This is a genomic window from Pseudomonas alkylphenolica (assembly GCF_000746525.1).
Classification (GTDB): domain Bacteria; phylum Pseudomonadota; class Gammaproteobacteria; order Pseudomonadales; family Pseudomonadaceae; genus Aquipseudomonas; species Aquipseudomonas alkylphenolica.
This window is the reverse complement of record NZ_CP009048.1, coordinates 1,865,794-1,980,227: the sequence shown is the minus strand read 5'-3', so window position 1 is coordinate 1,980,227 and position 114,434 is coordinate 1,865,794. Positions and strand designations below refer to the sequence as shown.

Genomic DNA, 114,434 nt, shown 5'->3' with positions numbered 1-114,434 from the left:
GCCTGGCGCTGGCGCTGGTCTACCCGATGCTGGCCCGCGCTGCGGGTAATACCCCTGGCCGCAGTGCCTATGGTGTGGCCGGCGTACTGGCCGTAGCGCTGGTCATTGCCGCTGGCAACATGTTCGTCGCCCACCCCAGCGTTGCCCCCACTGGCAATGGCCCTGGCGTAACCGCAGTTGATCCGGCCAATGCTCAGAAAGACTGGGCGCACTACGGCAACACCGAAGGCGGTAGCCGTTTCGCCGCGCTGGACCAGATCAATCGCAACAACGTCAACCAGCTAAAGGTGGCCTGGACCTATCACACCGGTGATGTGGCCTTCAGCGACGGCAACGGCGCCGAAGACCAGCTGACACCATTGCAAATCGGCAACAAGGTGTTCATCTGCACCCCGCACAACAACCTGATCGCCCTCGATGCCGACACCGGCAAAGAGCTGTGGAAGAACGCAATCAACGCCAAGTCGGCAGTCTGGCAGCGTTGCCGTGGCATGGCCTACTTCGATGCCACCGCGCCGATCGCACAACCGACCCAGGCCACCGCCTCGGCGATCATCGCCGCCAGCGTACCGGCCGGCGCCAACTGCCAGCGGCGCCTGTTGACCAACACCATCGACGCCCGCCTGATCGCCGTCGACGCCGATACCGGTGAGTTTTGCCAGGGCTTCGGCAACAACGGCCAGGTCGATCTCAAGACGGGCCTGGGCAACGTCCCGGACAGCTACTACCAACTGTCGTCGGCACCGCTGATGGCCGGCACCACCGTGGTCGTCGGCGGGCGTATTGCCGACAACGTCCAGACTGATATGCCAGGCGGCGTGATCCGTGGTTTCGACGTTATCAGCGGGCAAATGCGCTGGGCCTTCGACCCGGGCAACCCCGAGGACAGGAACGCCCCGAGCGGCGACAGCACCTACGTACGCAGCACCCCCAACAGCTGGGCGCCGATGTCCTATGACCCGGCGATGAACACCCTGTTCCTGCCAATGGGCAGCTCTTCCACCGTCATCTATGGTGTCGAGCGCACTGAGCTGAACCACAAGTACGGCGCTTCAGTGCTGGCCCTGGACGCCAGCAGCGGTGAAGAGAAATGGGTATACCAGACTGTACACAACGACCTCTGGGACTTCGACCTGCCGATGCAGCCGAGCCTGATCGACTTTACCAAGGCCGACGGTCTGTCTGTTCCGGCACTGGTCATCGGCACCAAGGCCGGGCAGATTTTCGTCCTCGACCGCGCCACCGGTAAACCGCTGACCCAGGTCGAAGAAGTCGCGGTCAAAGCGGGCAACATTCCCAACGAACCCTACTCGCCGACCCAGCCAAAATCGGTGGGCATGCCACAGATCGGCGCCCAGCAACTGACCGAGTCGGACATGTGGGGCGCCACGCCGTACGACCAGCTGCTGTGCCGCATCGACTTCAAGAAAATGCGCTATGACGGGCTCTACACGGCGCCCGGCACGGATCTGTCGCTGAGCTTTCCGGGCTCGCTGGGCGGAATGAACTGGGGCAGCATTTCCACGGATCCGGTGCATGGCTTTATCTTCGTCAACGACATGCGCCTGGGTCTGTGGATCCAGATGATCCCGTCGCAAAACAGTGGCCAGGCCAGCTCCGGCGGTGAAGCACTGAACACCGGCATGGGTGCTGTGCCACTCAAAGGCACACCGTATGCGGTGAACAAGAACCGCTTCCTCTCGGTCGCCGGCATTCCCTGCCAGGCGCCACCGTTCGGCACCCTGACCGCCATCGACATGAAGACGCAAAAAGTCGCCTGGCAAGTGCCGGTGGGCACCGTCGAAGACACCGGCCCGCTGGGTATCCGCATGCACCTGCCGATCAAGGTCGGCTTGCCGACCCTCGGCGGCACTCTGTCGACCCAGGGCGGCCTGGTGTTCATCGCCGGCACCCAGGACTTCTACCTGCGCGCCTTCAACAGCGGTAACGGTGAGGAAGTCTGGAAAGCCCGCCTGCCGGTAGGCAGCCAGGGCGGCCCGATGACCTATGTGTCGCCGAAAACCGGCAAGCAGTACATCGTCATCACCGCTGGCGGCGCGCGCCAGTCGACTGATCGTGGCGACTATGTAATGGCTTACGCCCTGCCTTAATCCTCTGACCTTTTCGCGGGGCAAGCCCGCTCCCACAGGCTGATCAAACAGCCTGTGGGAGCGGGCTTGCCCCGCGAAAGGCTGCTCGCACGAAAAGACCTCAGGAAAGCTCCACAATGTCATCCGCTCATATCCACCTGTCCTCGTGGCTACTCATGGCCCTTGCCAGTGTCACCTCCCTGCCCGGACAGGCCGAAGACAACCTCACCACCCGAAACACGCTTACCGGCGACTGGGGCGGTCTGCGTCAGCACCTGAACGAGCAAGGCATCAGGTTCACCGGCGACTACAGTGGCGAGACCGCCTACAACGCCGCTGGTGGCCTGCACCACTCAGCGCGCTACTCGCAGAACATCAAGCTGGGTGTGCAATTCGATCTGGGCAAGCTGTATGGCCTGGAAAACGGCGACAAGATCCAGCTGACCGTCAACGACCGTCGCGGCAACAGTGCCTCGGAAGATCTGGTCGGCAACCGTCTGCCAATCCAGGAAAACTACGGCGGCCTCTATACCCGCCTGACCGAACTGAGCTACGAGCGCAGCCTGTTCACCCCGGCACTCAACGTCAAGCTCGGCTACATGGCCATGGGCAACGACCTCGGCGGCCTCGACAGCGGCATCCTCTGCAACTTCATGAACGCCGGTTTCTGCGGCCATCCGCTGAACATGTCGGGCGGCAGCGGCTGGACCAACTACCCCAACGCGCATCTCGGCGTGCGGGTGAAGTACGACCTGTCCTCGGCCTGGCAACTGCGGGTCGCCGCCTTCAACGTCGACCCCGAGAGCAACGGCAATTCCAGCCGCGCCTGGCACCTGGGGCCCAAACACAGCACCGGCACCGTAGTGCCGGTTGAGCTGGTGTACAAACTGCAGGGTGAACTGCCCGGGGAATACAAACTGGGCTACTACTACGACAGTTCCGATGCCAAACGCATCGGCAGCGACAACGAAGTAGCCGGCCGTGAGGGTCACTACCTGCTGATCGACCAGGCGCTATGGAACTCGCAAACCACAACGGGCCGTAGCTTGCATGCCTTCGGCCAGTACTCGGCGGCAAGCAGCGCCGCATCGCCGTTCAGCACCTGGTATGGCGTCGGCATGGTCCTGTACAAGCCCTTCGCAGGCCGAGCGCGCGACACCGTTGCCCTGGGTTACGGGCGCGCCGTACCCAACCCGCGCAGCCGCGACGTCCAGCAGGATGCCGCACTGGCCAATGGCGAGGCCTTCCCGAACCTGGACAGCGCCGAACAGCTGATCGAACTCAGCTACGGCTACCAGGCCACACCCTGGCTGACATTGCGCCCGGACTTGCAGTACATCGTCGAACCCGGGGCGTTTTCCGGTGAGCAGATCGACAATGCGCTGGTTCTGGGCTTGCAGGTCAAGGCTACGTTCTGAGCGCAAAAGCGCAGCTCCCAAAGGGTGGCAATAGCCCGTGGCAAAACTTTGCCATGCAATTGCTGGCTACTTGAGCGCCTGTCACACTGCCGGCTGGCCCATCCACCGCACGGAATGCCCATGCCATCACCGATCCAGCTCGCCCCCGCCATCCCGGTCCTGCGCATCTTCTGCGTCGAAAAAGCCAAGGAGTTCTACCTGGACTTTCTCGGTTTCACCCTGGACTGGGAACACCGTTTCGAGCCCGAACTGCCCCTGTATGCCCAGGTGCGCCGTGACGGGCTGATCTTGCACCTGAGCGAACATCATGGCGATGCCACTCCCGGCTCGACAGTGTTTGCCCGCGTCGAGGACATCGTCGCCTTGCAGAACGAGCTGACAGACAAGCGCTACAGCTATTCCCGCCCTGAAGCGATCCACGTCGGCTGGGGCCTGCAGATGGAGATCGCCGATCCGTTCGGCAATCGTCTGCGTTTCTGTCAGCAGATCGAAGGCTGAGCTGGCAACACGGTGCATAACCCCCAGAAAAGACAAGGCCCCGTCCATTGCTGGCGGGGCCTTGTTTTACCTACTGCCTAAGGTCAATCATTGGTACCCGCCCCGCGATTGGCGGTGGTCGTGGTACGCATCGAGGTCAGCAGGCAAATCGTCTTGACTTCATACTGCGCCTGCCTGTGCAGCAGGTCAAGCCTGCAGATGAGTCAGCGGCAAGGGCCCATGAGGCTTAACCGTCTGGATGGCAAAGTTGCTGCGAATATCGCTCACCCCCGGCAGTTTGAGCAATGTGTCGATCAGAAAGCGCTCATAACTGCGCAGGTCCGGCACCACCACCTGCAGGAGAAAATCCGACTCGCCGGACACCAGGTGCGCAGCAATGACTTCCGGTAACGCCAGTACCGCCTGCTGAAAGGCCTGGGCCGCCGGCTCGTGATGACGCTCGACCTTGACCCCGACAAACACCGTCAGGCCCAGGCCCACTTCATCACGGTCCAGCTGGGCCGCATAGCCCTTGATCAGCCCCGCCTCCTCCAGCAACCGCACCCGGCGCAGACAGGGTGACGGTGACAGGCCGATCAGTTCGGCCAATTCGACATTACTCAGGCGCGCGTTGCGCTGCAGGGCATCGAGAATCTTGCGGTCAAAAGCATCCAGGGTGATTTTTGGCATGATCTGTATTTTCCATTACTGATCCTGGCAGTTTATATCAATACAGCCCCGTAGCAGCGCAACAAACGCAAGCACCTGCCAGCCCTTTCGGGCTTAGAATTTTCTCCAGTCTGTTGCTTGCCTGGGGATTGTCCGATGACTCAATACAGCTTGTTTTGCGCAGCCCTTCTGGTGGTTTACCTGGTGCCGGGGCCGGACATGTTCCTGCTGCTCAATACCGGCGCCAGCGAAGGCCGACGTCAGGCACTGATGACCGCGCTGGGCCTGGCCCTGGCCCGCGCGGCGCATGTCAGCCTGGCAGCCCTGGGCCTGGCCGCCCTGCTGCGCAGCCACCCCTGGGCGTTTGATCTGCTCAGCATCGCCGGCGGCCTGTACCTGGCATGGCTCGGCTGGCAGCTGCTGTGCGCGCCAGTCACCCCATTGCCAGCGAGCACTGATATCACACGCCGCTGCGGCCATTGGTCTGCGGCGCTGAAGAAAGGCCTGCTGACCAACCTGCTCAACCCCAAGGCGCTGCTGTTCTGTTCAGTGCTGCTGCCACAGTTCATCAGCCAGGAGGCAGGTCCGGTCGGACATCAGTTCGCAATTCTCGGTACGGTGCTGGTGGTCGTTGGCCTGGTTTTTGACAGTTTCTATGCCCTGAGCGGTGATCGCATCGGCCGCTGGCTGGCCGCCAGCCCGTGGAAACAAAAGCTGCAAAACCGCCTGTTCGGCACCTTGCTGATCGGCTTCGGCGCGCGCCTGGTGCTGCTGCGTGAGCTGGCGGGCTGAAAATTTCACTGCGACCATGGTCCAATCCTATGACTGGGCGTTCCCGATCCGCACGGGATGTATTATCGTGGCTGCGTGCGCGATAACAGACGCCTGAGCGATCAGGCATATGCAAACCGATTCGAGGGTGCCATGAGTAACGAAAGCATTAACTGGGACAAGCTGGGCTTCGACTACATCAAGACTGACAAGCGCTACCTGTCCTACTTCCGTAATGGCGAGTGGGACAAGGGCACCCTGACCGAAGACAACGTGCTGCACATCAGCGAAGGTTCGACCGCGCTGCATTATGGCCAGCAATGTTTCGAAGGCATGAAGGCCTACCGCTGCAAGGACGGCTCGATCAACCTGTTCCGCCCGGACCAGAACGCCCTGCGCATGCAGCGCAGCTGCGATCGCCTGCTGATGCCACAGGTGCCTACCGAACAGTTCATCGACGCCTGCAAACAGGTGGTCAAGGCCAACGAACGCTTCATTCCGCCATACGGCAAAGGTGCACTGTACCTGCGTCCGTTCGTTATCGGCGTAGGCGACAACATCGGTGTGCGCACCGCGCCGGAATTCATCTTCTCGATCTTCGCCATCCCGGTCGGCTCGTACTTCAAAGGCGGCATGACCCCGCACAAGTTCCTGATTTCCGATTACGACCGTGCTGCCCCACAAGGCACCGGCGCGGCCAAGGTCGGTGGCAACTACGCGGCCAGCCTGCAACCGGGCTACAAGGCCAAGCAAGCCGGTTTTGCCGACTGCATCTACCTTGATCCGCTGACCCACACCAAGATCGAGGAAGTCGGTTCGGCCAACTTCTTCGGCATCACCGCCAATAACGAATTCGTCACCCCGAAATCCGCCTCCGTGCTGCCGGGGATCACCCGTCTGTCGCTGATGGAACTGGCCGAATCGCGTCTTGGCTTGAAGGTGATTGAAGGCGACGTGCTGATCAATGACCTGAAACGCTTCAAAGAAGCAGGTGCCTGCGGCACCGCGGCTGTGATTACGCCGATCGGTGGCATCCACTACAACGGCGAGCTGCATGTGTTCCACAGCGAGACCGAAGTCGGTCCGGTGACCCGCAAGCTCTACGACGAGCTGACCGGCATCCAGAGCGGCGACATCGAAGGCCCGGCGGGCTGGATCGTCAAGGTCGCCTGACCCACAGACCCCGCCTGATGGCGGGGTTTGTTTTTCTGTAGGAGCGGATTTATCCGCGATGGGTCGCAGCGCGACCCCAAAAATCGGGACTGCTCTGCAGTCCATCGCGGATAAATCCGCTCCTACATGAATTTTTCTTTAACCCGGGCACCGCCTATTCTTTGGCACAATCAAGTCTCTACTCGCCGCCCAGGTATTAGCATGCCCCGCGTACTGACTATCGAAGACGACGCCGTGACCGCTCAGGAGATCGTCGCCGAGCTTTCCAGCCATGGCCTGGAAGTGGATTGGGCCGACAACGGCCGCGAAGGCCTGGCCAAGGCCATTGCCGGCGGTTACGACCTGATCACCCTCGATCGTATGCTCCCCGAGCTCGACGGCCTGACCATCGTCACCACTCTGCGCAACCTGAAAATCGCCACGCCGATCCTGATGATCAGCGCCCTGTCCGATGTCGACGAACGGGTGCGCGGCTTGCGTGCCGGTGGCGACGACTACCTGACCAAGCCTTTCGCCTCCGACGAAATGGCCGCCCGTGTTGAAGTGCTGCTGCGGCGCAACAGCGTGCCGATGGCGCAGACCCGCCTGCAGGTCGCCGACCTGGAACTGGACCTGATCAGCCACGAGGCGCGGCGCGGCGAGCAGACCCTCAACCTGCTGCCCACCGAGTACAAGTTGCTGGAGTTCCTCATGCGCCACGCCGGCCAGGTGATCACCCGGATGATGATCTTCGAGGAAGTCTGGGGCTATCACTTCGACCCCGGCACCAACCTGATCGATGTGCACATCGGACGCTTGCGCAAGAAGATCGATGCCGCTGGCCAGACCCCGCTGATTCGGACCGTGCGGGGCTCGGGCTATGCCATTGCCGAACCCGTCTAAGGGCTGGAGTTCTTCGACCAGCCGCCTGCTGGCGCTGTACAGCTTTCTGTTCGTGGCCTGGAGCAGCGTCCTCATGGGGGTGTTGTACTTCGAGGTCTCGGGCTATCTGAACAAGCTCACCCGCCATTCGCTGCTGCAACGCCAGCACCTGTTTGCGCACATGAGCGGTAAACAGCTGGACGACGCACTGATCGCCAGCCAGGCCTTCGAAGAGCGCAGTTTCGATGCCTATGGCCTGTTCGACGCCCAGTTCAACCCCTTGGGCGGGCAGATCCGCCAGCTGCCAACCGAGCTGGGCCTGGACGGCAAGATCCACGAACTGAGCCGCTGCCTCGACGCCGACGACCCACACCTGCCGCGCGACAGTTGCGACGCCGTGGCGATCAAGGTCCGTGATGGCCGCTGGCTGGTGCTGGTACGTGACAACGGCTCACTGTTCGTGGTTACCCGCATCATTCTGCACGCCCTGCTCTGGGGCCTGTCGCTGACCATCATCCCCGGCATCGCCGGCTGGTACCTGTTGCGCCGCCGGCCGCTCAAGCGCATCCGCGCGATCCAGGCCACCGCCGAACAGATCGTCTCCGGCGACCTGACCCAGCGCCTGCCGCTGTCCCAGCGCCGCGATGAACTGGACATGCTCGCTGCCATCGTCAACGCCATGCTCGACCGCATCGAGCGCCTGATGCATGAGGTCAAGGGTGTCTGCGACAACATCGCCCACGACCTGCGCACCCCGCTGACCCGCCTGCGCGCCCAGCTCTATCGTATTCGCCAGCAGGCCGGCGACGAGTCACCCCAGGCTGAAGCGCTGGAGCAGGCGATTGGCGAAACCGACACCTTGATGGCACGTTTTCGCGGCTTGCTGCGCATCAGCGAGCTGGAGGATCGTCAACGCCGGGCCGGGTTTGTCGAACTCGACCCGCGCGCCCTGCTGGTGGAAATGCACGATTTCTACCTTCCACTGGCTGAAGATGGCGATATTCGCCTGCGCCTTGATGTGCCTGCACAACTGCCGCCGCTCAATGGTGACCGCGAGCTGTTGTTCGAAGCGCTGGCTAATCTACTCGGCAATGCCATCAAGTTCACCCCTGCGGGCGGTCAGGTGCGCATGGGCGCCAGCAGCGAAAATGGCGTGGTGAAAATCGCGGTGGAAGACAGCGGACCGGGGATTCCCGAGGATGAGCGTGAGGCGGTGTTGAAGCGTTTCTATCGCAGCGAGGAAGGCCATCGTCACCCGGGGTTCGGGCTAGGACTGTCGGTGGTTGCGGCGATTGTCGACCTGCATGGCTTTGCCCTGGAGGTCGGGGCCAGTGAGCTGGGTGGAGCGAAGTTGGTGTTGCATTGCCGGACCGGGGTGGTCGGTTAGGGCCATCGCGGGGCAAGCCCGCTCCCACCGGTGATCTCGGTGGGAGCGGGCTTGCCCCGCGATGTGGTCAGTCAGCCAGACGCCAGGTAGTGGCACCCTTGCTGTCTTCCAGCACCACACCCATGGCGGTGATCTGGTCACGGATGCGATCCGACTCTGCCCAGTTCTTGTCCGCACGCGCCTGCAGGCGCGCCTGGATCAAGGCTTCGACTTCAGCCGCATCGACCTTGCCTTCAGCGCCGGCCCGCAGGAAGTCGTCGGCGTCCAGTTGCAGCACACCCAGCAGGTCACCCAGCTGACGCAGACGACCGGCCAGGCCAGCCGCTGCCTCTGGATCACTTTCGCGCAGACGGTTGATCTCACGCACCAGGTCGAACAGCACGGCGCAAGCTTCAGGCGTACCGAAGTCGTCGTTCATTGCCAGGGTGAAACGCTCGACGTAAGTCTCGCCACCTTTGGCTTCGACGCGCGGCAAGCCACGCAGCGCATGGTAGAAACGCTCCAGGGCACCCTTGGACTCGCGCAGGCTGTCTTCGGAGTAGTTGATCGAGCTGCGGTAGTGGCTCGACACCAGCAGATAGCGCACCACCTCCGGGTGATACTTGTCGAGCACGTCGCGAATGGTGAAGAAGTTGTTCAAGGACTTGGACATCTTCTCGCCATTGATGCGAATCATGCCGCAATGCATCCACGAGTTGGCGTACTGCTTGCCGGTGGCGGCTTCGCTCTGAGCGATTTCGTTCTCGTGGTGCGGGAACTCCAGGTCGTTGCCACCGCCGTGAATGTCGAAGCTCTCGCCCAGGCAGCAGGTGGACATCACCGAGCACTCGATGTGCCAGCCCGGACGCCCCGCGCCCCACGGCGACTCCCAGCTCGGCTCGCCCGGCTTGACGCCCTTCCAGAGGACGAAATCGAGCGGGTCCTGCTTCGCTTCGTCGACCTCGATCCGCGCACCGATGCGCAGGTCTTCGATCTTCTTGCGCGACAACTTGCCATAGCCGACGAACTTGCCGACCCGGTAGTACACGTCACCATTACCTGGCGCGTAGGCGTAGCCCTTGTCGATCAGGGTCTGGATCATCGCGTGCATGCCGGCGATATGGTCGGTGGCACGCGGCTCCTGGTCCGGCGGCAGGATGTTCAGGCGGCGCTCGTCTTCGTGCATCGCGTCGATCATGCGGGCGGTCAGCGCGTCGAACGACTCGCCGTTTTCGTTGGCCCGGTTGATGATCTTGTCATCGATGTCGGTGATGTTGCGCACGTAGGTCAGGTCGTAGCCGCTGTAACGCAGCCAGCGGGTGACCAGGTCGAAGGCGACCATGCTGCGGCCGTGGCCCAGGTGGCAGAAGTCGTACACGGTCATGCCGCAGACGTACATCCGCACCTTGTTGCCGTCGAGCGGCTTGAAAACTTCCTTGGTCTTGCTAAGCGTGTTGTAGATGGTAAGCACGAGCGTTCCTCAGCTGCCCCACGAATCGCGCAGGGTCACAGTCCGGTTGAATACCGGGCGACCCGGCTGGGAGTCTTTCAGGTCGGCGCAGAAGTAACCTTCGCGCTCGAACTGGAAGCGGTCTTCTGGCTGGGCCTGGCCCAGGGAAGGTTCCGCACGACAACCAGTGAGTACCTGCAGCGAATCGGGATTGATGTTGTCGAGGAAGCTGCCGCCATCGTCGGTCTTCTCGGGGTTGGCCGAGCGGAACAGGCGGTCGTACAGACGCACTTCGCACTCGACGCTGGCCGCAGCCGGCACCCAGTGGATCACGCCCTTGACCTTGCGACCCTCAGGGTTTTTGCCCAGGGTGTCCGGATCATAGGAGCAGCGCAGTTCGACGATGTTGCCGTCGGCGTCCTTGACTGCTTCATCAGCGCGGATCACGTAGCTGCCGCGCAGGCGCACTTCACCGGCAGGCTCCAGGCGCTTGTAGCCTTTTGGCGGCTCTTCCATGAAGTCGTCGCGATCGATGTAGATCTCACGCTCGAACGGCAGCGCACGCATGCCCATGTCTTCTTTCGGGTGGCGAGGCAGTTCGAGGTTCTCGACCTGGCCTTCCGGGTAGTTGGTGATGACCACTTTCAACGGACGCAGCACGCACATGGCACGTGGTGCGGTACGGTCGAGGTCGTCACGGATGCTGAACTCGAGCATCGACATGTCGACCACGCCGTCGGAACGGTTGGTGCCGATCATTTCGCAGAAATTGCGGATCGAGGCCGGGGTGTAGCCGCGGCGGCGGAAACCCGACAGGGTCGACATGCGCGGGTCGTCCCAGCCGTTGACGTGCTGCTCGTCGACCAGTTGCTTGAGCTTGCGCTTGCTGGTGATGGTGTAGCTCAGGTTCAGGCGGCTGAACTCGTACTGGCGCGGCTTGGCCGGCACCGGCAGGTGCTCGAGGAACCACTCGTACAGCGGACGATGGCCTTCGAACTCCAGGGTGCAGATGGAGTGGGTGATGCCTTCGATGGCGTCCGACTGACCGTGGGTGAAGTCGTAGTTGGGGTAGATGCACCACTTGTCACCGGTCTGGTGGTGGTGGGCATGGCGGATGCGATAGAGGATCGGGTCGCGCAGGTTCATGTTCGGCGAGGCCATGTCGATCTTGGCCCGCAGTACACGCTCACCGTCCTTGAACTCGCCAGCCTTCATCCGGGCGAACAGATCGAGGTTTTCTTCGACACTGCGCTCGCGGAACGGGCTGTTCTTGCCTGGCTCGGTCAGGTTGCCACGGTATTCCTTGGCCTGCTCAGGGGTCAGGTCGCAGACGTAGGCGTTGCCCGACTTGATCAGGTCCACGGCCCAGTCGTGCAACTGGTCGAAGTACTCGGAGGCGTAGCGCACCGGGCCGGTCCACTGGAAGCCCAGCCACTGCACATCGCTCTGGATGGCGTCGATGTACTCCTGGTCCTCTTTGGCCGGGTTGGTGTCATCGAAACGCAGGTGACAGGCTCCGCCGAATTCCTGGGCCAGGCCGAAGTTCACACAGATCGACTTGGCATGGCCGATGTGCAGGTAACCGTTGGGCTCAGGCGGGAAACGGGTGACGATGCTGCTGTGCTTGCCCGAGTCCAGGTCGGCCTGCACGATCGGACGCAGGAAGTTCGCAGGGACGGCGGGAGCGCCTTTGGCAGCGGCGTTGGGAGCGGTGTCGGCAGTGGGCTTGCTCATAGGATCCTTGAAATACGGGTACACGGCCTGGGTAGGCCGACTGAATCAAAGCGCTTATCATAGCCGAAGCGGTCGAGCTGCCGACAGCGTCCGGCCGACAAACTGGCCCTATATTCGGTACTGGCGGCAAAAAAACTGCCGCAAGCCACGTATCGCGGGTTGTAGACTGTGCGTCAGGTTTGTATCGCGATCCTGCGCGACCCTACTTCAAATGCCTTGAAAGAGCGAATTCCAGCATGTCCAAAGTCAAACTGAGCACCAATCATGGCGACATCGTCATCGAACTGAATGCCGAGAAAGCCCCGATCACCGTGGCCAACTTCATCGAATACGTGAACGCTGGCCACTACAGCAACACCGTATTCCACCGCGTCATCGGCAACTTCATGATCCAGGGCGGCGGTTTCGAGCCAGGCATGAAAGAAAAGAAAGACAAGCGCCCAAGCATCCAGAACGAAGCTGACAACGGCCTGAGCAACGACAAATACACCATTGCCATGGCCCGTACCATGGAGCCGCATTCGGCTTCGGCGCAGTTCTTCATCAACGTCACCGACAACAGCTTCCTCAACCACAGCGGCAAGAACGTCCAGGGCTGGGGCTACGCGGTTTTCGGTAAAGTCACCGAAGGCACCGACGTTGTCGACAAGATCAAGACTGTTGCCACCGGTTCCAAGTCCGGCCACCAGGACGTGCCGGTTGAAGACGTGATCATCGAGAAAGCCGAGATCATTGAGTGATACTGCTGATCTCTGATCTGCACCTGCAAGAAGAACGCCCGGACATTACCCGGGCGTTTCTTGATCTGCTCGACGGTCGTGCGCGCCACGCCGAGGCGCTGTACATCCTCGGTGACTTTTTCGAGGCTTGGATCGGCGACGATGCCATGACGCCTTTCCAGACCACGATCTGCCAGGCCCTGCGCGCCTTGAGCGACAGCGGCACGCAGGTCTACCTGATGCATGGCAACCGCGACTTCCTGATCGGCGAAGCCTTCTGCAAGGCGGCTGGCGCCACCCTGCTGGCCGACCCCAGCGTGGTGCGCATGGGCGGCGAATCGGTGTTGCTGATGCATGGCGACAGCCTGTGCACCCTGGACATCGGCTATATGAAGATGCGCCGATACCTGCGCAATCCCCTGAGCCTGTGGATCCTCCGCCACCTCCCCCTCGGCACCCGGCAGAAGCTGGCGCGCAAGCTACGCAGCGAAAGCAAGGCGCAGACGCGGATGAAGGCCAACGACATTGTCGACGTGACGCCGGAAGAAGTGCCGCGGATCATGGCCGAATATGGCGTGCACACCCTGGTCCACGGGCACACCCACCGACCGGCGATCCACAAGCTGATGGTCGAGGACCAACCGGCGCGACGTATCGTGCTGGGGGATTGGGACCGTCAGGGTTGGGCGTTGCAGGTGGATGAGCAAGGGTTTCAGTTGCAGCCTTTTGCTTTTCCTTGAGACCTGATCGCGGGGCAAGTCGGGTCGCCGCACCGCCGCTCCCACCGGTGCTGTGGGAGCGGGCTTGCCCCGCGATTACTCAATGTCCTGCCGCCGCCGGCCCAGCCTTGGCGGCAAATGGCGGCCTGGCCAGCCACACCAATAAAATCAACCCAGCAAACACCCAGCCCATCAGGGTGAAGTAATCCACCGTCGACATCATGTACGCCTGACTGCTGAGCATGCGCTCCAGCTGCGCGTAAGACTGCACGTTCGCACCGCCCAGCTGATTGAGTGCTTCACGGGTGGCAGGCTCATAGGTGCTGATGCTTTCACTGAGATAGGCATGATGCTGGTCAGCCCGGCGAATCCAGATCCAGGTGGTCAACGAGGCCGCGAAGCTACCGCCCAGGGTGCGCAGGAAGGTGGCCAGCCCCGAGCCATCGGCGATTTGATGCGGTGGCAGGTCCGAGAGCAGGATGCTCAAGGTCGGCATGAAGAACAGCGCCACGCCAATGCCCATGAACAGCTGCACCAGGGCGATATGCTGGAAGTCCACTTCATTGGTGAACCCGGCACGCATGAAGCAGCTGGTGCCGATCGCCAGGAACGCCAGCCCTGCCAATAAACGCAGGTCGAACTTATGCGCGTACTTGCCGACAAACGGCGACATCAGCACCGGCAGCAATCCGATCGGCGCCACCGCCAGCCCCGCCCAGGTAGCGGTGTAGCCCATCTGGGTCTGCAGCCACTGCGGCAGGATCAGGTTGATGCCGAAAAAACCCGCATAACCGCCGACCAACACAATGGTGCCGATACGAAAGTTGCGGTGCACGAACAGCCGCAGATTGACCACCGGATGCTTGTCGGTCAGTTCCCAGATGATAAAAATCGCCAGGAACACCACCGAGATCAGGCTGCCGATCACAATGAAGCTCGACTCGAACCAGTCCAGGTCATTGCCCTTGTCCAGCACGATCTGCAGGGCGCCGACGCCAATGATCAGGGTCAGCAGGCCGATATAGTCCATGGGTTGGCGCTGGGTCGTGACCGGCCGGGTGCGCATCTGCTGACGCACCACCGCTGCGGCAAACAGGCCAATTGGCACGTTGATGAAGAAAATCCACGGCCAGCTGTAGCTGTCGGTGATCCAGCCGCCGAGGATGGGACCTGCAATCGGTGCCACCACCGTGACCATCGCCAGCAACGCCAGCGCCATACCGCGCTTGGCTGGCGGATAGACGGCGATCAGTAGCGTCTGGGTCATCGGGTACAGAGGGCCGGCAACGATACCTTGCAGCACCCGGAAACCCACCAGCTCCGGCATCGAGCGGGCGATACCACAGAGAAACGACGCCAGCACAAACAGCAGCGTGGCCCAGATAAACAGCTTCACCTCACCAAAGCGCCGGCTCAGCCAGCCGGTCAACGGCAAGGCAATGGCGTTGCTCACCGCGAACGAGGTAATCACCCAGGTGCCCTGCTCCGCACTCACTCCCAGGTTGCCGGAAATGGTCGGCAACGCGACGTTGGCGATGGTGGTATCGAGCACCTGCATGAAGGTTGCCAACGACAGCCCGATGGTGGTCAACAGCAGGCTTGGCGGGCTGAATGACGCGTTGTTGCTCATCGCTGCGCCGTCTTGCCAGGGCCTTGGCTGTTGTCATGGATCAGCCGCGCGATCATTGCATCGGCCTCGACCAGCTGGCGGTCATACACCTGGGTGGCAAACGATGCCTTCTGTGGCGGCAACTGCGCCAGCACCGGCCCGCTCTGGTCGTGCAGATCGACCGTGACCTGGGTCGACAGGCCGATACGCAACGGATGGGCGGCCAGTTGTTCGGCATTGATATGGATGCGCACCGGCACCCGCTGGACGATCTTGATCCAGTTACCGGTAGCATTCTGCGCCGGCAACAGGGCGAAGGCACTGCCGGTGCCGGCGCCGAGACTGTCGATGGTGCCGTTGTATTTGACTTCGCTGCCGTACAGATCGGCGACGATGTCCACCGGTTGACCGATGCGCATGTTGCGCAACTGGGTTTCCTTGAAGTTGGCGTCGATCCAGAGCTGGTCCAGCGGGATTACCGCCATGGTCGCGGTACCCGGCTGCAGGCGCTGCCCCAACTGCACGGTGCGCTTGGCCACGTAGCCGGTGACCGGTGCCACCAGGGTGGTGCGGGCGACGGCCAGGTAGGCCTGGCGCAAGTCGGCAGCGGCGGCCATGACTTGCGGATGCGAGGAGACCACGGTGTCATCGACCAGTGCGGTGGTCGTGTTGAGCTGCTGCTTGGCGTTGAGCAGCGCGCTCTGCGCCGAAGACAGGTCGTCACGGGCGTGGGACAGCTCTTCCAGGGAAATGGCCCCGCCGGCAGCGAGGGTCTTGCGCCGGTTGTAGTTTTCCTGGGCCTTGGTCTGCTCGGCCTGACGCGCCGCCACCTGAGCCTTCATGCCATCGACATTGCTGTACAGGCCGCGTACCTGGCGCACTGCACGGGCCAGCTGGGCCTCGGCGGACTGCAGCCCGACTTCGGCATCGCTGGGGTCGAACTCGATCAGCACCTGCCCTGCATGCACCAGATCACCGTCGTCGGCACCGATACTGACCACGGTACCGGTCACCAGCGGGGTGATTTCCACGACGTTGCCGTTGACATAGGCGTCGTCGGTCTCTTCGTTCCAGCGCCCGTACAGCGCGTGCCAGGCCCAGACTGCACCGCCGCCGACGACCACCAGCAAAGCAAGGCCAAGCAGCCAGGTTTTGCGTTTACCAGTGTTGTTGAGGTCTTGCGCTGGGCTGGCACTTTCCGGCGTGTTCATTTGGCACCTATACGCTGGGCTGTCAGGGTGTCGCCCGCCGCGAGCAGCACCTTGCTCAGCAGATTTTCCAGGGTCGCCAGTTCATCCGCGGCGAGCACGCCTACCAGTTCATTCATCGCCGCCGCGCCGATCTGCGGCAACTGATCGGCGAGCTTCTGGCCCTCCTCGCTCAGCGCCAGGCGCACCTGGCGGCGATCATCCGGACAGCGGCGGCGCAGGATCAGGTCTTTTTGCTCAAGGCGATCAAGCATGCGGGTCATCGAGCCACTGTCCAGGGACAGGAAACGACACAGTTCGGCGGGTGTATCGACGCCGTACTGGGCGACGATGATCAGCACCTTGAACTGCGCGGCGGTAACGCCGAAGTCCTGCAGGTGGCTGTCGAGAATGCGGTCTTTGACCAGCGCGGCGCGGCCCAGGAGCATGCCGATGGTGCAGGTCTGGAAGTTTTCGGGGGTGAAGTGCTGCATGAACGGAGATACCTGCTTAGGCAGTAAGTAACATAATGTTACTGCTTAGGCAGCCAACGTCAAGGCATTAATTAGCTTGCTTTGCATCTAGACCAACTTGCCCCACGCGCTTTTTGTGACCGGCCAACTGAAGACCAGAAGTTACGGATGCAATTTAGGAAGCGTCTGACATCAATTTTTTACCGCTCTTGGTAGCGTTTCCGGGAGTTTGCCCCAGCTCATTCGATGCCGAATGCCCTATTGACCTGGGTTCGGCGTGCTGACGAACTGACCGACAAGGAAGCCAGCCATGACTGTGCAACGACCGCCGAAAATCAGCGCCAATACCGCCGCCATGGCCAAAAGTGTCAAGGACATACGCTCTCCCATCGGCGTGTGCCCCTTGATGAACAAGAAGCTGCAGTTGCTACCGCTGCGTTACGGACTGGTTGAACACCTCGATCCGACCGCCGAGCTGACCCTGCCGTTCAAGATCAAGAGCCAGCCGCTGGGCATCCGCCTGCTGCGCGATGGTTACCTGTACATCATCGATGCCAACACCGGCTACCTGCACGAATACCGTGTCGAAAACGCCGAGATCAGCAAGCTGCTGTGGAACAGCAACGAGGTGACCGCCGATACGCGTACCACGTCGGTGGGCGAACCGCATTTGATCTTCACCCGGCAGCACACCTTGTACGCCTGTTACTCCGAAATTCAGTGGACGGCCTTCAAGTGCGCGCAAGTGCTCAAGTCAGGGGACGAGCGCCAGCGTTTGATGCAACGTGTCGAACTGCAGAGTGCCTGCCCGCTCTACGGCGGCGCCAACCTGTTGAGCACATCACAGGCGCAGAAATGGCTGGCGGAAGTGGCAGAAAACGCCCAGGTGCCGGACGCGTCAGGCGTCACCCAATTGCCGCCGTCCAAAGCCTTGCCCGACGGTGTCAACCCTGAGGAGAAAGTGCCGTACCACTGGGAAGACCAGCCGCTGTTCCACGACACCGAGATTGAAGCACTGACCAGTAAGGTACTCGGCGCCTACCAGAATGATTACCTGTTTCTGCTGCTGCGCGACGACATTGGCGTGATGCGCGATCTGGCCGCTGCCCAGCTGAAAGTCGCGGACTGGATCGAGCAGTGGAGTGCTGATGACAGGCGTCAGGCCCAGTACCTCAGCGGCGCTTACATCCAGTCCTTGTACGACGTCAACGACTCGCGTCTGCAGGCCTTGAGCGAAACGGATGCGGATATCCAGGCGCTGAGGGACGAGACCAGCGAGGCACAACAAGCGAGCATCTACGAATTTCTCAAGGTCCGTCGCGACCACAAGGATCCGGGGATCTTCGGCCCTGATCAGCACTGGCGCCGCGCGGCCGAAGTCAATGTCTATGCCCGGGCCTTCATCGACATGAAGGATGCCCTGGGCACGCTGCTTTATGAAAAACACCAGCGCACCATCAACAAGCTCAGCGTGCAGAGCTGGCAAACGCTGCACGGCAAGGAGCTGGGCCAGAGGGGCATCGACGATCTGGTCGATCGCGCCGCGATGGAAGCCTTCGTCATCACCGAGCAAAACCTGCTGAGTCACTGGCATGCGCGCCTGCAGAACATCCGTGACGATCGTCTCAACCTGTTCACTGCCGGCCACTTCCACCGTGCCGCCTGGTATTACGACTTCACCCTCGATGCCCAGATCCAGCACCGCCTGGAAACCGAGTTCGTTTGCGTAGCAGCGATGTGCGCGGATCAACAAGCCACGGAAAAACTGGCCGCCTACCTGGAGTCCAACCTGCTGACGGTGGTGCCCGGGCTCGACACCCTGACCTTGGCTGCACAAGCCGACGTGGCCAAGAAACTGGCTGAACTGAGCCAGTTCACCATCAGTGCCTTCACCGCACCGGAAAGTCTGGCCGGCGTCAATGTGCTGAGTAATCAGTTCCGCCTTCTGATGACCGAGCGCCTGCCCAATTACACCAAGCTGAATACCCAGTTCATCGGTTTGCAGAGCATGCTGGAGGAGGCCTACAACCCGGCGCATCAGTTGAAGGTTGCTGATCAACTGGAAAGGGCTCACGACAACTTCAAGCAGGCGCAAAACATTGACCCCAATGGCTACATTCGCCATATCGGGGCACCAGCGCGGCTGCAACTGCTGCGTGCATTCTCCCGCCAGGGCCTGACATTACGAACAGCCTCGGTAGCAGAAATAAGGGCGTTCAATGATGCCCGCGAGCAATCGATGAACCTGCGCAGTCAACTCAAGGAAACCTACCGGCTGCGCAACCGTGAATTGATGCGGCAATCCTCAGGTGTCGCCATGCCTGGCAGCGAAGCGGCCTATAACCAGCGGATCCAGCTGCTGAAAAACGCACTGCTGCCCCTGGAAGAGCGGCTGGCGGGCGCCTTGACCGTCGGTGGCGACAGCCCGGCGCAAATTGGCACGGTGATCGATGGCCTGGACCCGCAGTTGCGTACGGAGATGACCAGGACCGCGCGGGACTTCCGGGCCACTGGAACCTTTAACAAGCCGCTGTTAGCGGCGGTGAAGTCGAAAGGCGATGGGATCGCGTTGGTGCTGTTTGTTATTCAGGGGCAGAAGTTTATAGAGGCAATGAGCGCTATAGTAAAACCTAATCGCTCTTTAACTGATTGGGGAGTTCTCATTGATTCATTCATAGGCATGTCGGCAGCTGGGTTTGCAACCGTGCAAGGGTTGTCGGTGACGATTTTTCAAGCGCATATCGAACAGATGGAAAGTGCTGCCGGTAAGTTAAACACCATGAGCCGTTTGGGACTCTGGAGCGGCATTGCCGGATTCGGGGCGTTTGCATTTGGTGCTCTGGCGGCAACAATCGATTTGAGCAAGCACTCCCTTCAGTGGGCTAGAGCCTTGGCGAAAGGCAATTACAAGGGACTGAGCGCTACCACCTTGCAGATTACCGGCGATGGAATACTGGTGGGCACCAACACCTGGGCAGCCAAGCACACAGGCTCGATTATCAAGAACATCCTGAAAACACCGACCGAACTGCGCGCGTTGGCCTGGGCGGAGGCCAGTCCACGGCTTTTGGCTATCGGTGCACGTGCCAACCTGATAGGCCTGATCGGCACCGCCCTGCAACTGGCAGGTGAAGGCTTGTACAACTACTTCAATCTGGATGATCTGCAAGCGTGGATGCAAACCAGTACCTGGGGCAACAAATCCAGGCAGCGCAGCCTGCAAGACGAATGGAGTGAGCTAGCAAAGGTCGTGCAAAAGCCAACCTGTGAACTGATCCGCGATAACAAACGAACCTACCTGAAACTGGTGCTGCCCGGTATCAGCACCCAGGAAATGGACCAGCGCAAGTTGCAGCTACAAGCCTACCAACAGGGCCGTGACAACTACATACACCAGCCTTACAGGCCCACCCTGCCGCCAGTGCGCTGGAAAGAAAGCACCGCCATATGGGCCACGCGTTTCATCGTCGTCAGTGAAGAACAGCAAGCACTGACGCTGCATCTGCCGATTAATAATTGCGAGCAAACCTCGAGCTTCGCCCTGGCATTCACCATCGCCTACCAACTGGAAGCCGAGCGCGATGTGTTCCATCACACCACTTTTGTGCTGCGTGACCTGTACATCACCCGCGATTATGGTGTGACCATCATGACCGAGGGTATCTACCGACTCGACTCGGTGGAAAGCATGCCCACGGGAACGGGTAAGGCGCCTTTCAGACTGGTCATCAGAGACGAGCTGGCGACTGCCAATGTTTAGCAAACTGTTCAAACGCCAAAACAAAAGCACTGCCGCGGAACCTGCCCCGGACATTCGTAGTCAGCGGCCCTATGCCGGTGAAATACGGGTCAAGGGACTGAACGAGACCCTGTTTTTGTCGCCCCTGCCGGTGTACACCGGACAGGTCCAATCATCGCGTCGTAATTTTTCGGAGATGAACGAGACTTACCTAGAGCTGGGTGGTAGTAACCGGGGAATGGTTGAGCAAGGGAAGATATTGGCTGCCGGAATTTGGATGGTGTTGTTTACGGCTTTTATCCTTCCAGGTCTTGTTGTTTTGTTCGGTGTGTTGTTTTACCCCGAAAACTTTCCTGACCCACTTCATGACTTGCTTACTGGCCTCACTGTGTCCACCAAAACTTCTGTTCTGTTTATCCTTCCATTTGGCGCCTACGTATATGGAATGGTCTCCAGTGTTTACGAGGCTGCCAAAATCTACCCCGTCCGCTTCAACCGCCAGCGCCGCGAAGTCTGCTACGTCGACAACAAAACCCACCGCGTCCTGATCGTGCCATGGGAAAGTGTGGTCGCCTGGGTGAGCAACACTCAGGGTATCACCCCCTATGGCGCCACCCGCCAGTACACCCTGGGCATGGGGCTGGAAGACGAGGAACAAGACAAAGTGCAGTTTCTGCTGCTGCCACAACCCAGCGATGCCCATTCGCTCGGGATGTGGGCGTCGATCCGTAACTACATGGAAGACGGTCAACTGGTGGATACACCGAATCCGATGCTTGCTGCCATGGGATTGATTCCAACCGGGGATCGGCTCAAGCCCTACGAGGGGTTGCACACCTTTGAAATCGAACGTGAAGATGCGCGCAGAAGGTGCCATTTGAATGACGAGGGAGCTGACCTTTCAGCCAAAGAGCGTGAAAGGTTTGGCTATCCCCCGCGCAGCCCATGGCCCTTGCGCTTCTGGTACATCCGTCGCGTCCTAGTGTTCTGGAAAATGCCTTACCTGCTCGCTGAATGGGGCCATCGAGTCGGCCGTCCGACGTTACCGGAGCAGGTGCAGGCATGGTCACAGCCGCTGCCGCTGGAGCAGTGGGCAAAGCCCAGCCCGGCCTTGGTGAAAGCCAACCAGATCGTCAAAGTCGGGTGGGAACTGACCATTACTGGCCAGTTCCCCCCTAAGAACCGTACGTGCGCCTTTCAGCGCATACGGCTCAAGCCTTTACGAAGCTCCCAGAGGGAGCCGGTTTGCTCACGTGCAGACCACGCGTGTGGAGCTGGTTGTGACAGTTGGGGTGCAAGAGTACCCGATTGCCTAGTTCATCGCCACCGCCCAAAGAGCGGTGATTGATGTGGTGGTCGTGCCACCCTGTTTCCCTAGTGATCGGTTGCCCACATAGCTGACATAGACCGCTTTGGCTGGCGAATAGAGTGCCGATTTGTTTCCGGTATTTCAGCTGTTTCAGCATCCGGTCGGTCCTCAGTTTCTCGCCTATAGCTTCCATGGCCGGATCGTAGGGATTGTAATCCCCACTCACCTTCTTATGTCGCTCGATCGGTGTACTCGCAAGCGTGTACAGCTCGACCTCCCGTTTTGTTCCAGCTTCATCAGTCACCGTGGTGGCGAACACCCAGTTCCTATCGCCTAGGGATCGGAAATATTTCTTCCTTACCCAATCGAGGGTCTTGTTTGGGTGTCGCCTTTTCGCCCAACGCCAGAGTTTGATAAACACCCTGTAATCCATTCGGCTATACGCCTGCTTCGCGACTACTGGTTGGTGGTACAGCGCCCAGCCTCTCAGTTTTAGGTTGAGCATTCGGATCAGATCCTCCTGCTTGGCCGTCTTGTGAGAGTCGATCGCCTCTCTGATCTTGCTGTAGAACGCCTTGACGTTCTTCTTGCTCGGCTTGATCAGTAACGTTCCATCGTATTTCCGGAAATTCCATCCAAGAAAGTCGAAGCCTCCGTCGATGTGAACGATCCGCGTCTTTTTGAGTGAAAGCCGCAGTCCGCGCGTTGCGAGGAACTGCTCTACCCAAGGTTTTACTTCGTTTTCCAGCACCTCCGGGGAGGTGCCGGTGATTACGAAGTCGTCGGCGTATCGCACCACGTTCACCTTCAGCTTCTTCGCCCTTGACATCCCCAAGTGTTCCTTGAGGAGTGTTTCCAGACCATCCAGTGCCAGATTTGCCAGCGTCGGGGAGATAATTCCCCCCTGCGGCGTGCCTGCGTCCGTTGCGTGTAACTGCCCCTTGTGAATGACTCCAGCCTTTAACCACTGCCGAAGCATCCGTGTATCCGTGGGGGCGTTCCTTAATAGCCATTCGTGGTTGATGTTGTCGAAGAATCCCTCGATGTCCGCGTCCAATACCCAGCAAGCCGAGGCCCGCTTGGATAGGCACAAGAACAACTGCGCCATCGCATCCGCCGTACAGCGTTCGATCCTGAAGCCGTAGCTGTTCGGATCTCCTCGGGTTTCGGCGATGGGAGATAGGGCCAGCATATACAGCGCTTGCATGGCCCTATCCGTCATGGTCGGTATGCCCAAAGGGCGTTCCCGTCCATCCGATTTCGGGATGTAGACACGCCGTAATGGCCGAGCCTTGTATCCCCGCGTCTTCAATTGATCAACCGCATTCCATTTTGCGTTGGGTGTATCCCAGAGTTGCCTATCGACTCCCGCCGTGCGGCTTCCCTGATTTTCCGTGACTCTCCGTACAGCCAAGTATCTGGCCGACTTTGAGCGGGTAAGCATCCGTTGCAGGGACTTAACCTTGCGCCATTTGCTTTCCCGACAAGCCTTCGCAATTCGCAGCTGCATTTCCCGAACGTTCCGCTGAACTCGACGCCAATCGACGTCGTGCCACTGTTGCGGCTCGCTGGAAAGCGCAGACTCCGAGCATTGATGCTTGAGCGCTATCATGCTGCTTTCCTCTCATTGTTGAATCCACCCATGGAGAGGAGTGCACGTACTACTACCCCTGGTGGGGTCGAGTGCACCCCGCCAGGGCGGAAAAGCAAGGGTCATGGACCCAAGGGTTAATGAGACAGCTTCCTGTCAGTGTAATTGCGACGAAAGACCACGCAGAAGTCTGCCCGGTTTCCCGTGAGGTGATGTTTCAACCTCTATCCAGACTATTACGGTCTGGCATTCGCTTTTTCTGCGATCCCATACCCGCATAACTAACAGTGTTCCTTACGGTCCACCTGCCCTAAGGGCAGTTATACGGGCTTACCACGTTCCCTGTCTGTCACACGACTGGGTTAGGCCCCGCCTTTTCACCGGAGGTTATGATGGCGACGTACCCCCACATCCCACAGGGATATCCAACCTCGTACCATTTTGGTTCATGCCTAACAGCAGTTTTGGCATGGTTATCCTTACGGTGTTTATCAGCGATTCACTTGTGTTGGCCGTACCAGCCAGCCTAGCGCCTCAACCCGGTACTGCTCCGAGTCTCTGCATTCCTCCTCGCGGAAGAGATGCACCCATATGGGGGCTACGTTGTCTGACGGGCTTCACACACCACCGTTGCCAGTGATGCATGCCGTCGTAGGCTACCGTTGGTCGCACAACGAGTCCGCTACTGCTCCATAGAGGCGGCAGTTGGACAATGACAGACAGAGCTTTCGCTCATGTCTCCTGGAAGACCGAACCAAGACAGCAAGATAGCCGTTGGTCGGAAAGTAGATGCCTCCTGATTCAAAATGAGCAGGAGGAGACCCCTGCGGGGGTCGAATCCCCCGCTTGGGTTGGTATGTAGAGGGCTCTCCAAAACCGGATGCTGCTGGTTTTGCGGTCGTGCTACCGAGAGCTGAACGACCTTGGGTTTTGCCATCCGCCGCAGCGGTAAGTTCTTGAAGGCAATGAACTTCTGGGCGGTTTTGTTTCTTGGGGATGGATACCCAAGTATTCGATTTCCTCCCGGAAATCCCATCAAGCTGACCATACAGCTTGGTGGAGGAGACACGCTACGCGTGTCGCACGAGACGATGGATAAAAAAGGCGCGACCTTTGTCGAGGCCTGCAAGGCAGCGGGTTTACATTGATGGAGTTACAACGGGCGGGGTTGCTGAGATTCTCACTTATTGTAGGAGCCAGCCTTGCTGGCGATGCCCGGCACAGCCGTGCCAGTGCCAACCTACACCAGCCTTACAGGCCCATCCTGCCGCCAGTGCGCTGGAAGGAAAGCACCGCCATATGGGCCACGCGTTTCATCGTCGTCAGTGAAGAACAACAAGCACTGACGCTGCATCTGCCGATTCATAATTGCGAGCAAACCTCGAGCTTCGCCCTGGCTTTCACCATCGCCTACCAACTGGAAGCCGAGCGCGATGTGTTTCATCACACCACTTTTGTGCTGCGTGACCTGTACATCACCCGTTCTTATGGCGTGACCATCATGACCGAGGGTACCTATCGACTCGATTCGGTCGAGGACATGCCCCCCGGAACGGGCAAGGCGCCTTTCAAGTTATTCATCAAAGATGACCTGGCAACTGCCGATGTTTAGCAAACTGTTCAAACGTAAAGATAAAGTCGGCGTCACCGAGCCTGCCCCGGACATTCGCAGTCAGCGCCCTCGTGCTGGTGAGATCCGGATCAAGGGATTGAACGAAACCCTGTTCCTGTCACCTTTGCCGGTTTACACCGGACAGGTTCAATCATCGCGGCGTAATTTTTCGGAGATGAACGACACCTATCTGGAGCTGGGTGGTAGTAATCGGGGAATGGTGGAGCAAGGGAAGATCTTAGCGGCTGGCATTTGGATGGTGCTGTTTACGGCATTTGTTGTGCCTACTCTTATTTCTATAGGACTCGCGATATTTAATCCACCAGGAATAGATCGAAAATTTTTCGATCTTATTGGAGGTTTTTTAGAAGTATTTGCTGTCGGTGCGCTTTTACTTACTATTCCAATGGGCGCGTACGTTTATGGCATGGTCTCCAGCGTTTACGAAGCGGCAAAAATTTACCCCGTCCGCTTCAACCGCCAGCGCCGTGAAGTCTGCTACGTCGACGACAAAACCCACCGTGTTCTGATCGTGCCATGGGAAAGTGTGGTCGCCTGGGTGGCCAATACCCAGGGCGTCACCCCCTATGGGGCCACCCGCCAGTACACCTTGGGCATGGGGCTGGAGGATGAGGAACAAGACAAAGTGCAGTTTCTGCTGCTGCCACAACCCAGCGATGCCCATTCACTCGGGATGTGGGCGTCGATTCGCAACTACATGGAAGACGGTCAACTGGTGGATACACCGAACCCGATGCTGGCCGTGTTGGGGTTGATTCCGACCGGGGATCGGCTCAAGCCCTACGAGGGGCTGCACACCTTTGAAATCGAACGTGAAGATGCGCGCAGCAGGTGCCATTTGAATGACGAGGGCGCTGACCTTTCAGCCAAAGAGCGTGGGCGATTTGGCTATCCCCCGCGCAGCCCATGGCCCTTGCGCTTCTGGTACATCCGTCGCGTCCTGGTGTTCTGGAAAATGCCTTACCTGCTTGCCGAATGGGGCCACCGCAAGGGGCGCCCGACGCTGCCGGAGCAGGTGCAGGCATGGTCACTGCCGCTGCCACCGGAGCAGTGGGCAAAGCCCAGCCCGGCCTTGGTGAAAGCCAACCGGATCGTCAAAGAGGCGATGGATAAAAAAGGCGCGACCTTTGTCGAGGCCTGCAAGGCAGCGGGTTTACACTGATTGACCGTCAAGGAGCAGGCTTGTCTGGCGAAATCAGGCCGGGATACCGCTATGAAAGCGGAACTCTTCATCCGGGCTACTGATCAATTCGGCCTCGACCGCCCTGACCTTCTCCACCACCCGTTCGATATCCGCCGCCTCACCGTATTGATGAGCCAGCTTCAGGTAACCCTGATAGTGCCGGGCCTCGCTGTTGAGCAGGCCGTGATAGAACTTGCCCAGTTCTTCGTCCAGGTGCGGCACCAGCGCGGCAAAACGTTCGCAGCTACGCGCCTCGATAAAAGCACCGACCACCAGGGTATCGACCAGCTTCACCGGCTCATGGGTCCGCACCACCCGGCGCAGGCCCGAGGCATAGCGCCCGGCCGACAAAGGGCGCAAGGCGATCTTGCGGCGCTTCATCAGGCGCAGCACCTGCTCATGGTGCACCAGCTCTTCACGGGCCAGGCGCGACATCATGTTGATCAGGTCCAGGTGCGTGTTGTACTTGGCCATCAGGCTCAGCGCGGTGCTGGCGGCCTTGAACTCGCAGTTCTTGTGATCGATCAGCAGGGTTTCCTGGTCGGCAAGCGCCGCCTGGACCCAGGCATCGGGAGTACGGCAACCAAGGAAAGCTTCGATTTCGGGAATAAGGTGCATAGGCTCACAAACAGGCAGGGCAAACGGCAAGACCGGCGATTATACCGGCAGCGGCGGCGATCACCAGTGAACTATGCTTGATACATATCAACGCCCATTGCACTTGGCGCCGACTATAGTCAGTCATCGGTCGCCATTTCTGAAGGGAGTTCACGCTCATGCAAGAAGTACGCAGCATTCTGGTGGTCCTCGATCCCGAGCACGCCCATAGCCGTGCCCTGACCCGGGCCAAACTGATCGCCGGTGCCACCGGTGCGCGCCTGCACCTGTTGATGCCCGACAAGAATCACGACCACAGCGCCCTGCTCAGCCTGCTCAGCAGCCAGTTGCACGACGACGGCTTCGACAATGTGACCCACGAGGAGGCCTGGCACGGCAGCCTGCACGAATCGATCATTGCCGTGCAGCAAGCCGAAGGCTGCGACCTGGTGATCAAGGAGCACCGGCCGGACAACCCGCTGAAAAAGGCCCTGCTCACCCCATCCGACTGGAAACTATTGCGCCTGTGCCCGTGCGCGGTGCTGATGGTCAAGACCGAGCGGCCTTGGGCTGGCGGTGTAATCCTCGCTGCAGTGGATGTCGGCAATCACGACGAGGCGCATCGTCTGTTGCACAAGAACATCGTCGACCACGGCTACGAGATCGCCAACCTGGCCAAGGGCAACCTACATGTAATCAGCGCCCATCCGTCGCCGATGCTGTCGGCGGCCGACCCGGTCTATCAACTGAAGGAAACCATCGAACAGCGTTACCGCGAGGAATGCAGCGCATTCCAGGCCGAGTTCGATATCAAGGACGATCGCCTGCATGTCGCCGAAGGCCCTGCCGATGTACTGATCCCCTACACCGCCAACAAGTACGATGCGGTGGTGACCGTGATCGGCACCGTGGCGCGCACCGGGATTTCCGGGGCGTTGATCGGCAACACCGCCGAGGTGGTGCTCGATTCGCTAGAGTGCGATGTGCTGGTGCTCAAGACTGAAGAAGTGAAGGTGCACCTGACTGAGTTGGCGCAAGGCTGACGAATTGATCGCGGGGCAAGCCCGCTCCTACAGAGAATGCTGTGGGAGCGGCGGTGCGGCGACCCGACTTGCCCCGCGATGGTTTCAACCCAAAGCATCCTTGAGAAACCCCGGCGCGATATAGCGCTGATAGTGGGCTTCGGACAGCAGGAAAAATTCCCGATCAATGGCGTCGCGCAACTCGGGCAATTCCCAGTCACGAAACTCCGGCAACAACACCATGCCGTATGCCTCAAGCTCACGGATCACCCGCGCCCCGCGGGCGATCAGCTGGTATGCCCAGCAATACTCGGACTGGTGCGGCACGAAGCGGATCTTGCGCTGCTCCAGTTGCAAGCGCAGACGGTTGGCATCAAAGACTTCAAGTTTGGCCACCATGACCTGCACCAGCAATTGCTCGAGGCGCAGCCAGACCGCACGCTTTTCATCTTCGTTGTAGCCGTTCCAGTTGATCACTTCATGGTGAAAACGCTTGCAGCCACGGCACACCAGATCCCCGTAAACCGTGGAGCAGAGGCCGACACAAGGCGTTTTGATTGACTGATTGGACATGAAAAAATCTACAACTGGACGGTGGAACAGGCTGCCATGTTAGCCCTTTGTCTAACGGGGGTCACCCGCTAAAGTCATCGTCCGCGCCTTACCTTTATCGAGTTTTTACCGTAGAATCACCCGGCCTTTTTAAGGCAGCAATGTCCGTTAGAAGCTGTTTTCAAAGCGTCACGAGCACAGTTGATCCGGTAGAACGGCGTTGGCCCGGGATATACGCCTCATCGCATATCCCGCGCCAGCCCTCATCAGCCTCCGTTCTACAGGCGTAAAACTTTGAAAGCAGCTTCTGTAAGGATTTCCTGCAACCCTGGCTACGCGGCCCAAGAAGCCGTATTGCGCACGGGTGCCGGACTTTCTGGATGAGCGTCCCGGACACCCATTTGGGACCACTGATGAGGGTAATAACAGTGCTTGAAGCCTACCGCAAACACATCGAAGAGCGTGCCGCCCAGGGTATCGTGCCCCAGCCGCTTAACGCCGAACAAACCGCAGGCCTGGTCGAGCTGCTGAAGAATCCCCCTGCTGGCGAAGAAGCAGTCCTCGTCGACCTGATCACCAACCGCGTTCCACCAGGAGTGGACGAAGCCGCCTACGTCAAGGCCGGTTTCCTCTCTGCGCTCGCCAAAGGCGAAGCCACTTCCCCGCTGATCGACAAAAAACGCGCTGTAGAGCTGCTGGGCACCATGCAGGGCGGCTACAACATCGCCACCATGGTCGAGCTGCTGGACGACGCCGAACTGGCCGCCGTTGCCGCCGAACAGCTGAAGCACACCCTGCTGATGTTCGACGCCTTCCACGACGTCGCCGAAAAAGCCAAAGCCGGTAACGCTCACGCCAAGGCCGTGCTGGAATCCTGGGCCGCCGGTGAGTGGTTCACCGCCCGCCCGGCGATCGAACAGAAGTACAGCCTGACCGTGTTCAAGGTGCCAGGCGAAACCAACACCGACGACCTGTCCCCTGCCCCGGACGCCTGGTCGCGCCCTGACATCCCGCTGCACGCCCTGGCCATGCTGAAAATGGCCCGTGACGGCATCGTGCCTGAGCAACCAGGCGCCATCGGCCCGCTCAAGCAGATCGAAGAAGTCAAAGCCAAAGGCTTCCCGGTTGCCTACGTCGGTGACGTGGTCGGTACCGGTTCTTCGCGTAAATCCGCCACCAACTCGGTGCTGTGGTTCTTCGGCGACGACATCCCTTACGTACCGAACAAGCGCGCTGGCGGCTTCTGCTTCGGCACCAAGATCGCCCCGATCTTCTACAACACCATGGAAGACGCCGGCGCCCTGCCGATCGAATTCGACTGCACCAACCTGGGCATGGGCGACGTCATCGACGTTTACCCGTACGCCGGTAAAGTCTGCAAGCACGGCACCGACGACGTCATCACCACCTTCGAACTGAAGACCCCGGTGCTGCTCGACGAAGTCCGCGCTGGCGGCCGTATCCCGCTGATCGTCGGCCGTGGCCTGACCGAGAAGGCACGTGCCGAACTGGGCCTGGGCCCAACCGACCTGTTCAAGCTGCCTGAAGCCCCGGTCGACACCGGCAAAGGCTACAGCCTGGCGCAGAAAATGGTCGGTAAAGCCTGCGGCGTGACTGGCGTTCGTCCAGGCACCTACTGCGAGCCGAAGATGACCACCGTCGGTTCCCAGGACACCACTGGCCCGATGACCCGTGACGAGCTGAAAGACCTGGCGTGCCTGGGCTTCTCTGCTGACCTGGTCATGCAGTCGTTCTGCCACACCGCGGCCTATCCGAAGCCAATCGACGTCACCACCCACCACACCCTGCCGGATTTCATCCGCACCCGTGGCGGCGTGTCCCTGCGTCCAGGCGACGGCATCATCCACAGCTGGCTGAACCGCATGCTGCTGCCGGACACCGTCGGTACCGGTGGTGACTCGCACACCCGTTTCCCGATCGGCATCTCCTTCCCGGCCGGTTCCGGTCTGGTCGCCTTCGCCGCTGCCACCGGCGTCATGCCGCTGGACATGCCGGAGTCGGTACTGGTGCGCTTCAAGGGCAAACTGCAACCAGGTATCACCCTGCGTGACCTGGTCCACGCGATCCCTTACTACGCCATCCAGAAAGGCCTGCTGACCGTTGAGAAGAAAGGCAAGATCAACGCCTTCTCCGGCCGCATCCTGGAAATCGAAGGTCTCGACGAACTGACCGTCGAGCAAGCGTTCGAACTGTCCGACGCCTCGGCTGAGCGCTCCGCTGCCGGTTGCTCGATCAAGCTGCCTGAGAAGGCCATTGCCGAGTACCTGCAGTCGAACATCACCCTGCTGCGCTGGATGATCAGCGAAGGCTACGGCGATGCCCGTACCCTGGAGCGTCGTGCCCAGGCGATGGAAGCCTGGCTGGCCAACCCGGTCCTGCTGGAAGCCGACGCCGACGCCGAATACGCCGAGATCATCGAAATCGACCTGGCCGACGTCAAAGAGCCTGTGCTCTGCGCGCCGAACGACCCGGACGACGCCCGTCTGCTGTCGACCGTTCAGGGCGAGAAGATCGACGAAGTGTTCATCGGTTCGTGCATGACCAACATCGGTCACTTCCGCGCTGCCGGCAAGCTGCTGGAAAAGGTCAAAGGTGGCATCCCTACCCGTCTGTGGCTGGCTCCGCCAACCAAGATGGACGCTCACCAGCTGACCGAAGAAGGCTACTACGGCATCTACGGCAAAGCCGGTGCACGCATGGAAATGCCAGGCTGCTCGCTGTGCATGGGTAACCAGGCACGTGTGCAGACCGGTTCGACCGTGGTGTCCACCTCGACCCGTAACTTCCCGAACCGCCTGGGCGACGCCACTAACGTCTACCTGGCCTCGGCCGAACTGGCTGCTGTTGCCTCGATCCTGGGCAAGCTGCCAACCGTCGAAGAGTACATGGAGTACGCGAAGAACATCGACAGCATGGCTGCCGACGTTTACCGCTACCTGAGCTTCGACCAGATCGCCGAGTTCCGTGAAGCCGCTGCGAGCGCCAACATCCCGGTTGTTCAAGCGTAAGCTGACCTAGCGTAAAAAACCCGCCGCAATCGGCGGGGTTTTTTATTGATCTATGGGAGCAACCACCTGTGGGAGCGGGCTTGCTCCGCGATTGCGGACTGTCAGCCACATCGCATCGCGGGGCAAGCCCGCTCCCACAGTTCCCTCAGATCACAAACAGATCGACAAACCGATGCACCGCCGTGGCCTCAAGCGCCGCCTGATCCTTGCACAAGGCAAAGATCTCGTTCACCCGCTGCCCGGCAAAGCGCGTCGCCAGGTTGGCCTTGAACTTCTCCTCAAGCAATGGAATCCCTTCGGCCCGACGCCGGCGATGGCCAATCGGGTACTCCACCACCACCTGTTCGGTGCTTGATCCATCATTGAAGAACACCTGCACGGCATTGGCGATCGAACGCTTGTCGGCCTCCAGGTACTCGCGGGTAAAACGCGGGTCTTCGACGACCTCCATCTTCTCGCGCAAGCGGTCAATGAGCGGATGGGCAGCGTGGAACTCATCCTCGTATTGCTCAGCCACCAGGTCGCCGAAGATCAGCGGCACAGCGGTCATGTACTGAATGCAATGGTCACGGTCGGCAGCGTTGGCCAGTTTGCCAACCTTGGAGATGATGCGAATCGCCGACTCATGGGTGGTAATGACGATCCGCTCGACTTCATGCAGGCGATTGCGCACCAGCGGGTGCAGGGTCACCGCCGCTTCACAGGCTGTCTGGGCATGGAACTCGGCAGGGAAGCTGATCTTGAACAGCACGTTTTCCATCACATAGCTGGCGAACGGCTGAGAGAAGCTGAAGGCACGCTTGTCTTCAGGCTTGAGCGCCAGATCCTTGTTGGTGTGGCTGAACAGCACATCGTAGAAGCCCCACTGCGGCGCCGTCAGAACACCTGGAATACCCATCTCGCCACGCAGGGCGATATCCGCCAAGCGTACACCGCGGCTCGAGGCATCTCCCGCCGCCCAGGATTTGCGTGAACCGGCATTCGGGGCATGACGATAGGTTCGCAGTGCCTGTCCATCGACAAAGGCATGGGACAGCGCCGACAGCATTTGCTCGCGATTGGCGCCCATGAGCCTGGCGCAGACCGCCGTGGAGGCGACCTTGACCAACAACACATGATCGAGGCCAACACGGTTGAAGGAGTTCTCCAGGGCAATCACACCCTGGATTTCGTGAGCCATGACCATCGCTTCCAGCACTGCCCGCATATTCAAGGGGGCTTCGCCATTGGCCACGCGTTTTTGCGAAAGGTGGTCGGCCACTGCCAGGATGCCGCCGAGGTTGTCCGAGGGGTGCCCCCACTCAGCGGCCAGCCAGGTGTCGTTGAAATCGAGCCAACGGACGATACAACCGATGTCCCAGGCGGCCTTGACCGGGTCCAGGCGGTAGCTGGTGCCCGGCACCCGCGCGCCGTACGGCACCACGGTGCCCTCCACCAGCGGCCCCAGGTGCTTGGTGCATTCCGGGAAGCGCAACGCCAGCAGGCCGCAGCCGAGAGTATCCATCAAGCAGTTGCGCGCCGTATCCAGCGCCGGCGCGGACCCGACCTGGTAATTCAGGACATAGTCAGCGATATCCTGCAGCACCCGGTCGTAGTCGGGGCGGTTGTTCAGATCAACGTTGGCACTCATTTCACATCTCTCTGTTGTAGGTAACAGGGAGCCAAGCGCCGTTACTGGTTAGAAGGCATCACCGGGTACCCGCACCCAGCCCTCCATCAGTATCCGCGCACTGCGGCTCATGATTGCTTTGGTGACAGTCCACTCACCGTTCACCTGCCGAGCCTCGGCGCCAACGCGCAGGGTGCCCGAGGGGTGACCGAAACGTACGGCGCTGCGCTCGCCACCACCGGCCGCGAGGTTGACCAGGGTGCCGGGAACCGCCGCAGCAGTACCGATGGCCACAGCTGCTGTGCCCATCATGGCGTGGTGCAATTTGCCCATCGATAGCGCACGTACCAATAGATCAACGTCTGTCGCCGCTACGGCTTTACCGCTGGACGACTGATAAGCGGTCGGTGGTGCAACAAAGGCGACTTTCGGGGTGTGCTGGCGCTTGGTGGCTTCTTCGATGTGCTCGATCAGACCCATGCGTACGGCGCCATAGGCACGAATCGTTTCGAATCGGGCCAGGGCCTCGGGGTCGCTGTTGATCGCATCTTGCAATTCGGTGCCGGTGTAGCCGATGGCTTCGGCCTGGATAAAGATGGTCGGGATACCGGCGTTGATCAGGGTTGCCTTGAGGGTGCCGATACCGGGTACCACCAGGTCATCGACCAGGTTGCCGGTGGGGAACATCGAACCGCCCTCACCATCCTCGTCGGCAGCCGGGTCCATGAACTCAAGTTGCACTTCGGCCGCTGGGAAGGTCACGCCGTCCAGCTCGAAATCACCGGTTTCCTGGACTTCACCATTGGTGACCGGCACGTGGGCGATGATGGTCTTGCCGATATTGGCCTGCCAGATGCGCACGGTGGCGATACCGTTCTGCGGTATACGGCTGCTGTCGACCAGACCGGCGCTGATGGCAAAAGAGCCAACCGCTGCCGAGAGGTTGCCGCAGTTGCCGCTCCAGTCGACGAAGGCCTTGTCGATCGACACCTGGCCGAACAGGTAGTCGACATCGTGATCGGCCTTGGTGCTGTGCGAGAGGATCACAGTCTTGCTGGTGCTGGAAGTGGCGCCACCCATACCGTCAATCTGCTTGCCGTACGGGTCGGGGCTGCCGATTACCCGCAGCAGCAGCGCGTCGCGGGCCGGGCCCGGCACCTGCGCGCGCTCAGGCAGGTCCTGGAGGCGGAAGAACACGCCTTTGCTGGTGCCGCCACGGATGTAGGTGGCGGGGATTTTGATTTGCGGTACTTGTGCCATAGCTGGGTTGTCCTGTGAGTGCTTTGGGGGGCTATCGCGGGGCAAGCCCGCTCCCACCGTGGGAGCGGGCTTGCCCCGCGATAAGGCCCTACCTCAAACGGCCGCCGATTCGAGGAAGTCCTGGGCAAAGCGCTGCAGCACCCCGCCCGCTTCATAGATCGACACTTCTTCAGCGGTATCCAGGCGGCAGGTTACCGGCACCTCTACGCGTTCACCGGTGTGACGGGTGATCACCAGGGTCAGGGTAGCCCGCGGGGTACGCTCGCCGATCACGTCGAAGGTCTCGGTGCCGTCGATGTCCAGGGTTTTGCGGTTCACGCCCGGCTTGAACTCCAGCGGCAACACGCCCATGCCCACCAGGTTGGTGCGGTGGATGCGCTCGAAACCTTCGGCGACGATGGCCTCGACACCCGCCAGGCGCACGCCCTTGGCCGCCCAGTCACGGGACGAACCCTGACCGTAGTCGGCACCGGCAACGATGATCAGCGGCTGCTTGCGCTCCATGTAGGTTTCGATGGCTTCCCACATGCGGGTGACCTTGCCTTCCGGCTCGATCCGCGCCAGCGAGCCCTGCTTGACCTTGCCGCCTTCTTGAACCATTTCGTTGAACAGTTTCGGGTTGGCAAAGGTGGCGCGCTGCGCGGTCAGGTGATCGCCGCGGTGAGTTGCGTAAGAGTTGAAGTCCTCTTCCGGCAGGCCCATTTTCGCCAGGTACTCCCCCGCAGCGCTGTCGAGCATGATCGCGTTCGACGGCGACAGGTGGTCGGTGGTGATGTTGTCCGGCAGTACCGCCAGCGGACGCATGCCCTTGAGCGTACGCTCTCCGGCCAGCGCGCCTTCCCAGTACGGTGGACGGCGGATGTAGGTGCTCATCTCACGCCAGTCGTACAACGGATCGACTTTCGGCCCGGTGTCTTCCTGAATGGCGAACATCGGGATGTAGACCTGGCGGAACTGTTCCGGCTTGACCGCAGCCTTGACCACGGCATCGATTTCTTCGTCGCTCGGCCAGATATCCTTGAGGCGGATTTCCTTGCCGTCGACCACTGCCAGTACATCTTTCTCGATGTCGAAGCGGATGGTGCCAGCAATGGCGTAGGCCACCACCAACGGCGGCGAAGCCAGGAACGCCTGCTTGGCGTAAGGGTGGATACGCCCGTCGAAGTTGCGGTTGCCCGACAGCACGGCGGTGGCATACAGATCGCGATCGATGATTTCCTGCTGGATCACCGGATCCAGCGCACCGGACATGCCGTTGCAGGTGGTGCAGGCAAAGGCCACGATGCCGAAACCAAGCTGTTCCAGCTCTGCATCAAGACCCGCTTCTTTCAGGTACAGGGCCACGGTCTTGGAGCCTGGCGCCAGTGACGACTTGACCCATGGTTTGCGGATCAGCCCCAGCTTGTTGGCGTTGCGCGCCAGCAGGCCGGCGGCGATCACGTTGCGCGGGTTACTGGTGTTGGTGCAGCTGGTGATGGCGGCGATGATCACCGCGCCGTCAGGCATCTGCCCCGGCACTTCTTCCCACTGACCGGCGATACCTTTGCTGGCCAGGTCGCTGGTCGCCACGCGGGCGTGCGGGTTGGACGGGCCGGCCATGTTACGCACGACGCTGGACAGGTCGAAGCGCAGCACACGCTCATACTCGGCGTTGGCCAGGCTATCGGACCACAGGCCGGCAACCTTGGCGTAGGTTTCCACCAGCTTGACCTGCTCGTCTTCACGACCGGTCAGCTTGAGGTAATCGATGGTCTGCTGGTCGATGGAGAACATCGCTGCAGTGGCACCGTATTCCGGGGCCATGTTGGAGATGGTCGCGCGGTCGCCCAGGGTCAGGGCGCGGGCGCCTTCGCCGTAGAATTCGAGGTAGGCACCGACCACCTTTTCCTTGCGCAGGAACTCGGTCAGGGCCAGCACCACGTCGGTGGCGGTAATGCCCGGTTGCGGCTTGCCGGACAGCTCGACGCCGACGATTTCCGGCAGGCGCATCCACGAGGCGCGGCCGAGCATGACGTTCTCGGCTTCGAGGCCGCCGACGCCGATGGCGATCACACCCAGGGCATCGACGTGCGGGGTGTGGCTGTCGGTGCCAACACAGGTGTCAGGGTAAGCCACGCCACGCTCGGCATGGATCACCGGCGACATCTTCTCCAGGTTGATCTGGTGCATGATGCCGTTGCCCGGCTGGATCACGTCGACGTTCTTGAACGCCTTTTTGGTCCAGTTGATGAAATGGAAACGGTCTTCGTTGCGGCGGTCTTCGATGGCGCGGTTCTTCTCGAACGCCTGCGGGTCGAAACCACCGCATTCCACGGCCAGGGAATGGTCGACGATCAGTTGCACCGGCACCACCGGATTGACCTGGGCCGGGTCACCACCGCCATCAGCGATGGCGTCACGCAGGCCGGCGAGGTCGACCAGCGCGGTCTGACCAAGGATATCGTGGCACACCACACGGGCCGGGAACCACGGGAAGTCGAGGTCGCGCTTGCGCTCGATCAGCTGACTCAGCGAGGCATTGAGGGTCGCTGGATCGCAGCGGCGTACAAGGTTTTCTGCCAGCACGCGCGAGGTGTAGGGAAGACGGTCATAAGCGCCGGGCGCGATCGCGTCGACAGCGGCACGAGCGTCGAAATAATCCAGGCCAGTGCCCGGCAGGTTCTTGCGAAATTCAGTATTCATGGCACAGGGACTCAATCACGGTAGGGTCGGTGGCTGGCCGGTTGGCTTGCCTCTCTTTTGGTGGGAGCGGGCTTGCCCCGCGATTGCGATCTATCGGATACATCGCATCGCGGAACAAGCCCGCTCCCACAAGCTGGAGTCAGGCCAATCAGCTTGCAGCCAGGCTCAGCGTTGTTCGATTGGCACGAACTTGCGCTGCTCGACGCCGGTGTACTCGGCGCTCGGACGGATGATGCGGTTGTTGGCACGCTGTTCGAACACGTGGGCGGCCCAGCCGGTCAGGCGCGAGCAAACGAAGATCGGGGTGAACAGCTTGGTCGGGATGCCCATGAAGTGATACGCCGAGGCATGGTAGAAGTCGGCGTTGGGGAACAGCTTCTTCTGCTCCCACATGGTCTTGTCGATGGCTTCGGACACCGGATACAGCACAGTGTCACCGACTTCGTCAGCGAGCTGCTTCGACCAGCCCTTGATCACTTCGTTACGCGGGTCGGACTCTTTGTAGATGGCGTGACCGAAGCCCATGATCTTGTCTTTGCGCTCGAGCATCTGCAGCAGCTCGGCAACCGCTTCCTGCGGGCTCTGGAAGCGCTCGATCAGCTCCATCGCTGCTTCGTTAGCGCCGCCATGCAGCGGGCCGCGCAGCGAGCCGATGGCTGCGGTGATGCACGAGTACAGGTCCGACAGGGTCGAAGCACAAACGCGGGCGGTGAAGGTCGAGGCGTTGAATTCGTGCTCGGCGTAGAGGATCAGCGAGACGTTCATCACTTTAACGTGCAGCTCGCTCGGCTTCTTGTCGTGCAGCAGGTGCAGGAAGTGGCCGCCGATGGTGTCTTCGTCGCTGGTGCAACTGATGCGCACACCGTCATGACTGAAGCGGTACCAGTAGCACATCACCGCCGGGAAGAGTGCCAACAGGCGATCGGTCTTGTCGCGCTGCTGTTCGAAGGTCAGTTCTGGCTCCAGGGTGCCAAGCATCGAGCAACCGGTACGCATCACATCCATCGGATGAGCATCTGCGGGGATGCGCTCGAGCACTTCTTTCAGCGCTTGTGGCAGGTCGCGCAGGGTCTTGAGCCTGCCCTTGTACTCGGCCAGCTGGGCTGCACTCGGCAGATCGCCGTAAAGCAGCAGGTAGGCGACTTCTTCGAATTCGGCGCCAGCGGCCAGGTCCCGGACGTCATAACCACGGTAGGTCAGGCCGGCTCCGGCCTGACCTACTGTCGACAGTGCAGTTTGCCCGGCCACTTGACCACGCAGGCCGGCTCCACTGAGTACTTTTGCTTCGGCCATCGCTTTTCTCCACTCTTGAATTTGTTATGGAATCTTTGGCTAATCGCGGGGCAAGCCCGCTTCTACAGGGTTCAGCAGGTGTTCAACCCTTTTTCTGGGCGAACAGGGCGTCGAGGCTTTGCTCGAACGCGTGGTAGTTGATGGCGTCGTACAGTTCCATCCGAGTCTGCATGGTGTCGATGACGTTTTTCTGCGTGCCATCGCGACGCAGCGCGGTGTAGACATTCTCGGCCGCCTTGTTCATCGCGCGGAACGCCGACAGCGGGTAAAGCACCAGCGATACGTCGACCGAAGCCAGTTCTTCGGTGGTGTACAGCGGGGTCGCACCGAATTCGGTGATGTTGGCCAGGATCGGCGCTTTGATCCGGTCGGCGAAGGTCTTGTACATCGCAAGCTCAGTAATGGCTTCCGGGAACACCATGTCGGCACCCGCTTCGATACACGCAGCGGCACGCTCCAGCGCAGATTCCAGGCCTTCGACGGCCAGGGCGTCAGTGCGCGCCATGATCACGAAGCTGTCGTCGGTACGGGCATCCACCGCCGCCTTGATGCGGTCGACCATTTCCTGCTGGGAAACGATTTCCTTGTTTGGACGATGGCCGCAGCGCTTGGCGCCGACCTGGTCCTCGATGTGGATCGCCGCCGCACCGAATTTGATCATCGACTTGACGGTACGGGCGACGTTGAACGCCGAGGAACCGAAACCGGTGTCGACATCCACCAGCAGCGGCAGGTCGCAGACGTCGGTAATACGACGGACGTCGGTCAGTACGTCATCCAGCCCGGTGATGCCCAGGTCCGGCAAGCCCAGGGAGCCTGCGGCGACACCGCCACCCGAGAGGTAGATGGCCTTGAAACCGGCACGCTTGGCCAGCAGTGCATGGTTGGCGTTGATCGCACCGACAACCTGCAGGGGGTGTTCGGCGGCAACTGCATCGCGAAAGCGCTGGCCGGGACTGCTTTTCTGACTCATGACTCACCTCGTGGGCTGGTAGCGTCCAGATAATGACGCTCGATATTGCGTTTGGAAGCGCCGATGTGACGGCGCATCAAGAGCTCGGCCAGTTCACCGTCACGGTCGGCGATGGCATCGAGAATCCGGTGGTGTTCGGCGAACGCCTGGTGTGGCCGGTTGGGCGTGGCGGAAAACTGGATGCGGTACATGCGCACCAGTTGGTACAGCTCGCCGCAGAGCATCTGCACCAGGGTGCGGTTGCCGCTGCCCTGAATAATCCGGTAGTGGAAGTCGTAATCGCCTTCCTGCTGGTAGTAACCCAGACCGGCCTGAAAGGTGGCATCGCGCTCGTGGGTATCGAGGACCCGGCGCAGCTCATCGATCTCGGCTACGCTCATACGCTCGGCAGCCAGGCGACAGGCCATGCCTTCCAGGGACTCGCGGATCTCGTACAGCTCGATCAGCTCGGCATGGCTCAGCGATACCACCCGCGCGCCGACATGCGGCACGCGCACCAGCAGGCGCTGGCCTTCCAGGCGATGGATCGCCTCGCGCAGCGGCCCGCGGCTGATGCCGTAGGTGCGCGCCAACTCAGGCTCGGAGATCTTGCTGCCAGGGGCGATCTCGCCCTTGACGATGGCCGCTTGGATGCGCCGGAAGACGTTTTCCGAGAGGGTTTCGGTATCCTCTGCGGTTGCGCCAGGGGCTTGGGCTGTGTCCAGCATATTGTCGACACCTCATAAATCAATGAGGCCAAAACTAGCCAAATCGAGCAGCATAGTCAAAGACAAAATCAATATTGTCGACAATCGTCTAAGAACGAACTTCACCTGCCGAGGTGTTGTCTGAGTGCAGCCGCTGGCGCCAGCACACCAGCGTGATAGAATGCCGCGCCCCCACACAGGGCATGAATAGTGGGCTTGTCATCATTTTGTGGTGATGGCAGATAAACGAGGAAGCTTGCGCAGTACTGCCAGTGGCCTTGACCCGAACACCGCACAGCACCGCGCCAGGATTTATGAGACTTACGCCCCTTCTACTGTTGCTCAGCCTGTTTTTGTTGCCTGCCGTTGGCCAGGCTGCGGAAAAGACCGTGTACGGCCTTAATGAATACGCCCGCCTCGCCGATATCGACCTGGAGGTTGCCGCCAAGCTCGATACCGGGGCCAAGACTGCCTCGCTCAGCGCCCGCGACATCAAGCGCTTCAAGCGCAATGGCGAATCCTGGGTACGCTTCTACCTGGCGATTGACGCCGCCCACGCGCATCCGATAGAACGACCGCTGGCCCGTGTCAGCAAGATCAAGCGGCGCGCCGGCGATTACAACCCGGATGAGGGCAAGGCCTATACCGCCCGCCCGGTGATTGAACTGAACATCTGCATGGGCATGGCCCAACGCGTGATCGAAGTGAACCTGACCGACCGCAGTGCGTTCCAGTACCCACTGCTGATCGGCTCCGAGGCACTCAAGCACTTCGATGCGCTGGTCGACCCAAGCCTTAAATACGCGGCCGGCAAACCTGCCTGCGCCCCTGTCGCTCACACCGCAGAGTAATCCCGATGCGCTCTCTTACCCTTCATCTGAAAGTCCTGATCACCGTACTGGTGCTACTGGGCATCATCGTCACGGCCTATCAGATCTTCTTTCTCGGGATTCCGGTGACCGAAGACGAGACCGACGACCTGTGGAACATCGACGCCAAGGTCGAGTTCGTCGCCAACCCCAAGGACCCGATCAAGGTACAGATGTTCGTACCGCCGCTGAACCGCGACTACGTCAGCCTCAATGAGAGCTTCATCTCCAACAACTACGGGGTCAGCGTCAACCGCGTCGACGGCAACCGCAAGGTCACCTGGTCGGCCCGTCGCGCCAGCGGCAACCAGACCCTGTACTACCGCCTGGTCCTGACCAAGCGCTACAGCACCGAAAAAGCCAAGATCAAGGGCCCGACTTTCCGCGACAGCCTGGCCGTAGAAGGCCCGGAAAAGATCGCCGCCGAAGCCTTGATGGCTCCGATCCGCCAGCACTCGGCGGACGTCGAGACCTTTGTCAGCGAAACCATCAAGCGGGTCAACAACCTCAATGACGACAACGTCAAGCTGCTGCTGGCCGGTGACACCTCGTCGCTGAACAAAGCCAAGGTCATCGACCTGCTGCTGTCCATCGCCCACGTGCCGGTGGAAAAGGTCCACACCATCCGCCTGGTCGCCGACCAGCCGCAAACCCCTGAACTGTGGCTGCGCAGCTTCAACGGCACCGACTGGCTGTACTTCAACCCGGATACCGGCGAACAGGGCCTGCCGACCGACCGCCTGCTGTGGTGGACCGGTGATGACAACCTGATCACCGTCGATGGCGGCAAGAAAGCCAACGTCAGCTTCAGCCTGAACAACAGCGAGATGAACGCCATCCGCCTGGCCAAGCTGACTGACGAGAACACCGACGCCGACTTCCTCGAATACTCGCTGTATGGCCTGCCGCTGCAGACCCAGCAGACCTTCATGATCATGGTGATGATCCCGATCGGCGTGTTGGTGATCCTGGTGCTGCGCAACCTGATCGGCCTGCAGACCCTGGGTACCTTCACCCCGGTACTGATCGCCCTGGCCTTCCGTGAAACCCAGCTGGGCTTCGGTATCATCCTGTTCACGGTGATTACCGCACTCGGTCTGTCACTACGCTCCTATCTTGAACACCTGAAGCTGCAGATGCTGCCGCGCCTGTCGGTGGTGCTGACCTTCGTCGTGGTGTTGATCGCCGCGATCAGCCTGTTCAGCCACAAGCTGGGCCTGGAACGCGGCCTGTCGGTGGCACTGTTCCCGATGGTGATCCTGACCATGACCATCGAACGCCTGTCGATCACCTGGGAAGAGCGTGGCGGTGGCCATGCGATGAAAGTCGCCATCGGCACCCTGTTCGCCGCCTCCCTGGCGCACCTACTGATGAGCGTGCCGGAGCTGGTGTACTTCGTCTTCACCTTCCCGGCGGTACTGTTGATTCTGGTGGGCTTCATGCTGGCGATGGGTCGCTACCGCGGCTACCGCCTGACGGAGCTGGTGCGTTTCAAAGCTTTCGTGAAGGCTGACGCCTGATGTTCGGTCTCTGGAAAACCTGGAAAGCCCTGGAGGCCCGGGGCATCATGGGTATCAACCGGCGCAATGCGGACTACGTCCTCAAGTACAACAAGCGCCATCTGTACCCGATCGTCGATGACAAGATCATCACCAAGGAGCGTGCGATCAAGGCCGGCATTCACGTGCCGGAAATGTACGGGATCATCTCCACCGAGAAAGAGATCGAAAAACTCGGCGAGATCATCGGCCAGCGCAACGACTTCGTCGTCAAGCCTGCCCAGGGCGCCGGCGGTGACGGCATCCTGGTGGTCGCCGATCGCTTCGAAGACCGTTATCGCACGGTCTCGGGCAAGATCATCAGCCACGAGGAGATCGAGCACCAGATCTCCAGCATCCTCACCGGCCTGTACTCGCTGGGCGGTCACCGCGACCGTGCCCTGATCGAGTACCGGGTGACCCCCGACCAGATCTTCAAAAGCATCAGCTATGAAGGCGTGCCGGACATCCGCATCATCGTCCTGATGGGCTATCCGGTGATGGCCATGCTACGCCTGCCGACCCGTCAGTCCGGCGGCAAGGCCAACCTGCACCAGGGCGCCATCGGTGTCGGTGTAGACCTGGCGACCGGCGTGACCCTGCGCGGCACCTGGCTGAACAACATCATCAGCAAGCACCCGGACACCACCAACGCGGTGGACGGTGTGCAACTGCCGAACTGGGACGGCTTCATGAAGCTGGCCGCCGGCTGCTACGAGCTGTGCGGGCTGGGTTACATCGGTGTCGACATGGTTCTGGACCAGGACAAGGGCCCGTTGATCCTCGAACTCAACGCACGTCCCGGCCTGAACATCCAGATCGCCAACGACTGCGGGCTGACCAAACGCACCCACGCGGTAGAAGCGCACCTGGAGCAACTGGCCAAAGACGGCCGCCAGGAAACCGTCGAAGAGCGCGTACGCTTCGCCCAGGAGCTGTTCGGCCACGTACCGTCCAACTGAGTGCAACCCACCTTGCCTGCGTCAGCCAGCCCTGGCCGACGCAGGCAAGGCACTCAAGGTCGTAGTCTGCGCTAGGCGCATTTCCTACACGGGACTACAATCGCCTCCCCCGCATTCATAGCTGTTACTTGCATGCCGACCTGTACGCTCCACCCCCTGCCCTACCTCGCCGACCCTGCGACCTACTTCGCGCGCATCCGCCAGGCCCCCGGTGCCGTGCTGCTTGACAGCGCCCGCCCAAACGCCGAGCGCGGTCGTTTCGACTTGCTCAGCGCCTGGCCAGTGCAAACCCTGGCACCGCAAGCCGCTGAAAGCGGTGAAGCCTACCTGCAGCGCCTGCGCGCCAGCCTTGCACAACTGGGACGGGCAACCCTGCCAGACGACGTCGAACTGCCCTTTGCCGGCGGCCTGATCGGCTACCTGAGCTACGACTTCGGGCGGCGCCTGGAGCAGTTGCCGAGCCTGGCTGCCGATGACCTCGGCCTGGCCGACGCCAGCCTCGGACTGTATGCCTGGGCACTGATCAGCGACCATCAGCTCGGGCGTAGCCAGTTACTGTTTCACCCGAGCCTGGCCGAGACCGAGCGCCAACGCCTGATAGCACTGTTCGAAGCACCGCCGACGGACCACGAGGGCCATTTCTCCCTGCTGGCCCCCATGCGCGGCGACATCAGCGCCGAGGACTATCACCAGGCCTTTGAACGGGTGCAGGCATACATCCATGCCGGTGACTGCTACCAGATCAACCTCACCCAGCGTTTTCGCGCGCCGTGCCAGGGCGACCCCTGGCATGCCTACCTGGCCGTGCGCCAGGTCTGCCCGACGCCTTTTTCCGGCTTCCAGACTCTGGCCGATGGCAGCACGCTGCTGAGCTTCTCGCCGGAGCGTTTCATCCAGGTCAGTGAAGGCCGGGTCGAGACCCGCCCGATCAAGGGCACCCGGCCACGCAGCGCAGACCCGGCAGAGGACGCTCGCAACGGCGCCGAACTGCTGGCCAGCAGCAAGGACCGAGCGGAAAACCTGATGATCGTCGACCTGCTGCGCAACGACCTGGGCCGCACCTGCGAGATCGGCTCGGTGAAAGTGCCGGAGCTGTTCAGCCTGGAAAGCTACCCCAACGTGCATCACCTGGTCAGCAGCGTCACCGGCCAGCTGGCCGCCGACAAGGACGCTCTGGACCTGATCGCCGGCAGCTTCCCCGGCGGCTCGATCACCGGCGCGCCGAAAATTCGCGCCATGCAGATCATCGACGAGCTGGAGCCCAGCCGTCGGGCACTGTATTGCGGGTCATTGCTGTACGTCGACGTGCGCGGCGAAATGGACAGCTCGATCGCCATTCGCAGCTTGCTGGTCAAGGATGGCCAGGTGTGCTGCTGGGGTGGTGGTGCGGTGGTGGCCGATTCGGACTGGCAGGCGGAGTATGAAGAGTCGATCACCAAGGTGAAGGTGCTGCTCGATACCTTGCAGGGCCTCTGAAAAGCATCGCGGGGCAAGCCCGCTCCCACCGGTCACTCACAACTCCGGTGGGAGCGGGCTTGCCCCGCGATGAGACCCTTACAGGCTCAGCGACCGATTCGAAGCCTTGATGAACTCCTTCTTCAACGCCTCGAAATCATGCACCGCCGGAAACTGCGGGAACTCGCGGATCACATTCTCCGGCGCATGGAACAGAATCCCTGCGTCAGCCTCACCCAGCATGGTGGTGTCGTTGTACGAGTCACCGGCAGCAATCACCCGGTAGTACAGGCTCTTGAACGCCAGCACCGACTGGCGCTTGGGATCTTTCTGGCGCAACTGGTAGCCGGTCACCCGGTCCGTCTCGTCAGTGATCAGGCGATGGCAGAGCAAGGTCGGGAAGCCCAGCTGGCGCATCAGCGGCTGGGAGAATTCGTAGAAGGTGTCGGAGAGAATCACCACCTGGAAACGCTCGCGCAACCAGTCAACGAATTCGATGGCGCCGTCCAGCGGCTTGAGGGTGGCGATTACCGCCTGGATATCGGAAAGTTTCAGCCCATGCTCATCGAGAATGCGCAGGCGCTGCTTCATCAGCACATCGTAATCGGGAATATCACGGGTGGTGGCCCGCAACGATTCGATTCCGGTTTTTTCCGCAAAGGCGATCCAGATTTCCGGGACCAGTACGCCTTCCAGGTCGAGACAGGCAATTTCCACAGCACACTCCTCGAACAACGCCAAAAATGGGAAGCCGCACTCTACATGCGCGGCGTCGGCGCCGGCAATTTTTGTTAAGATCGTGGTATTACGAGCGCCAAGCGCCATTCAATGACCGGAAGCCGCCTGATGAGCCAACCCTTCGACGTCGCCGCCCTGGCCGCGACTTATGCCGACAAGTCCCCGCAAGACATCCTCAAGCTTGCCTTTGAACACTTTGGCGACGACCTGTGGATCTCCTTCAGCGGCGCCGAAGACGTGGTGCTGGTGGACATGGCCTGGAAGCTGAACAAGAACGTCAAGGTGTTCAGCCTCGACACCGGCCGCCTGCACCCGGAAACCTACCGCTTCATCGATCAGGTGCGCGAGTTCTACAACCTGCCGATCGAGATCCTCTCCCCTGATCGCAGCAAACTTGACCCCTTTGTCAAAGAGAAAGGCTTGTTCAGCTTCTACAAAGATGGCCACAGCGAATGCTGCGGCATCCGCAAGATCGAACCGCTGCGCCGCAAACTCAGCACCGTCAGCGCCTGGGCCACCGGCCAGCGCCGCGACCAGAGCCCCGGCACCCGCAGCCAGGTGGCGGCACTGGAAATCGACAGCGCGTTCTCGACCCCCGAGCGTACCCTGTACAAGTTCAACCCGTTGGCGCAAATGAGCAGCGAAGAGGTCTGGGGCTATATCCGCATGCTCGAGCTGCCATACAACAGCCTGCACGAACGCGGCTTCATCAGCATCGGTTGCGAACCTTGCACCCGCCCTGTGCTGCCTAACCAGCACGAACGCGAAGGCCGCTGGTGGTGGGAAGAGTCGACCCAGAAGGAATGCGGCCTGCATGCCGGAAACCTGATCAGCAAAGGCTGACGTTCCTCCAGACTCGCAAAACCGGCTTCGGCCGGTTTTTTCATGCCCGAAAGAAAGCACTTGCTTCGCGCCCATAGTGTATTGCTACACTAATACACATGGACGCCATGACACTACACATCGAGCCAAGCTCTCCCGACCCGATCTATCGCCAGATCGTCGGCCAGATCACCCGCCTGATCAGCGCTGGAACCTGCCCACCCGGCACCCGCCTGCCCTCGGTGCGCGAAGTGGCCGCCGCCCATGCCATCAACCCGATGACCGTTTCCAAAGCCTATGCCTTGCTCGAAGCCCAGGGCTTGCTGGAGCGCCAGCGTGGCAAGGGCATGCAGGTTGCGGCCGACCATCAGGCCGCCACCCCGACAGAAACACGCCTGCAGGTGTTGCAGCCGACCTTGCAGGAGCTGGCACGCCAGGCCCGACAGCTGGACCTTAGCCTCGATCAATTGATCGAGGCCCTTACCCCTCTCATGAACGAAGCAGCGCTTTCGAAGGATCGCAATGAGTAACCTGCCCCCCGTGGTCGAAGCCCACTCCCTGACCAAACGCTACAAGGATCACATGGCACTGGACGGTGTTTCGCTGAGCATCGAACCGGGAACGGTACTGGGTTTGCTGGGACGCAATGGTGCAGGCAAAAGCACCCTGATCGAGTGCCTGCTGGTGCTGGACGAACCGGCCGCAGCCCTTGATCCACTGGCTCGTCGCGAATTGCTGCGAGAAATCGTCGAGCTGGCGAGCGAGCACGGTAGCACCGTGGTGTTCTCGACCCATATCCTCTCCGACCTGGAGCATATAGCGTCTCATGTTGCCCTGATTCATCAGGGTCAGCTACGACTGTATGCCGAACTTGACCAGCTCAAGGATGAATTGCGTCTTAGCCTGGAAGACCTGTTCATGGAGCTGGCAGCATGAAGACCTCGGCACTCAAGCCGCTGTTCTTCGGGTCGTGGCTGCTCGCTGCGGGCGCTCTGTGCTACGTGCTGACGCTGGCTATCGGTGCCAGCCTCTGGCACCTCGCACCTGAAGACCAGGCATCACTGGCCTGGCCTTTCACCTGGGCCGTTGCCGCCGCCCTGTGGTGGCTGTTCCATGGTCCAAGGCTATGCAGCCTGACCACGAACATGATTGCTTTACGCGCACCCAAGGTTCGTCGCACCTTGCTGGGCGCAGTCGGCATGCACATGGCACTGAGTATCGCCCCACCACTGATGTGCCTGGTGCTATGGCCAACGACCAGCCATCACCTCCCGCAGTTGGCGGCGGCATTGTGGCTGGGTTCATGTTTCGGCTTGCTGACCATCAGCATGCCGTGGGCCTTGAACTTCATCCCGGTAACCCTGCTCAGCCTGTACTGGCCCGTGCTCGCCAACCCCGGCCAGAGTGCTCTGCTAGGCGCACTGGCGCTGCTACTGACCTGGGCACTGTGGCAGTACCATTCGCAGCGTCCACGGACAAAGCTCATGACGCCACTGGGAGTAGCACTGAACGGACTCACCTTTGGCTCGCCGGGCACAGGCAAGGCGTGCACGGCTGCAGCACCAGGCATTGTCAGCAGCAGCGCTCCATCTCAGAACCGACAGTGCCAGGATCGCATGGCCGCCCTGCTTGGCCGCAGTTGCCAGACCATCGAGCAGATATACGGTAAACGCGGCCAGTATCTGATGTACCTGGCTCTGGCGAGCGTCATGACGTTCGTCTACTGGATAGAGCCGAACTACAACAGTGGCTTCCTTGCCATGTGGGTGGCGGCCCTGTTGGTCTGGACACCCATGCAGCCCATAGCCACGCTGATCGATCTTCACGGACGCAACCGCGCGACCTTGGCCGAACTGCTCCTTGCGCCTGGCCTGCCGCCACGCGAGCAATTGCAAGCGACCCTGCTGCGCCAACTACGTAGCAGCCTGCTCGAGCGCCAAGTGCTGATGACCTTGCTGCTGATTGCCATGGGGATACACAACGACAGCCCAGGATTGCACCGGCCACTGGCTGCGATTGCCTTCAGCGCATTCATGCTCGCATTGAGCCTTGGCCTGGCCAGGCTCGCCTGGCGGGGTGCACTGAGCAAATTCCACTGGGGCATGGGCACCGCGCTGCTGATGGTGTCGATCTACTTTGGCACCCTCATGCTCATCATTTTCTGAGTCAAACCGAGGACAAGAAAAAACCGGCACGATGGCCGGTTTTTTCATGCCTGCTGCAGGTATCAGTGCACCGGCAACTCGACATCCGCAAACAGCTCTTCAAGCTCTTGCTTGTTATGGCATTGGATGGCCTTGGCCATCACTTCACGGGTCAGGTGCGGGGCAAACTTCTCAATGAAGTCGCACATGAAGCCACGCAGGAACGTGCCACGACGGAAGCCGATCTTGGTCACACTGGACTCGAACAGTTCGCTGGCATCGAGGACCACCAGGTCATTGTCGAGCTTGGTATCGACGGCCATCTTGGCCACGATGCCCACGCCCAGGCCCAGGCGTACATAGGTTTTGATAACGTCGGCGTCAGCAGCGGTGAACACCACTTTCGGGGTCAGGCCGCGATGGCTGAAGGCTTCATCAAGCTTGGAGCGCCCGGTGAAACCGAACACATAAGTAACGATCGGGTATTCGGCCAGAGCTTCGAGGGTGAGCTTGGGCAACTTGGTCAGCGGGTGGCCTTGCGGCACCACCACGCAACGGTTCCAGCGATAGCACGGCATCATGACCAGGTCACCGAACAGCTCCAGGGCTTCGGTGGCAATGGCAAAATCGACAGTGCCATCAGCAGCCATTTCAGCGATCTGCATCGGCGAACCCTGATGCATGTGCAGGGCCACTTCCGGGTACTGCTTGATGAAGCTACTGATCACCGGTGGCAGTGCGTAACGCGCCTGGGTATGCGTAGTGGCGATCGACAGGGTGCCCTTCTTCTCGTTGGAGAATTCCTGGGCAATCTGCTTGATGCTTTCGACCTTGCGCAGGATTTCGCCAGCGGTGGTGATGATACGCTCACCGGCCGGGGTCACGCGGGTCAGGTGCTTGCCGCTGCGGGCGAACACTTCAACGCCCAATTCGTCCTCGAGCAAGCGGATCTGCTTGCTGATGCCCGGCTGGGACGTATACAGACTCTGCGCTGTCGCGGAGACGTTGAGGTCGTGGTGCGCCACTTCCCAGATGTAGCGCAATTGTTGAAGCTTCATAGGTATCCCTCAAATCAGCTGGGGCGTCACCGGCAGCAGCGACGATTTATAACTATATTAGTGGTTTGAAGAATAAATCTAGAACTATTTTAACAGTCTAGTAGGAATCCACTGACAAGGCAGCCCTAAGCCTTCCGACGCCCCAGGTGCTGGGCCAACGGCACCATGTACACCGGCACTGGCGAAAGCTGCAGCAGACGCACCGCCGTGCGGCCGATAGGAATATCAACACCCGCCCCCTGGCTATGGCTGCCAAAGATCAGCAGGTCGACGCTCAGGCGCTGCGCCTGCTCGAGAATTACCTGGGCCGGATCGCCCTGGCGCACCCGCACCGCCTTGATCAGCGCCAGATCTGCTTCTTCGCCCAGCTCGTCACGAAAGTTTTCCAGGACCTTCTGCTCGATGTTGGCCATGACGTTGTTGACCCCCTGGCTGTGCAGCTGGTCCAACGTCTGCTCATCCAGATAGCTTTGCAGCAGCGACTCGGCGAATTGCCCCATGGGTTCGACGGCATGGATCACATAAAGCTCTGCATTGAACGTGCGCGCCAACGCCAGCGCGTGTTGCATGACAAAAGGCGCGTAGACACCGAGGTCAGTGGCAAACAGCATGGAATGGATCATTCGACCTCCTCGACTGCCGCGTGGGCAGAGCAAGCTTCAGCTTAGCAGCGCGCCGATGTCGTGCCGTTCCGTCTAGCGCCCGGTATCAACGGCCTGATTCAGGGTCGGTTCGTTGCTGATGCCATGCGGCACATGGCCAGTTGCGACAACGCTGCGCGCCCGCTCGCAATGACCGGCCTGGTCGTCGAAGAACACATCGGCGGCGAAGGCCTCAAGGAACGCCGACTTGTCCAGACCGCCAAGGAACAGCGACTCGTCAAGACGGATATCCCACTCGCGCAACGTGCGGATCACCCGTTCGTGCGCGGGCGCTGAACGTGCGGTGACCAACGCCGTGCGGATCGGACAGGCGCCGTCGGGAAACTCCTTCTGCAGCAGGTTAAGCGCGGCGAGGAACGGCTTGAACGGTCCGCCTCGCAATGGTTCGCGGGCCGATTGGCGTTCGCTGGCCTGGAACGCCTCCAGCCCAGCCGATTGGTAGACCCGCTCCGACTCGTCGGAGAACAGCACAGCGTCTCCATCGAAAGCGATGCGCAATTCATCGCTGGCGGCTCGTTGCGCGCCTCCAGACAAGATGGTCGCCGCAGCGAAGCCGGCTTCAAGCGCACTGCGCACATCGTCCGCATCGGTCGACAGAAACAGATGACAGCCGAAAGCCGCCAGATACGGATACGGACTGCGCCCACCAACAAAGGCAGCACGGTAGATACCCAGACCGTGATGCTCGATGGAGTTGAACACCCGTAAACCGGTATCGGCACTGTTACGCGACACCAGCACCACCTCGACCCGGGGCTGGCCAAGATGGGCGTTAAGACCCAACAACTTTTGCACCAGCGGGAAGGCATCACCGGGCGCCAGCACTTCGTCCTCGTGATCGATCTGATACTGGCGGTAGGCCTCGACTCCCTCTGCCAGGTAAAGGCGATGACTTTCGCTGAGGTCGAACAGCGCCCGCGAGGAGATGGCGACCACCAGTTTGTCGCCGAGATTCTTGCTCATTTTCCACTCCTTTTAGGCCAATCGCGGGGCCGGTGGGAGCGGGCTTGCCCCGCGATTGGCCCGATCAATAAAGCCCAGCGCCTGATACAACGCTTCAATCCGCGGCAAACTGCAACCCGCCGCACGCGCCTGCGCCAGCGGCTCAGCATAGATTGCTGCCAGCTCCAGCGGCCGCTGCTGGGCAAAGTCGTGGTACATGCTCGGCCAATAGTCCGGCATCTTTTCCGTTACGGCGAACAGATGCTCAGCATAGCCCTGGGGCAATTCGTGGCCACAGCTACGCGCGCCCTCTACCACCTCTGCCATCAGCGCTTGGATCAGCTCACGGCTCTGCGCATCGGCCATCAACGGCGTGGTGCTGGCCCTGAGCAGGACCGACAGACCGTTGTAAGGCACATTCCACACCAGCTTTTGCCAGCGCGCCTGGGCCAGATTGCTCATGGCCTGCGAGTCGATGCCCGCCGCGCGGAACAGCTCGGCCCCCTCTTCGACCACATGTTGACGCGCGGCGGCATCGGCAGCCGGGCCGCTGTGATACCCCAGGTTCACCGCCCCAAGGGACTGGTGGCGGACCACACCAGGCGCCTCGCGATTGACGCAGATAAAACACAAACCGCCCAGCAGGTGCAGATGGGCTGGTAACAACGGACGCAGACTCTCCTCGACACCCAGGCCATTCTGTAACAGCACCACTTTGCAATCGCTGGCCGCAGCCTTGGCGATCAACGGTGCCAACTCGGCATTGCTGGTGGTCTTGGCGCCCACCAGCAACCAGTCGCAGGGCGGCATGTCGGCGACATCGGCATAAGCCTGCACCGGCATCTGCAGCGTGCCATGAACTGCGCTTTCGACCCGAATCCCGTTGGCACTGACCGCATCGAACTCGCTACGCAGAAGGAAATGCACATCGAACCCGGCCCGAGCCAGCATCAAGCCGTAGTAACCGCCAATGGCGCCGGTACCGATGATGCCAATACGCGGACTGCTGGTGTTCATCCTGCTCTCCTTTAACCGTTCATTTTTTGTTCAATTTTTTTACACGCAAATCAAGCGCTTTACGAACCTTCACTATACTGAGGCGAACAAGGTCAAAAAATCGACACGGAGTCGATCATGCGTGGATACCTGCCCCACCCGGACGATGTTCCGGTCGTACTGGCGCTGCGCCAGTCGCCCAGCCTGTTTCGCCAGCGCCTGCACACTATCAGCCTGGGCGGTATCGCCTGCAACCACCCGCGCGCCTACCGCCGCGGCATGGCCATCGAAATGATCATCCCTTCCCTCGGTGAATCAGCCCGTTACCCAGGCTACGTGGCCTGGTGCCAGAAGCAGCAGGACGGCTACCGGGTTGGCATCGCCTTTGTTGATGAACAGGCGCTGTTCGGGGCCAGAATGAGTGAACAGGTCTGCCAGATTCAGCACCTCTACCAGCAGCAAGCCCTCGACCAAAGCACCCCGCCCGACCTCAATGCCCTTGCCGAGCAATGGGTCAGCCTGCACGCCGGCGAATTCTCCGAAGCCAACCTTGAGGCCACCCATACCCGCCAGATTCTCGTTTAACTGCAAAAAACCCTGCGCCAGCAGGCTTTCACACGCAGGAAAGCGGACTCTACCCATTGTCGAGCCACGGTGTAACGCGCTAAGGTTCGGCTCCCCGCTGCGTACAATTTTCGCTGCTCCGCCGCACGGGGATCGCTGGCGGCCGGCACCCGTGACCTGACGAGTAACACGATGGCTGATTTACCGATCGATGACCTAAACGTTGCCTCCAACGAGACCTTGATCACCCCCGATCAGCTCAAGAAGGAAATTCCCCTGAGCGCCACCGCGCTCAAGACCGTGACTGCGGGCCGTGAAGTGGTGCGCAACATCCTCGACGGCAAGGATCACCGCCTGTTCGTGGTGATCGGTCCCTGCTCGATCCACGACATCAAAGCCGCTCACGAATACGCCGAGCGCCTCAAGGCCCTCGCTGCCGAAGTGTCCGACACCCTGTACCTGGTCATGCGTGTGTACTTCGAGAAGCCGCGCACCACGGTCGGCTGGAAAGGCCTGATCAACGATCCGTACCTGGACGACTCGTTCAAGATTCAGGACGGCCTGCACATCGGCCGCCAGTTGCTGCTGGACCTGGCGGAAATGGGCCTGCCTACCGCGACCGAAGCCCTCGACCCGATCTCGCCGCAGTACCTGCAAGACCTGATCAGCTGGTCGGCTATCGGTGCGCGTACCACCGAATCGCAGACCCACCGCGAAATGGCTTCGGGCCTGTCGTCGGCCGTCGGCTTCAAGAACGGCACCGATGGCGGCCTGACCGTGGCAATCAATGCCCTTCAGTCGGTCTCCAGCCCTCACCGCTTCCTCGGTATCAACCAGGAAGGCGGCGTATCCATCGTCACCACCAAAGGTAACGCCTACGGTCACGTGGTACTGCGCGGCGGCAACGGCAAACCGAACTACGACTCGGTCAGTGTCGCCCTGTGCGAACAGGCGCTGACCAAGGCCAAGATCAAGCCGAACATCATGGTCGACTGCAGCCACGCCAACTCCAACAAGGACCCGGCCCTGCAGCCGCTGGTGATGGAGAACGTCGCCAACCAGATCCTCGAAGGCAACCAGTCGATCATCGGCCTGATGGTCGAAAGCCACTTGAACTGGGGCTGCCAGGCGATTCCGAAGGACCTCAACGACCTGCAGTACGGTGTTTCCATCACCGACGCCTGCATCGACTGGGACGCCACCGAGAAGACCCTGCGCAGCATGCACGCCAAGCTCAAGGACGTGCTGCCCAAGCGCAACCGCACCTGACAGGCAAAAACAAAAACGCCGGGCTAAGCCCGGCGTTTTTGCATGTGCGTTGAATGGCAGCGGCATGGCTGCCCTTCGCGATTCTCAGGCTTTGCTGGAGTGCCGCTGCTGGCGCTCCATGTAACGTTCCACGTACGAGCATGACGGAATCACGGTGTAGCCCATGTCTTCTGCGTACTGCAACGCCTTCTCGGTCAGCGCCGCGGCAATACCCCGGCCCCGCAACGCATTGGGAACAAAGGTGCGGTAGATATCCAGGGTTTGCTTACCCAGGTCCATGTAGGTCAGGTAAGCACGATGACCGTCCACACTGGTCTCGAATTGATGACCAGCCTGGTCATGGTGGATGGACAACGCCTCGCTCATCACTACTCCTCGCGGGTCTTATGATTTGACCCCTACCTTACCGATGTTTATCCGGCGAAGGAACCTCTACGCCACCCCGTGCCCGTTTGGACAGCAAGAACAGCTTGGTCGTTCTCTGGCAAAAGAGCACGTACAAATAGTAGGCGCCCCGGGCCCGAATGCTCAAGGTGTCTGGTCGCAAAAATCGTGCACTAGCAGCCAGCGAACCAGGCTGCGGGCAGCGCCCTGAACACTTGCCGGATGTTGTAGAGCTAAGACGTTGGATGACACTTTAAGTCACCGTTAGTTCAACAAAAAAACACACTTGCTACACTAGATTACAGCCGCTGCGGCGGCGCCTTCACAGTTTTTTTACAAAGGCTGTGGCGGCCCCGGGACAGGCGTATTTTTTTGCAGTTCTTGCGCTCTGTCAGTTTACTTACTACAAGTAATGGGTACTATGTACACCGGCTAGTTTCTCTTTGCTGAGAGATGGCTATTTAATAGAAAGTCCTTGAAGGGGAACACGATGAACAACGTTCTGAAATTTTCTGCTCTGGCTCTGGCCGCAGTTCTGGCTACCGGTTGCAGCAGCGTATCCAAAGAAACTGAAGCTCGTCTGACCGCTACTGAAGACGCAGCTGCTCGTGCACAAGCTCGCGCTGACGAAGCCTACCGCAAAGCTGACGACGCTCTGGCTGCTGCTCAAAAAGCACAACAGACCGCTGACGAAGCTAACGAGCGCGCTCTGCGTATGCTGGACAAAGCCAGCCGTAAGTAATTATCCCTCGGGATTTTTATTTGGAGCCGACCCACTTGTGGGTCGGCTTTTTTATTGCCTGCAAGAAAGTAACCGACAGAAACGACGAGGCCTGCACAATGGCAGGCCTCGGATGCAACAACCCTGGGGGTTACTGCATGTCTAGCGGTACGCTTGAAACCATTGGCTGCTGGCCGGTGGTTGGCACGGCGATTTCCACCGGCATGCCGTCCTCAGCGGCAACCACGTCACGCACCATGTCCCAGTTCATGCGCAGGTTGTTGGCCAGGTCTTCGCGCTTGAGCAAGGCGTTGATCACTGCGGTGTGCTTGTCGACCACCGACGGATCGCCCTTGTCGTCCAGCGGCGTGTGCGCCTCGAGGTAGACCTTGCCAGCGCTGATACCGAACTTGTACGGCTCGTTGATGATGCGTACCGGAACACCGACCGGGGCCATCTTCGACAGCTCCAGCACGTTGTTGTTGAACATGCGGAAGCAACCGTGGCTGGTGCGCATGCCGATACCGAACTTCTTGTTCGAGCCGTGAATCAGGTAACCCGGTACGCCCAGGGTGAACTTGTAAGGACCCAGCGGGTTATCCGGGCCTGCCGGTACCACGGCTGGCAGGATGTCACCGTCTTCGGCGTGTTCCTTGCGGATCGAGGCCGGAGGCGTCCAGGTCGGGTTTGGCGTCTTGGCCGTGACCTTGGTATTGGCGATCGGCGATCCCCAGCCTTCACGCCCGATACCCAGCGGATAGGTATGCACTACGTTCTGCCCTTTCGGGTAGAAGTACATGCGGTACTCGGCGAGGTTGATGACGATGCCTTCGCGCGGGCCTGGCGGCAGGATGAAACGGGTCGGCAGGATGATCTCGGTGCCGGCGCCCGGCAGCCAGGGGTCGACGCCCGGGTTGGCGGCGATCATTTCCAGATAGCCCAGGTCGTTGGCCGTGCCGATATCGGCAAAGGTGTCTTCGTACTTGGCCTTGATCACTTGAACCTGACCAATGACATCTTCGCCCGGCGGTGGCAGGGGGAACTCCAGCGCAGCAACAGGACCTGCCGCCAGCAGGGCGGCCAGGGACAGGCAACGGGTGACGGCGGGAAAGCGCGGCAACATCCGGGAAATCCTTCGCTAATTCAGTGAGGTCAAGACGACGATTGTACACCGCCCCCGGCACAATCGGGAGTGATCCGGACGGAGGAAGGCGTTACAAGGGATGAAAGGTTATATCGGAGCGTTACAGTTCCGGCCACACAGGCCGCGTACCGCGGCGCTGGGCATCGAGAATGGCCCGGCACAGTGTGCACAGGCGCCGATCGCGGTAAATACCGCGCTCGACCGTGGACCAGCGCGGCTGCGCCGGCAACAAGGTGCCGCACAGCGTGCGGTCGGCCGAGCCTCCCAGCTCCAGCTGACGGGCCACAAGATGGACGCGGATCTCCTGGCAGGCGAACAGGTCAAGCTGTTCGTCAGGCTCGATCAATTGATAGGCAAACAGGGACCAGGCGGGACGCGGCATCGGGGGCTCCAAATCGGGGGCGCCACATTAGCCGAAAGCCGGTCAGTATAAAAGCATCAAAGCAGCGGTTTTAGCTGCGGCCAGGCATTTTCCAGCAAGCGCGCCTGGGCGCCCTGCCCCGGATGGATACCGTCGGCCTGCATCAGCTCGGGCACACCGCCCACCCCTTCGAGGAAAAACGGCACCAGCGGCACCTGTTTTTGCGTCGCCAGATTTTCATAAACCTGAGCGAACGCATCGGTGTAACGCTTGCCGTAATTGGGCGGTAAACGCATGCCCAGCAACAGCACCTTGGCACCGGCCGCGCGGGACTCATCGATCATCGAGGCAAGATTTTGTTGCAATTGCGTTGGAAGCTGCCCACGCAGGCCATCATTGCCACCCAGTTCCAGCACCACCAACTCCGGCTTGTGCTCTGCAAGCAGCGCTGGCAGCCGCGCCTGGCCGCCTGCACTGGTGTCGCCACTGATCGAGGCATTGACCACGGTGGCGTCGATTCCCTCGGTTTTCAGGCGTTGCTCCAGCAAGGCAACCCAGCCCTGGCGGGTATCCAGGCCGAAAGCGGCACTGATACTATCGCCGACAATCAGCACGGTACCCGCTGCTGCGCCCTGCGCCATGCACATCAAGGCCAGGCCAGCACTCAATAACCACACTCGCATCGGATTCTCCATGGGCCCCAGCATTCTCACTGCGCGGAACCTTAGCAAAGTGGTTCCCAGCGCGGAAGGCGACCTGACCATCCTGCACGAACTCTCACTGGAATTGAAACAGGGCGACAGCCTGGCCATTGTCGGGGCATCGGGTTCGGGCAAGTCGACCCTGCTCGGCCTGCTTGCCGGCCTGGACCTGCCCAGCGCAGGCTCGGTGACCCTCGCAGGCCACGACCTCGGCCCGCTGGACGAAGACCAGCGCGCGCGGGTACGTGCCGAACATGTGGGCTTCGTGTTCCAGTCGTTCCAGTTGCTCGACAGCCTCAACGCCCTGGAAAACGTCATGCTGCCCCTGGAACTGGACGGTCGCCGCGACGCCCGCGAACATGCCCGCAGCCTGCTCGAACGGGTCGGCCTGGGTCAGCGCCTGAGCCACTCGCCACGGCAATTGTCGGGTGGCGAGCAGCAGCGCGTGGCCATCGCCCGAGCCTTTGCCGCGGAACCTGCGGTGCTGTTCGCCGACGAGCCGACCGGCAACCTCGACAGCCATACCGGCGAGCGTATCAGCGACCTGCTGTTCGAGCTGAACAAGGAACGTGGTACCACCCTGGTACTGGTCACCCATGACGAACGCCTGGCCCAGCGCTGCCGCCGTCTGATCCGCCTAGACGCCGGCCACCTGGTCGCGCCGCTGGAGCCCTGATGGCCCGCCTGCCGTTTTTCCGCCTGTTCGCCCTGGCCCTGCGCCAGTTGCTGCGCGACGCCCGTGCCGGCGAGCTGCGCGTGCTGTTCTTCGCCCTGCTGGTGGCAGTGGCCGCCAGCACCGCCATCGGCTACTTCGGCGCCCGCCTTAACGGCGCCATGTTGCTTCGCGCCACTGAGTTCCTCGGCGCCGACCTGGTATTGCAAGGCAGCTCGCCAGCCCGGCCCGAACAGATCGCCAGTGGCAAGTCCGCCGGGCTGCTGCACGCCCAGGTGGTTGAATTCTCCAGCGTGATTGCCACCGATAACGGCATCCAGTTGTCGAGCATCAAGGCTGCCGACAACGCCTATCCACTGCGCGGCGAACTGCGCAGCGCTGCCGAACCCTATGCCAGTGAAACCAGCGGCAGCGGGCCGGCGCCGGGCGAGGCCTGGGTCGAACCGCGGCTGTTGGCGGCCCTGAACCTGAAGATCGGCGACAGTATCGACGTCGGCATGAAAACCTTGCGCATGAGCCGGGTGCTGACCTACGAGCCTGACCGCGCCGGCAACTTCTACAGCCTGACACCGCGCGTACTGATCAACCTTGCCGACCTCGACGCCACCGGCGTGGTGCAACCTGGCAGCCGGGTCAGTTACCGTGATCTCTGGCGCGGTGAACCCGAGGCCCTGGCCAGTTACCGAGACAGCATCAGCAAAGAGCTGGCGCCAAACCAGCGCCTGCTGGATTCGCGCGACGGTAACCGGCAGATCGGCGGTGCCCTGGGCAAGGCTGAACGCTATCTGAACATGGCCAGCCTGGTTGCGGTGCTGCTGGCTGGCGTCGCTGTGGCCTTATCTGCCAGCCGCTTTGCCACCCGCCGATTTGATGCCAGCGCCCTGCTACGTTGCCTGGGGCTGTCGCGGCGCCAGGCACTGAGCCTGTTCTGCCTGCAGCTGGCAATCCTCGGCAGCCTGGCCGCCTTGGGTGGCGCGTTGCTCGGCTGGCTGGCACAGCTCGGTCTGTTCAAGCTGCTGCAAGGCCTGATGCCCGCGCAGATCCCGCCCGGTGGGCTGGCCCCCGCGCTGGCCGGGATCGCTACCGGCATGGTCGCTCTGGCGGGTTTTGCACTGCCGCCACTGGCCGCCTTGGGCCGGGTGCCACCGCTGCGCGTGCTGCGCCGCGACTTGCTGCCGGTGCCAGCGAGTAGCTGGCTGGTGTACGGCGCCGCCCTGCTCACCCTGGGCCTGATCATGTGGCGTTTGAGCCTCGACCTGCTGCTGACCTTTGCCCTGCTCGGCGGCGGCCTGGTGGCGGCGGTACTCCTCGGCGGCCTGCTATTGCTCGGCCTGCGCAGCCTGCGGCGCTTGCTTGCCGGCTCGCCCCTGGCCTGGCGCCTGGGCCTGGGCCAACTGTTACGCCACCCGCTGGCAGCTGCCGGACAATCCCTGGCCTTCGGCCTGATCCTGTTGGCCATGGCGCTGATCGCCTTGCTGCGGGCCGAACTGCTCGACACCTGGCAAAACCAGTTGCCCAAGGACGCGCCGAACTACTTCGCCCTGAACATTCTGCCCGACGACAAAAACACCTTCGCCCAGCGCCTGAACGAATTTTCCGCCGAAGCCGCACCGCTGTACCCGGTCATTCCCGGACGTCTGACCGAAATCAACGGCCAGGCCGTACAGCAGATCGTCAGCAAGGAGTCCACCGGCGATCGCGCCGTACAGCGCGACCTGAGCCTGACCTGGGCCGCCGACCTGCCCCAGGGCAACACCCTTAGCGAAGGCCAGTGGTGGCAGGCCAGCAGTGGCAATGGCAATGGCAATGGCCTGCCCGGCGTGTCGGTTGAGAGCGAACTGGCGCAGAGCCTCAAGCTGAAACTTGGCGACCAGCTCACCTTCAGCATCGGTGGCCAGCAGCGCCAGGCGGTGGTCAGCAGCCTGCGCACAGTCAACTGGGACAGTTTCCAGCCGAACTTCTACATGATCTTCCAGCCCGGCACGTTGCAGAATTTGCCCACCACCTACCTGACCAGCTTCTTCCTCGCCGCCGGCCACGATCAGCAGGTGGTGGCATTGTCGCGGGCGTTCCCGGCAGTCACCATCCTGCAGGTCGATGCACTGCTCGAACAGCTACGCAGCATCCTCGCCCAGGTCACCCTGGCGGTTGAGTATGTGCTGTTGTTTGTCCTTGCGGCGGGGCTGGCAGTGTTGTTTGCCGGCCTGCAGGCGACACTGGACGAGCGCATTCGCCAAGGCGCCCTGTTGCGTGCGCTGGGCGCCGGGCGCAGCCTGCTGATCAAGGCCCGACGCATCGAGTTCGGCTTGCTGGGTGCCGCCAGCGGTTTACTGGCGGCCATCGGCTGTGAGCTGATCACCCTGCTGCTGTACCGCTACGCCTTCGACCTGAGCTGGAGTCCGCACCCCTGGTTGCTATTGTTGCCGGTTATTGGCGCTTTGCTGGTGGGCGGTGCCGGGGTCTACGGCACTCGCCGTGCACTCAATGCCAGCCCGCTTAAAGTACTGCGTGAAGGCTGACAGAAAGCAGGTGGTATTGGCGGGATATCGTTAGAATCCGTACATCTCTCGCCATACCGACCCCATGAAGGACCAAGCGTGGCTACAAACATCATCACCCGAGAAGGTTACGAGGCGCTGAAAAGCGAGCTGGATCACCTTTGGCGCACTTACCGCCCCGAGATTACCGCCAAGGTTGCCTGGGCCGCGTCGCTGGGCGACCGCAGTGAAAACGCCGACTATCAGTACAACAAGAAGCTGTTGCGGGAAATCGACAGGCGCGTGCGCTACCTGCGCAAACGCCTGGAGGACGCAAAAGTCGTCGATTATTCGCCTGAACAGGAAGGCAAGGTGTTCTTCGGCGCCTGGGTAGAGATCGAGAACGACGAAGGCGAGACCAAGACCTTCAGGATCGTCGGCTACGACGAGATCTATGGTCGAAACGACTACATCTCAATTGACTCGCCCATGGCCCGCGCGCTGCTGAAGAAAGGTAAAGACGACGAGGTAGTCGTGCAGACACCCAATGGGGAAGCGACCTGGTACATCAACAGCGTCACCTATAAACCACCGGGTTCAAACAAAGAGGCGTAACAGCGTCATGTGTTTGCTGGCGCAGCGTGACTCGTGCCGGCCTTTGACCAGTCCCATGAAAGTGCCTCTGGCACCTGGAACAGCGGACAAACACAACAATACGGTCTGAACCCTCATGCATGCCCAACGAAAAGCGCTGCACAACGAGCTGCATGCTCGCCCGTCGCTGTATTTCGACGAGCCGGCTCATGTTTACCATCTGGCCTTTCTCGGCACTGCCGCTCAATGCAATGCCCTGCTGCAGCGCTGCACTCCCGACACCTTCGCGCCTGAAGCGACGCAAGGCATCACTCAGTTCCATGGCCATCCGTTCAAGTGGGAGCGCCATGCCGAATTCTTTACCCTGACCCTGGTGGTGCCCGCAGACAGTAGCGAGCTGAACTGGCGCTCGCTTCCCGAGTTGCTGGCACAGGCGATCGAGCCCTTCGAAGACCTGATCATCAATGCTGTGCAAGTGGTGGTGCGCGATGAAAACGGGCTGGACCTCAGCCGCTATGGTTTCAAGGACCCCTGCGGCTCCTGTGTCGGCGGTGGCGATGCCGTGGTCTGGAGCGATTTTCGCCTGACCGAAGACGGCACCAATCGCTTTCTGTTCATCAACCGCCGGCTCAATGCCTATCGCCAGGGCCGCATGATCCGCCGTCTGCTGGAGATTGAGACCTACCGGATGATGGCCTCGTTAAGCCTGGACACCGCCAAAGCCTTGAGCGGTCAACTGGATGCCTATGACCGCAGCCTGGTCAGCTTGTCGGAACGCAACGTGGCCAGCGACGGTGGCAATGCCAAGGCCTTGCTGGAAGATATCGCCCAGCTGTCACGCCAGGTGGTCGGCAGCACGGTGAAAAGCCGTCACCGTTTCAGCGCCACCCAAGCCTACGCACAGCTGGTGTTCGAACGCATGGGCGAACTGCGCGAAAGCCATGTCGGCGACTGCCAGCGCCTGGGTATATTCATCGAGCGCCGCTTCAAACCCACCGTGCGCTATTGCGCTGCCACCGAGCAGCGTCTGGAGCAACTGGCCGAAGGCGTCGCCAACCTTGGCGATCTGCTGCAAGCGCGGGTACAGGTGGAAATGGAAGAACAGAACGCCGAAATCTTGCGCAGTCTCAATGCCCGCGCCGAATCGCAGATCAAGATCCAGCGGGCGGTGGAAGGCCTGTCGATCATTGCCATCACCTACTACCTGCTGAGCCTGTTCAAACTGGTCTATGCCGGTTTGCATACCCTCGGCGCACCACTTTCAGCACGCGATGCGCTACTGGCAATGGCGCCGGTAGCGATCCTTATCTTGCTGGTGATCTTGCTGCGGATCAGAAAAGCCAAGGCACATTGAACTGCCCTTGCCCAACAGCGGAATCAACCGCGGGTGATCAAGCCTTGTCGCGCAACGCGGGTCAGGTGCCCGATCACCTCGGCGGCGTCTTCAGCGCTGGGCGACTGAATCACAGCCAGGTCGAAGCGGTCGCTGGCGAACTGGTCAAGGGAAGCGCGGGTGTCGGCGAACTGAATCAGAAATGCTGTGGCGCTGCCTTTGCGGCGCGGCCAGCCATCGAGAAATCGCAGGAGTGTAGGTTGGTGGCTACCGCCCAGCAAAATGCGCGGCACACGGGTGGCCTGGCTGGCAGGCAGAGGGGTCAGACAGACACTGGTACGTGGACAACTCATGGAGTAATTCTCCGCCTCGCAGATCCCGCTGGGCTGCGGTGGGAGGCGTCACCGAACCAGCGTTTTAGCGGTATTCGGTGAACCACATCGGGTTCTCCTGCGCCCCGCAAGTAGCTGTTTAAATCGGCGCAAGTCAGCATCCTAGAGAAGCGGCGGGCGGAATGTCAACCCGCACCAAGGTCGTTGCCACACAAAAAACAAGAGCGAAGCGAATTGTGCTCTTGCTCTGCTTTTGATCTTGATCCACCCGCCCCGTTAACCAGTAGGGCTGAGTGGAGGTGTCGTGGAGGGGCTAGCGCGCAGCGCCTTCGGCGTTAGCCGAAGTTGCGAAGCGTAGAGTTGCTCGCAATGCCCCGTAGCGACGCCGGAGCGAAGGGACCCGAAGCGCAGCGTAGGGCCCCTGGTGGGGCGAGAATTTTTTGCTGGAACTGTCCCATGACAACGGACGCCAAGAAGCGATACTTACATCGCTAACTTGGAGGTTCCCATGTACCCACCAAATCGCCGTAGCTACACCGACGAATTCAAGGCCCAAGCTGTTGCACTGGCTGAAACGGTCGGCAGAACCGAAGCCGCTCGTCAGCTAGAGATGTCTGTTAAGACGCTGGATAACTGGGTCGATGCGTCACGCAAAGGTCTTCCGTTGAGTTCACCGGAGCGTCAACCTGTTACCAAGGAGAGCAGCGAGCTGGCGCGATTACGGGCCGAGAATGCTGAACTCAAAATGGAGCGTGAAATCCTAAAAAAGGCGGCGGTATTCTTTGCCAAAGAGTCCAGGTGAGATACGCCTTCGTCGCTAAAGAGCGGGCTCAGTTCCCGGTGCGTTTGTTGTGCCGGGTGTTGGGCGTGTCAGCTTCAGGATTTTACGATTACCTAAACCGCCCGGTTCGCCCAGATCCAGACAAACAGATTCGAATTGATCTGCGCAGGATCCATGCCGCCAGTCGAAGCACCTATGGGCGGCCACGGTTGGTCGAGGCATTGCGTCAGATACCTCATCGAGTCGGCCACAAACGGGTTACGCGGCTGATGCACGAGGAAGGTATCCATGGCAAACCCAAGGCTCGCTTCCGGCCCCAGACCACGGACAGTCGCCACTTCCAGCCTGTCGCACGCAATGTGCTTGACCGTCAGTTTTCGGTACAGAGCGCCAATCCAGCCTGGGTGAGCGACATCACCTACATTTCAACCCGAGAAGGCTGGCTGTACCTGGCGGTGGTCTTAAGCATCCAGACCCGCCAGGTGCTGGGCTACAGCTTGGCGGACAGGATGCCGGATGATTTGGTTGAGCGCGCATTTATCAACGCTTGGAACGCCAGTTTGGGGCCTTCTGGGGTTGTGTTCCATTCCGACCAGGGACGCCAATATACGAGCAGCAAATTTCGCCAAGCATTGGCCGAAAAAGGCTTTACGCAGAGCATGAGCCGCAAAGGAAACTGCTGGGACAATGCCGTCGCTGAAAGCTTTTTCGCTACGCTTAAGAAGGAAGAAGCAAGCGGGGTCTATCAGAGCAAGAGGCTAGCTTATGGGGCAATCGCGAGCTACATCCATGGTTTCTACAACAGCAGTCGGCTGCATTCGGCGTTGGGTTATCGTTCACCGAACGCTTATGCAAAGGGCTTGAGGCGGAATCCTTAACACCCAGCTTCTTGGCGTCCGTTGCCAAGGGACAGTTCCATGCTTACTTTTTTTTCGACTGAAAAAAAGTAAGCCGCCGTAAGGGCGGAAAGGTGATTCCGCGCCACCCTGGCAAATGGATATGCTCAAAAAATACTGGGCAATCAAAGGCCTCATCGCGGGGCAAGCCCGCCCCTACCGGGCCAGCTTGCTCCGCTTAGCCTCCAGCGACTCCCGCTCACGGTCGAATGCCAGGAAGTACTTGTTAACGCTGTTGACGTAACTGACCGGCCCCATCCCCACCTGCTCCATGGCGATACGCTCGGTCTGGAAAAACCACTGATTGCCGTTCAAACCCCGGCGCCGCGCTTCTGCCCGCATTGCCTGAACCCGCTCCGGTCCCAGGTTGTAGGCCGCCAGGGTAAAGGCCATACGCTCGCGCTCATTAAGCTGGTTACTGGAAAAGAATTTGCGCCGAATCATCGCCATATAGCGCGCACTGGCTTGCACATTGCCATCGACATTACTGATGTTGCTCACCCCCACCCGCTGCGCCGCGCTGGAAGTGATCTGCATCAACCCATGGGTTCCCCCGGCACCTCGGGCCGCAGGGTTGAGCGAAGACTCCTTGAAGGCCACCGCGGCCAGGTTCAACCAATCGATATTCTGTTCACTGGCATGACGCTGCAACACCGGTCGCAGCGCTTCCAGCCGTTTGCGGTCATTGCGCGCCAACGGATTGTGCACCCGGTACAGGCGCCGATAGATACGCTCGAATGCCGCATCCTGGTTCTCCGGCGGCCGGTAGCCCTGCAAGAAGCGGTCGACACTGGCGTGCAACATCACCGCATCGCGCCGCACGTACCAACGCATCGCCTCCGGGGCGGCAACCTGCACTTTGCGATCGATACGCAGCTTGGGCATGACCCTGGCCCAACGCTCGGCGATTGGCTGCTCGACGACTGTCAGATGAAAAATCCCGGCCTGGACCATTTCCAGAACATCTTCCACCGCCAATGTCGGATCGACCCATTCGACCTTGATCGGCGGCAGCTTGCGCAGGGCCAGCTTCTGGTTGATTTCATGCAGGGTATCGCCGACGGCGCTGGCACTGGTCAGGGCCAGGGTCCGCCCGGACAACTGCTCGACCCGCTGAAAGCTGCGTTCACCCTTGCGTCCCACCAGCACCATGGGCACGTTGTCCACCACCGGATCGCTGGCCACCAGACCACGGGTAGAAGTTGGGTCAAGCAGTTCGCCCGGCGCCACCAGATCGGCTTCGCCACGCTGCAGCGCTGCCAGCAGTTGCTCTTTGGCCCGCGGAATGATTTTCAGGCGAATTTCCTGGCCATCGCGGGCGCGGCCATTGAGGTAGTGCTCAAAGGCACGCAGCCGGTGATATTCCACGCCCACCGGCTCGCCTTTGACTTCGCCGGAGCTGTTGCGGCTCTGGTTGACCAGCACCTTGAGGACCCGGCTGCTGCGAATCTGCGCCAGGTCGCGGGCCTGGGTTTTGCTCACCGTTTGTTGCGGACCGGGCAGGCGCGCGCTGGCCGGGCCTGCCAGAAGCAGCCCAAAGCCCAGCACGATCAACAAAAACAGCGCTCGGGTCATCCGTATCAAGGTCCGCGCGTGTGGGGTTGGCGTCATAGCCTGCGGTCACTCCATGACAATTGACCGCAAAAGACCACGACAACTCGTTGAAGTTCTTCGATTTATCGAAATTACTCGAGCTTTGCTATGCTGGCCGGCCAGCGGCCTGAGGTAGCACCATGCAACTCATCGACATCGGCGTCAATCTGACCAACCCAAGTTTTGCCGACAAACACCAAGCGATTCTCGAGCGCGCCGAGGCCGCCGGCGTGGTGCAAATGATGGTTACCGGCACCAGCCTGGAAGGTAGCGAACAGGCGCTGGAGCTGTGCCTGGCGCTGGATGAAAGTGGCCAACGGCTGTTCAGCACCGCCGGTGTTCACCCTCACGATGCCAGCCATTGGAGCAGCGACAGTGCCCGGCAGATGCGGGCCTTGCTGGAGCAGCCCCGGGTGCTTGCGGTGGGCGAATGCGGCCTGGATTTCAACCGTGATTTCTCCCCTCGTCCACAGCAGGAGAAAGCCCTGGAGGAACAACTGGCGCTGGCGGTTGAATTACAGATGCCGGTATTTCTCCATGAACGTGATGCCAGCGAGCGCCTGCTGGCGATCCTCAAGGACTACCGTGACCGCCTGCCCGCCGCGGTGGTGCATTGCTTTACCGGCGAACGCGCCGCGCTGTTCGGCTACCTCGATCTCGACCTGCACATCGGCATCACCGGCTGGATCTGCGACGAGCGCCGTGGCACCCACCTGCACCCATTGGTGAGCAGTATTCCCCAGGGCCGGCTGATGCTCGAAAGCGATGCACCGTACCTGTTGCCGCGCAGCCTGCGGCCAAAGCCCAAGAGCGGCCGCAACGAGCCGGCATTCCTCACTGAAGTACTGCGCGAAGTTGCCTTGCACCGGAACGAAAGCACCGAGCATCTGGCAGCCCATACCACCGCCTGTGCACGCGCCTTCTTTACCCTGCCCGCGATTATTTGACGCATATCAAGGCGCACCCCTGCTCGGTTCGGCACAATGATGGCACCTTGCCAACAATGTTTCCGCTCAATCAGAGAAGACCTTCCATGGGTGCCTGGCTTAGCAATATCTCCCTGAAATACAAATTCTGGGCCGTCAATGCGGTGGCCTTCGTCACAACCCTGTTCCTGGTGCTGTATGCCGTGCACCTGGAGCAACAGGCCAGGGCGCAGGAAGCCCAGGCCAAGGCCCAGTCCGAGGCTCAGTTGCTGGCGGCCTGGCCGGCTGGCCAGGCCCTGCCGCAAAACCCGCTGTGGCTGCAGTACACCCCGGGGCAAGTGCCCTTGTTTGCCGATCACAACCTCGAAGCCCTGGCCAGCGCTCAGGGCTGGGTCGAGCTGCAGGGGCTGGCCCTGACCGGCACCGATCCACTGAGCGGCGCCCAGGTAATCAGCCGCGACGGCCAGCAAATTGCCGTTCTCGCCCCCTCCCCCAGCCTGCTTCAGGTGTTTACTGACCGCTTCACCAACTACGCGGTTTGCGTGCTGATCCTGATGCTGGCAATGCTCTGCGCCTCGCAGTTGCTGATCCGCTTCCTGCTCAGCCAGCTCAACACCCTCAAGGACGTGATGCTGCATGTCGAAAAGACCGGCGACCTCTCAGCCCGGGTGCCCTTGTCCTGTGGCGATGAAGTCGGGCAGATGGCCAGCGCCTTCAACGCCATGCAGACCACCTATCACCGCGTGGTCAACACCGTGGCGCGTACCGCCGCCCAGCTCGACTCCGGTGCCGCGCGCCTGGCCGCGAGCATGAACGACGTGCGCCACGGCATGCTCGGCCAGCAGAGCGAAACCGATCAGGCCGCCACCGCGATCAACGAGATGTCGGCCACGGTTTATCACATCGCCCAGCATGCCGGCGCCACCCGCGACTTGTCGCAGACTGCCGACACCCTGGCCGGCAGCGGCCAGGAAGTGGTCAGCCGCGTACAGACCTCGATTTCCGGATTGTCCAGCGGCGTGCAGCAGACCGCCGAAATGATTCGCCAGCTGGCCGAGGACAGCCAGAAAATCAATGGCGTGGTCGGCGTGATTCACAGCATTGCCGAGCAGACCAACCTGCTGGCCCTCAACGCGGCCATCGAAGCTGCCCGTGCTGGCGACCTGGGTCGTGGCTTTGCCGTCGTCGCCGATGAGGTGCGCAACCTGGCCAAGCGTGTGCAGGCCTCCACCGATGAAATCACCACCATGGTTGCAGCGCTGCAGGCAGGCACCCGTGATGCAGTGGATTTCATGCAGGAAAGCTCGTTCAAGGCTGACGATTGCGTCCAGCAGGCTCAGGAAGCCGGTGCCGCCCTGGCCGAGATCACCAGTGCGGTCGCACAGATGCGTGAAAGCAATACACAGATTGCCGTTGCCGCCGAGCAGCAAAGCCAGGTGGCCGAAGAAATGAATCGGGCGGTGGTGAGTATTCGCGACGTCACCGAAGAGACCGTTCAGCAGACCGTCGACTCGGCCACCACCAGCAGCGAACTGGCCACCCTGGCCGGTGAATTGAACAAGGCCATTGGCCAACTCAAGCTATAAGCCCGATAGCCGGCGCTCATTGGCCCCCTGACGGGGGCCGCACTATTCTTCAGACATGGCCCTGAGGAGTTTCCCATGAGCAAACGCTTGCCTAACCTGCACGCCTGGCAATGGCGTGGCTACCACCACAATCACCGCAACCCGACCAACCTGGTGTTGCACCTGATCGCTGTGCCGCTGTTCATCCTCGGCGTGCTACTGGTGCTGTCCGGATTGTTCTCGCTGGATCTGGGGCAATTGGCCGTCGGCATCATTGCCCTGATCGCAGGCCTTGGTCTGCAGCGCCATGGCCATCGCCTGGAAGCCGAACAACCGGAACCCTTCAGCGACCGCAAGGACGCCATCGGCCGGTTGTTGGTGGAACAGTTCATCACCTTTCCGCGCTTTGTGCTCAGTGGCGCCTGGTGGCGCGCCTGGCGCAAGCGCCATCGTCACTAGGCGAACACGGTAACCGTTTGCCGGCTGATGGCCAGCAACTCACCTGAAGCCGTCCACAGGGCGGCTGCCGCGTGCCCGTAGCCATCGCGGGCATACTCAGTCTGCACACAGTACTTGCACCAGTCCTGGGTGGTCAGGCTCGCCACCGGCTGAATGAATTCGATGGTCCAGGTCAGGGTGCTGCCGGCCGCAGGCTTGTTCAGGTGCGACAACAAGCTGGGTGGCCAGGCATCGACCAGCGCCAGCAGATGCGCTTCACTCAGGGTTTCGTCACCGCCTTCGTCACGCAAGCGCACCCAACCGCCCATGCTGCGCGAGTGATTGTTGCTGAACGGAATCCCGCCAATTGCCCAGCGCAGGGACACATGCTGCATGAACTCAGGGGTCACGCCTTTGATATAGGGGAGCTCGCTGGAGGCAGCCTCAAGGCTGCTCATCTCCACCGCAGGCAATGCCGGAAGATTGACCACTGAATCGCGTCCGCCACCGAAACTGCCCTGTATCAGGGTCACTACCTGGCCATTTTGCACCGCGCGGCCCAACAAGGAGCTGACCGCTTTGCCCTCGCGCAGCAGCTCGACCTCAAAACTGATCGGCACTTCGGGCTCGGCCGGGCCAACGAAGGTGATCGCCAGGGAACGCACCGGACGACCGGGCGAAGTCTTGGTGAGCATGGTTTCGTAGAGCAGGGCCGCCATCAGGCCACCGAAACAGGCGCGCCCTTGCGCCCAGCTGGCTGGAATGGTTACCGCCTGGGGATGCAGGCGGACCGTCTTGAGCAATTGCGAGAAATTCATGCCGACCTCATCCGTGGGAAAAGGCCGATCTTAACCAGCAGAGGCGCCAGCGGCAGCCCGCATTTGCGCCATATCAGCGGCTTATCGCCGCACCAGCAGCGTTTGCAAGCGCTCCAGGGTGACATCGGCTCGCTGTTCGGCGTCCTGCAGCTGGGCTTGCCAGTGCTCGACACAAGGCGCCAGGTCTCGCTGTTGCCCGGCCTGCAGCAACCATTGCAGAAGATCGTGCCAACTACCCAGGTCGCTTTGCGCACGCTTGAGCAAGCACTGCAAACGGCGCCCGGCATGCTCCAGTTGCGGGTAGGCTTCAGCCGCATAACGCACACGCTTGATCAGCAAACGCAGGCGATGACGGTCATGGGCCGGATCCTGCAGCGCTTCGCGCAGCTGCTTCCACTGCTTTTCCAGGCGCTTGTCGATGCGCTTGTGCAGTTTACGGATCAAGCCTTCACGCTCGGCGGCCCGCAGGAAAATCGGAAAGGCATCGACAATCGCCAGCAGCCGACCCAGCTCGGCACTCTCGGCTACGCTGGCGAAAGTTTCCCGGCGGTGAGCCAGACGCACTTGCGCCGCCGCCAGCTGATCGCGCTCAAGCAACTGCGCGGCCAGCACCTCGCGGTCACGCAGCGGGGTGGTCAGATTACCCAACGCCTGCGCCGCGCCTTCCAGCTGCTCGACCCCTGGCAACTCACGCAGTGGTCGCAGCAAGCTGCGCAAGCGACGCGTGGCAATCCGCAGGTCATGCAGTGCCTCGCTGTCGGTATCACCCGCCAGCCGTGCCTGGCAAGCAAGCAGGCGAACCTGCAGGGCCAGTACCTGGGCAATCACATGGTCAAGCATGGCTGACATGGTGTTCTCCTGTATCAGCGACCGGCGCGGGATTCATGAATGTAGAAACGCGCTTTTTCAGCTTTATTGCTGCACCCTTCGAACGCTTCGAACTGCTGCTGGGTTTTGGCCCCGGTCAACAACGAAAGCGCCTTGGAATAACTGACAGTACCAGCAAAGCCTTCAGCCTTGGCCAGATCAAGTTCCTTCCAGGCCGAGTCCAGCTGATTGGCACAACTGTCGCGATAGGCTGTCTTGCCAGCACAACCGGTCAGGAGCAGAGCAATCAGGGGCAGGCAAATCCAGGCTTTCATCGGTGATTCCTCAAAAGAAAAGTGCAAAGTGGCGTGTTCGACGGCTACAAAGAAGAAAAGTGCCCTGCAAAGCGTAGCGCAGCGCGGATGACGATTGAAGCACAGACGCGAATGGGCGCATTGTTAGACCATCGACGCATTACAACCGGGAGCCATCATGAGCAAACGCGTGGCATTGGTACTGGGCTCGGGCGGAGCTCGCGGGTATGCGCACATTGGGGTGATCGAAGAACTGGAACGTCGCGGCTATGACATCGCCTGTGTCGCCGGTTGCTCCATGGGGGCGGTGATTGGCGGCATCTATGCGGCGGGCAAGCTTGAGGAGTATCGCAACTGGATCGAGAGCCTCGACTACCTGGACGTGCTGCGTCTGGTGGATGTGAGCTTTCGCCTGGGGGCGATCCGTGGCGAGAAAGTCTTCGGGCAGATCCGCAAGATCGTCGGCGAAGTGAATATCGAAGAACTGCGTATCCCCTACACGGCAGTGGCCGCCGACCTCACCAACCAACAGGAAATCTGGTTCCAGGAAGGCTGCCTGCACCAGGCCATGCGCGCCTCGGCAGCGATCCCCAGCCTGTTCACCCCGGTGGTGCAAGGTAACCGCATGCTGGTCGACGGAGGCATTCTCAACCCGTTGCCGATCATTCCGGTGGTCTCCAGCCACTGCGACCTGATCATTGCCGTGAACCTCAACTCGACCAACCAGAAGCAGTACCAGCTACCAGTTATCGAACGCCCAGCGGCCTTCAAACTGCGTTTCGACAACCTGATCAGTTCCCTGGGTTCACACCTGCCGTTCCGGCGCAAACAGGCCGAACAGCTGATGCGCATCGAGCAGGAACTCGCACCACAGGCCGTACATATCCCCAATCCCTGGCTCAGCGATGCTGCCAACCCCGAAGCCCAGCAACCGGCTGCAGCGCCGGAGAGTGATGGCGCACCGAAGTCGGCGGCCGGCTCGTTCATCATCGACAACGTCGGCCCCGCGTCACTGCTGGATTTGATCAACCAGAGCTTTGAAGTGATGCAGACCTCGCTGGCCCAGTACAAGATCGCTGGCTACCCGCCGGACGTGCTGATCAACGTCCCCAAGCGCGTGTGTCGTTTTTTCGAGTTTTACAAAGCGCCGGAGCTGATCGCCCTGGGCCGGGAGATTGCGCGCGATACCATGGAGAACTACGAGGCGGAGCGGCGCTGATTGTTTACCTTCATCGCGGGGCAAGTCGAGTCGTCGCACCGCCGCTCCCACAATGGTCGAGGTGCACCTGTGGGAGCGGGCTTGCCCCGCGATGAACAATATAAAACTCAGCCCTGCTCCGGCCCCACCAACCGATACCCGACCCCAGGCTCGGTAATAATGAAGCGTGGCGCCGTCGGGTCATCACCCAGCTTCTGCCGTACATGGGCGACTACAATGCGCAAGTAATGGGTGTCGTCGACATGGGTCGGCCCCCAGATGTCCTTGAGCAGTTGCTGCTGGGTAATTACCCGTCCCGGATGCGTGGCCAGCTGCGCCAACAGCGCATATTCCTTGCGGGTCAGGGCCACCTCGACACCGTCCAAGGTGACCTTGCGAAAGGCCAGGTCAACCGTCAAGGGACCGAAACTTGGCGCGACATCCGTTGCCGCAGCCTGAGGCGCCTGACGCAACAACGCGCGCACCCGGGCCAGAAACTCCTGGATGCCGAACGGCTTGGTCACGTAGTCGTTGGCGCCGTTATCAAGGGCCTCGACTTTCTGGATTTCACTGGCACGCACTGACAACACCAGCACCGGCACCGGGCTCCATTCGCGCAGTTCGCGCAGTACCTGCTGACCGTCCATGTCCGGCAGGCCAAGGTCGAGCACCACCAGGTCGGGGCGGGCCAGCGCGGCCTGGGTCAGGCCCTCGGCACCGCTGGCCGCCTCCACTACCTTATAGCCCTGGGAACTGAGGCTGATGCGCAGGAACTTGCGGATCTGTGGTTCATCATCGATGACCAGAAGGGTGGCAATCTGGCTCATGGCGCTTCGCTTTCAGGCTCGGGCGGGGTCGGAAGCGGCAAGCATAATGTGATGCAGGTGCCGTGACCATCGATACCCTCACCCACCAGAATATGCCCGCCGTGCGCCCCGATCATGCCTTGGCAGATGGCCAGGCCAAGGCCGGTGCCCTGCCCGCCGCGATCACCTCGGGCAGCGGTGTAGAACATGTCGAAGATCTTCTCGCGATCAGCCGCTGGAATACCTGGGCCTTCATCGCTGACCGCAAAGCGCAACTGTTCATCGTCAGCCGACACCTGCAACTGCAGGCGGCCGTTGACCGGCGAAAAGCGCGCGGCGTTCTCCAGTACATTGACCAACGCCTGCTCGATCAAGGCGGCATGCACAAACAGCAACGGCAAACCGTCCGGCACCTCGGTGGATACCTGCAACGGCGCCAGCACCACCCTTAGGCGGTTGAGTGCACTGCCGACGATATCGGTGGGCGCCACCCAGTCACGGGCCAGTTTCAGGCCGCCATGACCCAGGCGGGTCATGTCCAGCAGGTTCTGGATATAACGGTCCAGGCGTTCGGCTTCATTGCGCGTGCCTTCAAGCAACTCCTGGCGGTCGGCCTGAGGGATCGCTTCGCCCAGGGCCAGAAGGCTGTCGATACTGCCGCGCATGGCAGTCAAGGGTGTGCGCAGGTCATGCGACACTGACGCCAGCAAAGCACTGCGCAGTTGCTCGGTTTCGCCATGCAGGCGCGCCGCTTCCAGTTGCTCAGCCAGCCGCGCCCGGGCCAGCGCCTGGGCCAGCGGCTGACTGAGTGCCTTGAGCAGACGCCGGCGCTGCGCGGTGAGGCTCTGGCCCTGCCGCGGACGCACGCCAAGCAGAGCCAGCGGTTGTTCTTCCACCGACAACGGCCACCACCACCAACGGCCATTGGGCAAGGTATCACTGCCCAGGCCTGCGGCCTGATCGTGCTGCCAGGCCCAGTCGGCTGCGGCCCGCTCGTTGTCGTTGAACTGCACGCTGGCAGCACTGGCAACCTGCAAGCGCCCTTCCACATCGCGCTCAAGCAGGCACACCTGCAAATCGTTCCAGCCATCCAGATGTTGTCCGGCGGCATTGAATACCGCCTGGCGGTCAGTGGCGGCGGTCAGTTTGCGTGACAGATCAAGCAACTGATTGGTCTGTTCCTGCGTCTCGCGCAGCGCCTGCAGCTGCCGACGCTGGCGGGCAGCCAAGTTGCCGGTCAGCGCCGCCATCAACAGAAAAAACAGCGAGGTCAGCACATCTTCTTCACGCTGGATGCTGAAGGAGAAGTTCGGCGGAATGAATAGAAAGTCATAGGTCAGGAACGACATCGCCGCACAAGCCAGCGCCGGGCCCAGACTACTGCGCACGGCCACCAGCAACACCGCGGCAAGAAACACCAGCGAGATGTTGGGCAAGGCCAGAACACCGGAAACGCCCCAGGAAATCCCCGCTGCGAGCACGGTGGCGACCAGCGCCAACAGGTAGTGGCGCCAGACCCAGACCTTTTTCACCGCCGCACTCTGCGGTTCGGGGCGCTCGTCGCGGTCGAGCACGTTGATTTCCAGGCCATGGGCCTCACGCAACAAGCGCGTGGCCACGCCGGCACCGAACAAGCGCCGACGCAAGCGATCCCGGGACTGGCCGACCAACACCAGGTTGGCGCGACGTTCGAGGGCGTGCTGGATCAGGGTTTTCGCCACTTCACCGGCGCGCAGCAACACCACTTCGCCACCCAGGCGCTCGGCCAGTTGCTGGGCTGCCTGCAAACGCTGACGGGCGGTTTCGTCACGCAGCTTGCCGTTATCGACATGCACCAGGCTCCAGGGCAGATGACGACGCTGAGCCACCCGGCTGGCATGGCGCACCAGACGCTCGGCCTGGGCATCGCCATCCACCCCGACCAGCAAACGCCCGCGCAACGAGGGCGCATCCTGGCCGAGCTGACGGTAACCGTGCGCCAGGTCGGCATCGACCTGGGCCGCCGCCGTCTGCATGGCCAGCTCGCGCAAAGCGGTGAGGTTGGTCTGGCTGAAGAAGGCATCGATTGCCGCCCGCGCCTGCTCCGGCACATAGACCTTGCCTTCGCGCAGGCGCTCAAGCAGCTCGCGCGGCGGCAGGTCTATCAGGACCAGTTCGAAGGCTTCCTGCAGCACCCAGTCCGGCAAGGTTTCACGCACTTGCACGCCGGTGATGCCGCGCACCTGGTCGTTGAGACTTTCCAGGTGCTGAACGTTGACGGTGGTGTAGACATCGATACCGGCAGCCAGCAGTTCCTGCACATCCTGCCAGCGTTTGGCGTGGCGACTGCCGGGCGCGTTGCTGTGGGCCAGTTCGTCGACCAGCGCCAGTTGCGGCGCGGCCTTGAGCAGGCCATCGAGGTCCATCTCTTCCAGCTGCACACCGCGATACTTCGAGCGCACCAGAGGTTGTTGCGCCAACCCGGCGAGCAAGGATTCGGTTTCAGCCCGGCCATGGGTTTCGACCACCGCCGCCAGCACCTGCACACCCTGGCGCACCTGGGCATGGGCGGCCTGGAGCATGGCGTAGGTCTTGCCCACCCCCGGCGCTGCGCCCAAAAACACCTTGAGCCTGCCGCGCCCTTCGCGCGGCAGCCCGGCCAACAACGCATCAGCGCGTTCGGAGTTGCTATCGCTCACTGCATGTCCTTAATTCGAAGCCGGGGCCAGCCGCTCCAGGGCGGCGTTCAAGGCCAGTACATTGACCACCGGCGGACCGATCAATGGCTGCAGGGTGGACTGCTCGACCAGGGCTTGCAAGGCCTGCGTGCCAAGCTGCCGCGCTGCCGCTACGCGCGGCAGCTGATAAGCCACTGCGGCTGGCGACAAATGCGGGTCCAGGCCACTGCCGGAGGTGGTCAGCAGGTCCAGCGGCACCGGCCCTTGCGCCTCGATATATTGCTGCGCGGCGCTGTCGTCGATGCGCTGGGCCAGCGCCGGGTTGCTCGGCGCCAGGTTGCTGGCACCACTGGCGACGGTGGCATAGTCAGCCGCCGATGGCCGCGCGTGGAACCAGGCATCGCCCTTGAACGCCTGGGCGATCAGCAGCGAGCCGCGCACCTGGCCCTGGTCATCGCGCAGCAGGCTGCCGTTGGCCTGCTCGGGGAAAGCCACCTGGGCCACCCCGGTGACCACCAGCGGGTACACCGCACCGGTGATCAGGGTCATCAGCAGGATCAGGCTTGTGGCCGGACGTAGATAAGTAGTCATGGTCATCTCCTTGGTATCAGACCAGATGCAAAGCGGTGAGCAGCATGTCGATCAGCTTGATCCCGGCGAACGGCACGATCAGCCCGCCCACGCCGTAGATCAGCAAATTGCGGCGCAGCAGGTGGGCAGCACTGGCGGCCTGCACCCGCACACCGCGCAGGGCCAGAGGGATCAGCACGACGATGATCAGTGCGTTGAAAACAATCGCCGAGAGAATCGCGCTCTGCGGGCTGGTCAGCCGCATGAGGTTGAGCACACCCAGTTGCGGATAGATCGCCGCAAACAGCGCCGGGAGAATGGCGAAGTACTTGGCCACGTCGTTGGCAATCGAGAAGGTGGTCAAGGCGCCGCGGGTCACCAGCAGTTCCTTGCCGACCTGGACCACATCCAGCAGCTTGGTCGGGTCGCTGTCCAGATCGACCATGTTGGCGGCCTCGCGGGCGGCCTGGGTGCCGTCGTTCATGGCCATGCCGACATCGGCCTGGGCCAGTGCCGGGGCGTCGTTGGCGCCGTCGCCGCACATGGCGACTAGGCGGCCGTCGTTCTGTTCCTGGCGAATGCGCGCCAGCTTCTTCTCCGGCGTGGCTTCGGCCAGCACATCATCGACCCCGGCTTCGGCGGCAATGGCAGCAGCCGTCAGCGGGTTGTCGCCGGTGACCATCACAGTGCGGATGCCCAGCTTGCGCAGCTCGGCAAAGCGCTCGCGAATCCCCGGTTTGACCACATCCTTGAGGTGGATCACACCTAGCAGACGCTTGTCGACACAGACCAGCAAGGGGGTGCCGCCGCTCTGGGCGATCTTGTCCACTTCGCGGGCCAGCGACGCCGGCATTTCCAGGCGCTGCAGACCAACGAAGGCCAACACTGAATCCACTGCGCCCTTACGGAACCGACGCTGCTGGTAGTCAACGCCGGACAGGCGCGTCTCGGCACTGAAAGCCACGGGTGTCAGCTGGTCAGCACCCGGTTCGTCAAAGTCGTGCAGCTGACGCAGGTACTCGACAATCGACTTGCCCTCGGCAGTGTCGTCAGCCAACGAAGCCAGCAAGGCGCCCTCGCCCAGTTCTTTGGAAGTCACCCCAGGGGCAGCATGCAAGGCACTGCAGCGACGGTTGCCGAAGGTGATGGTGCCGGTCTTGTCGAGCATCAGCACATGCACATCACCGGCGGCTTCCACCGCGCGGCCAGAACGGGCAATCACATTGAGGCGCACCAGGCGGTCCATGCCGGCGATACCGATGGCCGACAGCAGACCGCCGATGGTGGTCGGAATCAGGGTGACCAGCAGCGCCACCAGAAACACCAGCGGAATGCTGCCACCGGCAAAGTGCGCGAACGGCTGCAGGGTTACCACGACCACCAGGAAGATCATGGTCAGGCCGATCAGCAGGATGTCCAGGGCGATCTCGTTGGGCGTCTTCTGGCGCTTGGCGCCTTCGACCAGGGCGATCATGCGGTCCAGGGTCGATTCGCCAGGGTTGCTGGTGATGCGGATCAGCAACCAGTCGGAGACCAGCCGGGTATTGCCGGTCACCGCCGAGCGATCACCACCAGACTCACGGATCACCGGCGCAGACTCACCGGTAATCGCCGCTTCGTTGACAGCGGCGATCCCTTCGAGCACTTCGCCGTCACTGGGGATCATCTCCCCGGCCATGACCTTGACCACATCGTCCTTGCGCAGGCTGGTCGCCGGCACTAGCTCGAAACTGCCCGACGCGTTGCGACGCCGGGCGCTGAGGCCCTGGCTACCGGCCTTGAGGCTGTCGGCACGAGCTTTACCACGGCCTTCGGCCAGCGCTTCGGCAAAGTTGGCGAACAACACGGTGAACCACAGCCACAGGGCAATCTGCACTGCCACCGCGGTCGGCACAGCAGTGTCGGGCACCAGACATAGCAAGGTGGTGAAAACGGCGGTCAGCTCGACCACCAGCATCACCGGTGAGCGTTTGAGCTGACGTGGGTCGAGCTTGACGAACGCCTGCAGCAGCGCCGGGCGCCATAGTGCGGCAAAGCTAGTCCGTGCCGCCGGGGCCGGAGCCGCTTTCACTTCAGGAATCGGCATATTCATGATTCGCTCCTCAGAAACCCAGGCTCAGGTGTTCGGTGATCGGGCCCAGAGCCAGGGCCGGCAGGAAGGTCAATCCACCGATCAATAGAATGGTGACGACCAGCAAGGTGGCAAACAACGGACCGTGGGTCGGGAAGCTGTTCTCGCCCAGCGGCGCGGTCTTCTTTAGCGCCAGACTGCCGGCCAGGGCCAGCACCGGCAGGATGTAGCCGAAGCGGCCGATCAACATGCCCAAGCCAAGCATCAGGTTGTGGAAGGTGGTGTTGGCGCCGAAGCCGGCAAAGGCGGAACCGTTGTTGGCGCTGGCCGAGGTATAGGCGTAGAGCACCTGGCTGAAGCCGTGGGCACCGGGGTTGGTGACCGAGGCTGCAGGGCCTGGCAGGCTGGCCGCCAGGGCGCTGAGAATCAGCACGCCGACCGGCATCACCAGCAGGGTCGCCACCAGCAGTTGCACTTCCCGCGCCTGGAGTTTCTTGCCCAGGTATTCCGGGGTGCGGCCGATCATCAGGCCAGCCAGGAACACCGCGATCAGCACGTTGAGCAACATGCCATAGAGCCCGGCACCGACGCCGCCGAAGATCACCTCGCCAACCATCATGTTGACCAGCGCGACCATGCTGCTGATGGGATTGAGGCTGTCGTGCATGTTGTTCACCGAGCCGTTGGAGGCGGCGGTGGTGGTCACCGTCCACAGTACACTGGCGGTGGTGCCGAAGCGGTTCTCCTTGCCTTCCAGTGGTGCGCTCTGTGCAACCTGCGGGTTGTTCAGGCTCGGGTTGGCCTGGTATTCCGACCACAGTGCCGTGCCGCCACCGATCAGGAACAGCGCGAGCATGCAGGCGATGATCGCGCGGCTTTGGCGCAGGTCTTTGACATAGTGACCGAAGGTGAACACCAGGGCTGCCGGAATCAGAATGATCGAGGCCACCTCGAACAGGTTGCTCCAGGCCGTCGGGTTCTCGAACGGGTGCGCCGAGTTGACGCCGAAGAAGCCGCCGCCATTGGTGCCCAGTTGCTTGATCGCGATCTGGCTGGCCGCAGGACCCAGCGGGATGGTCTGGTCAGCCCCTTGCAGGGTCAGGGCCTGGACGTAATGACCGAAGGTCTGCGGCACGCCCTGCCAGACCAGCAACAAGGCCAGCAGCAGGCACAGCGGCAGCAGGCCGTAGAGCGTGGCCCGGGTCATGTCGACCCAGAAGTTGCCCAGGGTGTGGGCAGAGCGCCGGGCAATGCCACGGCACAGCGCGACCAGCACGGCAAGGCCGGTGGCGGCGCTGACAAAGTTCTGCACCGTCAAGCCGATCATCTGGCTCAGGTAGCTGACCGACGCTTCGCCGCTGTAGGCCTGCCAGTTGGTGTTGGTGACAAAACTCACCGCCGTATTGAACGCCAGCGACCACTCCTGACCCGGCAGGCGCTGCGGATTGAGTGGCAGGTAGCCTTGCAGCAGCAACACGGCAAACACCAGCACGAAACCGGCCAGGTTGAAAGCCAGCAAGGCCAGGGTGTACTGCCTCCAGTTGTGCTCGTCTCCGGCATCGACCCCGGCCAGCCGGTAGCATCCACGCTCCACCGGCCCCAACACCGGCGTCAGCCAGGTGCGCTGGCCCTCCATCACCTTGTAATAGAAACGCCCGAGCCAGGGCGCCGGGAGCAACACCAGCGCAAAGAACGCCAGCAGCAACGCATAATCGTAACTGTGCATGGTCGCTCCTAACCCCGGTCAGCGCGCAGCAGCGCGACCATCAGGTAGATCATCAACACCACTGCCAGCAGCAGTGACACCCCGTCCAGAATGCTCATCGAAACTCTCCGTCCTTACGGCACTTTGCCGCTGACGGTCATTGTCGGTAGAGCTGCTGTAAAGGCGCGAGATCAGGACCTTGGCCAGGTCATAAAGAATGCGTAAAGAACGCCGTTAGTGCCCTGCCAATACCAGCCACTGTGGCGGTTGTACGTAATTGGCGACCCAGTCGACGACCGCCTCGGCCGACATTGGCCGGGCAATGCCGTAGCCCTGGGCGACATCACACCCCAGGTCCATCAGCAACTGACCGTGCTCGATGGTCTCCAGGCCCTCGGCAATCACCTGGCGCCCAAAGGCCCTGGCCAGACCGATCACCGCCCGGGTCAGCGCCAGATCGTCATGGTCATGGAGGATGTCGCGCACGAAGGACTTGTCGATCTTGATGGTGCGGGTCGGCAGGCGCTTGAGGTAGCTCAACGACGAGTAGCCGGTGCCGAAATCATCCAGCGAGAACTGCACACCCAGCTGTTGGCAGGCGTCCAGGCACTGGCTGACACGCTGGATGTTCTCGATCGCTACCGACTCGACGATTTCCAGATCGAGCATCTGCGGTGCCACGCCCGGATGACGCGCCAGCAGGTGCTTGAGACGCTCGACAAAGTCGCTGCGCTGAACGTGCCGGGCAGCAATGTTCACACTCACCGGCCATACGTGCCCGGCCTGCTGCCAGCGCTGCATCTGCGCCATGGCCTGGTCGATGACCCACTCGCCGATGTCGACAATCAGGTCGGTCTGCTCCACCAGCGGGAGGAAATCGGCCGGTGCCACCAAGCCCTTGAGCGGGTGCTGCCAGCGCAGCAAAGCCTCGAAACCGAGGACCTGGCCACTGCGCATATTGACCTTGGGCTGGTAATGCAGGCACAGCTCGCCCATGGTCAGCGCCTGACGCACCCGTGCCACCGTCTGGTGAGTGGCCTTGACCTCGCGGTCCAGCGACACATCGAACAGGTGATAGCGATTGCGTCCACTCTGCTTGGCCACGTACAGCGCCTGATCAGCATGACGCACCAGGGTGTCGGCATCTTCATTGTCGAGGGGGAACAGGGTCACCCCGATGCTGGCGCTGACGCTGACCTCGCGATCACGGATCGAATACGGCGCGGCAATCGCCTTGAGTACCCGTTGCAGTGCCAGTTGCAGCTGCGCAGGGTCCTGTACGTGACGCAAGATCAACACGAACTCATCGCCCGAAAGCCGCGCCACCGCGTCGCCGCCACGCAAGATGCCTTTCAGGCGATTGGCCACTTCCACCAACAACAGGTCGCCACTGGCATGGCCGTAGCCGTCATTGACCGCCTTGAAGCCATCCAGATCGAGCATGCACACGGCCAAGGCAATGTCTTCGCGCCGCGAGAACTCCAGCGCCTGATTCAACAGGTCAGACAGGTAGGCGCGATTGGGCAGACCGGTCAGCACGTCATGGCCCACCCGCCACTGCAGGGTATGCAGCAACTGGCGCTTCTCGGTCACATCGAAGCGGATCGACACGTACTTGCGCACCTGGCCAGTGGCCGGATCGATCAACGGCACCATGGTGCTGTCGACCCAGTACAGCGAACCGTCCTTGGCTCGGTTGCAGATTTCGCCCTTCCACGCCTTGCCGGCGACCAGGGCACGCCACATGCCATCGAAAAACGCCGGATCGTGCAGACCGGAATTGAGGATCCGGTGATTGGCCCCCAGCAGCTCGTCGCGTCGATAGCCGGAGATGCTGCAGAACTGTTCGTTGACGTAAGTGATCCGACCACTCAAGTCAGTTTCGGAAAAGATCGCGGCCGCATCTACGGCCGTGCGGTAATTGTCGTCCATGAAAATCTCGTACCCTGAAGGCTCAGCGATTGAAGCGCTCGACCAGGGCACGCAGGCCCGAAGAAATGTGTTCCAGTTCTGCTCCGCGGGTGGCGGCAGCATTGGCATTCTGCGCGGTGTGCTGCACGGTACTGGCGACGCTGTTGATCTGCGCGCAGACCTCTTCGGCCACCGACGACTGCTCCTGAGACGCTGCCGCCATTTGCTGGCTCATGTCACTGATACGCTCCACCGCCACGCGGATACCCTGCAACGCCTGCTGTGCCTCCAGCACCCGCGCCACACCATGCTGCGCTTCATCGATGCCCAGACTGGCAATGCTCACCGCCTGGTCGGCACCGGCGCGCAAACTCTCGATGATGCCCTGGATCTGTACGGTCGATTGCCGGGTCTTGCTAGCCAGCGCCCGCACCTCATCGGCAACCACGGCAAATCCGCGGCCCTGCTCACCAGCACGGGCGGCTTCAATAGCGGCGTTGAGGGCCAGCAGGTTGGTCTGTTCGGCAATCGCGCGAATTACTTCAGCCGCCAGGGAAATATCCTGGGTCTGGCCGGCCAGATGGGTTACCGCCTGATTGATCTGAGTGACGGTGCTGGCCAGCAACTGGATCGCCTCGCGCATGCTGTCTGCCACCGCACTGCCCTGCCCGGCCAGTTGATTGGCTGTGTGCGCTTCACCGGCGGTTTCCTGCACATGGCGCGCGACCTCGGCAATCGAAGCCGTCATCTCGGTCATCGCGGTGGCGGTCATGTCGGTTTCCGCGCGCTGTTCAAGCAGGGCCGATTCGGTGTGGCGCGACAGGCTGCTGGAGTCTCTGGCCGCCTCACTCATTTGCACCGCAAGGTCGCTCAGCCGTGTCAGCGCGGTTTTCAACCGCGCCTCTTCGCTGATCAGGATCATCTGCAGCTGCGCCGCAGGCCCCAGGGCATCGCTGTAAGTCAGCGCCACGACCGGGTCGGCAAAGGTGTTGCCCGAACCCTGAACGATCTGCGCCAACTGGCGCCCCAGACGCAGATGAGCCCACACACCGACCACGCCAAACAACCCGAGGGTAATGCCGTGGCCGGGCCAGCCTGGCAACAGTTGCTGCGCAGCAATGGCCGCCGCGCCAGCCAGCAGCGGCACAGTCATGACCTGCGCCAGCAGCGCCAGACGCCGGCCCGCAGGAACCGCCGCCTTGCCCTCGCGCAAACGCGCATAAAGTGTTTCAGCACGGCGCACCTGCTCACGGCTCGGCTTGACCCGCACCGACTCGTAGCCAACCAGGCGACCGCCTTCGAGAATCGGCGTGACGTAAGCGCTGACCCAATAGAAATTGCCGTTCTTGCAGCGGTTCTTGACGATCCCCATCCAGCTCTGGCCGGCCTTGAGGTACTGCCACATTTGCTGGAACACCACGGCGGGCATGTCGGGATGACGGACCAGGTTGTGCGGGCTACCAATCAGTTCGGCCTGGCTGAAGCCACTCATGGCGGCAAATTCAGCGTTGCAATAGGTGATGTTGCTGGCGATATCGGTGGCAGAAATGAGCCGTTGGTCATCTCCGAACGTCTGTTCGACAGAGGTGACCGGCAGGTTGAGACGCACGTAAAAACTCCCTTTGAAGCGATCTGTCGTGTGCTCCACTCAGCAATCCGAGCCACGAAACCGGGTTGAAACTTGATGGCTTTTGACCTGTTCAACCCATTGATGGGATGAATTACATCACATTCCGCAAACAAATGTGACGAATTATGGCGTTGTGCTATCCCGATGATTGCCGTTAAGTTCTTGATTCTAAATGGGAATCAAGCGATGAAATATTCAAGTTTGGGTTCGGCCATCAGGCGATACCGCAAGGTCGCAGGGCTTACTCAGGCTGAACTCGGTGAGCGGTCCGGTTTCGACCCCAAGACCATCAGCCGCTTTGAAACCGGCACCTACACCCCTAGCGTCGACGCCCTGCTGGTCTTTGCCGAAGTCCTGGGCATCAAGTTGAAAGCCTTTTTCGCCGATCAAGACGACGAAGACGAACAGCGCGCGTACCTGTTCGGCGTCATCCACAATGCCCCGTCCCACGCCTTGGGCGATCTGATCGCGGCTGTCGATCGGGCCCTGTCCAAGCGTTAGCCCCTGCTTCGCCTTACGGCAGACGTGGCCTTTGCTGGCTATATCAGCATGATGAATTTCAACTGGTCAGACCGGTAAAACCAATTTCTACCCTTTCAGCCTAAAAGCCCTTGCAAAGCTGGAAAATCCACGCCTACACTGAGCCCGCACTGGACATACCGGTAAGACCACAATAATTAAGTCCTCCGCTCTTTCGCCCTCCCCGGCATCGAAGCAAGGACACCGATCAGAGATCCCTCCCATGCTCAAATGGTGCTCGCGTTCGATCTTCCTCCAAGTAGTGCTCGGCCTGGTGCTTGGCGTCGCCTGTGGCCTCAGCTTTCCCGAAGTTTCCCTGCAGCTCAAACCCCTGGGTGACGGCTTTATCAAGCTGATCAAGATGCTCATCGGGCTGATCGTGTTCTGCGTTGTGGTCAGTGGCATTTCCGGTGCCGGTGACTTGAAGAAGGTCGGACGGATCGGCCTGAAATCGGTGATCTACTTCGAAATCCTGACCACCATTGCCCTGGTCATCGGCCTGGTGTTTGCCTTTACCTCCGGAATCGGCAGCGGCGCCAACATTCACCTCGACCAACTGTCTACCGCCGAAGCCGGCAACCTGGCCGAGCGTGGCCAACATATCCACGGCACCGCCGCGTTCCTTATGGACCTGATCCCGACGTCGGTGATCGGTGCCTTCGCTGACAACAACATCCTGCAAGTGCTGCTGTTTTCTGTGCTGTTCGGCAGTGCCCTGAACCTGGTCGGTGAAGCGGCCTCGGGGATCTCGCGGCTGATCAATGAACTGAGTCATGTGATCTTTCGCATCATGGGCATGATCGTGCGTCTGGCGCCGATCGGTGTGTTCGGCGCCATCGCCTTTACCACCAGCAAATATGGCCTGGAATCGCTGCAGCACCTGGGTGGCCTGGTCGCCTTGTTCTACCTGACCTGCACCGGTTTCGTACTGCTGATCCTGGGTGCCGTGATGCGCCTGTCGGGCCTGCGTATCCTGCCGTTCATCAAGTACCTGCGCGAAGAGCTGACCATCGTTCTTGGTACCGCTTCCTCCGATGCTGTCCTGCCGCAAATCATGCGCAAACTCGAGCACCTGGGCATCGGCAATTCCACCGTCGGCCTGGTGATCCCGACCGGCTATTCCTTTAACCTCGATGGTTTCTCGATCTACCTGACCCTGGCAATCGTGTTCATCGCCAACGCTACCGGTACACCGCTGGCAATGACTGACCTGCTGACCATCCTGCTGGTGTCGCTGATCACCTCCAAGGGTGCCCATGGCATTCCGGGTTCGGCGCTGGTGATTCTGGCCGCGACCCTGACGGCGATACCGGCCATCCCGGTGGTCGGCCTGGTGCTGGTGTTGGCAGTGGATTGGTTCATGGGCATAGGCCGGGCACTGACCAACCTGATCGGCAACTGCGTGGCGACCGTCGCCATCGGCCGCTGGGAAGGCGATATCGACATGGAGCGGGCCAATAATGTGCTGGCCGGCAAACAGGGCTTTGGCTTTGCCCAGCGCAAGACCCCCAACGCCCATCAACAAGAGTTCTGAGTGCAAGGGCCGGCACTGACAGTGCCGGCCCCAGGAGCAAACCATGCAAGTGTTCTCATGGAGTGAACAGTGATTACTTCATCGACCGTAGTGAATTCCGTGGTGGAAAAACTCCGCCAGGCCCTGGCCCGCGGCCAGTGGCGTTCCGGCGACATGTTGCCGGGACAACGCGAGCTGGCCGAACAACTGGGTATCAGCCGTCCCAGCCTGCGTGAAGCGGTGACCGTACTGGAAACCCTCGGCCTGGTCCGCTCGATGCCGGGCAAAGGGGTGCTGGTGCTCGACGCCGACCTGGCCGAAACCGCGCAACCACAAGCCGGCGTGGCCGAAGCCAGCCTGGAAGACGTCCTGCAACTGCGCTACACCCTGGAGCCGTTCATCGTCGGCCTGGTTGCGCAGTCGATCAGCAGCAAGGAAATCGGCCAGTTGCGCCTGACCCTGATGGACATGCGCGAAGCCCTTGAGGCCGAAGACAGCGAAGCCGGGGTCAACGCCTACATCGCCTTCCACGAAGAGTTGTTCACCCTCACCGCCAACCCGATTTTCCAGAGTGTCGTGCAGCAGACCAGCAATGCCCTCAAGCAAAGCGCCGCGGTACTGCGCAACTCCCCCGAACACCTGGCGGCGCGTCTGGAAGAAAACGAAGCGGTGGTCCGTGCCATCCGCAACAAGAACAGCGCCCAGGCCAGTGCGCAAATGCGCCACCACATCCTCCAGGAAGGCCGGCGCATGGGTATCGAACTGAACATCCCGGACGAACAACCGGCCACTTGAACTCAGGAGAGCATTGATGAACGCCAGCGCCCAAGCCCCTGTGACCGCCCTGCCGCCATTGCTTGCCCATGGCGAAGTGCGCCTGTCGGCCGAGCAGATCTACCCTCGCCTGTTCGATGCCATTCTCGAACAGCGTCTGGCGCCGGGCAGCGCCCTGCCTGAGCAAGCGCTGGGTGAGGCATTTGGCGTCAGCCGCACCGTGATTCGACGGGTATTGGGCCGCCTGTGCGACCAGCAGGTAATCGTCCAGCGCCCGAGCCACACCGCACGTCTGGCAGCGCCCGATCCGCAACAGGCGCGGCAGATCCTCAGCGCCCGGCGCCTGGCCGAAACCACCCTGATCACCCTGGCCGCGCAACGCTCGCGACCAGCGAAAATCCGCCAGTTGCGTGAACTGGTCGCGCGCGAACGCCAGCACCATGAACAGGGTCAGCGTTGCACGGCCATTCGCCTGGGAGGCGAGTTTCATCTGAAACTGGCGGAGATCGCCAACAACGCGCCGTTGACGCGGTTTCTCAATGGTCTGGTGCCGCAAACTTCGTTGATCATCGCCCAGTACGAAGCCCGCCCATGCAGCCATTGCGCCTGGCAAGAGCACGCAGCGATCATCGATGCGCTCGAACGGGGTGACGGCGAAGCGGCCCTGGCCTTGATGCATCAGCACCTGGACCATATCGAGGCCAAGCTGGACCTGGAGGGCTGACCCTGTAGGAGCGGGCCTTGTCCCGCGATCGGCCGCGCAGCGGCCGTAAAACCTGAAGTTGCGGTACAACTGTCAAACTGCATTGGTTGACACTGCTGCCGCGCTGCGGCAGATCGCGGGACAAGGCCCGCTCCTACAGACGGTATCGCGTTCTGCCATGGAAAAAGCAGTACTTGGTCGGCCTGATCAAATCCCCCACCCCCTCCCACCTATACTGAAATCACCAAGGAAACAAACCCGCCAAACATCCCGTCGCAAGGGGGTAGCGCTTGTGACCCCCCGTTCATTCCTCATTTTCCTGCTCATCCTCCTGCTCGCCCTGGGCGGCTGTGCCTCGCGAGAAAAGCCCCCCGAGCCACCTCCCGTGCAACTGAGCCCCGCCACCTGGGAGCAGATCGACCGGGAAATCATCGACGCCTCGCTGGCCAGTACCAGCTCGGTCAATGACTACAGCCGACGCTCCATGCGCGTGTGGAAGGACCGCGTGCAGCAGTTTACCGAAAGCGAATTCATCCCCTGGTTCACCGGCTACTGGACCCAGCAATGGCTGACCATGAAAGTGGCCTGGTACAAGATGAACAGTGGCGAAGGCAAGGAGCCGCCGGAGAAGCGCCTGGCGCTTTACCTGCAAGAGCAGTATCACCGCCGGGTGCTCGACCAGGTGGCCAAGGAGATCGACCCCGAAGGCATTCGCAACCGCGCCATGGAGCTGTACATCCAGTTGCTCGGTCAGCAACTGCAACAGATTGCCCAGCGCTACCAGGCGCCGCCCGAGCAGTTCAACCTGCGTCTGACGCGGATCCAGGCGATCAACCTGGGCCCCCCTGCGGCGCGCAATGCCTCGCTTTACCAGTTGCTATACAGCAAGTCGCTGGCCGAGCAGCCGGCGTATGCGTCACTGGTCGGGCACATGCACAGCGCCGTACGCGCCGGCACCCAGCGCTCGGATGTCGGGCTGTCATCGGTGGCGCAACAGGCCAGTGAAAAACTCGGTGCGACCCTGGCACCACGCGGCATCGCCAGCGCTGTAGCAAGTGCCGTAGGCCGCGTCGCGGGCGCCCTGATCTCGGTGGCCGCAGCCGGTTATGGCATCGTCAGCCACAACCAGGAACAACCGGCCATGATCGAGCAACTGCGGGTAATCCTCAATGTGGCGCTCAACGAGGAATGGCGCGAGCTGATGGATAACCGCAAGACCGGCGTCATGGCCGGGGTGTACTACTTGTCTGGCGAAATCGAGGAAGGTCTGCTCGGTGCCAGGCAACAACCGGATGAAACGCAAAACGGCTCGCTGCGCATCGTTCTGCCGGCGCAATAGTCCGCCTCAGGCAGCGACACGATTGTCGTCCACGGCCTGGGCCGAGGTCGGCAAGCCGAAAATGCGGTCGAACAACCAGTTGTAGAGGAAGGTGTAGCAAGGGATGAGGATGATGAACGCCAGGTCCACCAGGAAGGCTTCGACCAGGCTCATGTCCAGCCACCAGGCAATCAATGGAATCAGATAAACCACCAGGGTCAATTGAAAGCCGATGGCATGCACTACACGCCGGGCAACGCTGCGTCCGCGCTTGACCTGACGGCTTTCCCAGTACTCGAACAGGGTGTTGTAGATGAAGTTCCAGGCCATGGCGATGGTGGTGATCATCACCGCCAGCGGTCCGGTATTGCTTGGCGCCGTGTCCGACAGATAGGCCAGGCCCAGGGTCGACATGCACAGACCAATCACTTCGTAGGCGGTCACGTAGACCAGTTTGCGTTTTACACCTTGCACCGTACTACCTCGATTGCATCAACAGACGCCGCCCGTCCAGGCGGCAGAGGCGCGCAAGAATGCGTCAATCTTCTTGACAGAAAAAGTCAGCAGCTATCAGATTGACTGACAGGAGATTGCCCAATTGAATTTTTCCAGCGACAACATCGAACTGTTTCTCGCCGTGCTTGACTGCGGATCGTTCTCTGCCGCCGCCCGTGCCCTGGGCCGCGTGCCTTCGGCCGTGAGCATGGCAGTCGGCAACCTTGAAGCCGAACTGGGCTTCGCCCTGTTCGAACGCACCCACCGGGAAACCCGGCCCACCGCACTGGCCCTGGCGCTGGAACCCCATGCGCGGATGATCGCGGCGCAACTGGGACAGTTACAGGTGCATGCCCTGGAATTGTCCCAGGGACTGGAAAGCACCCTGGCCATCAGTGTGGTACCGGACATCGACCACGGCCCGCTGCTGACGGCGATCAAGACCATCAGCGAACGCTATCCGCTGCTGGAGATCGAGGTGCTCAGCGCCCCTCAGGAGGAAGCCCTGCAATTGCTGCACAGCGGTCGGGTCAGCCTGTGCCTGGCCTTTGCCGGATTGGCGGTCGATCCGCAGCAACGCTTCCAGAACATCGGCATGGAGTCGCTGGTGGCAACCATCTCGCCGCAGCACCCTGCCCTGCAACGCCAGCCGCGGCAGATTGCCTACCTCGAAGACCTGGTCAATGTCCGCCAGATTCTGGTGGCCAGTCGCGACCTGCCAATCACTGACACCCGCGCCCTGATCGGCAAGGCGCACTGGCGCACCGACAGCCTGAGCATGGCCCTGGAAATGGTCGAAGCAGGTCTGGGCTGGGGTGACTTTCCCCTGTCACGGGTAGCCCCGCTGCTTGAGGCCGGGCGTCTGCTGCGCCTGGATTTCAAGAACACCCGCAACGAACTGCAGTTACCGGTGCATGCCTTCTGGCGCCACAACCAGCCGCTGCAAAAGGCCGCGCAGGAACTGGTCAGGCACCTCGGCGTTTAACGCCCCGAGGCGCAGGCCAAAGCCTTGGGTAGGAAAATCCTGTCAGCCCCTGCGGCAATCTGCCTTTTCAATTTTTCAGCATTGCGGCCGATAGCTGTCTGGATAGGTACGAGCATTGGCCAAAAGCACCGCTCGGCACTCCTCCTTACTGGCACAAGGTATCGGAACATGAACCTGAAATTTCGCCACAAGATCCTGCTGTGCGCCTGCGGCGTCGTGGTTCTGGCATTTGCTTTGTTCACTCTCTACAACGATTACCTGCAACGCAACACCATCCGGCAAAACATCGAGTCGTCGGTCAAGCAAGCTGGCGCACTGACCGCCAGCAGCGTGCAGAACTGGATGAGCGGCCGGATTCTGGTGCTGGAAAACCTCGCCCAGGACGTTGCCCACCAAGGCGCCAATGCCGACTTCCCGGGACTGGTCGACCAGCCTTCGTTCACCAACAACTTCCAGTTCACCTATGTCGGCCAGGCCAACGGTGTGTTCACCCAGCGCCCGGATGCGAAGATGCCTGACGGCTACGACCCGCGCCAGCGTCCCTGGTACAGCGCCGCGGTCGCCGCCAACCAGACCATGCTGACCCCGCCCTACATGGCTGCGGTCGGTGGCCTGGTGGTGACCATTGGCATGCCGGTCAAGAGCAAAACCAACGGTGAACTGCTCGGCGTGGTCGGTGGCGACCTGAGCCTGGCGTCCCTGGTCGACATCATCAACGCCGTGGACTTCGGCGGTATCGGCCATGCCTTCCTGGTCGACCGCAATGGCCAGGTGATCGTCAGCCCGGACAAAGAGCAGGTGATGAAAAACCTCAAGGACATCTATCCAGGCAGCAACCTGCAGGTGGCCCCAGGCATTCATGACGCGACCCTCGGCGGTCAGGAGCGCATCATCTCCTTCGCTCCGGTCAGCGGTCTGCCATCGGCCGACTGGTACATCGGTTTGTCGATCGACAAGGACAAGGCCTACGCCCCTCTCAGCCAGTTCCGTACTTCGGCCATCATCGCCATGCTCATCGCCGTGGCGGCCATCGCCGGCCTGCTCAGCTTGCTGATTCCGGTGCTGATGCGTCCGCTGACCACCATGGGCCGTGCCATGCAGGACATCGCCCAGGGCGAAGGCGACCTGACTCGCCGCCTGGCGGTGGAGAACAAGGACGAATTCGGCGAACTGGCCGGCGCTTTCAACCAGTTCGTTGAGCGTATTCATGCCTCGATTGCCGAAGTGTCCTCGGCTACCCGTCAAGTGCACGACCTGTCGGAACGGGTGATGAGCGCGTCCAACGCCTCGATCATCGGTTCCGAAGAGCAAAGCATGCGCACCAACAGCGTGGCTGCAGCGATCAACGAACTGGGCGCCGCCACCCAGGAAATCGCCCGCAACGCCGCCGATGCTTCGCAGCACGCCAGCGGTGCCAGCGAACAGGCCAACGACGGCCGCCAGGTAGTGGAAGAAACCATCTCGGCGATGACTGCGCTGTCACAGAAGATCAGCGAATCCTGCGAGCAGATCGAAACCCTCAACGCCAGCACCGACGACATCGGGCAGATCCTCGATGTGATCAAAGGTATCTCCCAGCAGACCAACCTGCTGGCCCTGAACGCCGCCATCGAGGCCGCCCGTGCCGGGGAAGCAGGGCGCGGTTTTGCGGTGGTCGCCGACGAAGTGCGCAACCTGGCGCACCGGACTCAGGAGTCGGCCGAAGAGATCCACAAGATGATCACCACCCTGCAGGTCGGTTCACGCGAGGCGGTGCACAACATGAACGCCAGCCAGGTGTCGAGCGAGGAAAGCGTGATGGTCGCCAACCAGGCCGGTGAACGCCTGAGCAGCGTCACCCAGCGTATCGGCGAGATCGACGGCATGAACCAGTCGGTGGCGGCGGCGACCGAGGAACAGACCGCCGTGGTCGAAAGCCTGAACCTGGACATCACCCAGATCAACGTGCTGAACCAGCAAGGCGTGGCCAACCTCAATGACACCCTGCGTCATTGCGATGCCCTGGCCCAACAGGCCGGTCGTTTGAAACAACTGGTCGACAGCTTCAAGATCTGACCCGCTGGCCTGGCGAGGGCGCAATGCCCTCGCCAGGTGCCTGTTACTACACCACCACGGCGCGCTTGACCCTGCCCATCCGCACCCAGCCGATCAGCACCGCCAGCATCACCACAAAGCCCAGGTAACCGAACAATGGATAGACCTGGCCGACCAGGCTGATAAAGCCGATCAGGCTGCAGATAAACGCCGCCACGCCCGTCACCACAGCGCCCAGGCGAAAGCTGCGGGTACCCGCCGGCAGCAGCCGCGCCAGAAACGAATAGTGCATGCCCACTGCGGTGTTGACGATCATGCCGAAGATGATCACGCACATGATCACACCCAGTGCCGGGGAGATTTCGCTGGCAATCGACAGCATCGGCATCGGTAAGTCAGCCACGGTATCCAGGCGTGAGAGCAAGCCTGCGCTCATCACCAGCATCAGGCCACCAAGCCCCGCCCCACCGAGGATGCCACCCCAGATCGCAGTCTTCTCCAGACGTGCCGAACCGCCGAGGATCGCCAGCATCGGCGCCCCGGCCACAACGTTGTACGACACATACAGGAAGGCCCCGAGCAACCAGTGGCTGGCACCCGCTTCCTGCTGGCTGGCGACCTGGTCCAGGGCGGTGAAACTCAGGTCGCGGGTGAACACCGCATACAACGCGATCGCCGTAGCCGCCAGGATCAGGAAAGGCGTGACGGCACCGATCAACACGATGACTTTCTGAATATCCAGACAGACTACCGCCACCACCAACAGGGTCACCAGCACGCTGCCGGTGAGTGCCGGGATACCGAACTGCTGTTCGAGCAAGGCACCGCCGCCGGCGAGCATCACCACCGTCACCCCGAACATGAAGAAGGTGATCAACAGATCGACAAACAGACCCAGGTAGCGTCCGCAGATGGCATACACCACATCCTTGTGCGAAGCGGCCTGCAGACGGTTGCCCAGACCTGCCAGGGCCATGCCGAGAAAGGTGAAGAGCGCCGCACTGACCAGGGTGCCGAGCAGTCCCCAGAGGCCAAAGTTGACAAAGAACAGCAGTAACTCCCGCCCTGAGGCGAAACCTGCACCCACGATAACGCCGATAAAGGCGCCTGCAATTTTCAGCTGCTCTTTCATCTCGAACCCTCTGGCATCTATGGCCCTGGTCAGGCCTTGTTGTTTTTTCCAGTACCACGCAGGCGTGTGCGAACTCAGTCGTGACCGATCCAGGCCTGTACTTCGATCTCCACATCCACGCCCAGGGCAAGGCCGGCGCTCACTGTCGAGCGCACTGGATAACCGTTGGCGAAGAAGGTTTTGTAAACCTCGTTGAAGCCGGCGAAATGCGCCATGTCGGACAGCCACACCGTGGCTTTGACCACCTGTTCGAACCCTGCGCCGCACTCGGCCAGGGTTTCGCCGATACGCTCAAGCGTGGCCTGGGTCTGGGTCTGGATGTCACCGCGCACCACTTCGCCTGTGGCAGTCATCGGCACCTGGCCGGAGAGAAACAAGAAGCCCCCGACCTTGACCGCCTTGGAAAACGGGAACGGCAGGTGGCTGGGAATACGCTGGATAGTCGAGCTCATGGCAATGTCCTTTGAGGGATTAACGAAAACGCGCCGGTGACAAGCGTTGCGGCTCGACACCTTCGCGCTGCAAGGAAGCGGGAAGTGCTTGATCCAGCAGCAGCGCACAGGCCAGCTGCGAAACACCGGCCGCCGACTGGATGCCATAGCCGCCCTGGGCAGCCAGCCAGAAAAACGCCGGATTGTGCGGATCGCGGCCAATGACCAGATCGCCATCGGCGACGAATGAACGCAGCCCGGCCCAGGTATGACTGGGGCGACGGATCGTCAGCGTGGTCAGGGCTTCAATGTTGTAGATGCCGGTAGCCACATCCAGCTCTTCAGGCATCACATCCTGAGCTTCGACCGGATCGGCATTGGCCGGTGAGCCGAGCAACTGCCCGGCATCGGGTTTGAAATAGAAACTCTCATCCACCCCGATCACCGCTGGCCACTGTGCAAACGCCTGGTCTTGTGGCCCTTCAAAGGTAAAGGCACTGCGCCGGCATGGCTGCAGGCCAACGGGTTGTACACCGCACATTGTCGCAATCCGATCCGCCCAGGCCCCTGCCGCGTTGACCAACTGACGAGCCTGGACCAGGCTGCCGTCGGCCAGGTGCAGATGCCAGAGACCTTCGGCAAAGGCCCCCTCAACCAGCTCGGCATTGCAGCGCAGCTCGCCGCCGGCCTGACGAAAGCCACGCAGGAAGCCCTGGTGCAGAGCGTGTACATCAAGGTCCATGGCCCCCGGCTCATGAAACGCGCCTGCAATAGCTTCGCCCTTCAGGCTCGGCACCATCGCCACCGCAGCCTCGGGATCGAGCAGGCGCACTTCGGTGCCATTGGCCAGGTTCTGCGCATAACTGCTGGCGAGCAGCGCCTGTTGCTCAAGATTGGCGACATACAGACAGCCTCGCGGCTCCAGCAACCGATGCTCACAGAACCCTGCCGGAGGCGATTGGTAAAAAGCCCGGCTGGCCCGAGTCAACGCCTGGATCTGTGGGGTGCCATAAGCCTCCATGAACATTGCCGCCGAACGCCCGGTGGAGTGGTAGCCGGGTTGCGATTCACGCTCCAGCAAGAGCACGCTTTGCTGCTCTGCCAGCCGGTATCCCAGGGAAGCACCCGCAATACCGGCGCCAATGATCACGCTGTCGAATATCTGCGTCATAACCTTGCCATTGCCTGATGAGGGAATCAGAAATTATCACTTATGAGAATTCTAATATATGAGAATTTCAGAATACGCAAGCGGCCACGGTAAGATGCCTGTCCGTGATACCTGACCGAGATTCTTGATGAGTGACCGCTCCCCTGTTGCCGACCGCCCTGGCGCGCAGCCCCCGATCGACCGCACCGAAGTCGGCGCCCGCCTGCGGACTGTGCGCAAGAGCCAGCAACTGACTCTCAAGCAGTTGTCGGAACGCTCCGGGGTACCGGTCTCAACCTTGTCGAAAATGGAGTTGGCGCAGGTATCGGTGAGTTACGAAAAACTTGCCGCAGCGGCGCGAGCGCTGAATGTCGACATCGCTCAGTTGTTTCGCTCGGCGGAGATGGGAGATGCCCCGGCGTCGACCACCGTGGTGGTCCATTCGCTGCCTTCTGCACCGGGTTATAGCACCGGAACCTATGACTACCACCTGATTGCCGGCGAGTTTCCCGAACGGCTGATGACACCGATGTATGCACGGATCATTGCGCGTGAGCGGCAGCAGTTCGACGAATTCATTCGCCACCCAGGTCAGGAGTTTGCCCTGGTGCTCAGTGGCCGGGTAAGAATTGAGTTCGAAACCGGTGAGGCAGTGAGTATCGGTGCGCAGGAAACCGCTTATTTCAACAGCAATGTTGGCCACATCTACCTGTCGGAAAGTGAAGATGGGGGTGATGCACAGGTGATGGTGGTGATGACGGATCGGTGATGGGCTCACGCAAGGTTGTGCGCCTCCACTCCAAGCAAGAGCGCAGCGAATTGTGCTTTTGATCTTGATCTGCTTTTGATCTTGATCCACCCGCCCCGTTAACCAGTAGGGCTGAGTGGAGGTGACGTGAAGGGGCTAGCGCGTAGCGCCTTCGGCGTTAGCCGAAGTTGCGAAGCGTAGAGTTGCTTGCAACTCGTAGCTCGCAATGCCCCGTAGCGGCACCGGAGCGAAGGGACCCGAAGCGCAGCGTAGGGCCCCTGGTGGGGCGAGAATTTTTTGCTTACTTTTTTTTTCGACTGAAAAAAAGTAAGCCGCCGTAAAGGCGGAAAGGTGAATCAGCGCCACCACCGCCAATGGATATGCTCAAAAAGCTCGGAGCAAGCGAAGGTCTCATCGCGGGGCAAGCCCGCTCCCACCGGGCTAGCCCAGCAACACCCCAGTTATAACCTAATAACGAACTAGTCTATTTCGCTATAAAAAAACCTTTATGCTGGCTGCCATCCGATCACGGGCACGTTGGGCGTTTAGGTAAATTATGGATGTAGGTTCATTCGGCTTCACCATTGCAGGCCTCATCGTAGGTTTCATCGTCGGCATGACCGGCGTCGGCGGCGGTTCATTGATGACCCCGATCCTGCTTTGGTTCGGCATCAGCCCGGCCACCGCAGTGGGCACTGACCTGCTGTACGCCGCCATTACCAAAGCCAGCGGCGTCTGGGTCCACAGCAAGAACAGAAACATCGACTGGAAAATCACCGGCTGGCTGACCCTGGGCAGCGTCCCTGCCGCTGCTGCAACCCTGTGGTTCCTCAGCACCCTGGACACTGACACCCAGGCTGCCAACGCTGTGATCAAGCAAGGCCTGGCCGTCGTCTTGGTACTCACCGCCCTGGCCATCCTGTTCAAAAGCAAACTGCAAGCATTCGCCAGCAAACACGCGGGCGACCGCTATCACCTGAGCGGTACCAGCCTCAACCTGCTGACCGTGATCACCGGCGTCATGGTCTCGCTGACCTCCATCGGCGCTGGCGCCCTGGGTACTGTAGCCCTGTTCCTGCTCTACCCCTACCTCGTCACCCGCCGCCTGGTCGGCACCGAGATCGCACACGCAGTGCCCTTGACCCTGGTCGCCGGCCTGGGCCACGCCAGCATGGGCAATATGGACTGGTCGCTGCTGGGTTACCTGCTGTTGGGTTCGCTGCCGGGCATCTACCTGGGCAGCCACCTGACCGGGCGCATTTCCGACAGCGTCCTGCGTCCGTGCCTGGCTGGCATGCTGCTGATGATCGGTTACAAACTGGCGTTCTGAAGCCCCGCCGCCAATGCTCAGCGGTACCTCAGCCGGGGTCAATGTGCCCGTCAGCGCCGTCAGCCTGCTGCCACTCCAGCGTGGCACCAACGATGGATTGATGCTATTTTCCTGCCAGCCCCTGTCCACAATTCCTTCAGCCACTTGATCCGTGGCCATGGGCTGCTGTGCCGCCCTTATTCAACAAGGAGGCAGCCTTTAAAGGGCCCAAAAGTTTCAGAATTAATACCGCGCAGGACATTATAAATATGGCATTGATTAGGATGAGCACGCGAGATGTCAATTGATGTACCGATAGAGACCAAGGCCCAACGCTTAGGGAACATGATCAATAGCTACGTATTGCCGATAGGCTGGCTGGTCATTCTCACGGGGATGTTCTGGGTTGGGGAACGAGCGATGTATCACAAGCTCTTTTACATTTTCCTGGCCGTCCCCACCCTCCTGGCGTTGATCCTGCAGCCGCGATTACTCAAACCCCTTACCAGCAACCCGCTGTTTCTGGCCTTCCTGGCCTTCAGTGCGTACACCCTCCTGAGCATTGCCTGGTCCGATACGGAAAACTCAACGGGCAGCTTGGTCAAACGACCGTTGTACATCGCAATGCTGCTGTTCTCTGCGGGCATCATCGCTCTGCGCACCCCAGCGCAACTGGACAAGTGCACGCGCCTGGCGGCTATCTTCGCCGCATTGGCGGCGGGCCTGTCGCTGATCTACTTCATGCTCTTCAAGCTGCCCGACGCTGATAACCGTTTAAGCGGTTACGGCGCGCTCTACAACCCCTTGCTCACCGCTCATGTATTCGGCGCATTCGCCGCATTCTGGCTGGGATCATGGTTCCAGGCACGTAACGCGTTGAGCCCACTGCCGATTATCTGCCTGGCGGTACTGGGCGTAGCGATCATCGCAACCGGCTCACGGACACCATTGGTGGGACTGACGGCCGCCCTGGGGTGGCTGATGATCGTCGGCGACCGCCGACGCAGCTTGATTGCCATAGGGGTGGCAGCACTTGGCATCATCAGTCTTGTGCTGATTCATCCCGAAGCCATTACCCAACGCGGCGTATCCTACCGTCCCGCCATCTGGATGGAGTCATTGCGCCAGATCAGTGAGTATCCATGGCTGGGGCATGGCTTCGACTCCCCCATGACGGTGATCATTCCAGGCATGGCCGACACCTTCGCCGATCCGCATAACATCGAATTGGGCGTGTTGTACGCAGGCGGCATCTTGGGATTGGCATTGTGGTTGACGCTCTACGGCCTGGCGATGTACTTCAGTTGGGTCTACCGCAAGCACCCTGCTGTCACGCTCGCGGCGACCTGGCTTATCTTCGGCTTTGCTTCGGGCCTGACTGAAGGAAGTGCCTTCATGTCACGCCCCAAAGAGCATTGGTTCCTGATCTGGATACCGCTGGCTCTGGTCTACGGCCAATCGCTGATCTACTGGGCGCGTAGCCGAACAGTCAAGAGCTGATCAGCCTCCAGATACCGCGCAAGGTTTTCTTGTTCCAGTACTTGACCGGGATTTCCGCCAGGATTTCCCGAGTCAGTGCCTTGTCACGGTTGGCGTACTTAAGCACCATGGAGTTCCGGAAGTTCATGCAGACCTTCTCGTACTGCGGATGGTCACGGAACACCGCGTACGTTTTCAGCACGTTATCCACCATGAACCGGCCATTCTTGAAGGTGTTGGTAGGATGATCACGGTATTGCGCCAGCACCTCGCCAAGCACGTCGATGAAGTAGCCGGCACGAGCAATCGCTAACTCGATATAGACATCTTCCAGCCGAATGTTCGCATTAAAGCCACCGACTTTATCCAGGGCTTCGCGTCGCAGCATCAACGTCGCGGCCATTGGACCAGGTTTGCGATCGAGAAAAAGATCGTCAAAATCCAGGCGGCGAAAGGGCAAATTACGCTTACGCTGCTCGCGCGGGCCCATTACCCGACCATCTTGGTCAATGGTTTCGATATTGGCCGAACAAATACCCACTTCAGGTTTGCCCTTCATGTACTCCACTTGCGTGGCGATACGATGAGCAACCATGATGTCGTCGGAGCCGAACGGGACAATTAACTCGCCCCGTGCACGCTCAATCGCATCATTAAGCGTAGCCGCCAGGCCCTTGTTGGCCTGAAAGCGTAAATCGAAACCATGCTTTTCCTGGAGCTGCTTCAGAATCGCCGGGCTCTCATCCGTTGAACCATCGTCGATGACGAGCAACTCAATGTTGGAATAGGTTTGGTTGATGACGCTATTTACGCTTTTTTCTATATAGCGAGCGTGATTGTAAGAGGCGATGATTACTGTCACCAACGGTGTATCAGAAACATCGTGACGTTGAGCAGACATAAAAAAACCCTAAATTAAATCCGTGCTGCATTAGTATTTTTCAGCTTACGTTTGCGAATGTCGCGCTCAAGCTCACAAGCCTCGATTAATAGCCGAAGGTGCGGGTGAAATGCCACTTATCCTATCATTAGTTGCATCGGTAATCTCAGTGTAGAGCCATCAGTCTAAATGAAGGCGCCCTCGAACGATACGGGCTTGCTTGGAATCTACTGCTCGCCATCAGGAATCAAGGCATGCGGGACACCCAGGTGTTGTCGCGGGAGCGGCACGAGAACGGATCGCCCCAGTACATAACTGCCAGGGCCGTTGTCTTACGGTCGCACGTACGGCTTTCCTGATAAACTACGACGCCCTTTTGCATGATGCGAATGTGTGCGGCATACGCCGCCTTCGAGAATATGCAAATGTAGTGACGATGATAGAAAGTAGCAAATGAGAACAATTTAGATGCAAGCGAAACAAGCAGAAAACCTGGTAAACCCAATGAATCCGGTAGTCAGGAGGTTTTCTGTTGCGCCGATGATGGATCGGATCGATTTTTAATAAATCACCAGCATTTGCTAGGGAAAAATGGCGCTTTAAGTTTTACTGTAGCAAAATTTAAGCAGGGTAGGCGGGATGACCACTCCGTTGGTCATTTGTTTTGGCGGGATTCCAGTGCCACTCCGGACTGGCACTAGGGGTGTTTCTCACGGCTTCCGGATGCCGTCCACTACCGCTTCGCAGGTGAGGCCTTTTATTCGACTTCGCTCAAGCGCCTCCGCGAGGCTTCCCGCCATTCGGTCAGACTCTTCAAGCAATCCCCCGAGCACCACGATGGCAGGCTCTCTTGCCTGGCGCTGCTGGGTAGTGATGGCACTGCAGGTTGCTGATCGGCCATTCCGCAGTCGGTCGATTTCGTCGCGCATGCCGACAGCCCGAGACTCAGCAGTAACAGCCCTGCCTTCAAGATCCATGATGCGCTCATCTGCTCTCCTGCCCTCTTCGTCCGCCACAGTTTGGCGGCGCTGCTCTTCTGTTCTTGCCTTGGCCGTGGCGCGCAGGTCGCGCTCGGAGACTTCCAAGCGGAAGTCGGCCAGTTCTTGGCGTGCATTGGCGGCATCGAGCTTGCTCGCTCCCACTCGAATTTGCTGGCCTCCAGCGACAACTAGCAGGGCCAGAGCCCACCAGCACCAGGCAGGTACCCGCGTCAGCCAGTTCACACCGCCTCCAGAAACAGCACGCGCTCAGCCTCCCGGCGACGCACCAGGCCGGGCAGCACCTTACCGCCCGCCTTGTTCCAGCGCGGAAACTGCTCGGCAGCACCGGCATAATCACCACGATTGAGCAGGCGCAGCAGCGTCGACGACTCCAGGTTGCCCGCGCCTAGGTTGTAGGTGAAGCTGACCAGGGCGTCCCACTGATTGCCGGTCAGCGGGACCTGCACCAGCCGCTCGACTTCCGGCTCAAAGCGCTGCACGTCGTTGAGCAGCATCCGTTCAGCCTGCTCTTTGGTGACCGACATGCCCGGCTTTACCCCGCGAGTGGCGCCGTAGCCGATGGTCCAGACGCCGACGGCGTCCCGATAGGCCAGCAGGCGCAGGCCTTCGAAGGACTTGATGAGGCTCAGACCTCGTTGCGATGTCCGCATTCACTTTTCTCCAGGCAAAAAAATACCGCCAAGTGGCGGCCGGTGCTTTCGGTATGGGTCAGGCCGGCGGCGCGGGCCAGTCAATTTCAGTGGGGTATCCTGCTTGCTGAGGAATCTCGCCCAGGTCGATGCGATAGTTCTTCCAGGCGCGCAGCAGGTCCTGCTTTGCCTGGTCGGCGCGGCCCAGCTCCACCGCGTCTTGCAGTGGCGCGATGGCCATGTCGGCCGCCGCCCGGCGCTGCGCTGCCTCTGTGACCACGGCAGCCAGCAGCCGCCCGGTGGCAGCCTGCTCTTTCATCTCGCGAGTGATGACCTGCGACCAGTCGATAACACCTGCGGCTGACTGCGGAACGGTGGACGGCTCAATGCCTGGCAATCGAACCGGGCCGTCGGCGGGGCTGACAATATCGACGGGGAAGCGTGCAGATTCTGGCGCGCCGTCGTGGCACGGCAACGTGAGCGTGAGGACCAGCCTCCCATCAATGCGCTCGACTGGCTTACTGATCCAATCGGACCGTACGGCTTCAGCGGGCAGCGTGGCGCCATTCTCCAGCCTGCTGAAATCGAACTGGGTGCCGTTTAAGGTGATTGCTTCGCCCTGCTTTGAGACAACCAGGGTCGCGTCTGGCGACAGCGGAGAAACCGGGGAAAGCTTGATAAGCATAAAGTGCTCCTTAGGCCGTCAGGCAGTGGGGTTTAACTGGACGCATTTTTCAGGCCGTCCGGCTTGGAAGCGGAGGCCATCAGAACCACCGCCCTACCGCTGTAAGTTGCACCTGGTACATACCAGATGCCTGCGTACCGTTCGGGTCAACCACGGTGAACGCCCATGAAGTGGCCGAGACCGCAGCGGAAGCGATGTAGGTCACCCGATTGAGCAGAAAGGCCGCACCAGACATCGTCGGCGGGCTGGCAAACTGTGCGGGGAATGCCCAGGACCCGGCAGCGATGAAGTTGTTGCCGTATTGTGAAGTGAGGTTGTAACCGACCGTGCCTGACCAGGTGCAGATCATCGTGCCGTCTGCAAACTTTACGAACTCACCATTGGCGTTCGACCCACGCTGGATAATTGCCCCGGCAGGAACGCCGCCAGACTGACTCACTGGCCCGAGGATGTTTCTATTGCTGTAGGAGTAGTGCCAGGGACCGATTACGCCAGCCCCATTCGTTGTTCGCCAGTACATAGTCGACGGGGAATCGCCCCACAGTATGTCCGCGCTTCGGCCGCCAGGCTCCCGCTGCAGGTGGAGGCCTACATACGTAGACGTCGTAGGAGAACCAGGATCGTTGTATGTCCGCACAACGCTCCCGAACGTGGCGTTGTTGATAAGCGAGTCCTGCTGCGCCCCTCCCCCCCAGCCAAAATCTCCAACGCGCGTTACCCTGCCAGGGGTGGTGTCTGTAGATGACGTGGTAAGGGCTGCAAATGCGGCCGTACCCAAGCCCGCTAACGTGCTGCCCCAGTCGTTGACGATCTGGCGCAGGCGGTCCGCTGACTCCTTCACGTAGCCCTGCATTGGCGCCAGGCCGTAGGATCCACCGGAGACAGTAGCCCCTTGGTAGGCCGGAAGAATACTGAGCACCGTGGCACTCGTGATGTTGGTTACTTCGTACCAGCGGCCATCAGGCCCTTGAAACGCATCGCCCACTCGGGAGTTTGCAGAAAAGTCGGTGCCGGTACCGGTCACCGTGTTTTGGCCAGCCGTGATAGCGACCTTGCCTTGCCTGTACCAGGGCATGAATTGTTCCTTCAGAGAGGTTTCATTGGGCGCGAGGCGAACAGGGTTCGGCCATTTGCGGTCAGCGGATTGATGCCTGAGCCGTTGTCGCAGTACATCTGCAGAATCGACCGGTTACCCGGAAGGAAACCGCCGAAGTTCGCACGAATGGGCTGGGTGGTCTGAATGATGTTTGTGCAAGAGAACAGTGCGTTGGCCAGCACGTAGTCGTCATAGCTTCCGGTCCACACCATCTGCTGGCTGGGTGCGTAATAGCCAGTGCCTGTAATGGGGTTGCCAGTACTGACAAAAGCGTTGGCTGCCGGCTGGCTGTTCAACAGCGCCAGGTTGGCCGTGGTCACGAACGTCCGATTGCCAGCGGCATCCCTGACGGAGGCGCCGTACTGCCCTGCTGGCGTGCTTGGAGCCTGGTAACTCGCACAGTACCAGCGGATGTTCATGTAACTATCTGCCGCACTTCCATGTGCGCTTTTACTTGACCATTGCTTTAGCCTGAAGCCAGTCCAGTTTCCCGGTCTTCCCTTCACATAAAAATTGCCAACCATCATGTAATCGTCCGCATTGAGGAAGATCAACGGACGTTCATGCGTGGTTATTGGACTCGGAAAAGTTACATCAGCCCACTGAATTAGTTGGGCTTGCATGCCCGGACGCCAATAGACACCTAACTGAAACGCGCCGTTGTAATGAACGGTGAGCACTTTGTTGACCGCATCGATCTGGGTCCGCACGTTGTTGTTGGAGGTCCGAATGCCGTATGAGCCAGGCGCGGAGAACGGCTCGCCACCCTGCGACAGAATCATCACCTGCCAGGTGAGGTTCTGCGGCTGCCGAAGCTGCAATTGCCCGGTCGAATACCAGGCTTGCGGGGAAAACGTGTATTCCCCGCGGTCCTCCAGCGTGTCAACGACCACGAACGACTGGGCCTGGATCTCGGGTACCGCGATGTACTGGTCAAAGCTGCCATTGCCGGTGACCGTCATCATCTTCAGCGAGCGAATCGGGGTGATCGATGTGTCAATTGTCACCAAGCCAGACGCATCCCTGGTGCGTAGCCCGTATTGAGCCGCCATCAGGTCATCCTCCCCAGTGCGGCGCGTTCGATGTAGTTCAGGTCGTAGACATACAGGCCGTAGTTATTCAGCAGGATCGAACCGTCTGCAGTTTGACCGCGGAGCGTCAGTGTTCCGGCTGGCACGTTGATCTCCAGCAATGGCAACCCTTGCGAGTTCACGGCCTGCGAGCGCAACGTCATACCCAGAATGATCTCCTGGATAAAGGCCTTGGAAATAAACGCCTGGTTGATGAACACCTGACCGTTCTGCACCACAAAGGGTGACGACAGCGAGTCATTGATGCCGTTGACCACTGCGAACCGATCGGCGCTCACCAGGAACTGGCTCTGCAACCCGGCCGGGCCGTTCTCGATACCCAGGCCAATGCCTGCGGCGACGTACTGCCCTTGCGAGTTCAGCTCCATCTTCACAGCCCACATCGTCCGCGCTTTGCCGTCGGCGGTAGCCTGGGCCTCACTGACAACCTGAACGGCGGCCGAGGTCTGGCCAATAGACGCTTGCAGCGTTTCCGTCTTGCGGGAGATTGCCTCGTCGCGGGAAGCGCTTGCCTTCACTTCCGCAGCGAAGGCTGCAGTCGAACCCCATTGCTGTAGTGCGCCGGCCAAGTCGCCCTCAGCATCATCATCGCGGGATGAAGCTCGCAGGGCCTGGAGGTTTTCGGCTGTAGCCGTGACCTTGCCGTCCACCTCGGTGATCTTCGTGGTATTGATGTTCACCTGCTGGGCCAGGCCGTTGGCCGACTCAACTGATTGACCAACATCGGTCCAGAGCGTTGGATTGGGCGGTGCATTGCCACCTCCAGGGGCGGCCGCGATATCCTGTCGAGCCTGGTAGATCCGCTCGTCAACGATGGTCATCTGGCCCTTGGTATAGGGCTGCTTTGGGTTGTAGACCTTCAGCCCATCGAGGGCGTCGATCTGATCCTGCAGGCCGTCAATCTTCTCGATCAGATCCTGGCCCAGTTCGGTTTCTCCGATCTGCCCGGCAATCATGCCGAGAATCGGCGAAGCATCCGTGCTGGAGATCCCTCGCACCGCGTTCGGTGCCACCGGAAAGAACGGCCCAATGTTGCCGGTACGGTCCACCAGGCGCGCCCAGAAGAAGAACGACACACCACCGGCCAGGCCCTGCAGCTTGTAGTCACTCTGCGGATAGGCCAGGTCGGTCAGCTTTGTCGCAGCCTGGAGGCTGTTGCTCGGGCTGTACCAGATCTCGGTCCGTTGCGTGTCCGTAGCGCCAGCAGGGAAGCCCCACTTCAAGCCGATGGCGAAGAGTTCACTGGTGGCCGTCAGGTGGGTAACCGCAGGCGGTAGCGTGGTCTTGCCCGACACATCCGTCAGCATCGAGGTCGTCGGCATCGATGCGACATCCGTCGCACTGACAGCGCGCACCCTGGCCAGGTACTGTCCGGCATACACGCCGCGAACGTCGGCTGACAGCTCGCCAGTGCGCGGAAGCTTGATCCAATCCCGGGCGCCCCAGCGCCATTCCACGTCATACGCCACTGCGCCGGGTGCGGCGTCCCAGCCGATGGTCATCGTGGTGACAGCGATACCTTGGTCGACGGAGTTGTGGCTGGTGATCATCACCCGAGCCGGGGCGTCCTGCACGCCTGGTGGAAGAACGCTGATCGGGCGGTCGTCGATGATGGTGCCGTAGTCGATGGAATCGAACTTGCTCGGCTCATGCTGGATCAGCTCCAGCTGGAATTGATGCCACTCCGGTCGGGTGACGTTGCGGACGTAAAACTGCATCAGCTTCAGGTCGTCATAGTCCAGTGCCCAGCCGCATTCGGCCTCCGGCACCTCGCTGTAATCAGCCATAACCGTGATATTCCGACCCGAGACTGAGCGAACCTGCCGCGCCTCGGCCTTCCCGCTGGGTAGGTTGAGTTGCAGGCGTGCACCGGTCGGCACCTCGACATCGCGATCCAGGGTAATAACACGCCCAGCAACCGCAGCAATGCGCCCGCCATTGGCCCGGCCTGCCAGCATCGAGTCAGCGACCGAGATCACCTTCCCCGGCTTCGGGATGTATCCATCCAGGCCGACGCGCATGGTCGCACCGCGTAGCTGCAGCTGCTCAGTCAGCAGCGCCCATTGGCCAGCGCGCTGCGCTTGACCGCGAGACGTACAACCTACGGCCTCGACCGAAACCTCGCGCACGCCATAGTCGGCCATGGCCTCCTCGTCGAAGACCGGCTCTTTATCGGTCTCAAATCCCTGGTCGGGATCATCGAACGAAACCATGGCCAGGCTGTGACGGTCACGCCACTTGCTGCCGGAATACTTGATAGCTCCGTCGCCGAGGATCTGCGCGCCGCTGTAGGTGTAAGCCGAGTCCTGCGGCATGTCGGCGTTGACAACGATCTGGCTGCCGTCCCAGTAGGCCAGGCCGTGGAAGATCGCTGCCAAGTCCTGCAGCACCGCCCAGCCCTCAGCCTGCTTCTGCAGGTAGAGGTTGCAGGTGAAGCGTGGCTCTTGACCGCCCTTCCCGTCCGGCACCAGCTGGTCGCAGTGCTGCGCGATACGGTACAGCGCCCAGCGGTTGATCATGCTGGCATCGATGCGCTCGCCAAGGCCGTAGTACGGGTGCAGCGCCAGGTCGTAGAAGACCCATGCCGGGTTGTTGGTGTAGGCCTCTTTGAAGGTACCGTCCCAAACACCGTTGCTGGTACCCGGGCCGGCGGTCGCATAGGTGCGGGTGACTGGGTCATAGTTCATCGGCACGCGCACGATGCGCCCGCGCATCAAGGCAGCCACTTTGGCGATATCGCCGCCGAACTGCTGGGCGTCGTACTCCAGACAGCCGACCGCCGTAAGCGGATATTCCTGATCGCTGTCGACGACCTCGGCGATGGCTTCGACCACCATGCCATCCGACACCAGAGAACTGTTGGCCTCTGGTGTCAGGCGCCGCGCGCGGATAGACCAGCGACTGCCGGCTGGCAGCTCGATGCGGTGAGAGCGTTCATACTTGGTGATGTTCTTGCGATTGACCTCAGACGCCAGCACCTGCAGATAAGGGCCACCGTCGGTGGAAATATCTACCGCGTACTGAATGCGCACGCCGTTGATGTTGCCGCCACTGTCCTGGGCCTGCAGCTGCGGCCAGCTGAAACGCAAGCGCACCGCGTCGGCCATGTCGCGGCTGACCGTGTAAACCCAAGGCGCTGTGCTCTTGAGTTCCTGTCCAACATCAATCTCGTTGCTGGACTCACTGACGCCCTGTAATCGCTCCTGATTCAGTTCGCCAGAACGGAACTGCCATTTGACGCCCGGATAGTTGAGTGTGCCGTCCTCGGCCATGATTGGCGTACCGTCGAGCTTGATCGAGCGCAGGTCGCTCACTGGTCCGACAATAGGCCCCCAGCTCCACAGATAGACCACGCGCGCAGTAGCGATCGACGGCACGCTGTTCGAGGCAATACTGGGCTGCTTCTGCTTCTTCGCCCCGCCCTTGCTACCAACAACCTGACGCCGCTTTCGACCTGTAGTCCGCCGCGGCTTGCGCTTCACTGCTGCGCCCATGCACCCCTCCAGAAACGAAAAAACCCGCCGAAGCGGGTCAGGTATCGCCGGCTGCTACAGCCGGTCTTGCGTGTAAATGCCGCCTGATTCGACGGCACCGCCAATCTCGCGCTCGCCGTACAGCACCGGGTATGGGTTGCCCTGAGCGATGGTGGTCACTGCCGACCCGAAGCCGTAGCTTGGGTTGTTGCCGTCCTCGTTGCGGTCGAGGCTGCCGGTCTTGGCGGTAGGCGAAAGCATCTGCACCACACCGCCAAGGGCCATGCCCGCACCACCGGCCATCAGAGCCATACCCACCGGGGCGGAAAACCCGCCGAACACACCAGCCACGATCAGCACGGCGCCGAGCACGGTTTGGAACAGGCCGGCCTGCTTGCTGCCCTGAATGATCGGCGCGATGCGAATTACACCGTTGTCGTCGCCCAATAGGTCGAGTTCCTGGTTCTCCAAGTTGCGCGTGTCGGAAAACACGGCAAACACCAGCCCCCGCTCCTCCGCCGTGACCATGAACTTCTCGAAGCCCGGCACCATGGCGCACAACGCAGTGATGGCGTCACGCACGCTGTGCACGTCCAGGGTGTACTCGCGGCCAAAATGCTTACGTGCCACCCCGTAAAGCCTGATAGTCCGCTTCATGAGCGATAGTCCTTGTGGCGCAGCACCAGCCGGCAACGGTTGGCCATAGACCAGCCGTAGATGTCACGGGAGGAAGAACGGCCGGCCATGTGGTGATAGATGAACGGACCGAAACCACCCAACGCCGGCGCATCCTCACTGATCAACGTTGGCTCATCGCCCAGGTAGATGGCGGCGTGGTTCGGGTGGTAGCACGGCCTGCCCGGAGACGGAACCATGAACACCAGCATGTCACCGCGTTTAGGCGTGTCGACCTGGTAGAAGCCGGCGCCAGCAAAGTTGTCCTCATAGAGGCTCGGACTATCAGGATCTTCCCACCACAGGTCCTGGCGCTCGAAGTTCGGCAGTTGCAGGCCGGCCTCACGGGCATACCAATCGCGGCAGGCGCCCCAGCAATCCAGCAGGCCGTGGGCAAATTCGCGGCCCAGCAGCGGCGCCTGGTAGCCGGAGGGCTTGAACCACTCCATGTCGCCACCTGGCCAGCAGACGATACCCCAGGGCACTTCGTGTAATTCACAGCTGACTCGGTCGGCCATGCTCGGGGATGGCGCTGCGTCCGGGTGGCTGTGGATGATCGCCAGCAGTTCGCCGCGATCCTCGGCCTGGGCCAGGTCTTCATGGTGCAGTTCGAAGTGGTCACGCGGCGTCCTGGCAAGGTTCCGGCACGGAACATACTCTCGACCCGAGTCAGTCTTGATCAGCACCCCGCAGGCTTCAGCCGGGTGCTCGCGCTCCGCATGCTCGCGGATGGCGGCCTGCAGCTGTTGATTGATGCGCATCGGTTACCTCGAACTGGCAATAAGACTGGCACCCATGGAGCCGCCGAAGCGCCGGGTATTGCCCCGCGCCTTGCAGCTTTTCCAGCGACCACCGCAGCGATCGAGCGCTGGGTTGTCGGTGGGCTCATCCTTCTTGGTGAACATGGCCGACCCGGTGTAGGCGCAGGCCTCCTGGCGGTACTGCCCGCGGCAGGCCCAGCGGCACAGCTTGGTAATTTGCTGGCTGGGCAGCATCTGGCCGCCCAGATCCAGCGGACTGGAGAGCTGGAACGTCACCTGCTCGCGGTCTTCGTCGGTCTTCTGCTCGATGTACCAGAGGTTTTCCTTGGCCTGGTTGGAGGCGCTTGGGTTGCCGCCGGGGAAGTTGGCCGCATCCAGGAAGTGCCGGAAGGTTTCGATAACCCTCACCTTCGCGCCGGCCAAGTCCTTCAGGTGCAGGCACAGCGCAGTTACCGCGCCACGCACACCGTCGATCTCGTTGGCCAACTGCAGCGTTGGGGTGGCCGGGCGACCATCACCCCGAATATCGAAGCCCTTGGCGGTGAGCTGTTGCGGTGAGTACAGGTTGCCCTGCCAGATGATGTCGCCTTCCTGAGCGTGGCCGTGGAAGCGCATCAGGTTGCCACCCAGGCGCGTAGCGTCTACCTCGAACAGCCGGATCTGGTTGCCCGGCTCGAGCTTTTGGATGTCGGTATTGAAATTCATGGGGCCTCAGAAAGAAGAAACCCCACACGCGGTGGGGTCAGTAGGGGGTGAATCGCTGCTCGAAACTCCAGTTGATCGTGACCAGCTTGGGGTTACCTCTGGTCCTGAGCTTGTAACCATTGGCCCGGTACCGCCCTTGCACACCGCCAGGGGGCGTCCAGAAGAAGGTCTTGTAGCCTTCGTGCCGGTCGAGAAAATCGCGAATTGCCAGAGCCTCCTCGCCCGCCTCCAGCATCCCGGTGTGGGATGCGCTCCAGGACTGCGACTTCGTATTGATGCCGGTACCGCCTGATTGCACATACCCATCGCCGAATTCGTTTTCCCAGGTGCGCTGGCGGACATCGCCGTCGATCTCGGCCTCCACGTCGAAGCTGAAGGTTTCCGTCATTACCGTCTCCAGAAAATCCCGCCCTGCTGCGTTTCTCGCTCCATCACATCCATAATTTGACGCTCCAGTGCCTGAGAGACTGCTTCGCCGGTTCGCTGAGCGTCATTGGCGCTCGCGCCTGGCTGGGCTTCCACTGTGACCGGTGCATTGATGATGATCGGCCGCATGCCTGAAGACTCGCCCGCAGCGACGCCAGCCGCCCCCGAGCTGCCCGCCATGCCAATACGGCCATCACTCAGTGCCTCAAGGCGACCAACACCAATGCGAGCCGTGGCCTCGGCATCGAACACGTACTCACCGCGGTGCACCGGGCCGGCCACTTCATCGCGGCGACCGTGCCCCGTGTAACCACCATCCATAAAGCCAGCGCCAGCCATGGCTGAAGCGGTGGAAACCCCTGCGACCATCGGTGCTGTGGCGGCCGCAGCAGCAGCCGCAGCAGCAGGCGCCAATGCCGGACCGGTAAGGGGGATGGCTGCCGTAGACGCATAGGCGGCCAACTGAGCCTGGAACGACATTGCCTGTGCGTTGGCCACCATGCCCAGACTGGCTACCGATTGGGTGCTCTTTCCCACAACTGCTTGCACGGCACCGTAAATCAGCCACTGAGCCGCCATATCCATGAGAGCGCCAACCATTGACTTGGCCATCCCCGCAGCAGCATCCGCCACTGCGTCCCCTGCGTCTTTCGACTCAGTGATGATGTCGGTAAAGGCGCCGCCCAGCTCGCTGGTTGCAGAGCCCAGGGTGCCGCTCACGAAGTCTGCCGCCTGGGCCGCGTAGTTCTGGGCGTAGTCAGCGTAATCCTGCCAGGCGTCCTTTGCGCCGTTCAGCCAGTTGGCCTCGGCTTCATCGACTCGCTCGTAATAGAACTGCTGAGCAAGAAGCCGCTGGTTATAGGCATCCTGCAGGGCCTGAGTTTCACTAGCGTAAAGCTCGGTGCTGATTTGACCGGTATTGCGCTGTTCATTGAGCGTGGCCACATCAGCAGCGTACTTCTGCCGAACAGCCAGATCGGCACGCATCCGGTCACGGGCCTTTTCGCCCATTCCGATACCGGCGAGCTCCTGGGAGTAGCCGTCAACATCCGTCTTGGTGCCAACGGCCAGGGCTGCCTTGAAGGACTCCAGTTTCAGCGCGTCTTCGTTGGCCTTTTTCAACTTGTTCAACGAGTCGAGCTCTGCCGCCATGCCCAGAAGACGCCTCTTCTGCGCCTCCGTGAGCTTGCCAAGCTTCCCTTCCTGCAGCTCGAAAGACAGCTTGGCTACCTCCGTGGCGTCCTTCTGCTTGTCGCCAGTGGTGTTGATCAGTTCGATCTGGCGCTTGTATCCCTCCTCGGTAGACTCGAAGTCCTTGAGCTGCTTCTTGGCAGCAGACTCGCCTTCGGACGAGTTCTTGCGCCCAGCCTTGGCTGCAGCATCATCGGCTTTCTTCTGCGAGTCACGAGCAGCGGCAGCCGATCGGATCGCGGCGGCCATATCGTCGGTGAGGTCAGCATTCTCCTTGATGAATCGATTGGCGGCCGCGAGGAACGTCTTGTCCTTGGATGCAGCGAGCTGCTTGAGCTGTTGATCCAGATATTTTTGGCCGGCAGCGGCTGCCTCTGCAGCCCTGGCCGCGTTGCGCCCCATAGCGTCTGAATGCTGGTCTGTCTGCTCCGTGAGCCTTGCAAGAATGTCGCGTTGATGCTCAAGCTCGGCGCTGAAATCTGTAACCGGGCCTTGGCTCTTTTCAACAGTGCGGGCCATCGTTTCGGTCACGCTGGGGAATTGGCGGAGCTGGTCAGCTACTGCCTTCCAGTCAACCTTTACCCCATCTGCCTGGTTAGCTGAAGCCTGCCTGACAAGCTCTAATGCTTTCTGAGCGTCATCTGGCAGAGGTACCAAGCCAGCCATTAACCCGTCAGCACCAGCAGCCCCCATGCTTCTCATGTCAGCTTCGAACTGGTCAGCAATCGCTCCGGACATCTGGCGTAGCTGATCCTGCATGTCCTCCACTTTGGAAGTGAGCTCGCGCAGAGTTACCGACTGTGTAGCGCGATTGAGTTTGTTGAATCGCTCGGCGAGCTTGTCAACGGGATCGGCAAGATCGCCAAGCTTCTTTTCCAGATCGCTGGTGTTGTCTCTAAGCGCTAGGAACGCTGTAGCAGCGCCAACTGCAAGGGCGATGATCCCCACGGGGCCGCCGAGCACCCCCATCAGACTGAAGCTTGCACGACTCGCCACCTCCTGCGCAGCGCCGGCCGCAGCTGTTGCGCGCGCCTCCGCCATCCTGGCCTCGGCCAGCTGCAGCGACATCTGAGTCTGCACTGCCGTTCCGCGCGCCGCGATCGCCTCTTTCTCGGCAAGAAATACCGTTGTCTGCGCCTTCTGTTGCTCCGCCTGAGCAGCGAGCAACACGGCGGCAGCTTGGGCCTTCCTTGCTGATGCATCCTTGAGTGCAGAGTATGCGGACCCTACTGCTGCCGCTCCGTACTTGGCCAGCGCAGCAGTGGCTGCGGCCAGCGCGATGTCAGCGAGGTTTCCAAAGTTATCGCCCAGTAACGAAATTCCACTGGCGAGCTTCCCGGTGAAGTCGGTGGCTTCGTTGGCTTGGCCGATGTAGACCGAGAATGCATTACTCAGGTTCTGCAAGGCATCCCGCACCGCTACGCCCATGCTGTCGGCAAGCTTGCCATTGGCCTCTGCTGACTTCTGTAGGCCGTCCGTGAGCACGTCCAGACTGAGCTTGCCCTGCGCTCCGAGAGAGCGGATCTCTTCTGCGCTCTTGCCTGTCGCCTTGGATAGGGTGCCCACTACAGTGGGCATTGCCGCCAGGATCGACTGCCATCCATCCGCCTCGACTTTTCCGGTCTGCAGGGCTTTGGAGTAAGCATCGATTGCCGAGGACGCCTTGTCGGCACTGGCTGAGTTGGTCACCAGCAGGAAACTGAAGCTGTCCATGACATCCAGCGCCTGGCCGGTGCTTTTCCCCATGGACTTCAGGCTGTCAGCGGTCCTGATGAAAAGCTCTTGCGCTTCGCTCAGCGGTCGATAGGTGCGCTTAGCCGTTTCGAGTAGGCGCTCCTGAACCAGGTTGTACTCGCCGAAGCTACCGGTGGCGAGCCCAATCCGGTCAGACATCTGCGAATAGGAGTCAGCCGCCTCAATAACTGACTTGACGGAGATCGCTCCAGCGGCCAACCCCATAGCACTCCTGATCAGTGCGCCCGCGCTCTTGGCGCTTTCGCCGACACGGTCAAAGCCATCATCGATCTGCGCAAGGGAGCGATCAATCTTCATGGCGCCTTGCGCTACTGTGGAGTCGGCGCGAGCGATTTCCGAGCGCAACTGGGCCGTGGTTGCCTCAATTCGGACCAGCATTCCCTGGATATCAGTATCGGCCATGGTTTCTCCAGAAACGAAAAAGCCCGCAATAGCGGGCTTTCCAATTGTCATATGTTCACCGAAGCTGAAGCTCGGCCTTGTACTCATTGGCTTTCATTTTGAACGCCAATGCTTCGCTACTTTCGTTAAGATCCTTACCCCACATGGCTGCATCCATGTAAGTGAGGTAAGCGGAATACAACGCCTTTAGCCTATCCCGCATTGCATCACCCTCCGGGTACTTATCGATCTCTCCCTTTATCCTTGTCTTCGCCGACTCTTTGCTGCTCCGAGAGCACTCTCTGGCTTCTGCAGTCAAGCCGTCTTGTTTCTTGCCTTTCGTAGCCTGGGCCAATTGCGATTTGAGTCCGCAGATATAAACCTGAGCCCCCATTTCAGTTTCAAGAGGACTTCTATTCAGGCTCTCCGCATGCACGACCTGTGACAACGCACCGAGCAAACCCAGCATTACAAACGCTTTCTTCATAAACCCTCCAGAAAACCTTGGAGAGTAGCAAAAGCACTCCTGCACACCTATCCCGCCTTGCGCCCAGTCAGCGCCTGCCGCAGCTTGTCAGCCACGGTCGAAGCCTTGGGCTTCTCCTTCGGGCCCGCTGCCTTTCCGCTGCCGAATGGGTTGGTCATTTGGGTCCACTCGATCCGGGCGTCCAGGGCCAGGAACAACTCAGGAAGCGGTGTGCACCAAGCTACCTGGGGTGACCAGCCAAGCCATCCAGTTGCAATCGCATACAGCCGGTCAACGTAGCTGCCGTCCTCGACGACGCTTACGCCTTCCCGGCTGCCGCGTTTCCCTTGTCGGGGCCCCGAGGGTTGTACAGCGCCGCCAGGTAGGCGTTCACCTGGGGCGATACTTCGAGCACCCCAGCCTGCCAGACCTTTTCTGAAATGGCCTCTGCGGCCTTGCCTTCCAGCCCGGCGCCAGCGGCGATGATGATCGCAACACCGTCCACGCTCAGGGCGGTGATCACCTGGGATGCACCGCGCAGGCCGCCAAAACGAGCCTCGATTGCGCGCACTGCCTTCAGAGTCGGCACCAGGTCGAATAACTCCTCGCCCACCTGTACGGTGACAGTGCCGTGCAAAGTCTTGTTCATGGATTGCTTCCTATGAAGCCGGGGCCGAAGCCCCGCGCGTTATGGGGTGACCGGGGCCGGGATCAGCTCGAGGATGTCGGAGTTGATGCCGATGGTGACGTTGCGACGAACAACGTTATCGGCGCTGCCTGCAGCAACGGTGTTGTTCATCACCTTGCCACGGAAGTAGAACGTGGTCGGGTTGATCACAGGGTTGGCATCAGGATCGCCGTCGTTCAGGGTGATCTTGATGTTGTAGTCGCCCTTGCTGCGGTCCTTGTGTGCACCCTTCAGGGCTACCTGGCCGGCATCGCCGTTGTCCAGGCCGACAGTTACGGTCAGGTCGCCAGCATCGGCGGTGCCTTTGTACTTGCGCACCCGGCCATCGCGCAACGAGGTGAAGGTGACGCTGCTGAAGGTATCGCCGAACTCGCCAAGGTCCTCGACCTCGCCAAGCTCGATGTAGGTATCAGCCTTGTACTCGGTTTCGGTGTCGGCACCGGTCTTGCCGCCGAGCGCGATCCGGCAACCGGCAGCTGTATTGAGATTGTCTTCGGCCATGGGGGGTCCTCCAAAGGCACATTGGATAAAAGCCGCGGCGCGGCCGGTGTTGGATTCAGTGGGTGGTGATCACGCGAACCGTGATCGAGCCCTGGTAAGTGACACCGTCGGCATCACGCTGAGCGTCAGCCTGCTCGACGC

Annotated in this window: 103 protein-coding genes and 2 pseudogenes (2 of these 105 only partly in view); 47 read left to right on the top strand and 58 right to left on the bottom strand. The window is 60.9% G+C overall.

Translation table 11 applies throughout. From position 1 onward, the window contains the following. The 3 genes from PSAKL28_RS09280 to PSAKL28_RS09270 all read left to right on the top strand — a co-directional run. Positions 1-2,111, top strand: the 3' portion of a protein-coding gene (locus tag PSAKL28_RS09280) for a glucose/quinate/shikimate family membrane-bound PQQ-dependent dehydrogenase (protein ID WP_038609287.1). 307 nt of this gene lie to the left of the window's left edge; the window shows 2,111 of its 2,418 coding nt (coding positions 308-2,418); its start codon lies off the left edge, out of view; the stop codon is at positions 2,109-2,111. Positions 2,112-2,266: 155 nt separating this feature from the next. Further along, positions 2,267-3,508, top strand: a complete 1,242-nt coding sequence (locus PSAKL28_RS09275) for a carbohydrate porin (protein ID WP_371261998.1) — start codon at positions 2,267-2,269, stop codon at positions 3,506-3,508. 132 nt (positions 3,509-3,640) lie between these two features. After that, entirely contained in the window at positions 3,641-4,006 is a 366-nt protein-coding gene (locus tag PSAKL28_RS09270; RefSeq protein WP_038616374.1) for a glyoxalase superfamily protein, read from the top strand. Positions 4,007-4,192: 186 nt separating this feature from the next. Here PSAKL28_RS09270 and PSAKL28_RS09265 read toward each other — a convergent pair whose 3' ends face one another. After that, on the bottom strand, positions 4,193-4,666 hold the full coding sequence (locus tag PSAKL28_RS09265; protein WP_167335143.1) for an Lrp/AsnC family transcriptional regulator: 474 nt from the start codon (positions 4,664-4,666) through the stop codon (positions 4,193-4,195). Between the two features lie 144 nt (positions 4,667-4,810). On the opposite strand from PSAKL28_RS09265, the gene PSAKL28_RS09260 reads away from it, so the two are divergent. The 4 genes from PSAKL28_RS09260 to PSAKL28_RS09245 all read left to right on the top strand — a co-directional run bounded on the left by PSAKL28_RS09260 (position 4,811) and on the right by PSAKL28_RS09245 (position 8,846). Next, entirely contained in the window at positions 4,811-5,446 is a 636-nt protein-coding gene (locus PSAKL28_RS09260; protein ID WP_038609280.1) for a LysE family translocator, read from the top strand. Positions 5,447-5,578: 132 nt separating this feature from the next. Then, positions 5,579-6,598: a branched-chain amino acid aminotransferase gene (locus PSAKL28_RS09255; protein WP_038609278.1), complete on the top strand. Its 1,020-nt coding sequence runs from the start codon at positions 5,579-5,581 to the stop codon at positions 6,596-6,598. A 201-nt stretch (positions 6,599-6,799) separates the two neighbouring features. Beyond that, a complete protein-coding gene (locus PSAKL28_RS09250; protein WP_038609277.1) occupies positions 6,800-7,480 on the top strand; it encodes a response regulator transcription factor in 681 nt (226 codons plus the stop codon). Further along, positions 7,458-8,846, top strand: coding sequence for a sensor histidine kinase (locus tag PSAKL28_RS09245; RefSeq protein ID WP_038609274.1), 1,389 nt, complete (start codon positions 7,458-7,460; stop codon positions 8,844-8,846). Before PSAKL28_RS09250 ends, PSAKL28_RS09245 begins: the two co-directional genes overlap by 23 nt. A 67-nt stretch (positions 8,847-8,913) precedes the next feature. Here PSAKL28_RS09245 and cysS read toward each other — a convergent pair whose 3' ends face one another. Beyond that, entirely contained in the window at positions 8,914-10,296 is a 1,383-nt protein-coding gene (cysS, locus tag PSAKL28_RS09240; RefSeq protein ID WP_038609272.1) for a cysteine--tRNA ligase, read from the bottom strand. Between the two features lie 9 nt (positions 10,297-10,305). After that, entirely contained in the window at positions 10,306-12,009 is a 1,704-nt protein-coding gene (locus PSAKL28_RS09235; protein ID WP_038609269.1) for a glutamine--tRNA ligase/YqeY domain fusion protein, read from the bottom strand. 236 nt (positions 12,010-12,245) lie between these two features. Between PSAKL28_RS09235 and PSAKL28_RS09230 the strand changes: the two genes are divergently transcribed. Beyond that, on the top strand, positions 12,246-12,749 hold the full coding sequence (locus PSAKL28_RS09230; protein ID WP_038609267.1) for a peptidylprolyl isomerase: 504 nt from the start codon (positions 12,246-12,248) through the stop codon (positions 12,747-12,749). Continuing rightward, entirely contained in the window at positions 12,746-13,468 is a 723-nt protein-coding gene (locus PSAKL28_RS09225) for a UDP-2,3-diacylglucosamine diphosphatase (RefSeq protein WP_038609265.1), read from the top strand. The genes PSAKL28_RS09230 and PSAKL28_RS09225 overlap by 4 nt, the downstream gene beginning before the upstream one ends. Positions 13,469-13,547: 79 nt before the next feature. Here the strand turns inward: PSAKL28_RS09225 and PSAKL28_RS09220 are convergent, their stop codons facing one another. Genes PSAKL28_RS09220 through PSAKL28_RS09210 form a run of 3 tightly spaced genes read right to left on the bottom strand, consistent with a single transcriptional unit; the run spans position 13,548 to position 16,737 of the window. After that, positions 13,548-15,077, bottom strand: a complete 1,530-nt coding sequence (locus PSAKL28_RS09220) for a DHA2 family efflux MFS transporter permease subunit (protein ID WP_038609263.1) — start codon at positions 15,075-15,077, stop codon at positions 13,548-13,550. Then, a complete protein-coding gene (locus PSAKL28_RS09215) occupies positions 15,074-16,267 on the bottom strand; it encodes an HlyD family secretion protein (protein WP_038609261.1) in 1,194 nt (397 codons plus the stop codon). Before PSAKL28_RS09215 ends, PSAKL28_RS09220 begins: the two co-directional genes overlap by 4 nt. Continuing rightward, positions 16,264-16,737, bottom strand: a complete 474-nt coding sequence (locus PSAKL28_RS09210) for a MarR family winged helix-turn-helix transcriptional regulator (protein ID WP_038609258.1) — start codon at positions 16,735-16,737, stop codon at positions 16,264-16,266. The genes PSAKL28_RS09215 and PSAKL28_RS09210 overlap by 4 nt, the downstream gene beginning before the upstream one ends. A gap of 289 nt (positions 16,738-17,026) precedes the next feature. Here PSAKL28_RS09210 and PSAKL28_RS09205 point away from each other — a divergent pair, with 289 nt between their 5' ends. Next, a complete protein-coding gene (locus tag PSAKL28_RS09205) occupies positions 17,027-20,476 on the top strand; it encodes a toxin VasX (protein ID WP_038609256.1) in 3,450 nt (1,149 codons plus the stop codon). 1,190 nt (positions 20,477-21,666) lie between these two features. Here the strand turns inward: PSAKL28_RS09205 and ltrA are convergent. Beyond that, the gene (gene ltrA, locus PSAKL28_RS09195) at positions 21,667-23,376 is read right to left on the bottom strand and encodes a group II intron reverse transcriptase/maturase (protein ID WP_038606054.1); all 1,710 of its coding nucleotides are present in this window, start codon (positions 23,374-23,376) and stop codon (positions 21,667-21,669) included. A gap of 902 nt (positions 23,377-24,278) precedes the next feature. On the opposite strand from ltrA, the gene PSAKL28_RS27615 reads away from it, so the two are divergent. From PSAKL28_RS27615 to PSAKL28_RS09185, 3 genes are read left to right on the top strand one after another with little or no spacing between them, the layout of a single operon-like run. Then, the gene (locus PSAKL28_RS27615) at positions 24,279-24,503 is read left to right on the top strand and encodes a hypothetical protein (RefSeq protein ID WP_157687011.1); all 225 of its coding nucleotides are present in this window, start codon (positions 24,279-24,281) and stop codon (positions 24,501-24,503) included. Then, the gene (locus PSAKL28_RS09190) at positions 24,503-24,967 is read left to right on the top strand and encodes a hypothetical protein (RefSeq protein WP_157687010.1); all 465 of its coding nucleotides are present in this window, start codon (positions 24,503-24,505) and stop codon (positions 24,965-24,967) included. The genes PSAKL28_RS27615 and PSAKL28_RS09190 overlap by 1 nt, the downstream gene beginning before the upstream one ends. Beyond that, positions 24,942-26,150, top strand: a complete 1,209-nt coding sequence (locus PSAKL28_RS09185) for a DUF6708 domain-containing protein (protein ID WP_257011870.1) — start codon at positions 24,942-24,944, stop codon at positions 26,148-26,150. Before PSAKL28_RS09190 ends, PSAKL28_RS09185 begins: the two co-directional genes overlap by 26 nt. A gap of 33 nt (positions 26,151-26,183) precedes the next feature. Here PSAKL28_RS09185 and PSAKL28_RS09180 read toward each other — a convergent pair whose 3' ends face one another. Beyond that, positions 26,184-26,789: a MiaE family protein gene (locus PSAKL28_RS09180; RefSeq protein WP_038609247.1), complete on the bottom strand. Its 606-nt coding sequence runs from the start codon at positions 26,787-26,789 to the stop codon at positions 26,184-26,186. A 158-nt stretch (positions 26,790-26,947) separates the two neighbouring features. Here PSAKL28_RS09180 and PSAKL28_RS09175 point away from each other — a divergent pair, with 158 nt between their 5' ends. After that, positions 26,948-27,811: a universal stress protein gene (locus tag PSAKL28_RS09175; RefSeq protein WP_038609244.1), complete on the top strand. Its 864-nt coding sequence runs from the start codon at positions 26,948-26,950 to the stop codon at positions 27,809-27,811. Positions 27,812-27,895: 84 nt separating this feature from the next. Here the strand turns inward: PSAKL28_RS09175 and PSAKL28_RS09170 are convergent, their stop codons facing one another. Next, a complete protein-coding gene (locus PSAKL28_RS09170; RefSeq protein ID WP_038609241.1) occupies positions 27,896-28,363 on the bottom strand; it encodes a DUF1289 domain-containing protein in 468 nt (155 codons plus the stop codon). Positions 28,364-28,770: 407 nt separating this feature from the next. Here PSAKL28_RS09170 and acnB point away from each other — a divergent pair, with 407 nt between their 5' ends. Next, complete coding sequence (gene acnB / locus PSAKL28_RS09165; protein WP_038609239.1) at positions 28,771-31,371, top strand: bifunctional aconitate hydratase 2/2-methylisocitrate dehydratase; 2,601 nt, start codon at positions 28,771-28,773, stop codon at positions 31,369-31,371. A 145-nt stretch (positions 31,372-31,516) separates the two neighbouring features. Here acnB and prpD read toward each other — a convergent pair whose 3' ends face one another. From prpD to PSAKL28_RS09135, 6 genes are all read right to left on the bottom strand, one after another. After that, positions 31,517-33,001 carry a 2-methylcitrate dehydratase gene (gene prpD, locus PSAKL28_RS09160; protein ID WP_038609237.1) on the bottom strand — a complete coding sequence of 495 codons (1,485 nt, stop codon included), beginning with the start codon at positions 32,999-33,001 and terminating at the stop codon, positions 31,517-31,519. Between the two features lie 48 nt (positions 33,002-33,049). Further along, the gene (prpF, locus tag PSAKL28_RS09155) at positions 33,050-34,240 is read right to left on the bottom strand and encodes a 2-methylaconitate cis-trans isomerase PrpF (RefSeq protein WP_038609234.1); all 1,191 of its coding nucleotides are present in this window, start codon (positions 34,238-34,240) and stop codon (positions 33,050-33,052) included. 93 nt (positions 34,241-34,333) lie between these two features. Then, complete coding sequence (gene acnD, locus PSAKL28_RS09150) at positions 34,334-36,922, bottom strand: Fe/S-dependent 2-methylisocitrate dehydratase AcnD (protein WP_038609233.1); 2,589 nt, start codon at positions 36,920-36,922, stop codon at positions 34,334-34,336. 165 nt (positions 36,923-37,087) lie between these two features. Further along, on the bottom strand, positions 37,088-38,215 hold the full coding sequence (prpC, locus tag PSAKL28_RS09145) for a bifunctional 2-methylcitrate synthase/citrate synthase (protein ID WP_038609231.1): 1,128 nt from the start codon (positions 38,213-38,215) through the stop codon (positions 37,088-37,090). A gap of 82 nt (positions 38,216-38,297) precedes the next feature. Then, entirely contained in the window at positions 38,298-39,188 is an 891-nt protein-coding gene (gene prpB, locus PSAKL28_RS09140) for a methylisocitrate lyase (RefSeq protein WP_038609228.1), read from the bottom strand. Continuing rightward, complete coding sequence (locus PSAKL28_RS09135) at positions 39,185-39,895, bottom strand: GntR family transcriptional regulator (RefSeq protein WP_038609226.1); 711 nt, start codon at positions 39,893-39,895, stop codon at positions 39,185-39,187. The genes prpB and PSAKL28_RS09135 overlap by 4 nt, the downstream gene beginning before the upstream one ends. A gap of 293 nt (positions 39,896-40,188) precedes the next feature. On the opposite strand from PSAKL28_RS09135, the gene rloA reads away from it, so the two are divergent. The 4 genes from rloA to pabB all read left to right on the top strand — a co-directional run bounded on the left by rloA (position 40,189) and on the right by pabB (position 44,719). Next, complete coding sequence (gene rloA / locus PSAKL28_RS09130) at positions 40,189-40,725, top strand: retropepsin-like aspartic peptidase RloA (protein ID WP_038609223.1); 537 nt, start codon at positions 40,189-40,191, stop codon at positions 40,723-40,725. A 5-nt stretch (positions 40,726-40,730) separates the two neighbouring features. After that, positions 40,731-42,263, top strand: coding sequence for an osmotic stress tolerance membrane protein RloB (gene rloB / locus PSAKL28_RS09125; protein WP_038609222.1), 1,533 nt, complete (start codon positions 40,731-40,733; stop codon positions 42,261-42,263). After that, the gene (locus tag PSAKL28_RS09120; RefSeq protein ID WP_038609219.1) at positions 42,263-43,243 is read left to right on the top strand and encodes an alpha-L-glutamate ligase-like protein; all 981 of its coding nucleotides are present in this window, start codon (positions 42,263-42,265) and stop codon (positions 43,241-43,243) included. The genes rloB and PSAKL28_RS09120 overlap by 1 nt, the downstream gene beginning before the upstream one ends. 132 nt (positions 43,244-43,375) lie before the next feature. Beyond that, positions 43,376-44,719 carry an aminodeoxychorismate synthase component I gene (gene pabB, locus PSAKL28_RS09115; RefSeq protein ID WP_038609217.1) on the top strand — a complete coding sequence of 448 codons (1,344 nt, stop codon included), beginning with the start codon at positions 43,376-43,378 and terminating at the stop codon, positions 44,717-44,719. 78 nt (positions 44,720-44,797) lie between these two features. On the opposite strand, the gene thrH is transcribed toward pabB, so the two are convergent. Then, positions 44,798-45,415 (bottom strand): bifunctional phosphoserine phosphatase/homoserine phosphotransferase ThrH, encoded by a 618-nt coding sequence (gene thrH, locus PSAKL28_RS09110; RefSeq protein WP_038609216.1) that lies wholly within the window; start codon positions 45,413-45,415, stop codon positions 44,798-44,800. Positions 45,416-45,544: 129 nt separating this feature from the next. Here thrH and PSAKL28_RS09105 point away from each other — a divergent pair, with 129 nt between their 5' ends. From PSAKL28_RS09105 to PSAKL28_RS09090, 4 genes are all read left to right on the top strand, one after another. After that, positions 45,545-46,279 carry a phosphoadenylyl-sulfate reductase gene (locus tag PSAKL28_RS09105; RefSeq protein ID WP_038616370.1) on the top strand — a complete coding sequence of 245 codons (735 nt, stop codon included), beginning with the start codon at positions 45,545-45,547 and terminating at the stop codon, positions 46,277-46,279. Between the two features lie 107 nt (positions 46,280-46,386). Next, complete coding sequence (locus PSAKL28_RS09100) at positions 46,387-46,788, top strand: GntR family transcriptional regulator (RefSeq protein ID WP_257011869.1); 402 nt, start codon at positions 46,387-46,389, stop codon at positions 46,786-46,788. After that, positions 46,781-47,194, top strand: coding sequence for an AAA family ATPase (locus PSAKL28_RS09095; RefSeq protein WP_038609211.1), 414 nt, complete (start codon positions 46,781-46,783; stop codon positions 47,192-47,194). Before PSAKL28_RS09100 ends, PSAKL28_RS09095 begins: the two co-directional genes overlap by 8 nt. Beyond that, positions 47,191-48,423 carry a hypothetical protein gene (locus tag PSAKL28_RS09090; RefSeq protein WP_038609208.1) on the top strand — a complete coding sequence of 411 codons (1,233 nt, stop codon included), beginning with the start codon at positions 47,191-47,193 and terminating at the stop codon, positions 48,421-48,423. The genes PSAKL28_RS09095 and PSAKL28_RS09090 overlap by 4 nt, the downstream gene beginning before the upstream one ends. A 62-nt stretch (positions 48,424-48,485) precedes the next feature. Here PSAKL28_RS09090 and cysB read toward each other — a convergent pair whose 3' ends face one another. From cysB to PSAKL28_RS09070, 4 genes are all read right to left on the bottom strand, one after another. Next, positions 48,486-49,460, bottom strand: a complete 975-nt coding sequence (cysB, locus tag PSAKL28_RS09085) for an HTH-type transcriptional regulator CysB (RefSeq protein WP_038609205.1) — start codon at positions 49,458-49,460, stop codon at positions 48,486-48,488. Between the two features lie 125 nt (positions 49,461-49,585). Next, positions 49,586-50,083 carry a universal stress protein gene (locus PSAKL28_RS09080; protein WP_038609202.1) on the bottom strand — a complete coding sequence of 166 codons (498 nt, stop codon included), beginning with the start codon at positions 50,081-50,083 and terminating at the stop codon, positions 49,586-49,588. 72 nt (positions 50,084-50,155) lie between these two features. Beyond that, positions 50,156-51,085, bottom strand: a complete 930-nt coding sequence (locus PSAKL28_RS09075) for a 5'-nucleotidase (protein WP_038609199.1) — start codon at positions 51,083-51,085, stop codon at positions 50,156-50,158. Positions 51,086-51,097: 12 nt separating this feature from the next. Continuing rightward, a complete protein-coding gene (locus tag PSAKL28_RS09070) occupies positions 51,098-52,081 on the bottom strand; it encodes a putative 2-dehydropantoate 2-reductase (RefSeq protein ID WP_038609196.1) in 984 nt (327 codons plus the stop codon). Between the two features lie 117 nt (positions 52,082-52,198). On the opposite strand from PSAKL28_RS09070, the gene PSAKL28_RS09065 reads away from it, so the two are divergent. Both PSAKL28_RS09065 and PSAKL28_RS09060 read left to right on the top strand, forming a co-directional pair. Next, a complete protein-coding gene (locus tag PSAKL28_RS09065; RefSeq protein ID WP_038609193.1) occupies positions 52,199-52,645 on the top strand; it encodes a PilZ domain-containing protein in 447 nt (148 codons plus the stop codon). A 171-nt stretch (positions 52,646-52,816) separates the two neighbouring features. Next, the gene (locus PSAKL28_RS09060; protein WP_038609190.1) at positions 52,817-53,893 is read left to right on the top strand and encodes a 3-deoxy-7-phosphoheptulonate synthase; all 1,077 of its coding nucleotides are present in this window, start codon (positions 52,817-52,819) and stop codon (positions 53,891-53,893) included. A gap of 84 nt (positions 53,894-53,977) precedes the next feature. Here PSAKL28_RS09060 and PSAKL28_RS09055 read toward each other — a convergent pair whose 3' ends face one another. Then, positions 53,978-54,259, bottom strand: a complete 282-nt coding sequence (locus PSAKL28_RS09055; protein WP_038609187.1) for a GNAT family N-acetyltransferase — start codon at positions 54,257-54,259, stop codon at positions 53,978-53,980. 508 nt (positions 54,260-54,767) lie between these two features. Here PSAKL28_RS09055 and oprI point away from each other — a divergent pair. Then, positions 54,768-55,019 carry an outer membrane lipoprotei OprI gene (gene oprI, locus PSAKL28_RS09050; RefSeq protein ID WP_003259780.1) on the top strand — a complete coding sequence of 84 codons (252 nt, stop codon included), beginning with the start codon at positions 54,768-54,770 and terminating at the stop codon, positions 55,017-55,019. 130 nt (positions 55,020-55,149) lie between these two features. Here the strand turns inward: oprI and PSAKL28_RS09045 are convergent, their stop codons facing one another. The 3 genes from PSAKL28_RS09045 to PSAKL28_RS09035 all read right to left on the bottom strand — a co-directional run bounded on the left by PSAKL28_RS09045 (position 55,150) and on the right by PSAKL28_RS09035 (position 57,186). Beyond that, entirely contained in the window at positions 55,150-56,121 is a 972-nt protein-coding gene (locus tag PSAKL28_RS09045) for a L,D-transpeptidase family protein (RefSeq protein WP_038609182.1), read from the bottom strand. A 121-nt stretch (positions 56,122-56,242) separates the two neighbouring features. Further along, positions 56,243-56,524 (bottom strand): hypothetical protein, encoded by a 282-nt coding sequence (locus tag PSAKL28_RS09040; protein WP_038609179.1) that lies wholly within the window; start codon positions 56,522-56,524, stop codon positions 56,243-56,245. A 56-nt stretch (positions 56,525-56,580) separates the two neighbouring features. Beyond that, complete coding sequence (locus PSAKL28_RS09035; RefSeq protein ID WP_038609176.1) at positions 56,581-57,186, bottom strand: arylesterase; 606 nt, start codon at positions 57,184-57,186, stop codon at positions 56,581-56,583. Between the two features lie 10 nt (positions 57,187-57,196). Here PSAKL28_RS09035 and PSAKL28_RS09030 point away from each other — a divergent pair, with 10 nt between their 5' ends. The 4 genes from PSAKL28_RS09030 (at position 57,197) to PSAKL28_RS09015 (ending at position 62,302) form a co-directional block, all read left to right on the top strand. Then, the gene (locus PSAKL28_RS09030) at positions 57,197-57,880 is read left to right on the top strand and encodes an ABC transporter ATP-binding protein (protein ID WP_028941428.1); all 684 of its coding nucleotides are present in this window, start codon (positions 57,197-57,199) and stop codon (positions 57,878-57,880) included. After that, complete coding sequence (locus PSAKL28_RS09025; protein ID WP_038609170.1) at positions 57,880-60,396, top strand: ABC transporter permease; 2,517 nt, start codon at positions 57,880-57,882, stop codon at positions 60,394-60,396. Before PSAKL28_RS09030 ends, PSAKL28_RS09025 begins: the two co-directional genes overlap by 1 nt. A 78-nt stretch (positions 60,397-60,474) precedes the next feature. After that, the gene (greB, locus tag PSAKL28_RS09020) at positions 60,475-60,969 is read left to right on the top strand and encodes a transcription elongation factor GreB (RefSeq protein ID WP_038609167.1); all 495 of its coding nucleotides are present in this window, start codon (positions 60,475-60,477) and stop codon (positions 60,967-60,969) included. 115 nt (positions 60,970-61,084) lie between these two features. Further along, positions 61,085-62,302 (top strand): DUF3422 domain-containing protein, encoded by a 1,218-nt coding sequence (locus PSAKL28_RS09015; protein ID WP_038609164.1) that lies wholly within the window; start codon positions 61,085-61,087, stop codon positions 62,300-62,302. A gap of 23 nt (positions 62,303-62,325) precedes the next feature. On the opposite strand, the gene PSAKL28_RS09010 is transcribed toward PSAKL28_RS09015, so the two are convergent. After that, positions 62,326-62,634, bottom strand: coding sequence for a hypothetical protein (locus tag PSAKL28_RS09010; RefSeq protein WP_038609161.1), 309 nt, complete (start codon positions 62,632-62,634; stop codon positions 62,326-62,328). A 487-nt stretch (positions 62,635-63,121) separates the two neighbouring features. Between PSAKL28_RS09010 and PSAKL28_RS09005 the strand changes: the two genes are divergently transcribed. Beyond that, the gene (locus PSAKL28_RS09005) at positions 63,122-63,415 is read left to right on the top strand and encodes a transposase (RefSeq protein WP_038608001.1); all 294 of its coding nucleotides are present in this window, start codon (positions 63,122-63,124) and stop codon (positions 63,413-63,415) included. Beyond that, complete coding sequence (locus PSAKL28_RS09000; protein ID WP_038609159.1) at positions 63,412-64,272, top strand: IS3 family transposase; 861 nt, start codon at positions 63,412-63,414, stop codon at positions 64,270-64,272. Before PSAKL28_RS09005 ends, PSAKL28_RS09000 begins: the two co-directional genes overlap by 4 nt. 174 nt (positions 64,273-64,446) lie before the next feature. Here PSAKL28_RS09000 and PSAKL28_RS08995 read toward each other — a convergent pair whose 3' ends face one another. Continuing rightward, on the bottom strand, positions 64,447-65,865 hold the full coding sequence (locus tag PSAKL28_RS08995) for an MltF family protein (protein WP_038609157.1): 1,419 nt from the start codon (positions 65,863-65,865) through the stop codon (positions 64,447-64,449). 158 nt (positions 65,866-66,023) lie between these two features. Here PSAKL28_RS08995 and PSAKL28_RS08990 point away from each other — a divergent pair, with 158 nt between their 5' ends. The 3 genes from PSAKL28_RS08990 (at position 66,024) to PSAKL28_RS08980 (ending at position 68,833) form a co-directional block, all read left to right on the top strand. Continuing rightward, positions 66,024-66,830, top strand: coding sequence for a TatD family hydrolase (locus PSAKL28_RS08990; protein ID WP_038609155.1), 807 nt, complete (start codon positions 66,024-66,026; stop codon positions 66,828-66,830). 86 nt (positions 66,831-66,916) lie between these two features. Then, entirely contained in the window at positions 66,917-68,395 is a 1,479-nt protein-coding gene (locus PSAKL28_RS08985; protein WP_038609153.1) for a methyl-accepting chemotaxis protein, read from the top strand. 75 nt (positions 68,396-68,470) lie between these two features. Further along, positions 68,471-68,833: an Mpo1-like protein gene (locus PSAKL28_RS08980; RefSeq protein WP_038609151.1), complete on the top strand. Its 363-nt coding sequence runs from the start codon at positions 68,471-68,473 to the stop codon at positions 68,831-68,833. On the opposite strand, the gene PSAKL28_RS08975 is transcribed toward PSAKL28_RS08980, so the two are convergent. From PSAKL28_RS08975 to PSAKL28_RS08965, 3 genes are all read right to left on the bottom strand, one after another. Beyond that, the gene (locus PSAKL28_RS08975; RefSeq protein ID WP_038609149.1) at positions 68,830-69,630 is read right to left on the bottom strand and encodes an acyl-CoA thioesterase; all 801 of its coding nucleotides are present in this window, start codon (positions 69,628-69,630) and stop codon (positions 68,830-68,832) included. The two genes, PSAKL28_RS08980 and PSAKL28_RS08975, sit on opposite strands and share 4 nt — an antisense overlap. Positions 69,631-69,711: 81 nt before the next feature. Beyond that, entirely contained in the window at positions 69,712-70,479 is a 768-nt protein-coding gene (locus tag PSAKL28_RS08970) for a CHAD domain-containing protein (protein WP_038609146.1), read from the bottom strand. A 14-nt stretch (positions 70,480-70,493) separates the two neighbouring features. Continuing rightward, positions 70,494-70,772, bottom strand: coding sequence for a hypothetical protein (locus PSAKL28_RS08965; protein WP_038609143.1), 279 nt, complete (start codon positions 70,770-70,772; stop codon positions 70,494-70,496). Between the two features lie 157 nt (positions 70,773-70,929). Between PSAKL28_RS08965 and PSAKL28_RS08960 the strand changes: the two genes are divergently transcribed. Further along, a complete protein-coding gene (locus tag PSAKL28_RS08960; RefSeq protein WP_038609140.1) occupies positions 70,930-71,970 on the top strand; it encodes a patatin-like phospholipase family protein in 1,041 nt (346 codons plus the stop codon). Between the two features lie 107 nt (positions 71,971-72,077). Here PSAKL28_RS08960 and PSAKL28_RS08955 read toward each other — a convergent pair whose 3' ends face one another. The 9 genes and pseudogenes from PSAKL28_RS08955 to PSAKL28_RS28515 form a co-directional block, all read right to left on the bottom strand. Beyond that, positions 72,078-72,776, bottom strand: coding sequence for a response regulator (locus PSAKL28_RS08955; protein WP_038609137.1), 699 nt, complete (start codon positions 72,774-72,776; stop codon positions 72,078-72,080). Next, positions 72,773-75,433, bottom strand: a complete 2,661-nt coding sequence (locus tag PSAKL28_RS08950; protein WP_038609134.1) for a DUF4118 domain-containing protein — start codon at positions 75,431-75,433, stop codon at positions 72,773-72,775. The genes PSAKL28_RS08955 and PSAKL28_RS08950 overlap by 4 nt, the downstream gene beginning before the upstream one ends. 9 nt (positions 75,434-75,442) lie before the next feature. Then, positions 75,443-76,003 carry a potassium-transporting ATPase subunit KdpC gene (gene kdpC, locus PSAKL28_RS08945; protein ID WP_038609131.1) on the bottom strand — a complete coding sequence of 187 codons (561 nt, stop codon included), beginning with the start codon at positions 76,001-76,003 and terminating at the stop codon, positions 75,443-75,445. A gap of 16 nt (positions 76,004-76,019) precedes the next feature. Beyond that, positions 76,020-78,074, bottom strand: a complete 2,055-nt coding sequence (gene kdpB / locus PSAKL28_RS08940; RefSeq protein WP_038609128.1) for a potassium-transporting ATPase subunit KdpB — start codon at positions 78,072-78,074, stop codon at positions 76,020-76,022. 10 nt (positions 78,075-78,084) lie between these two features. After that, positions 78,085-79,779 carry a potassium-transporting ATPase subunit KdpA gene (kdpA, locus tag PSAKL28_RS08935; RefSeq protein ID WP_038609125.1) on the bottom strand — a complete coding sequence of 565 codons (1,695 nt, stop codon included), beginning with the start codon at positions 79,777-79,779 and terminating at the stop codon, positions 78,085-78,087. A gap of 8 nt (positions 79,780-79,787) precedes the next feature. Beyond that, the gene (gene kdpF / locus PSAKL28_RS08930; protein WP_038609123.1) at positions 79,788-79,877 is read right to left on the bottom strand and encodes a K(+)-transporting ATPase subunit F; all 90 of its coding nucleotides are present in this window, start codon (positions 79,875-79,877) and stop codon (positions 79,788-79,790) included. A gap of 115 nt (positions 79,878-79,992) precedes the next feature. Further along, the gene (locus PSAKL28_RS08925; RefSeq protein WP_038609121.1) at positions 79,993-81,690 is read right to left on the bottom strand and encodes a putative bifunctional diguanylate cyclase/phosphodiesterase; all 1,698 of its coding nucleotides are present in this window, start codon (positions 81,688-81,690) and stop codon (positions 79,993-79,995) included. Positions 81,691-81,712: 22 nt separating this feature from the next. Further along, positions 81,713-82,822, bottom strand: a complete 1,110-nt coding sequence (locus tag PSAKL28_RS08920; RefSeq protein ID WP_371261997.1) for a methyl-accepting chemotaxis protein — start codon at positions 82,820-82,822, stop codon at positions 81,713-81,715. 177 nt (positions 82,823-82,999) lie between these two features. Next, positions 83,000-83,161: pseudogene (locus tag PSAKL28_RS28515) on the bottom strand (PAS domain-containing protein); the annotation flags it as partial. 324 nt (positions 83,162-83,485) lie between these two features. Between PSAKL28_RS28515 and PSAKL28_RS08915 the strand changes: the two are divergent. The 5 genes from PSAKL28_RS08915 (at position 83,486) to PSAKL28_RS08895 (ending at position 88,147) form a co-directional block, all read left to right on the top strand. After that, on the top strand, positions 83,486-83,800 hold the full coding sequence (locus tag PSAKL28_RS08915) for a helix-turn-helix domain-containing protein (RefSeq protein WP_038609117.1): 315 nt from the start codon (positions 83,486-83,488) through the stop codon (positions 83,798-83,800). Between the two features lie 241 nt (positions 83,801-84,041). Continuing rightward, positions 84,042-85,352, top strand: a complete 1,311-nt coding sequence (locus PSAKL28_RS08910) for a C4-dicarboxylate transporter DctA (protein ID WP_038609116.1) — start codon at positions 84,042-84,044, stop codon at positions 85,350-85,352. Between the two features lie 69 nt (positions 85,353-85,421). After that, entirely contained in the window at positions 85,422-86,126 is a 705-nt protein-coding gene (locus PSAKL28_RS08905) for a FadR/GntR family transcriptional regulator (protein ID WP_038609113.1), read from the top strand. 16 nt (positions 86,127-86,142) lie between these two features. Further along, positions 86,143-86,829, top strand: coding sequence for a GntR family transcriptional regulator (locus PSAKL28_RS08900; protein ID WP_038609110.1), 687 nt, complete (start codon positions 86,143-86,145; stop codon positions 86,827-86,829). 298 nt (positions 86,830-87,127) lie between these two features. Further along, positions 87,128-88,147, top strand: coding sequence for a hypothetical protein (locus PSAKL28_RS08895; RefSeq protein ID WP_371261996.1), 1,020 nt, complete (start codon positions 87,128-87,130; stop codon positions 88,145-88,147). Positions 88,148-88,153: 6 nt separating this feature from the next. Here PSAKL28_RS08895 and PSAKL28_RS08890 read toward each other — a convergent pair whose 3' ends face one another. Continuing rightward, entirely contained in the window at positions 88,154-88,600 is a 447-nt protein-coding gene (locus tag PSAKL28_RS08890; protein WP_038609104.1) for a PACE efflux transporter, read from the bottom strand. Between the two features lie 124 nt (positions 88,601-88,724). Between PSAKL28_RS08890 and PSAKL28_RS08885 the strand changes: the two genes are divergently transcribed. The 3 genes and pseudogenes from PSAKL28_RS08885 to PSAKL28_RS28505 all read left to right on the top strand — a co-directional run bounded on the left by PSAKL28_RS08885 (position 88,725) and on the right by PSAKL28_RS28505 (position 91,661). Then, a complete protein-coding gene (locus PSAKL28_RS08885) occupies positions 88,725-89,606 on the top strand; it encodes a LysR family transcriptional regulator (RefSeq protein WP_038609101.1) in 882 nt (293 codons plus the stop codon). Between the two features lie 168 nt (positions 89,607-89,774). Further along, positions 89,775-90,806, top strand: a pseudogene (locus tag PSAKL28_RS28510) (HAMP domain-containing protein); the annotation flags it as partial. A 69-nt stretch (positions 90,807-90,875) separates the two neighbouring features. After that, positions 90,876-91,661 (top strand): methyl-accepting chemotaxis protein, encoded by a 786-nt coding sequence (locus tag PSAKL28_RS28505; RefSeq protein WP_371261995.1) that lies wholly within the window; start codon positions 90,876-90,878, stop codon positions 91,659-91,661. Between the two features lie 46 nt (positions 91,662-91,707). Here the strand turns inward: PSAKL28_RS28505 and PSAKL28_RS08875 are convergent, their stop codons facing one another. From PSAKL28_RS08875 to PSAKL28_RS08865, 3 genes are all read right to left on the bottom strand, one after another. Then, entirely contained in the window at positions 91,708-92,772 is a 1,065-nt protein-coding gene (locus tag PSAKL28_RS08875; protein WP_038609096.1) for a YkvI family membrane protein, read from the bottom strand. A gap of 74 nt (positions 92,773-92,846) precedes the next feature. Beyond that, positions 92,847-93,224, bottom strand: coding sequence for a RidA family protein (locus tag PSAKL28_RS08870; protein ID WP_038609093.1), 378 nt, complete (start codon positions 93,222-93,224; stop codon positions 92,847-92,849). 19 nt (positions 93,225-93,243) lie between these two features. Next, the gene (locus tag PSAKL28_RS08865) at positions 93,244-94,374 is read right to left on the bottom strand and encodes an NAD(P)/FAD-dependent oxidoreductase (protein ID WP_038609090.1); all 1,131 of its coding nucleotides are present in this window, start codon (positions 94,372-94,374) and stop codon (positions 93,244-93,246) included. A 127-nt stretch (positions 94,375-94,501) separates the two neighbouring features. Between PSAKL28_RS08865 and PSAKL28_RS08860 the strand changes: the two genes are divergently transcribed. From PSAKL28_RS08860 to PSAKL28_RS08850, 3 genes are all read left to right on the top strand, one after another. Then, a complete protein-coding gene (locus tag PSAKL28_RS08860) occupies positions 94,502-95,122 on the top strand; it encodes a helix-turn-helix domain-containing protein (protein WP_038609087.1) in 621 nt (206 codons plus the stop codon). A 535-nt stretch (positions 95,123-95,657) separates the two neighbouring features. After that, positions 95,658-96,431, top strand: a complete 774-nt coding sequence (locus PSAKL28_RS08855) for a sulfite exporter TauE/SafE family protein (protein ID WP_038609084.1) — start codon at positions 95,658-95,660, stop codon at positions 96,429-96,431. A gap of 276 nt (positions 96,432-96,707) precedes the next feature. After that, positions 96,708-97,910 carry an O-antigen ligase family protein gene (locus PSAKL28_RS08850; protein ID WP_051939223.1) on the top strand — a complete coding sequence of 401 codons (1,203 nt, stop codon included), beginning with the start codon at positions 96,708-96,710 and terminating at the stop codon, positions 97,908-97,910. Here the strand turns inward: PSAKL28_RS08850 and PSAKL28_RS08845 are convergent. The 16 genes from PSAKL28_RS08845 to PSAKL28_RS08760 all read right to left on the bottom strand — a co-directional run. Beyond that, complete coding sequence (locus tag PSAKL28_RS08845) at positions 97,900-98,790, bottom strand: glycosyltransferase family 2 protein (RefSeq protein ID WP_038609081.1); 891 nt, start codon at positions 98,788-98,790, stop codon at positions 97,900-97,902. The genes PSAKL28_RS08850 and PSAKL28_RS08845 overlap by 11 nt on opposite strands. A gap of 689 nt (positions 98,791-99,479) precedes the next feature. Next, positions 99,480-99,992: a DUF2514 family protein gene (locus PSAKL28_RS08840; RefSeq protein WP_038609078.1), complete on the bottom strand. Its 513-nt coding sequence runs from the start codon at positions 99,990-99,992 to the stop codon at positions 99,480-99,482. After that, positions 99,989-100,420 (bottom strand): lysozyme, encoded by a 432-nt coding sequence (locus PSAKL28_RS08835; protein WP_038609076.1) that lies wholly within the window; start codon positions 100,418-100,420, stop codon positions 99,989-99,991. The genes PSAKL28_RS08840 and PSAKL28_RS08835 overlap by 4 nt, the downstream gene beginning before the upstream one ends. Before the next feature lie 58 nt (positions 100,421-100,478). Next, positions 100,479-101,084, bottom strand: coding sequence for a tail fiber assembly protein (locus tag PSAKL28_RS28090; protein ID WP_075226469.1), 606 nt, complete (start codon positions 101,082-101,084; stop codon positions 100,479-100,481). 79 nt (positions 101,085-101,163) lie between these two features. Beyond that, positions 101,164-102,159, bottom strand: coding sequence for a hypothetical protein (locus tag PSAKL28_RS27970; protein ID WP_051939221.1), 996 nt, complete (start codon positions 102,157-102,159; stop codon positions 101,164-101,166). An 11-nt stretch (positions 102,160-102,170) separates the two neighbouring features. Beyond that, a complete protein-coding gene (locus PSAKL28_RS08815; RefSeq protein WP_038609073.1) occupies positions 102,171-103,232 on the bottom strand; it encodes a hypothetical protein in 1,062 nt (353 codons plus the stop codon). Next, positions 103,232-106,765 (bottom strand): TipJ family phage tail tip protein, encoded by a 3,534-nt coding sequence (locus PSAKL28_RS08810; RefSeq protein ID WP_038609071.1) that lies wholly within the window; start codon positions 106,763-106,765, stop codon positions 103,232-103,234. Before PSAKL28_RS08810 ends, PSAKL28_RS08815 begins: the two co-directional genes overlap by 1 nt. A 54-nt stretch (positions 106,766-106,819) precedes the next feature. After that, positions 106,820-107,401: a tail assembly protein gene (locus tag PSAKL28_RS08805; RefSeq protein ID WP_038609068.1), complete on the bottom strand. Its 582-nt coding sequence runs from the start codon at positions 107,399-107,401 to the stop codon at positions 106,820-106,822. Next, positions 107,398-108,180: a C40 family peptidase gene (locus PSAKL28_RS08800; protein ID WP_038609065.1), complete on the bottom strand. Its 783-nt coding sequence runs from the start codon at positions 108,178-108,180 to the stop codon at positions 107,398-107,400. The genes PSAKL28_RS08805 and PSAKL28_RS08800 overlap by 4 nt, the downstream gene beginning before the upstream one ends. A 3-nt stretch (positions 108,181-108,183) precedes the next feature. Beyond that, the gene (locus PSAKL28_RS08795; protein ID WP_038609061.1) at positions 108,184-108,885 is read right to left on the bottom strand and encodes a phage minor tail protein L; all 702 of its coding nucleotides are present in this window, start codon (positions 108,883-108,885) and stop codon (positions 108,184-108,186) included. A gap of 37 nt (positions 108,886-108,922) precedes the next feature. Next, a complete protein-coding gene (locus PSAKL28_RS08790) occupies positions 108,923-109,273 on the bottom strand; it encodes a phage tail protein (RefSeq protein WP_038609058.1) in 351 nt (116 codons plus the stop codon). Then, the gene (locus PSAKL28_RS08785; RefSeq protein ID WP_038616359.1) at positions 109,273-112,659 is read right to left on the bottom strand and encodes a tape measure protein; all 3,387 of its coding nucleotides are present in this window, start codon (positions 112,657-112,659) and stop codon (positions 109,273-109,275) included. The genes PSAKL28_RS08790 and PSAKL28_RS08785 overlap by 1 nt, the downstream gene beginning before the upstream one ends. 55 nt (positions 112,660-112,714) lie before the next feature. After that, positions 112,715-113,125: a hypothetical protein gene (locus PSAKL28_RS08780; RefSeq protein ID WP_038609055.1), complete on the bottom strand. Its 411-nt coding sequence runs from the start codon at positions 113,123-113,125 to the stop codon at positions 112,715-112,717. Positions 113,126-113,423: 298 nt separating this feature from the next. Further along, the gene (locus tag PSAKL28_RS08770) at positions 113,424-113,753 is read right to left on the bottom strand and encodes a hypothetical protein (protein ID WP_038609049.1); all 330 of its coding nucleotides are present in this window, start codon (positions 113,751-113,753) and stop codon (positions 113,424-113,426) included. 39 nt (positions 113,754-113,792) lie between these two features. Further along, positions 113,793-114,293, bottom strand: coding sequence for a hypothetical protein (locus PSAKL28_RS08765; protein WP_038609047.1), 501 nt, complete (start codon positions 114,291-114,293; stop codon positions 113,793-113,795). A 55-nt stretch (positions 114,294-114,348) separates the two neighbouring features. Further along, positions 114,349-114,434, bottom strand: partial view of a DUF3168 domain-containing protein gene (locus PSAKL28_RS08760; RefSeq protein WP_038609044.1) — the end only. 301 nt of this gene lie beyond the right edge of the window; only the last 86 of its 387 coding nucleotides appear in the window; its start codon lies beyond the right edge, outside the window; its stop codon occupies positions 114,349-114,351.

Coding starts and splice junctions, on each gene's coding strand:
- PSAKL28_RS09220 (WP_038609263.1), bottom strand. CDS start 15,077: ATGAGCAACAACGCGTCATTCAGCCCGCCAAGCCTGCTGTTGACCACC.
- PSAKL28_RS28090 (WP_075226469.1), bottom strand. CDS start 101,084: ATGCTTATCAAGCTTTCCCCGGTTTCTCCGCTGTCGCCAGACGCGACC.
- PSAKL28_RS09275 (WP_371261998.1), top strand. CDS start 2,267: ATGGCCCTTGCCAGTGTCACCTCCCTGCCCGGACAGGCCGAAGACAAC.
- PSAKL28_RS08925 (WP_038609121.1), bottom strand. CDS start 81,690: ATGGACGACAATTACCGCACGGCCGTAGATGCGGCCGCGATCTTTTCC.
- PSAKL28_RS09260 (WP_038609280.1), top strand. CDS start 4,811: ATGACTCAATACAGCTTGTTTTGCGCAGCCCTTCTGGTGGTTTACCTG.
- PSAKL28_RS09035 (WP_038609176.1), bottom strand. CDS start 57,186: ATGCGAGTGTGGTTATTGAGTGCTGGCCTGGCCTTGATGTGCATGGCG.
- PSAKL28_RS09040 (WP_038609179.1), bottom strand. CDS start 56,524: ATGCCGCGTCCCGCCTGGTCCCTGTTTGCCTATCAATTGATCGAGCCT.
- PSAKL28_RS09245 (WP_038609274.1), top strand. CDS start 7,458: ATGCCATTGCCGAACCCGTCTAAGGGCTGGAGTTCTTCGACCAGCCGC.
- PSAKL28_RS08855 (WP_038609084.1), top strand. CDS start 95,658: ATGGATGTAGGTTCATTCGGCTTCACCATTGCAGGCCTCATCGTAGGT.
- PSAKL28_RS09025 (WP_038609170.1), top strand. CDS start 57,880: ATGGCCCGCCTGCCGTTTTTCCGCCTGTTCGCCCTGGCCCTGCGCCAG.
- PSAKL28_RS09065 (WP_038609193.1), top strand. CDS start 52,199: ATGCGTGGATACCTGCCCCACCCGGACGATGTTCCGGTCGTACTGGCG.
- PSAKL28_RS09030 (WP_028941428.1), top strand. CDS start 57,197: ATGGGCCCCAGCATTCTCACTGCGCGGAACCTTAGCAAAGTGGTTCCC.
- oprI (WP_003259780.1), top strand. CDS start 54,768: ATGAACAACGTTCTGAAATTTTCTGCTCTGGCTCTGGCCGCAGTTCTG.
- prpD (WP_038609237.1), bottom strand. CDS start 33,001: ATGAGTGCCAACGTTGATCTGAACAACCGCCCCGACTACGACCGGGTG.
- PSAKL28_RS08790 (WP_038609058.1), bottom strand. CDS start 109,273: ATGACGGAAACCTTCAGCTTCGACGTGGAGGCCGAGATCGACGGCGAT.
- PSAKL28_RS08900 (WP_038609110.1), top strand. CDS start 86,143: ATGAACGCCAGCGCCCAAGCCCCTGTGACCGCCCTGCCGCCATTGCTT.
- PSAKL28_RS08795 (WP_038609061.1), bottom strand. CDS start 108,885: ATGAATTTCAATACCGACATCCAAAAGCTCGAGCCGGGCAACCAGATC.
- PSAKL28_RS09135 (WP_038609226.1), bottom strand. CDS start 39,895: ATGCTGGACACAGCCCAAGCCCCTGGCGCAACCGCAGAGGATACCGAA.
- kdpF (WP_038609123.1), bottom strand. CDS start 79,877: ATGAGCATTCTGGACGGGGTGTCACTGCTGCTGGCAGTGGTGTTGATG.
- PSAKL28_RS09045 (WP_038609182.1), bottom strand. CDS start 56,121: ATGTTGCCGCGCTTTCCCGCCGTCACCCGTTGCCTGTCCCTGGCCGCC.
- PSAKL28_RS08995 (WP_038609157.1), bottom strand. CDS start 65,865: ATGACCCGAGCGCTGTTTTTGTTGATCGTGCTGGGCTTTGGGCTGCTT.
- kdpB (WP_038609128.1), bottom strand. CDS start 78,074: ATGAATATGCCGATTCCTGAAGTGAAAGCGGCTCCGGCCCCGGCGGCA.
- PSAKL28_RS09120 (WP_038609219.1), top strand. CDS start 42,263: ATGTTCGGTCTCTGGAAAACCTGGAAAGCCCTGGAGGCCCGGGGCATC.
- PSAKL28_RS08970 (WP_038609146.1), bottom strand. CDS start 70,479: ATGTCAGCCATGCTTGACCATGTGATTGCCCAGGTACTGGCCCTGCAG.
- prpB (WP_038609228.1), bottom strand. CDS start 39,188: ATGAGTCAGAAAAGCAGTCCCGGCCAGCGCTTTCGCGATGCAGTTGCC.
- cysB (WP_038609205.1), bottom strand. CDS start 49,460: ATGAAGCTTCAACAATTGCGCTACATCTGGGAAGTGGCGCACCACGAC.
- PSAKL28_RS09235 (WP_038609269.1), bottom strand. CDS start 12,009: ATGAGCAAGCCCACTGCCGACACCGCTCCCAACGCCGCTGCCAAAGGC.
- prpF (WP_038609234.1), bottom strand. CDS start 34,240: ATGGCACAAGTACCGCAAATCAAAATCCCCGCCACCTACATCCGTGGC.
- PSAKL28_RS09070 (WP_038609196.1), bottom strand. CDS start 52,081: ATGAACACCAGCAGTCCGCGTATTGGCATCATCGGTACCGGCGCCATT.
- PSAKL28_RS08985 (WP_038609153.1), top strand. CDS start 66,917: ATGGGTGCCTGGCTTAGCAATATCTCCCTGAAATACAAATTCTGGGCC.
- PSAKL28_RS08765 (WP_038609047.1), bottom strand. CDS start 114,293: ATGGCCGAAGACAATCTCAATACAGCTGCCGGTTGCCGGATCGCGCTC.
- PSAKL28_RS08780 (WP_038609055.1), bottom strand. CDS start 113,125: ATGAAGAAAGCGTTTGTAATGCTGGGTTTGCTCGGTGCGTTGTCACAG.
- PSAKL28_RS09015 (WP_038609164.1), top strand. CDS start 61,085: ATGCATGCCCAACGAAAAGCGCTGCACAACGAGCTGCATGCTCGCCCG.
- PSAKL28_RS09090 (WP_038609208.1), top strand. CDS start 47,191: ATGAAGACCTCGGCACTCAAGCCGCTGTTCTTCGGGTCGTGGCTGCTC.
- kdpA (WP_038609125.1), bottom strand. CDS start 79,779: ATGCACAGTTACGATTATGCGTTGCTGCTGGCGTTCTTTGCGCTGGTG.
- PSAKL28_RS08805 (WP_038609068.1), bottom strand. CDS start 107,401: ATGAAGCGGACTATCAGGCTTTACGGGGTGGCACGTAAGCATTTTGGC.
- PSAKL28_RS09105 (WP_038616370.1), top strand. CDS start 45,545: ATGAGCCAACCCTTCGACGTCGCCGCCCTGGCCGCGACTTATGCCGAC.
- PSAKL28_RS09185 (WP_257011870.1), top strand. CDS start 24,942: ATGACCTGGCAACTGCCGATGTTTAGCAAACTGTTCAAACGTAAAGAT.
- PSAKL28_RS09215 (WP_038609261.1), bottom strand. CDS start 16,267: ATGAACACGCCGGAAAGTGCCAGCCCAGCGCAAGACCTCAACAACACT.
- kdpC (WP_038609131.1), bottom strand. CDS start 76,003: ATGACTACTTATCTACGTCCGGCCACAAGCCTGATCCTGCTGATGACC.
- PSAKL28_RS09255 (WP_038609278.1), top strand. CDS start 5,579: ATGAGTAACGAAAGCATTAACTGGGACAAGCTGGGCTTCGACTACATC.
- PSAKL28_RS09250 (WP_038609277.1), top strand. CDS start 6,800: ATGCCCCGCGTACTGACTATCGAAGACGACGCCGTGACCGCTCAGGAG.
- PSAKL28_RS09060 (WP_038609190.1), top strand. CDS start 52,817: ATGGCTGATTTACCGATCGATGACCTAAACGTTGCCTCCAACGAGACC.
- PSAKL28_RS09175 (WP_038609244.1), top strand. CDS start 26,948: ATGCAAGAAGTACGCAGCATTCTGGTGGTCCTCGATCCCGAGCACGCC.
- PSAKL28_RS08990 (WP_038609155.1), top strand. CDS start 66,024: ATGCAACTCATCGACATCGGCGTCAATCTGACCAACCCAAGTTTTGCC.
- PSAKL28_RS09055 (WP_038609187.1), bottom strand. CDS start 54,259: ATGAGCGAGGCGTTGTCCATCCACCATGACCAGGCTGGTCATCAATTC.
- PSAKL28_RS08915 (WP_038609117.1), top strand. CDS start 83,486: ATGAAATATTCAAGTTTGGGTTCGGCCATCAGGCGATACCGCAAGGTC.
- PSAKL28_RS08835 (WP_038609076.1), bottom strand. CDS start 100,420: ATGCGGACATCGCAACGAGGTCTGAGCCTCATCAAGTCCTTCGAAGGC.
- rloA (WP_038609223.1), top strand. CDS start 40,189: ATGAGACTTACGCCCCTTCTACTGTTGCTCAGCCTGTTTTTGTTGCCT.
- PSAKL28_RS08785 (WP_038616359.1), bottom strand. CDS start 112,659: ATGGCCGATACTGATATCCAGGGAATGCTGGTCCGAATTGAGGCAACC.
- pabB (WP_038609217.1), top strand. CDS start 43,376: ATGCCGACCTGTACGCTCCACCCCCTGCCCTACCTCGCCGACCCTGCG.
- PSAKL28_RS09180 (WP_038609247.1), bottom strand. CDS start 26,789: ATGCACCTTATTCCCGAAATCGAAGCTTTCCTTGGTTGCCGTACTCCC.
- PSAKL28_RS08955 (WP_038609137.1), bottom strand. CDS start 72,776: ATGAGCCAGATTGCCACCCTTCTGGTCATCGATGATGAACCACAGATC.
- PSAKL28_RS09080 (WP_038609202.1), bottom strand. CDS start 50,083: ATGATCCATTCCATGCTGTTTGCCACTGACCTCGGTGTCTACGCGCCT.
- PSAKL28_RS09095 (WP_038609211.1), top strand. CDS start 46,781: ATGAGTAACCTGCCCCCCGTGGTCGAAGCCCACTCCCTGACCAAACGC.
- PSAKL28_RS09170 (WP_038609241.1), bottom strand. CDS start 28,363: ATGTCCAATCAGTCAATCAAAACGCCTTGTGTCGGCCTCTGCTCCACG.
- PSAKL28_RS09010 (WP_038609161.1), bottom strand. CDS start 62,634: ATGAGTTGTCCACGTACCAGTGTCTGTCTGACCCCTCTGCCTGCCAGC.
- PSAKL28_RS09190 (WP_157687010.1), top strand. CDS start 24,503: ATGGAGTTACAACGGGCGGGGTTGCTGAGATTCTCACTTATTGTAGGA.
- PSAKL28_RS08770 (WP_038609049.1), bottom strand. CDS start 113,753: ATGAACAAGACTTTGCACGGCACTGTCACCGTACAGGTGGGCGAGGAG.
- PSAKL28_RS08875 (WP_038609096.1), bottom strand. CDS start 92,772: ATGAAAGAGCAGCTGAAAATTGCAGGCGCCTTTATCGGCGTTATCGTG.
- rloB (WP_038609222.1), top strand. CDS start 40,731: ATGCGCTCTCTTACCCTTCATCTGAAAGTCCTGATCACCGTACTGGTG.
- PSAKL28_RS08865 (WP_038609090.1), bottom strand. CDS start 94,374: ATGACGCAGATATTCGACAGCGTGATCATTGGCGCCGGTATTGCGGGT.
- PSAKL28_RS28505 (WP_371261995.1), top strand. CDS start 90,876: ATGAGCGCGTCCAACGCCTCGATCATCGGTTCCGAAGAGCAAAGCATG.
- PSAKL28_RS08860 (WP_038609087.1), top strand. CDS start 94,502: ATGAGTGACCGCTCCCCTGTTGCCGACCGCCCTGGCGCGCAGCCCCCG.
- PSAKL28_RS08980 (WP_038609151.1), top strand. CDS start 68,471: ATGAGCAAACGCTTGCCTAACCTGCACGCCTGGCAATGGCGTGGCTAC.
- acnD (WP_038609233.1), bottom strand. CDS start 36,922: ATGAATACTGAATTTCGCAAGAACCTGCCGGGCACTGGCCTGGATTAT.
- PSAKL28_RS08810 (WP_038609071.1), bottom strand. CDS start 106,765: ATGGGCGCAGCAGTGAAGCGCAAGCCGCGGCGGACTACAGGTCGAAAG.
- PSAKL28_RS09005 (WP_038608001.1), top strand. CDS start 63,122: ATGTACCCACCAAATCGCCGTAGCTACACCGACGAATTCAAGGCCCAA.
- PSAKL28_RS08870 (WP_038609093.1), bottom strand. CDS start 93,224: ATGAGCTCGACTATCCAGCGTATTCCCAGCCACCTGCCGTTCCCGTTT.
- prpC (WP_038609231.1), bottom strand. CDS start 38,215: ATGGCCGAAGCAAAAGTACTCAGTGGAGCCGGCCTGCGTGGTCAAGTG.
- PSAKL28_RS09100 (WP_257011869.1), top strand. CDS start 46,387: ATGACACTACACATCGAGCCAAGCTCTCCCGACCCGATCTATCGCCAG.
- PSAKL28_RS09205 (WP_038609256.1), top strand. CDS start 17,027: ATGACTGTGCAACGACCGCCGAAAATCAGCGCCAATACCGCCGCCATG.
- PSAKL28_RS09075 (WP_038609199.1), bottom strand. CDS start 51,085: ATGAGCAAGAATCTCGGCGACAAACTGGTGGTCGCCATCTCCTCGCGG.
- PSAKL28_RS08815 (WP_038609073.1), bottom strand. CDS start 103,232: ATGGCGGCTCAATACGGGCTACGCACCAGGGATGCGTCTGGCTTGGTG.
- PSAKL28_RS08845 (WP_038609081.1), bottom strand. CDS start 98,790: ATGTCTGCTCAACGTCACGATGTTTCTGATACACCGTTGGTGACAGTA.
- PSAKL28_RS08975 (WP_038609149.1), bottom strand. CDS start 69,630: ATGAATTTCTCGCAATTGCTCAAGACGGTCCGCCTGCATCCCCAGGCG.
- PSAKL28_RS08960 (WP_038609140.1), top strand. CDS start 70,930: ATGAGCAAACGCGTGGCATTGGTACTGGGCTCGGGCGGAGCTCGCGGG.
- PSAKL28_RS09230 (WP_038609267.1), top strand. CDS start 12,246: ATGTCCAAAGTCAAACTGAGCACCAATCATGGCGACATCGTCATCGAA.
- PSAKL28_RS08800 (WP_038609065.1), bottom strand. CDS start 108,180: ATGCGCATCAATCAACAGCTGCAGGCCGCCATCCGCGAGCATGCGGAG.
- PSAKL28_RS08910 (WP_038609116.1), top strand. CDS start 84,042: ATGCTCAAATGGTGCTCGCGTTCGATCTTCCTCCAAGTAGTGCTCGGC.
- PSAKL28_RS08850 (WP_051939223.1), top strand. CDS start 96,708: ATGTCAATTGATGTACCGATAGAGACCAAGGCCCAACGCTTAGGGAAC.
- ltrA (WP_038606054.1), bottom strand. CDS start 23,376: ATGATAGCGCTCAAGCATCAATGCTCGGAGTCTGCGCTTTCCAGCGAG.
- PSAKL28_RS08920 (WP_371261997.1), bottom strand. CDS start 82,822: ATGACTGTGCCGCTGCTGGCTGGCGCGGCGGCCATTGCTGCGCAGCAA.
- PSAKL28_RS09210 (WP_038609258.1), bottom strand. CDS start 16,737: ATGCAGCACTTCACCCCCGAAAACTTCCAGACCTGCACCATCGGCATG.
- PSAKL28_RS27970 (WP_051939221.1), bottom strand. CDS start 102,159: ATGCCCTGGTACAGGCAAGGCAAGGTCGCTATCACGGCTGGCCAAAAC.
- PSAKL28_RS08965 (WP_038609143.1), bottom strand. CDS start 70,772: ATGAAAGCCTGGATTTGCCTGCCCCTGATTGCTCTGCTCCTGACCGGT.